Genomic DNA, 112,910 nt, shown 5'->3' on the forward strand with positions numbered 1-112,910 from the left:
CAGTCGAAGGTGACCTGGAACTGCCTGGGCGATGACATCGAGCCACCCCGACAGCGGCTCTTCGGCTCGATTCCGGTTGTGGTGCACCCCTCCTGACGAGGGGACAGTCCTCGCGGGCCGCCGCCGTCGACCCCCTCGGCGGCTGCCGGCAGGCGGCAGAGCACCCCGTCCCGTCGAACACGCATCCCGGTGCAACACACCAGCACGATGCGGTAACAGGATGTTAACCGGACCGGCACAGATTCCTCCCAGGCTCGGCTTTTGCCTGCCCCATACCCGTGTTTTACTGACTCTTGACGCAGCATCAGGTCACCGGGGGGTTACCGACGGTCAGGCGGCGCGCGGATCCGCCGTGCCCGACCGCCGCGGCCCACGCCCCGGACCGACGGCCTGTTCTGACGGTCCCCTGCCCAACCCGACCGCCCGCCCCGGCCGACCACGGCGAGGGGGCAGAAGGAGGCACGCCCTCATGGAACCGTTGATCGACCGCGCCCGCGCCTTCCCGCAGCGCGCCGGCCTCGCCGGACGCGAGCTCACCGGCCTCGCCGCCGGCCAGTCGCCGCAGGCGCTCTTCATCACCTGCTCGGACTCCCGGGTGGTGCCCAGCCTGATCACCGGGGCCGACCCCGGCGACCTCTTCGAACTCCGCACCGCCGGCAACATCGTCCCGGCGTACCGCGCGGACGCCGCCTCCGGCGAGACCGCCACGATCGAGTACGCCGTCGACGTCCTCGGAGTGCGCGACGTCGTCGTCTGCGGCCACTCGCACTGCGGGGCCGTCGGGGCCGTCGTCCGCGGCGACGACCTCAGCACCGCGCCCGCCGTCCGCGCCTGGCTGCGCAACGCGGACCCCGGAGAGCTCCGCACCGACGAGACGGACGTCTTCGACCCGACCGTCGCCGGGCCGGTGCAGCGGCACGTGCTGGCGCAGCTCGAACGGCTCCGCGGCTACCCCGGCATCGCCCGCCGGCTGACCGACGGCCGGGTCAGACTCCACGGCTGGTTCTACGAGATCCACACCGGGCTGGTGCTGGCGCACCGGGCCGACTCCGGCCTCTTCCTCCCGCTCTGAGCGGGCACCCTCCTGCCGCTCCGGGCGTGGGCGCTCCGCCCCGCTCCGAGCGGCCTCCGGCCGCCCGCCCGCACCACGACCCGACCGCCCGCTCCGTCACCCGACCGAGGACCCGATGCTTCACCGTCCTGCCCTCCGGCCCGCCGCCGACCGCTCCCCCGGCCCGCCGGGCCGCTCCCGCCCGCCCGGGCTCTCCGCCCTGCGGACCGACCTCGCCGCCTCCCTCGTCGTCTTCCTGGTCGCGCTGCCGCTCTGCGTCGGCGTGGCCGTCGCCTCCGGAGTCCCCGCCGAACTCGGCCTGGTCACCGGGATCGTGGGCGGACTGCTCACCGGTCTGCTGCCGGGCAGCAGCCTCCAGGTCTCCGGGCCGGCCGCCGGGCTGACCGTCCTGGTGTTCGCCGCCGTCCAGGAACACGGCCTGGCCGCCCTCGGCGTGATCACCGCTGCCGCCGGGCTGCTCCAGATCGCGATGGGCGCACTGCGGCTGGGCCGCCTGTTCCGCGCCATCTCCGTCTCGGTCGTCCAGGGCATGCTGGCCGGGATCGGCCTCGTCCTGATCGCCGGCCAGCTCTACGCGATGGCCGACGCCAAGGCGCCCAAGGACGGCCTGGGCAAGCTCGCCGGCCTGCCGCGCCTGCTCCTCGACACCGCGACCTCGTCGCAGGGGCTCACCGCCGCCGCGATCGGCACCGGCACCGTGACCGTCCTGGTGCTCTGGCCCCGGCTGCCGGCGCGGGTGCGGCCGGTGCCCGCGCCGCTGGCCGCGGTCGCCGCGGCGACCGCCGTCACCGCCCTGTTCGACCTGGCGGTGGCCAAGGTCGAGGTCGCCGGCCTGGCCGGGGTGATCAGCCTCCCCGGCGGCTCCGAACTCGCGGCGCTCGGCAGCCTCGGCGTCCTGGGGACGGTCGTCGCCTTCGCCCTGATCGCCTCCGCCGAGAGCCTGTTCAGCGCCGCGGCCGTGGACCGGCTGCACGACGGCCCGCGCACGCACTACGACAAGGAGCTGGTCGCCCAGGGCGTCGGCAACACCGTCTGCGGCGTCCTGGGTGCGCTGCCGATGACCGCCGTCATCGTCCGCAGCGCGGCCAACGTCCAGGCCGGGGCGCGGACCAAGGCCTCGCGCGTGCTGCACGGCCTGTGGCTGCTGCTGTTCGCAGCGTTCCTCCCGGCCGCGCTCTCGGTCATCCCGCTCGCCGCGCTGGCCGGCGTGCTGGTGCACGCGGGGGCCAAGCTGGTGCCGGTCAAGGCGCTCGTGCCGCTCTGGCGGGCGCACCGCGGGGAGGCGCTGATCCTGGTGGTCACGGCGGTCGCCGTCGTGGCGACCAACCTCTTCGAAGGGGTGCTGCTCGGCCTGCTGCTGTCGGTGCTGAAGAGCGCCTGGGACACCTCGCACCTGCACGTCGACGTCGACGAGCGGTCCGACGGGACGGTCGCGGTCACCCTGGCCGGCAACGCCACCTTCCTGCGGCTGCCCCGGCTCCTGGACGCCCTGGAGCAGCTGCCGACCGACCGGATCGTCCACCTCGACCTGACCGGGCTCCGCCACCTCGACCACGCCTGCCGGAGCGCGCTGGAGTCCTGGGAGGAGCGGCACAACCGGCTCGGCGAGGCCGCGGTGGTCCGGGTGCCGGCCGGCGTCTGAGCGTACGGCCCGGTGTCCGGGGGGCGGCCGTCCCCCCGGACACCGGGCTCCGTCAGTGCTGGCCCGGGCCGTCCGGGACGACGCAGCGGTAGTGGGTGGTCAGCCGGCCCTCGTCGTCGAGGACGTGGAAGGCGAGCGCGGGCGGCTGGTCGAGGTGGACGTGGTCCTCGGGGTGGGCGCGGTGCTCCCAGGGCAGCCGGAGGGTGGAGACGACGCCCGGCGCGACCAGCAGCGGCCGGCCGGCGAAGGTGGTCGCCGCCGGGGTGTGGGCGTGCCCGCAGAGGAAGGCCGCGATCCGGGGGTGACGGTCCGCGAGCACCGCGAGCCGCTCCGCCCCGAACTGGCGCAGGCCGTCGATGAACGGCTGGTGCAGCAGGGCCGGCGGGTGGTGGAAGGCCACCAGCACGGGCACGTCGCCGGGGGTGTCGGCCAGGGTCTCCTCCAGCCAGGCCAGCGTTTCGTCCGCGAGGAAGCCCTCGTCCTTGCCGGGCACCGAGGAGTCGCACAGGGCGAGGACGAAGCCGTCCGCGCGGTGTACGTGGTTGATCGGCGCCGCCGCGTCCGCGGAATCCGGCTCGCCGAGCAGGTGCCGGCGGAAGGCTGCGCGCTCGTCGTGGTTGCCGGGGCAGACCAGCACCGGGTGCCGGGAGGTCAGCACCGCCCGCGCCCGCTCGTACTCGGCGGGCAGGCCGTGGTCGGCGATGTCCCCGGTGACCAGGACGGCGTCCAGGTCGTAGGGGAGGGCTTCGAGGTGGTCCATGACCGCCTGGGTGCGGTCCAGGCTGCGCGGCCCGCTGTCGATGTGGATGTCGCTGAGGTGGGCGATGACGATCACCGCGGAGGTCCCTTCGTCTCGGTCCGGCTCGGCGCGGCCTGTGCTCGGAGCGGCTTGTACTCGGAGCGGCTTGTACTCGGAGCGGCTTGTACTCGGAGCGGCTTGTACTCGGAGCGGCGCGGCCTGCGCTCGGACGGTCTGTGCTCAGAGCGACCGTAGAAGGCGACCGGACCAGGCATAAGATCCAGTTCCATGCCGAATTCCTGGTCCAGCTCGCGTCTCGACCTGCACATCACCCTCGACGCGGCGAACGGGCGGCGCGCCGGGCTGGAGTCGGCACTGCGAACAGCGATCCGGGAAGGGCGCCTGGCCCCCGGAGCGCTCCTGCCGTCCACCCGCGGGCTGGCCGGGGAGCTCGGGCTCTCCCGGGGCACGGTGACCGCCGCCTACGACCAGCTGGCCGAGGAGGGTCACCTGGTCACCCGGCCCGGCGCGGCCACCAGGGTGGCCGCCCTGCCGCAGCCGCCCGGCGAGGCCGCCACCCTGCCCGCCCCCGCGCCGGCAGGGCCCCGGCACGACCTCCGCCCCGGGCACCCGGACGTCAGCGCCTTCCCCACCCGGGCCTGGCTCGCCGCCACCCGACGAGTCCTCACCCGGGCCCGCCCCGACGCCTTCGCCGCCGGCGACCCCCAGGGCCGGATCGAGCTGCGCACGGCACTCGCCGACTACCTGGGCCGCACCCGCGGTGTGATCACCACACCGGACCGCATCGTGATCACCTCCGGCTACTACCAGGGCCTCGGCCTGCTCGGCTCCGCACTGGCCGCCGCCGGCGCCCGCACCGCGGCCATGGAGGACCCGGGCCACAACTCCTACCGGGACGTCGTCCGGCGCGCCGGTCTCACCGTCCTCCCCCTGCCCGTGGACGCCGACGGCGCACGCACGGACGCGCTCACCGGGCGGACGGACGCCGCGGTCCTCACCCCCGCCCACCAGTACCCGACGGGCGTTCCGCTCGGCGCGCGCCGCCGCCAGGCCGTCTGCGCATGGGCGCGCTCCACCGGCGGCCTGATCGTCGAGGACGACTACGACGGGGAGTTCCGCTACGACCGCCGGCCCGTCGGCGCCCTCCAGGGCATCGCCCCCGACCGGGTCGTCCACTGCGGGACAGCATCGAAGACCCTCGGCCCGGCCCTGCGCCTGGCCTGGCTGGTGCTGCCGCCCCGGCTGGTGGGCGCGGTGGTCGAGGCCAAGCAGCAGGCCGACCTCTACACCGAGACGCTGGGCCAGCTCGTCCTCGCCGAGCTGATCGCCACGCACGCCTACGACCGCCACATCCGCGCCGCCCGCCTGCGCTACCGCCGGCGGCGCGAGCTCCTCCTCGACCGGGTGGCGGCCCTGCCCGGCCACACCGCCCACGGCGTTCCGGCCGGCCTGCACACACTGGTCACGCTCCCGGCCGACGGTCCCGGTGAGGAGCGGCTGCTGCCCGCCTGCGCCGAGCGGGGCCTCGCCCTGCGCGGGCTCACCGAGCTCCACCACGACCCGGCGGGCCGTCCGCAGGGCCTGCTGGTCGGCTTCGCCGCGCCGTCCGACCGCGGCTACCCGCCCGCACTCGACGCCCTCTGCACGGTGCTGGCGTCCGCCGACCCGGACGAGCGCCGGCCGGGGCTCCGCAGCGGGGATTGAGACGGCGTCACCGCACGGCCGCGGCTCAGGCCCGTCCGGCCGGCCCCGGAGATCCCCGCCAGATCTCGGGGCCGCTCGCTTCCACAGGAGTACGAGTCACCCGGCATGCGGGTTCCCCCTGAAGTGTCAGCAGAGGAACTTGTGCGATGCGTTCTGGTTCTTCATGGTCGAGCTGAGATTCGCCCAACCCCACCGAGGGATCACCTGATACGCATTGCTCAGGTCATAGTTGGAGTTGTAGTAGACAACAACATCACAACCGCTGTTGTTGTATACGGATGCCGCGTTGTTCCACACCCGCTGCCCGGCACCATTGCAAAGCGGGCCATCCCCCCGAGCCCGCTTGCTGCAGACGAACTTCGCATACGTCTGATCACCGACAGGGAAGCCGTAATTCGCAATACTGAAGTTCACATCGAAAATGGCCCCCGCATTGTTCGAGTTGTAGTAGAAACAGACCTCGCCCTGGTCACACCAGCCATCCAGCGCCGAGGCGTAGTCGGGCGCCGCCTGCGCCTGGCTCGATATGACCAGATTGGTACCCACCAACAGGAGCGTCGCGGCTCCAAGAGTGGCAACTCGCTTCAACAGCATGGCGATCCTCTCGCTTCAGCAAGACTGCTCGTGCCTCAACGGGACGGCACGACCACAAGTGAGCGCAACTGTACCGGTCCTGACGCCGTGTTCCCCCCACCCGACCACAAGGCCGGCAGATCTCCACGTTCCGTCACTGGACCCGCGGAGCCCGAACCCGTAGCGAATCACCGTCAATTCGCTTTGCCCAGGCGGCCGGCATCTCGCCGGCATACTCCGTGGCGCGGCCGGGCAGGCCTGTCTCCGTATTCGGCTTTGGTCCGGTGTGGGTCACCCAGCGGGAAATGTCCGCTTGACCTTGCCGGTGACGTCCGCTTCGAGGTAGCCGGAGATGCTGTTGGCACTGGAGAGGTAGACGCGGATGGTCGGGGTGCCGTCGGACATGTCGGGCCCGATGATCAGATACCTGCTGGTCGGGCTGGGGACGTTGAGGGTCTCCTCGGCCTTCTTCAGCAGGGCGGGGATGACGCTCCAGTCGTACTTCGTGAGGTCGACGGTCTTGCTGGAGAGCATCGGGCCCCCCGGGGTGCGGCGGGTGGCCTTGCCGTCCCGGTAGTCGAACCACTCGTAGGCGCGCGGGTCGGCGGTCGGCACCTGGGCCATCGCGTAACCCGGATAGACGGTGAGGTCCTTGACGGTCGACTTGCCGGCCTGGGCGGTCACCGCGGCGACCACCGCGCGGACGCCGTCGGGGGTGAGAAGGTCCGTCGGGGCCGGGGTGTTGGCGCCGCCTCCCGACCCGGCCGCGGACGACTTGGCCGACGACGGGGTGGCCGGACCGGCCGAAGGGGCGGCGGTGTCGGCCGACCCGGCCGGATCGGCCGTCCTGCCCGATCCCGCTGCAGGGCTCGAAGCGGCCGGGCCGCCGGTGCCCTGGGCGCCCTTGCCCTTGGCGTCGTCGTCCGGACTCAGCGACCAGACGAGGACGCCGGCCACTGCCACGGTGGCGACCCCGAGGGCGACCGCGGCGACCGTGCGACCGCGCTTCGCCGGGCGGGGTGCGGCGGCGGGATCGGTGGCGCGGGTCGGGCCCATCAGGTCGACGGGGCCGACCGCGCCGATCGGGTACGTCGAACCGGTCGGGTGGGCCGGGCCCTGGGCCGGCCACGCCCCGGTCGGCACGCCGCCGGTCGGCGCGGGGTGGGAGGGCACGTCGCCGGGCGGCGGGCCGAAGACGCCGGGCGGGGCCGGCACGGCGCCGCCCGGGCGCGGGGTGTCCAGGAAGGTCGGCGCCCAGGCCGGGCCGGCCTGGGCGGCCGGGGCCGCGCCCTGCTCGGCGGCGGCGAGCGCCCGGTCGAGCTGGTCGGCGTCCGGGCGCAGCTTGGGGTCACGCGCCAGGACGGCGGCCAGGACCGGGCCGAGCCCGCCCGAACGGCTGGGCGGCGGCAGCGGCTCGTCGAGGACGGCCGCCAGAGTCGCGAGGGTGGTGGCGCGGCGCAGCGGGTGGTGGCCCTCGACGGCGACGTACAGCATCATGCCGAGCGACCACAGGTCGGAGGACGGATTGCCCTCCTCGCCGCGGATGCGTTCGGGGGCGATGTACTCGGGCGAGCCGATCAGCGCGCCGGTCGCGGTGAGGGCGGTGGCGTCCTGCATGGCGGCGATGCCGAAGTCGGTGAGGACCGGGGTGCCGTCGGGGCGGAGCAGGACGTTGCCGGGCTTCACGTCGCGGTGCTGGATGCCGGCCGCGTGGGCGGCGCGCAGCGCGGCCAGAACGCCCCGGCCGATCCGGGCCGCCTCGGGGACGGTGAGCGGACCGCGGGCGATCCGGTCGGCGAGGCTGCCGCCGCTGACCAGCTCCATCACCAGCCAGGGGTGCGGGTGCTCGGGCGTGTCGACGATGTGGTGGATGACGGCGACGTTCGGGTGCTGGAGCCGGGCGAGCGCGCGGGCCTCGCGCAGCACGCGTTCGCGGAGCTCGTTGGCGCCGTCGGGGTCGGCGGCGGCCATCGCCGGGTCCGGCGGTCGCACCTCCTTCAGCGCGACCTCGCGGTACAGCGCGTTGTCGCGGGCGCGCCAGACCAGGCCCATGCCGCCGCCGCCAAGGCGTTCCAGCAGTTCGAAGCGGCCGTCGATCAGCCGCGGCTGCGGCCCCCCAGGGTTCATGGCGGACATCGTAGAGGTCCGTACCGACGACGTGCGCCGATGGCCCGCTCTCGACGGGGTCGGCGCGGGTCGGACGCGGAATCGGCGCGGGGCCCGGCGTCGTCGCGGGGGCGTCCGCGACCGTGCTCCGGAGCACGGTGTCCGATCATCGGACGCAAGCCTTTACACTACTGACCGGTCATCAGTTCGACGGATGGCCATTGCACAGAAGAACAGCAAGAGAACAAGGGGGAAACATGCTGCGACGCATGTCCGCACTCGCCGTCTCCACCGTGGTCGCGGGGGGCCTGCTCCTCGCCGCCGCACCGGCCCAGGCCGCCCCGGCCGCCACCCAGTCCGGCGTCCAGGCCGTAGCCGCCGGCGGCGCCGTCACGGTCAACATCCAGGAACTTCGGAACCAGGTCGCCAAGCTGCGCCAGCAGGCCGCCACGCTGCGCCACGTGGGCCTCTACGCCGAGGCCGACAAGGTGGACGCCCGCGCCCGCGCGATCGAGGCGCAGATCAAGCGCTACCTCGACTGCGAGCGCAGCGTCCGCTGCTGAGCCACGAGCGCGGCGAGGCCCCCTACCCGGTTCCCGGGCGGGGGGCCTCGCCGTTTCCGGCGCGATGGCGGGCCGGCGTCCGGCGCGGGTCGGGGCCGACGTCCGGGCCGGCCGTCGCGGCGCTGCGACGCGGCGCGGCACGGCGCCGTCGAACGCGCCCGGTGAGATCCCAGCTGCGCGCGGTCACGGAATGGTCCGCGGCGCGGCGGCTTGCGGGCTCAGGCCGCCGGATCGGGTTATCGTGCCCTGCAGAGACTTCGGTCGCCCCTGGCCCACGGCCCGGGACCGCCGGAGCAGGCCCGCCACCCTCGGGCCGAAAGGCCCGCAGCGGCACGAGCGACCCTCCGATCGCCTCCGACGGCCGAACCCAGCAAGGCCTCTGCCCGCGCCCGGGCAGGCCCGCCGTCCCCACTGGCGCGCCTGCGACCGCGGCCCCGGCAGCCCGGCCGCACGGCCCGGTCCCCCCACCGGGCCGGCCGATCCGTTGCACCAGGAGCCGCCTCCATGGCACTCGACCCCTGCTACGCGCGTACCGACGCGCACACGGCCTCCGCCGCCGTATCCCCGGCCGCTGCCGCCCCGGCCGCAGTCTCACCGGTCGCAGTCTCACCGGCTGCGGCCGTCTTCGCGGCCGCCGGCGTGCCCGCGCCGGACGCACCGCCCGCCGACCCCGTCTGTACCGCCGCGGACCACGGCGTCTACACACCCGTGCTGCCGCTCTGGCTGGTCACCATGCCGACCAGGACCGCGGACGGAACCACCGGCAGCCAGACCTTCGCCGTCCGGGCCGCCACCGTCCCGACGGCCATCGCCACCGCCGCCGTCCGCGCCGGGAGCCAGGAGGCCCGCCTGCGCCGGCGCGGTGCCCGGATCGACGCCCACTGCGCCCGGGTGGTGCTGCACTGCGCGTGACCGCCCCGCTCCCCACCGCCCCCGCATGCGGCCCCTTTCCGCAGGTGGGGGCCGTTTCGGGGGCCGGTGGTAGCGTCGAACCATGACCCCCGAGGAGCTCGCCGACCTTGCGCACCTGCGGCGCGCGCGGGACTTGATCGACCGGGAGTACGCACGTCCGCTCGACGTGCCGACGATGGCCCGCCGCGCGCTGATGTCGCCGGCGCACTTCTCCCGGCGGTTCCGGGCGGCCTACGGCGAGACGCCCTACAGCTACCTCATGACCCGCCGGATCGAGCGGGCGATGGCCCTGCTGCGCGCGGGCACGAGCGTGACCGACGCGTGCATGACGGTCGGCTGCACCTCCCTCGGGTCGTTCAGCTCGCGGTTCACCGAGCTCGTCGGCGAGACGCCGAGCGCCTACCGTGCCCGGGAGCACCGGGCCGTCACGGCGATGCCCGCGTGCGTGGCCAAGGTGCACACCCGGCCGGTGCGGAAGCGGCCGGTGCGGAAGCGACCGGCCGAGCCGAGCAGGATTCGAGAAGCGGGCCCCATGGCCGCGACCTAACGTGGGCGACATGACCATCGCACTGCACTACTGCCACATCACCGTCAACGACCTGGACGACTCGCTCGCCTTCTACCGCGACGCGCTCGGCCTCGACGTCCGCAACGACGTCGCCTCCGGCGAGCACCGCTGGGTCACCCTCGGCAGCCCGGACCAGCCCGGCGTCGAAATCGTGCTCTCCGAGCCGCATGCCGGCCGCTCCCGGGCCGACGGCGACGCCCTCCAGGAACTGCTGACCAAGGGCGTCCTGCCGATGACCGTCTTCAGCACCGACGACGTCGACGCGACCTTCGAGCGGGTCCGGGCGGCCTCCGGCGCCGAGGTCCTCCAGGAGCCCATCGACCAGGCCTGGGGGCCGCGCGACTGCGCGTTCCGCGACCCCTCGGGCAACATGGTGCGGATCCAGCAGAAGGCCAAGGCCTGAGGAAGCGGCCGCTGCCCTCCTCCCACCTGTCGGCCCGCACCACCCATCGGCCCCGCACCAGCCGGGCTCTCAGGCCCCGGCGGCGCCGGGCCGTTCGCCTGCCGTACGGAGCCGCTCGGCCAGGTCGCCGAGTCCGTTCCGGACGACGTTGACGGCGCCGCGGGCGTCGGCGGTGGCCATCCGGTGCGGGTAGTAGAGGTCGACGAACTCCCGGGCGAGCTCGACCAGCGACGCGGCCGCGTCGAGGACCGTCGCCTCCTGCTCCCGCTGCACCGGCCCACGGTTGCCGCGTGCCGGGGTCACGACCGACTCGCGCGCCAGCTTCTCCACCTCGCGAACCGCGTCGACGATCGCCTTCAGTTCGTCGTCCATTCCCGTCCCCCTTGCCCGTGATGCGATCCGAGATCGATCGGTCCGATGACTTCGGGTCAGTGTGCCCGCGAGGAAGGTCACTTCATGCGAGCGCCACGCAGAATCGGTTCGGCATGGCGGGGATGAAGGGGCACTGGGGAGCTTGACGGGGCGCGCGTCAAGCTCTCGCACGCCCCCAACCACCCGCAATTGCGCGATCAGTCCTCCCGGGGCACCGCGGCGAACACCGCCCCGCCGGCGGCGCGTTCCAGCCGGTACGGACCGCACACCCGGTCGAAGCGGGCCCGGCTCCCCGGCGGAGCGCCGCGCAGGTCGGCCACCGGCGCGGCGTCCGGGACCCGGCGGGCCAGTTCTGCGACCACCGGGTCCGCATCGGCGGCCCGGAGCGCCCCTGCACGTGGCAGCGGCAGGTCGGGACCGTCCGGGTACAGGGCGTCCCAGAAGTCGTCGGCGTAGGGCTGAACGCCCTCGTCGAAGCCGGTGTCGTCCACCAACTCCTCGGCGGTGGTGACCAGTCGGTCCAGCCACTCGGTCAGCGAGCCGGCCTGGACGTACAGCCCGCCCTCCCGGTACTGCATGAGGACCTGGCCCCAGCCGCCGTCCGCCGCGATGTCGACCCAGGTCAGCCCGCCACCGCCGTCGTCCGACACCACCCACCGCCGCTCCGGCAGGCCCTGCCCGCTCCCCTGGCGCGGGTGCCCGGTCAGCACGAACTCGACCGGCGGAACGGCGAACCCGCCCAGCCTGCCGAGCAGTTCACGCTCGACGGCGGGCACCGGCAAGGGGAGGCCCGCGGGCGCCCCGGGCGCCCCGGGCGCCCCGGGCGCTTCGCCCGGGCGTAGCGCGAGGTCGAACGGCACCCGGTCGGCGAGCCCGTGCAGGCGGGCGAGCAGGGAGTCGGCGGTGATCACGTCGGCCACGCTAGGCCCTCTCTTTCGGATCACGCCAGACAGACGTGATCCGAAAGAGAGGACCTAGCCCAGTCGCGGTGCCGTCCGCGCGGCGGTCCTGCACCGTGGCGGTTCAGAGCGCGAGGGTGCGCCAGCCCTGGGTGATCTGGTCCTGCACGGGGACCGGGGCGGGGTGGGCGGTCAGCAGTTCCAGCAGGGCCGCGCCGTCGGCGGGGCGGCCCGCCGGGTCGGCGGTGAGCGCACGCGCCACGGCGGCGGCCAGCGCGGGGTCCAGGGCCTGAACGGCCGCGAGTGCGGCGGGTTCCGGGCCGGTGTCGACGATCCGCCGGATCACCGCGCCGGTGCTGGTCGCCGCGAACGGGCTGGCACCGTGCGCGGCGCAGACCACGCAGCAGGCCCAGGCCCAGACGTCGGCGGCCGTGCCGACCCGCTCGTCGCCGAACTGTTCGGGCGCCATGTAGGTGAGCGTGCCCGGACCGCCGCCGGCCATGGTGAGCCTGGTGCCGTCCACCAGCGCGGCGATTCCGAAGTCGAGCAGGCGCGGCCCGGCGGTGGTCAGCATGATGTTGGCCGGCTTGAGGTCCCGATGGATCAGGCCGAGCCGGTGCACCCCGGCCAGGGCCACGGCCAGCGCGAGTGCCAGGGCGCGCAGCGCCTCCGGGGAGCGGATCGGGCCCTGCTCGCGCAGATGGGCATCCAGGGGCCGACCGTCCAGCAGTTCCATCACCAGGTACGGCCGTCCGCCGTCCACCCCGCCGTCGAGGACGCGGGCGGTGTAGGCGCCGGAGACCATGCCCAGCACCTCCGCCTCGCGCTCGAAGCGGCGCAACAGCTCTGCGTTGTCGAGCAGTTCGAGGTTGATGGTCTTCAGCGCCACCTGCGTCGCGGCGCCCTCCCGCCGGGCCAGGTACACCGTGCCCATCCCGCCGGAGCCGATCCGGCCGAGCAGGTGGTACCCGCCGATCGCCCGCGGCTCGCCCTGGTACATCGGCTGGTGCGCGACCGTCGGGGCGGGTGCCGAGGGTACGAACGGCGCGACCGGTGCGGCGGCCACACCACTGTCGGCCTGCGGCTGAACGTACGCCGGCGCCCGGGGGTGGGCCACCGACGGGAGGACGGGCGGCACCGCGGCGGCAGCGTCGAGGCGCCGCCGCCGCCTCCTTCCCGCGAGCACCGCTCGGACCACGATGACGACGGCCAGGACGATGACGACGACCATGATCAGACCGAAGGGCGACACACCGGAGGCTTGCATGCGGCCACCCTAGGGCGCCGCCTCCAATTCCCGCCAGACAAGCAGCATTTGGGAACACGTGGGCGATTGTCGGCGATCGGATCGTGCGGCGTCGGGCCCGATGTCGTCCACCGCGGCCCTACTCGCCGTCCCAGGGCGTGGCGGTGAGCACACTCCCTTCGGCGTGGCGGCCGTAGCGGCATGTCGCCGCGGGCAGGTCGAACTCGACGCGGACCGGGCCGGTCACCGACCGCAGGTCCACGAGCCGGGCGTCGTCGGGCAGTTCGGCCGCCGCCGCTCTCAGGAGCGGGTCGGCTCCCACGCGCACCTCGGCTGCGGTCGTCGACTCCAGATCCACGGGCCGGTCCTCCCCGTCGGGCCAGAGGGCGCCCAGCCGCATGCCGAAGGCTCGGACGTCGTCGGCCGGGCTCTCGGCGAGGGCCCGTTCCAGGCAGCGGGCCAGGTGGTGGAGCCAGGCCGACAGGGAGGGCGCGACACGGACGGTGTCGGTGGCGTCCCAGAACATGAACACCGGCCCCCACGCGCCGCTCTCCCGGTCGACGTCCACGTAGACGTGGCCGTCGCCGTGGTCGGTGAAGACGAACCAGTGGGTGCCCGGGCCGCCCGCGTGCTCCAAGTACCAACCGGTGCTGCCACCGGCATAGTGGCCGTGGTTGTAGGCGTGGTCGAGGTCCACGTGGTCGATCGACTCGAAGCCGTTCACGGGAGACCGGGAGACGATCATCCGGACGCCGCCGACCGACCGCAGCAGCACCCGGATCTCCTCGGGCACGACGACCGGCCAGGCGTCCAGGCGCGCGTCCTCGATGCCGGGGTCGAGGGTCACCAGTCCACCGGAGGCCGCCGCCACGCGCCGCAACACCGCGACCGCCTCGGCGGCGGTCGGGCCCTTGGCGGCAGCGGGGCTCTCGGCGGCGGTGGAGCCGGTGAGGGCGGTCGGTACGGGCAGGTCAGGCAGGTCGGGCAGGTCGGTCATCGGTCCCCCGGGGTGGATCGGCAGTCGTGAGGACGCTACCTGGCCGGGGTGACAGGCGGACGGGAGGGGGAGCGGGACCACAGCCGGATCTGACGGGCAGTGAGCATAGGATCCGATGGTCAGTCCACAGATCACCGATTCCCTCCCGGAGGCTGGAACCCATGTCCGACCAGCGCGTTGTCATCGTCACCGGCGGCGGTACCGGCATCGGCGCCGCGACCGCCCGGCTGCTGCGGGCCGAGGGCCACCACGTGGTGGTCTCCGGACGGCGCGCCGAGCCGCTGGAGCGGATCGCCGAGGAGACCGGCGCGGTGGCGCACGTGTCCGACACCACCGAGCCGGCCGACGTCGCGGCGCTGGTGGAGGCGGCCCTGTCCGCGTTCGGCCGGCTCGACGGGCTCGTTCTCAACGCCGGCGTCGGGCGCGGCGGCGCGGTGGGCGATGTCACCCTGGAGGACTGGGAGTTGGTGATGCGCACCAACCTCACCGGGCCGTTCCTGATGCTGCGGGCCGCACTGCCGCACCTGCTGCGGTCGCGGGGCTCGGTCGTGGCGGTGGCCTCGGTCTCCGCGCTGCGCAACGGCCCGGGGAGCGCTGCCTACGCCACCTCCAAGGCCGCGCTGCTCCAGCTCTGCCGCTCGCTCACCGTCGACTACGGCCACCTCGGTCTGCGGGCCAACACCGTCTGCCCGGGCTGGGTGCGCACGGAGATGGCCGACCGCCGGATGACGCGGTTCGCCGACGCCGAGCAGCTCCCCGGCGGCGTGGAGGAGGCCTACCGGCAGGCCACCCGGCTCTCCCCGGCCGCCCGGCCCGGCGAGCCGGAGGAGGTCGCCGCGGCGATCGGCTGGCTGCTCTCCCCCGCGGCGGGCTACGTGAACGGCGCCGCTCTCACGGTCGACGGCGGGGTCACCGCCGTCGACCCCGGCACCACGGCCTTCGACTTCAAGATCGAGCCGCGCCACTGACGACCCACCGCCGAGCGGCCCACCGGGCACGCCGACCCGCCCCGAGGGCGGGTCAGGGGCAGGTGGGGCGGTAGGGGGCGCCGGGGGCGAGGCGGAGCCAGTCGCGGTGCGGCAGGGGCGGGCGGACGACGGCGCAGGCCCCGGCGGCGGCCGCGGCCGGGTCGAGGCTCCAGACGGGGGCGGCGCCGCTGTCACCCCCCGTCAGGACGCGGCCGTCGGGGAGGAAGGCGAGCCCGTTGAGCGGCAGGCCCGGACCGGTGAGGGTCGCCGTCGGGGCCGGGGAGTCGAGATCCCAGAGCCGCAGCGCGCCCTGGTGGCCGACGTCCGCGACGGTGCGGCCGTCCGGGGCGAAGGCGAGGGCGTGGACGGTGTCGGAGCCCACGGTGCGCGCCGCCCCCTCGGGCTCCGCGTGGTGGTTCGGGTCGGCGCCCAGCGGCCGGCCGGCGCGGACGTCCCAGACCACGACCAGGCGGTCGTTCCCGGCCGTCGCCAGGAGGCGGCCGTCCGGGCTGACCGCGAGGTGGCGCAGGTGGTCACTGTGATAGATGCCGCTCTTGCGCGCAGCCGCGTCCGGGTCGGCGACCGCGAGCAGGTGGACGTACTGCGAGTCGCAGGCGAAGGCCAGCTCGGCGCCGTCGCCGAGGAACACCGCCGCGTACACCGGACCGCACGGGTCGAGCGGGCGGGCGCGCAGCGGCGTGCCGTCCGGCGGTCCGGTGAACAGCCGGCCGTCGGCCGTGCCCACGGCCAGCGCCGTGCCGTCGGGGCTGAGCGCCAGTGCGGTCGGGGCCTTGCCCACGTCGACGGCGGCCGTCCGCGTGCCGTCCCCGGCGCGGTGGACCTGGACGGCGCCGTCCCCGCGGGCGGCCGCCAGGGTGCGGCCGCGGCGGTCGAAGGCGAGGGCGGTGACGGGCCGCCCGTCGGGCGGGGTGACCGTGACCGGGCGCGGCACGGGGCCGCCGACGTCCCAGAGGGCGATCCGGCCGTCGGCGGTGCCGACCGCCGCGCGGTCGCCGGCCGACGCGACGGCGGTGACGGCGGGTCGGTCGGGGCCCGGCGCGAGGTCGGTGCCGCGGTGCAGGTCCCAGAGCAGGACGCTGCCGGGCGGGGAGCTGATGCCCGCCGAGGTGACGACGGTCCGGCCGTCGTCGGCGACGGCGACGTTGAGGACGAAGGTCGGGTGGCCGCGCAGTTCGGCCGCGACCCGGCCGGTGGGCAGGTCCCAGACGCGGGTGGTCTGGTCGGCGCCGGCCGAGAGCAGGGTGGTTCCGTCCGGGGTGAGGGCCAGGGCGTTGACGGGGCCCTGGTGGGCCGGCGGCAGGTCGGTGGACGGCCACTCGGCGGGGTGATCGGTCTCGGGCCCGGCCACCCGGTGGCGCCGGGGGGAGGTCTGCGGCTCGTCCCCGTCCGCGCCGGAGGTGCCCGGCAGCGGGGCTGACGGCACCGGGGAGCCCGGGGCCGGGCCGCCGGCCGCCGGGGGCCGCCAGAGCCGGATGTGCCCGCGGTCGCCGCCGACCGCCAGCAGCCGCCCGTCCGCGGCGAAGGCCACCGACTTCGGCGCCGGGGCCTGCCCGGCGAACACCGTCGTCGCCCCTCCCTCCGGGGCCCGGGACGGACCGGCGTCCCGGAGGTCCCCCAGATCCCCCAAGTCCCGGACCAGCACGTCGCCGTCGGTGGACGCGGAGGCGAGCAGGTGTCCGGGTCCGAAGGCGACGCCCTGGACCACCCCCGTGTGGCCGGTCAGCGTCCGCACCGGGGGCGCGGCGCCCGCGTCCGTGCGCCACACCCAGACGCACCCGTGTCCGGGCGGGGCGGCGTCGCTGCTGGCGGCCGCGAGCAGGGCGCCGTCCCGGCTGAAGGCCAGCCGCTTGGCCGCCGAGGTGGTGGTGGGGGAGCTCTGCGGCATCACCGGGGACGGCAGCCGCTGCCGGTCGGCGACCCGCCAGAGCAGGATGCGCAGGCCCTCCTTCTTGGTGACCGTCACGGCCAGCAGCGATCCGTCGGGGCTGAACCTGACGTCCTGCACGGGCGCGCCCACGCCGTCGTGGCCCTGCAGCTCGGCCACCCGGGCCGTGGTGCGGGCGTCCCAGAGCGCCACCTGCCCCTGGGAGTCGCCGGTGGCCACCAGCCGGCCGTCGGGGCTGATCGCCAGCCCGTTGACGCCCAGGGCGAAGCCGGGGATCCGCCCGGTGAGGTACTCGGACTGGGTGCTCAGCACCGCGTCCTCGGCCGGCCGCCGCAGACCGGTCCCGCCGGACAGCGCGACCCGGCGGGCCTCGACCGACTCCAGCATCGCCGCATACGGGTCCCGGCCGGCGTTGCGTTCCGCGTCGGAGAGCAGCGCGCGGGCGAGGTTGGTGCGGTTGGCGACGGTCGCGCGGTCCCACTGCTGCCCGGCGAAGCCGCCCGCGAGCAGCGCCGACACCAGCAACAGGGCGAGCCCCGCCACCAGGTGGCGGAGCGTCCGCACCCGGCGCCGCTCGGCCCTGCGCTCGTGCTCGGCACGGGCCGCCGCGGCGGCCAGGAACTCCCGCTCGACGGGGGTGAGCAGCTCCTCACCGGCGGGCTCGGCCGCCCACTCGCGCGCGAGCTCCAGCCGGCTGCCCCGGTAGAGCAGTGCCTCCTCCCGGCCGGCCCCGGCCCAGTGCTCGGCGTCCTGGGTGAGCTGCTGGTGCAGGCGCAGGCCGGCCCGCCCCTCGTCGACCCAGTCACGCAGGCGCGGCCAGGCGCGCAGCAGGGCTTCGTGGGAGAGCGTCACGCCGGTCGCGTCGACGGTGAGCAGCCGGTCGTCGGCGAAGGAGGCGAGCACCTGGTCGAGCACGCGGTCGTCCGAAGCGGGGCCGGGCGCGCCGGAGCCGGGCGCGCCGGAGCTGGGGGCGGACGCGTCGAGACCGGGCGCAGCGGGACCGGAGGCGGGCCTGCCCGCCAGGGCGGCGCGGTCGACCCGGCGGCGCGAGCCCTGGCCGTCCGGGCCCAGGTGGACCAGCCGGAGCAGCACCCGGCGGGCGGTGGCCCGCGCCGTGTCGTCCTCCAGCCGGGCCCAGGCGCGCTCGGCCGTCGCGGCGACCGAGCCGTGCAGCCCGCCGATCGCCCGGTAGCCGGCCAGGGTGAGGGAGCGTCCGGCGCGCTGCTGCCAGACCGCGCGCAGGGTGTGGGCGAGCAGCGGCAGGGCGCCGGGGTCGTAGGCGCCGGCGGTTCCGGCACCCTCCAGGCCGAGGTCGGTGACCATCAGCTCCAGCAGGCCGGGTTCGAGCTCCAGCCGGGCGGTGCGGGCCGGCCCGGTGATCGCCTCGGCCAGCTCGGCGGCGTTCATCGGTCCGAGGGCCAGCTGGCCGCGCCGGACGGCCTTCAGCAGGCGGTCGTGTGCCAGGCAGTGCCCGTAAAGGTCGGCGCGGAGCCCCAGCACGACCAGTCGGCCGCCCTCGGGGCCGGCCTCGCGGCAGAGCGCGTCCAGGAACGCCCGCCGCTGCTCGGGGTCGGCGCAGAGGGTGAAGAGCTCCTCGGCCTGGTCGACGATCCACACGGCGTCCGGGCCGTCGGCGAGTTCGGCGAGCCGGTCGAGCGGGCGGCCGGTCGGGGTGAGGACGGCGGCGGAGGCGGGGCCGAGGCCGGCCAGGCCGCCGCGCCGCAGGGCGGGCACCAGGCCGGCCCGCAGCAGCGAGGACTTCCCGGCGCCGGACGGACCGACCACCAGGACGGGGCCGCCGCGGTCGGCTTGGCGCTCGGCGAGCAGGCCCAGCAGTGCGGCGCGGGCCCGGTCGCGGCCGTGGAACCAGCGTTCGTCCTCCGCCCGGAAGGACGCGAGGCCCGGGTAGGGGCAGTGGCCGCGCGTCGCCAGCGCGACCAGTGAGCCGCCGGCCCGCAGGGCCCGGTCGCAGGCGCGGGCGAACTCGGCGGTGGCCGGTTTGTCGCCGTTCTCCACCTTGCTGATGTGGCTCTTGTCGTAGTGCACCCGGCCGGCGAGGTCGGCCTGCGAGAGCCCTGCCTCGCGGCGCAGCGTGCGCAGCACCGTTCCGAATCCGGCCCCGGCCGGCTGCCTCGTGTCGCTCTCCGTGCTCACCCTCGGCCCCCGCTCCGCTCGCTCCCGACCCGTCAACGAGTGGGCGCCGGGCGGGTCACGCGGTGTCGGGCATTCCCCTCGCACGAGTGATTACGGCAGGTCAGGTGGGTTGTCGAGATGTCCCGGCCGGGCGACAACAGGCAACAGGTGCAGGCCGGGCCGCCACTGGGCGAAGCTCTCACCGGGCAGCGGAACCGCCGGCCGGCACGACGCCGGACCGAACGCTCCGTCACCACCCCGGAACCACAGCAGAGGAGAACCCGACGTGAAGCTCCGCTTCCGCAGCAAGGCCCACCGGGCCGTCCGGGCGGCGGCCGTCGCCGCCGTCGTGGCGTCCGCCGTCGGCGCCACGGCCCTGGGGCCGGCCGCGCCGGCCGGCGCCGCGGGCACCGCGGGCACCGGTCCGGACGCCTACGCGGTGCGCGGCATCGACAGCTACCACGGCGACCACGGCCCGAAGGAGGACCAGGCCTTCGACTGGCCCGCGATCGCCCGTAGCGGCCAGTCCTTCGTGATGCTCAAGGCCACCCAGGGCACCGGCTTCACCGACGACTGGTTCGGCCGGGACCTCGCCGGCGCCCGCTCGGTGGACCTGGTCCGCACCGGCTACCACTACTTCACCGCCGACCAGGGCGGCACCGCCCAGGCCGACCACTTCCTCGACGTGCTGCACCGCGAGGGCTTCTCCGGCACCCGGCCGGGCGAGCTGCCGCCGGTGCTGGACCTCGAACAGTGCCGGAGCGACGGCCACCGGCTCCAGCTCGGCCAGGTGAAGGCCTTCCTCCAGCGGGTGCAGCAGGCCACCGGCGCCACGCCGATCGTCTACACCCGCAAGAACTTCGTCGACGAGTGCCTCGGCGGGACGGAGGAGCTGAGCGGCTACCCGCTCTGGCTCGCCCGCTACGGCACCACCCCGCCCGAGCCGCTGCGCGGCGCCAAGGGCTGGGACTTCTGGCAGTACAGCGACCGCGCGTCGGTGCCGGGCACCCCCGGCAAGGTCGACGCCAGTGTCTTCCACGCCGACCGGGCGGCCCTGCGCCGCCTGGCCCACCAGGGCTGACGCCCCGTCCGAAGCTCCATCGCACCCCTTTCCCGCACCACCTGCCGCAGGAGGCACCACCATGAAGCACATCCGCCGTTCGACCGTCGCCGCCCTCGCCGCCGCCGTGCTCGGCTCGCTCGTCCTCACCGGGCCGGCCGTCGCGCTGCCCGCCGATGCCCTCTCCCCCGCCGCGGTCTCCGAGGTCACCGATCCGGTCCTCGACACCGAGGACGAGGGCGGTGAGGCCCTCGACGCCGGCTCGGAGACCGAGCGGGCCGCGGCCGCGAAGATCACCCGGGCCGAGGAGATCCGGCGGGCGAGGGTCTGGCTCACGGACAACGCGGGCAAGGCCGTGCCGTACAGCCAGAAGAAGACCTGGAAGGACGGCTACCGCCAGGACTGCTCCGGGTTCGCCTCGATGGCCCTCAAGCTCCCCAAGTCGGGCCCGAACACGGTGTCGCTGAAGAACGACGGCTGGACCAGGCCGATCGCGATGAAGGACCTGCGCCAGGGCGACCTGGTCATCAAGGCCAACAGCAACGACCCGAACCACCGGCACGTCGTCATCTTCGACGGCTGGGTGGACGGCAAGCGCGCCTACAAGTCCTACGAGCAGGCCGGCAAGGTCGGCACCCGGCACGCCACGCACAGCTACGGCCTGAAGTCCGGTGACGGCTACCACGCCTACCGCCCGGTCAACCTGGCCGACTGACGCCCGTGCGGGCCCGCGCCCGTGCCGCCCGCGCCCCGTACTGCCCGGAACCGCGGGTGGCACGGGGGCGCGGACGGCACAGCAGCACAGGGCACGGGGCCAGGTACGGGGGCGCAGGCACGGGGGTCGTGAGGCCTCGAACATCCCGGACGGGCGCTGTCACAGGCGCCTGGTAGGTTCGCATCCGGTGGCTCCCGCAGGGGTGCCGCGCCCGTCCGCCGGGGGGCAGACGGGACGTCGACGCGCTGACCGGAACCAGGAGGCGGCATGACCCCCGACCCGCACCCGATCGACTTCACGGACGCGTCCGCTCACCTCGCGGGGCGCTCGCTCGACGTGCGGTGGATCCACGGCTCCGAGTCCGCCAAGCACAACACGGACCCCGAGCTGCAGGTCCACCACTACGACGAGCACACCGTGATCCTGCGGCAGAACATGGCGGTGAACTACGAGGCGCCGTTCCTGTTCCTGCTCTTCGGCAACGACCGCGCCGTGCTGCTGGACACCGGCGCCACCGCGTCCCCCGAGCTGTTCCCGCTCCGCCGCGTCGTCGACGAGCTGGTGGCGGGCTGGCTCGACCGCCACCCGCGCCCCGGCTACCGGTTGGTCGTCCTGCACAGCCACGGGCACGGGGACCACGTCGCGGGGGACGCGCAGTTCGCCGACCGCCCCGACACGGTGGTGGTGGGCGCGGAGCTCGCCACCGTCCGTGCCTTCCTGGGCCTGGACGACGACCTCGACCGGCCGGCCCTGCTGGACCTCGGCGGCCGGGTGCTGACCTGCCTGCCCGGCCCCGGCCACCACGAGGCGGCGATCTCCTACTACGACCCGTTCACCGGCTTCCTGCTCACCGGCGACACCGTCTACCCGGGCCGGCTGTACGTCGCCGACTGGGACGCCTACACCGCGACGATCGACCGGCTGGTCGCCTTCGCGTCCGCGCACCCGGTGAGCCACGTGCTCGGCTGCCACATCGAGATGAGCAACGAGCCGGGCGTCGACTACCCGATCCGGTACACCTACCAGCCGGACGAACCGCCGCTGCAGCTGGGGGCCGACCGGCTGCAGGCGATCCGCGACGCCCTGGAGAAGGCGGACGGCCGGCCCGGCCGGCACGTCCACGACGACTTCGTGATCGTCCACGGCACGTCCTGAGCGGCGGTGCGCCCGGCTACCGGGGGCGGTCGTACCTGAGGATCCGGTAGCGCAACCCGGTGGCCGAGGAGCGCCAGCCCTGCTCCTCGACCACGCTCCACCCCGGGTCCGGGGCCGGGGCGTAGGTGTCGCCCGCCACCGGCAGGTCGATCTCGGTCACCGACAACGTCGTGGCGTACCCCATGGCGGCGCGGTAGATCTGCCCGCCGCCGATCACCCACACCTGCGCCGCGGCCGGCGCCGGCGACCCGGCGGCCAGCTCCAGGGCCTCGCCGACGGAGCCTGCCCGTTCGGCGCCGTCGGCCGCCCACTGCGGATTGCGGGTCACCACGATGTTGCGCCGGCCGGGCAGCGGGCGGAACCGCGGCGGGAGTGCGTCCCAGGTCCGCCGGCCCATGACCACCGGGTGGCCGAGCGTGGTGGCCCGGAAGTGCTCCAGGTCCTCGGGCAGCCGCCACGGCATGTCGTTGTCGGCCCCGATCACACCGTCGAGGGTCTGCGCCCAGATCAGTCCGACCGTCGTACCGCTGCCGGTGGTGTGACACGTGCCGGTGATGTGACCGGTGTCGCTGCCCGTGTCGTGACCGGCGGGTGGTGCGGGCGGCCGGCCGCCGCCGCGTCGGAACGGGTCGTCCTCCTGGGGGTCCGCCATGACCGGCGATTCTACCGACCACCGACGGCGCTCCCCCGCCGCGGCGGGGGCCCGCCCCCGCTCCGGCCGTCAGCCGCCCGACGGGCCGGTCCAGTCGGCCGCGACGTGGCCGATGCGGACGCGCTGCGGGTGGTCACCGACCGGCACGGAGGCGGTCCGGAGCCCGGTCGCGAAGTCGATCGCGGTGACCCGGTCGGCGCCGCTCTCCGAGATGATGCAGGACTTGCCGTCGCCGCTCACGGTGGCCCAGTACGGCTTCGAGGCGGGCACCAGCGGCCCCTCCTGCAAGGTGGCGCGGTCGACGACCGTCGCGTAGTCGTCCATCGTCCCGGCGACGCACAGCTTGTCGCCGGCGGGGCTCATCGAGAGGCCGTGGTGGCGCGAGTCGTTGACCCAGGTGGTGCGGTCCTCGCTGGTCGCCGAGTTCTTCGGCAGCGTCTTGATCCGGGTGATCCGGTCGCCGGCCACGTCGTACTCCACGAAGCCGTTGAAGAACGACACCTGGAAGTAGAGCTTCGACTCGTCGGGGGTGAAGGCGGCCGGGCGGATCGCGTCGGAGAGGTCCGAGCGGCCGAAGGCGTCGAGCCGCTCGCGCATGTCGATCACCCGGGTCTGCGCGAAGGTGTCCGCGTCCACCACGGTGATCCGGCGGTCACCCTTCGTCCAGTCCAGCCACGGCGCGTCGAGGGCGGTGTTCACCTCGCCGATCGACATGTTCCAGATCCGCCGGCCGCCGTCGGTGAACAGGTTCTCGTGCGGCTTGTCCCCGGTCCTGAAGGAGCCGAGCTGTGCGCCGGTGCGGACGTCCAGCACGTGAACGGTGTTGGAGGTGGAGGCGGAGACCGCCACCCGGGTGCCGTCCGGGGAGAGCGCCATGTGGTCGGAGCGGTAGCCGGAGACCGGGAAGCGCCAGTTGATCCGCCCGGTGGCGAGGTCGATGGAGACCACGTCGGCGAAGCTCGGCCGGGAGACGACCACGGCGGTGCCGTCCGGGGTGGAGTACATGTCGTCGACGAACTGGTCGTGGCCCTCCCCCGGGCCGAGCCGGATGCCCAGGAAGTAGGCGAGCTTGACGGGGTTGAGGTAGATCTCGGTGAGCCGCTGGTCCTTGTCCGGGATCACGTTGACGCGCCCGACCCGGGCGAGGTCGCCGGTGGAGCGGATGACGTCCGCCGTGCCGTCCCAGTTGTTGCCGACGAACATCACCTCTCGCAGCCCCTGTCCCGCGGTGGGCGCGGACGCGGCGGCGGCCGCGCCCACCGGCGCGGTGGCCGAGGCGGTGAGGGCAAGGCCGAGGGCGGCCGCGAGGCCGCCGAGGGCCCGGGTGCGCCGGGAGATCCGGGACCGGCGGGGGGAGCCGGGGTGTGCGGGGGCTGTCATCGCCGCTCCTTCGCGAGAACGCGCAGAGTCTGAAAAGGAGGTTAGTCAGATTGCGTTACTCGACGGTAGGGACGACCCACCGGCCCTGACAAGACGTCGGTGGGCAACAATTGAAGGATCATCAGCGGCGATCGGGGGCGGCGGCAGTGGCAGGTGGGCCCACGGGCACGTACGGCGGACGGTCCGCGCAGGAGCGCCGGGCCGAGCGGCGCGAACGCTTCCTCGGGGCCGCCCTGGACCAGTTCGGCGACCGGCCGGGCTACCGGGCCGCCTCGGTGACGGCGCTCTGCGAGGCGGCCGGCCTGTCCACCCGGCAGTTCTACGAGGAGTTCCGCAACCTGGAGGACGTCCTCGCCCAGCTGCACCTGGTGGTGAACGACTGGACGGAGCAGGCCGTCCTGGCCGCCCTCGGCGGCTCCGCGGGCCTCGCCTTCGAGGCGCGGATCAGGGCGGTGCTGCGCGCCTACGTCGCGGCGGCGACCGACGACCCGCGCCGGCTGCGGATCGCCTTCGTCGAGATCATCGGCGTCAGCGCGGAGCTGGAGCGCCAGCGGCTGGTCCGGCGCTCCCGCTGGGTGGAGCTGATCCTCGCCGAGGCCCGGGCCGCCGCGGAACGCGGCGAGGCCGCGGAACGGGACTACCGGATCGCGGCGACGGCCTTCATCGGCGCCGTCAACGGACTGCTGCACGACTGGACGGCCGGCCAGTTCGAGGCCTCGATGGACCAGGTGGTGGACGAGCTGGTCGCACTCCTGCTGGGGGTGGTCCGCCCGCCCGTCTGAGGGCGGCATTCCGTGCGCGGACCCGGCTTCCCGCATCTGGACGGATACCGCACTGCGGTACCGGAGGACGGCGCGGGGGCGGCCTGCGCGCGCCCCCGGCCTGCTCGCCTTTCGCTCCCGGCCCCGGCGGCGGACCATGGAGGTCGGGCCCCGCCCTCGGCGGGCCCGACCGCGGAGCACCGCCCTCGCCGCCCGCGCGGCACCACTTCCCCGAGGGCCGGTGCCGACCGACCGGGAGAGGAGCGGCCATGTCGTCGAAGCGGCGCCGGAAGAAGAAGGCACGCAGCCGGAGCAAGGCCAACCACGGCCGTCGGCCCCAGTGCTGAACCACCCCGGCCCGCCCCGCCGGCGCACCGGCCACCCGGCCGGCCGCCACCGGGGCGGGCCGGGCCCGTGCCGGAGCGCGGGAGCCGGCCGGGAACGCACCGGGCCCGGGGCCCGGACCCGCCGGCCGGACGGTCAGCCCGCCAGTGCCTCGCGGACGCGGGCCTGGACGGCCGGGTCGGTCAGCAGGTCGTTGTGCTTGAGGCACGCCGTCCGAACGTTGACCGCGCCGTCCAGCCGGGTGCTGGAGGTGGGCGCGATCTGCTCGTCACAGGCCGACCAGAGCGTGGTGTACCGGACGGGGGCCGGGGTGGGAGTCCCCTCATTGAGCCTGGTCACGACGTAGGAGCCGGGGGTCATGTCACGGCACCCCTGGTCCCAGAGCGCGCAGAGCCAGGCCACGGTGGTGCCGTGGTTGGGGCCGGCCAGCGAGACCCAGTGCCCGACCTTCGCGGCCCCGCCGCCGAACCTGACGTACCAGCGGCTGGGCAGGCTGCCGAGCGAGTGGGCGACGATGTCGACCTTGGCCGCGCCGGTCCGGCGCAGCACGTCGTCCACGTAGGCGGCCAGCTGGGCGGCGAGCACCTCGTTGGTGGAGCGGGTGGTGTCGTAGCTCCATGCGAAGAGCCGGTCGGCCGGGTAGCCGGCGGCCCGGAGGGAGGCGGTCATGCTGCCCCAGACCCCGGGGCCGGCGTTGCGGCCGTGGACGAAGACCACCGGGTCCGGCAGGGCCACGGCCCTGCCCGTCGCAGCGGCTCCGGCCGGCGTGGCTGCGGCCGGCGCAGGGCCGGCCGGCGCGGCCGTGGCGGCCGGAGCCGGGGCGAGGACGGCGGCGAGGGACAGGACGACGGACAGGACGGCCGGGAGCAGGAACGCGAACGCGCGGCGCACGGGGCGACCCCCAGGGCTCGGGCATGAACGGGACAACCCGAATCCTGGTCCGCCGTCGTACCGCCCAAACCCGCGCGGCGCGGAAGGCGCGGAGTCCGCGCGGCGCGGCGGCCCCGGTGGCCAGGCGCCCCGGGGCCGCCGCCCTCCGGCGGACGGCCTCAGCTCAAGGTCTCCGCGACCAGCTCCGCGACCCGCTTGACCATGTCGTTGTGCTGGGGGCCCGCGGCCGCCCGGGTGGTCGTGTGCACGGCCACCACGATCGGCCTCCGGTTCGGCGGCCGGACGACGCCCACGTCGTTCGCCACTCCGTAGGACGACCCGCCGCCGGTCTTGTCGGCGAGGACCCAGTCCGCCGGGAAGCCGGCCCGGAACCGGTCGGTGTTGGTGGTGTTGGCGACCATCCAGCCGGTCAACCGGGCCCGGTCACGGGGTTCGAGCACGTCGCCGAGGAGCATCCGCGCGAACGTCCCCGCGACGGCGCGGGGGCTGGTGGTGTCGGTGCTGCGCCACGGCTCGGCCGAGTTGAGCTCCGGCTCCCAGCGGTCGAGCCTGGTCCGCCCGTCCCCGACGGAGCGGCAGAAGCGGGTCACGGCCGTCGGGCCGCCCAGCTCGCGGAGCAACAGGTTCGCGGCGGCGTTGTCGCTCTGGCCGACGGCGGCGGCGCACAGCTCCTCGACCGTCATGCCGGTGGCGAGGTGATCCCTGGTCACCGGGGCGTAGTCCGCGTCCGTGACGTCCTGCTCGGTGTAGTGGATCCGCCTGGCCAGGAACTCGCCGTCCCGGTCGAGGTCCCGCAGCACGGCCGCCACGGCCAGCGGCTTGAAGACCGAGCAGAGCGGGAACAGCTCGTCCGCCCGGTGGGCCAGCGTCCGCCCGGTGCCCGTGTCGTGGGCGAACAGCCCGAGCCGGGCGGCGTACTCGCGTTCCAGACCGGCCAGCTCCCCGCGCAGGGCGCCGTCCGGTCCGGCCGCCGGGCCGGCGGGGGCGGGCGCCGCGTGGGCCCGCCCCGCCGAGGCGAGGCCGGCGGCCAGCGCCGTCCCCGCGCCGAGGGCCAGGACCGCCCGGCGGGACCGGCGTACTCCGGTGGTTTCCATCACCGTCTCCTCCATGAGTGATGACGACACGTCACTGATCACGACGCCTCGTGGAGCGGACACGTTCCACGCGGATTTTCGCCCGCCCCGCCCCCCGGCCGCTCACCCGGCCGGCCGTGGTCGTCGCGGGCCGCGCACGCCCCGGAACCGGTACGGGGCGTGCGCGACACCTGGCGGGGCTGCCGGCGGCCGTCAGCCGCGCGACAGGACGAGGGACTGGACGGCGGGCAGGCGGCGCCAGTCGCTGGAGACGATGCTGGCGTGCGCCCGGGCGAGCTGCTCGGTGCGGGCGCGGGCCTGATCGGCGGTCGGGTCGGTGGCGCTGATGGCGGGGGCGACGTTCTGGGCGTCCGTCATCACGAGGAGGTAGTGCCGGCTGTCGTACCAGGAGGTGTCGATGCCGCCGGTGTAGGCCGCGGCGTCGCCGTCGAAGACCACGAACCACGGGCGGATCGCCGCGTCCCCGTACCCGGTGCGCGGGTCGCCGGCCTTGGCGCCGTGCACGGCGGGGAAGACCTGGGCGTCGCCGATCCGGCCGGCCGAGGCGAGGTCGCGCAGGTGGCGGCCGTACTCGACGTCGGTGTGGAGGGTGTCGAAGGGGTTGCTCTCCTCGAACGTGCCGGGGATGACGTACACCAGCACCCGCCCGGCGAGGGCCGACCGGGTCGGCCAGTTGCCCGCCCGGGCCGCCTCGTCGGCGTTCCCGTACGAGCCGCCGCCGGGCTTGGCCAGCAGGTCGGCGGGCCGGAAGACCGCGGAGCCGAGGTGCCCGGCGATCAGCGCGTCCAGCTGGGCCGGACCCATGCCGCGGTTGGCCGCGAAGCCGCCCTTGAGTTCCAGCTTCACCACCAGCGGCCCGGCGGCCGGATGGGCGCCGAGCCAGACCCGGACGTCGTCCAGGCAGGTCTCCAGGTTCTTGTTGGCCCCGCCGGTGTAGAGCTGGGCCGGGGTGCTGGCGTTGACGCAGTTGTTGGAGTTGCCGAGCGGGTTGGAGTGGCTGACCTTCCACTCCTTGGTGATGGTGTCCGTCCAGGCGTCCAGCTCGATCATGCCGGTGCCGGTGTCCAGGCTCTGGGCGAGGTAGCCGAACGCAGCCGGGTCGTAGGTGTTGTGCAGACCGACCGTGGTGGCCGAGCCGAAGGGGAGGCTGCCGTCGCCGGCCGCCGCCGCGGGCTGCAACGGGAGCAGGGCGGCGGCTGCGGTGAGCAGGCCGGTGGCGAGTGCGCCGGTGATGGTACGGCGAGCGGTCACGGTTGCTGTCTCCTCGTCGGAAGCTGGGGCTGTGCTGCCGACCCGAAGGATCGGCTGCCTGAGCATGCTTCAGATGAAGAAGACACGACAAGATGATGACGGCTCGCCACCGGACTGGACACGGGCCGAAGCAGGCCGGCGCGGCCGGTCTCGGACGGCGACCGGGCACCTCGCCGTCCGTCGGCAGACGCCCGGGCAGCCCGGCAGCCGCTCAGCTTCCGGGCTTCGGCCCCGCTCCGGCCGCGTCCACGTCCCCGTGCCCGTCCGGGTGCCGGCGGGTGTGCAGGGCCAGGCCGACGCCGACCGCGGCCACCACGACGCCGAGCACCGCGACCGGGCGCGACCACTCCTGCGCCCCGGTCGAGGCGAACGCCGGCGGCAGTACCAGCGCGGACGCCGCGAGGGCGGCGAGCGCGTGCGCCGGGCGCGGGCGCCGGCGGTCCGGCCCGAGGGCGTCGACGAGCAGCAGATAGCCGATCAGCAGGACGGCCACCGCCGCACCCTGCCAGAGCGACGGCTCGCCGAACGCCGCGAGCACCACGCTGCCGGTGGCGAGCACGGTGGTCCGCTGGGCGGCGAGCCGGGCCGGCCAGGTGGTGGGACGGCGGGCCGGCAGGGGCGGCGGCGGGGCCGCCCAGGTCGCCAGGGCCAGTGCGGCCACCAGCCCGATCGGGCCCAACCTGGCCGCGCCGCCCTCGCCGCCGGCCCCGATGGAGGCCAGCACCAGGGCGTCGCCGACGACGCGGAGGGCCGCCCGCTCGGCCCACGGCGCCCAGCGCGGCGCCGCGGCCGGGCCCGTCGGCGCTGAGGCCGGAGCGGTCCGGCCGGTCGGGCCAACTGCCCTGTAGGTCCCGCTCGTCGGGTCGCTCATCGGACTCCTCCCCCGATCCGGCGGCGCAGCAGCGGTGCGAGGGCGAGGTCGAGTGCCTCGCCGGCGGTGTGGCGGGCGACCGGGACGCCGCGGGCGCGCAGGGCCGCGCGCATCGCCTCGCGCTCGGCCCGCCAGAGCCGCAGGGCGAGAGCGCCGACCTCGTCACCCGGCTCCACCGACGGCTCGCCGACCGGGATCTCCACCACGACGAGCGGGTTGCCGCGGTCGCCGATGCGGCCCAGCACCTCCAGGATCCGCTGGTCGGCGAGTGTGGTGAACGCGTACACCAGGGCGTGGCGCGGCAGGGCGGGCAGCGGCAGCTGCGGTAGGACGGGCCCGCGGTGGGCGCGGTCCTGGCGGACCTCCAGCACGCTCTCGACCATCCGGTAGAACTGCCGGTCCCCGGTGGCCGCGGTGAGCCAGCGGAGCTGACCGCCCACCGCGACCAGGCCGATCCGGTCGTGCCGGCGCAGGTAGGCGCGGGTCAGGCCGGCAGCCGCGCGCAGGCTCTCGTCCAGGCTGGACACCCCGGTGGCCGGGTCGTGGATGTCACCGAGGGTGTCGAGCAGGACGACGGCGTCGGCGGCCCGCTCGGCGGCGAACTGGTTGATCTGGATGCTGCCTCGACGGGTGGTGGAGGGCCAGTGGATGCGCCGCTGTCGCTCGCCGTGGACGTAGGGGCGCACGCCGATCACCTCGACGCCGCTGCCGTCGTGGCCGGTGGTGTGCTCGCCGAGCCGTTCGGGCAGCCGGACCGGGATCGGGGTGAGGCCGGCCGCGCCGGGCACCGGGAAGACGTCGGCGGTGCCGAGGTCGGCGCGCACGGTGCGGCGGGCCAGCGAGCCGGCGTCGTAGACGTCGAGGTCGACGGTGCCCAGGCTCCAGCGGCCCCAGCTGTCGGCGCGCAGGGCGAGGTCCACCCCGGTGGGCCGCACGGTCAGCGCCTCCAGGACGAGGCCCGGTCCGAGGACGACGGTGGGGTCGAGCGGGCCGATCCGGCCGTCGTGCTCCACCTCGATGCGCGCGGTGATGCGCTCGCCCTCGAAGCAGCGGCGCGGCGCGACGCCGGCCGTCGTGGCCAGCGTGGTGGGCCTGCTGCCGCCGGGGGCGGCCAGCACGAGCAGGACGGCGGGGCCCGCGGCCAGGGCGAGCAGCCAGGCGTGGCCGGTGGCCAGGGCGGCCGCCGCCGCGGCCGTGGCGACGGTGAGCAGGCGCAGGGTCTGCTCGGCGGGCCGCCAGTGCGGCGAGGGCGGGGTGCTGGGCAGGCCCTCCGCGGTGGCGCGGGCGCTCCGGGCGAGGATGCGGGCGGTGACCGGGTCGCCCGGCGCGGCGCCGGCGAAGTGCCGGACGCCCCGGCGGCGCGATCCCGGCGCCGGGCGGCCCGGCGCGGCATCGGCCGGGCCGCGCGTCGGGGCGGCCACCGGGGCCGCGGCCGGGGCCGTCGCGAGGCGGCGGACCGGGCGCCGTCCGCGGTCCCCGGTCTGGGCGGCGAGCCGGCCGGCCCGCTGCGCGGGCGGTGCGGCCGCCGGGGCGCCGGCCGCCCCGGTGCCGGCGGGTCGTTCGGCGGTCACCGCGCGGCGTCCGCGCCCGAGCCGGCGGCATCGGAGGCCCGCGGCAGGGTCTGCGGGGCCGGGACGGCGGCAACCACCCGGGCCAGCACCTCGTCCGCGTCGATCTGACGCACCCACAGCTCCGGCTTGAGGGTGATGCGGTGGGCCAGGGCGGGGACGGCGAGCGCCTTGACGTCCTCCGGCGTGAGGAAGTCGCGGCCCTCCAGCATCGCGCGGGCACGGGCCAGCTGCACCAGCGCGAGGCCGCCGCGGGGCGAGGCGCCGACCTGGATCTGCGGGTCCTTGCGGGTGGCGTCGACCAGGGCGATCACGTAGTCGACGAGGTCGTCGTCCACCTCGACGCGCTCCACCGCCGCCCGCATGGCGAGCAGTTCGGCGGGGCTGCTGACGGTGTCCAGGACCGTCTCGGGCGCCGACCGGTCCAGCCGGGCCCGCAGCATCGCGGCCTCCAGGCCGGTGGACAGGTAGCCCATCCGCACCCGGAGCAGGAAGCGGTCCAGCTGGGCCTCGGGCAGGGAGTAGGTGCCCTCGTACTCGATCGGGTTGGCGGTGGCGATCACCGCGAACGGCTGCGGCAGCCGGCGGGTCGCCCCGTCGACCGAGACCTGTCCCTCGGCCATCGCCTCCAGCAGCGCGGCCTGGGTCTTCGGCGGCGTGCGGTTGATCTCGTCGGCGAGCAGCAGCTGGGTGAAGAGCGGGCCGGGCCGGAAGACCATCTCGCCGCTGCGCTGGTCGTAGAAGGGGGCGCCGGTGACATCGGAGGGCAGCAGGTCGGGGGTGAACTGGATCCGGCGGAAGTCCAGGCCGAGGGTGGTCGCGAAGGAGCGGGCGAGCAGGGTCTTGCCGAGCCCCGGCAGGTCCTCGATCAGCACGTGGCCGCCCGCTAGGACGCCCAGCATCACCAGGCGCAGCGCCTCGGGCTTGCCGACGACGGCGCGTTCGACCTCCTTGAGCACCGTACGGGCGCACTCGCCGGCCTGCTGCGGCGTCAGCCCGGCGGACGCGCCGGAGCCGTCCGGGGCGACCTCCGGGGCGGCCGGGGCGGCGCTCGGGTCGGCGGGGGCCTGGGGAACGGCGGTCATGGCTCTCCTGACGGGACGGTAGGGGCCCGGTGGCTGCGGGCGGCGGTGCGGCGCCGGGCGGGCCGGCGGGGCTGGGCTGCGGGGCGGGGCTGCGGGGTCGGCCGGCGGCCGGTGCGGGACGGCCGGTGTGGGACGAGACGTGTGGGGCGGGACGTGCGGGCCGGGCGGCTACAGGGATTCGAGCCGGTCGACCAGGGCGAGCAGCACGTCGGGCGGGACGGTCGGTGCCGGCGCCTGGGCCGCCGGGTCGATCCACGGCCAGAGCCCGGGACCGATCAGCCCGGCCACCCGGTCGCGGTCCCGGTCGTCGGCGAGCGAGAGGTTGTGGGCCTCCGACAGGCGGGCGGCGAACAGCCGTTGGAGCCGGCCGCGCAGCGGCTGGACGTCGCCGTCCGGGCTCAGGCCCTGGCGCACGGTCCAGCGCCAGTCGCCGAGGCCGGGCTCGTGCGAGTCCATCAGCCGCGACCGGCGGCGCAGGCCCACGTCCAGGACGCCGCCGCCGGCTACGTAGCGGGCGGTCGGCAGGGCGGCCAGCGCGAACAGCACCGCACCGGCGGCCGCCGCCGGCAGCCCGCCGACCAGGCCGAGCAGGATCTCGGCCAGGACGGCCGCGACCGCCAGCTCGACCAGACTGTGCCGGACCGAACCGGGGGTGACCAACTCCTCGCCACCTTCGGCCGGTTCAGCGGCCCGGCGGCCCGGACGGGTGCTCATCGGCGGCCTCCCGGAGCGGTGGCGCGGTCGATCGGGGCGGTACGGCCGGCTACGGCCGCGAGCGGGGCGGCGCCGTCGGCCGGAGCAGCGGGCTCCGCCAGGCGGGCCGCGATGGCGTCGAGGGCCTCCCCGGCCCGGCGGACGTGGCCGTCGTCCATCGGATGGGTGGAGTACCGGGCCTCGCGGAACAGCTCGGTGAGCGCGTACGCCTGGGCCCGGTCGACGCGCTCGTCCGCCGCGGCCCGCTCCAGCAGCTCCGTCGGGCTGTCGCAGATCCGCCGCTCCACCCCGGACGCCGCCAGCGACTGCTCCATCGCGGCGTAGCAGGCGATCACCGCGGCCCGGGCGTCGGCGCCGTGCAGGGCACGCCGCCCGGTGGCGACGGCGGCCGCGAGCACGTCCTCGGGCTCGACCTCCCCGACGACCGGCAGCGGCTCGGGCCGGCGCCGGACGCGGCGCAGGCTCAGCAGCACCCGGACCAGGACCACCAGCGCGACGACCGCCGCGACGACCGCCAGCGCGCAAAGCACGATGAACAGCACTCCCACGCCGTCGGGGAGCTCGGCGGGCTGCGGAGGCGAGGTGGACTCCGGCAGGGTCGGCCTCGGCGGCAGCTTGATCTCCACGGGCAGGGGCTTCACTGGCGGCCCCTCGGTCCGGTTGTGGAAGACGAAGAGCAGCACCGGCACCAGGACGGTGGCCCCGCCCAGCAGCCGGACGGTGGCCTCGCGCAGCCGCTCGGCCCGCGGTGTCGGGCCGTCGAGGTGGCGGACCTCCTCGCGGAAGCGGACGGCGAAGCGGCCGACCAGCACGGCCCAGCCTCCGGCGATCAGCACGACGAAGCCGATGGCGCGCACGAACGGGTCACCGACGGCGCCCAGCAGACCGCCGTCCGGGCGCAGCGACGCCGCGGCGAGCAGCAGGCCGGCGAGGACCAGCAGCAGCGCGGGCGTCCGGCCCCACGGGGCACCCGGCCGGGCGGGCCCGCCGCCCCGGGCTCCCCCGGTCTCCCGGGCGGGCCGAGGCACGCTCGATGGCACGTCAGTCATGCGGAATCCCCCCGGTCCCACCAGCAGCGCTTGATCACGCACGGGGGTGCAGCGTCGCACACCGACTGTCCCGCTGTCACGTTCCGCCGGCGTGGTCGGGGCCGCGGCGGTCGGGCGGTCGGATCGCTCGGTTCGGCCGAGGGCGCAGGGGAGTTGGGCGGGGTGGCCGACGGGCCTTCGGAGCCGGTGGGCATCCGGTCCGGGCGGGCCTCCGGGGGCCCGCCCGGGCCGGCGGGTCGGGTCGGGTCAGGTCGGGCCGGCAGGTCGCGTCAGGTCAGGTCAGGTCAGGTCAGGCGACGGTCGGGAGCCAGGGCCCGTCCTCCGGGCGCGCCTCCTCGGGGTCGCCCGGCCACGGCGGCATGGTCACCGCGACGATCCGCAGCGCCTCGGTGGCGTCCGCGTCGGCCCGGAACTGGAACACCGTGCCCAGCGGCACGGACACCACCGTGCCGGGGTGCAGCCGCACGGTCTCCTCCCGCTCGGCCTGGCGGCGCCAGAGCAGGCCGCGGCCGCCGGTGACGTGCCAGAGCTCCTGGACGGTGGCGTGGGAGACCGCGCGGGTCACGTCCCCCGGGGCGAGTTCGAAGACGGCCATGCTCCCCGCGCCGTCCAGGACCAGCAACGGGTGGACGATCGCGCCGTCGGGCGCGGCCACCGTGGCGGCGTCGGCGGAGCGGGCGGTGTCGAAGGGCTGGTCGGCCATGCGGGTCCGTCCTGGTCGGCGGGGCTCCGGGGCGGCGACCCCGGAGGCGGTGCTCCTGGAAGGCGGTACTCCTGCGGGCGGCGCGCCGGCGGCCGTCGGGCGGTGCGCGACGCGGTCCTCACGGGAGATCGTGTCCCGCAGGGCCCGTGGGGTCAACGGTGCCTCCGGGACGGCGGATCCGCGAGCGCGGCCGCCTCGCCGGGCCGCCCGCCCCGGCGCTCCTCACGCCAGGCCGACCGCCTCCGCCAGGAGCCGGTAGGAGTCGAGCAGCGCCGCGCGGTCGTAGGTGCTGGTGGTCACCAGGTACTCGTCGGCCCGCGTCCGCTCGACCAGCGCGGCGAGCTCGGCCGCGGCCCGGGCCGGGGTGCCGGCGATGTGCCCGCGCAGGGCCTCCTGGAAGGCGGCGCGCTCGCGGGGTGTCATCGCCCGCTCCAGGATCTCCTCGGCGGGGGCGAGCGGCGGGAACTCGCCGTGCGTGCGGGCGTGGGCGCTCGACCAGGCCTCGGAAACGAGCAGCCGCTCGGCCTGCTCGGTGGTCGCGGCGACCGCCACGGTGCCCGAGACCACCACGTACGGCTCCGCGGCCTGCGCCGAGGGGCGGAACCGCTCGCGGTAGCGGTCGACGGCGGCCAGCATCCGCTCCTCGCCCCGCGCGGCCGCGATCACCAGCGGCAGACCGGCGTCGGCGGCGAGGTCCGCACCGGCGCCGGTGGCCAGCACGAACGCCGGGACGTGCAAGCCCTCCGCGGGCCGGGCGTGGACGTCCCGGACGCTCCGCCCGGTGCCGTCGAAGTAGCCGATCAGCTCGGCGAGTTGCTCCGGGAAGCGGTCGGCGGCGTCCTTCTCCCGGCCGAGCGCGCGGCGCACGCCGTCGGTGAACGCCACCGAGCGCCCGAGGCCCATGTCGATCCGGTCCGGGAAGAGCGCGGCCAGGACGCCGAACTGCTCGGCGACGACCAGCGGCTGGTGGTTGGGGAGCATCACCCCGCCGGTGCCGACCCGGATCCGCGCGGTGGCCGCCGCCACCGCCGCGGCGAGCACGGTGGGAGCCGAGCCCGCCACCCCGGGCACGCCGTGGTGCTCCGACACCCAGAACCGGTGGTAGCCGAGCCGCTCCGCCTCCCGGGCGAACGCCACCGTGTCCCGCAGCGCCTGTGCGGGCTCCTGCCCCTGCCTGGTCCGGGACCGGTCCAGGACGGAGAGACGGAGCGGAGGCGCGGTCGTGGTCACACGGCCGTCAACCACGGCCGGCCCGGCCCGCATTCCCGCGTCTCGCCCGCCCGGCGGCGCCCACCCCGCACCCGGGGTGGCGGGCCCGCCTGCCCGCCTGCCCGCCTGCCCGCCTGCCCGCCGCCGCAACCCTTCGGCGGCCGCGTTCGTTGGCGGGGGGTGAGCTCTCAGCCGGTCCTCCCTGCGCCCGCCGACACCGTCGGACCCGTCCTGTACGTCCGGGCCGCCGAACCGGGGGACGCGGAGCTGTTGGCGCGCTGGCGGCAGGAGGCCGCGGCCTGGGTGGCGGGCCGGAGCAGCAGCCTGCAGTGGTCGGGCCCCGACCGGACGCGGCGCCGGCTCCGGATGATCGAGGCGGGCGCCACGGTGCTCGCCCTGCTGGAACCGGACGGCCCTCCGGTCGCCACCTGCTCGCTCTGGCACCGGGGCGGCACGCGGCGGTGGACGGCCGAGGAGCGTGCGGTGCCGGCCCGCTACCTGCGCGCCAGCACCGTGGACCGCGCCTACGCGGGCCGGGGAATCGGGCAGCTGCTGCACCTGTGGGCGGGCCACCGGGCGGCCGCCGACGGCGCCGCCGTGCTGCGGCTGGACGCGCGGACGGACAACCCCGCGCTGCACCGCTACTACCGCTCGTGCGGCTGGCGCCTCGTCAGGACGGTGCCCGGGCTCGGCTCCGGCGCCCTGTTCGAGACGCCGGCGGCGCTCCGGCCCGACCTGCCGGTGCGCGAGCTGGGCCCGATCCGGCTGCCGCGCTGACCCGCCCCCGCACGCGCCGCCGGCGGGCCCGGATCAGCCCGCCTCGGGGTGGAAGCGGTGCAGGCCCCGGCGGTCGTAGTAGGTGGTCATCCCGAAGCCGAAGAGCAGCGCCAGGACCGTGCCGACCGCGATCATGATCCAGGCCCGGGTCAGCCCGGCCTCCCCCTGCGCCCCGAAGTACAGGATCGCGCGGACGCCGTCGGTGATCTGGCGCATCGGCTCGAAGACGGCCAGCCCCCGGTAGAAGTCCGGCAGCGCCTGCAGCGGGATGGTCGCCCCGGAGGACGGCAGTGCCAGGGCGATGAAGACGAACATGCCGACCAGCTGCCCGATCGCACCGAACGCCGCGATCAGCGCCTGCGCACCGAGCCCGACCGCGATCGTGGCGCAGACCGAGAAGATCCAGAGCAGCGGCAGGTGCGAGGCGTCCATGTCCAGGATCACCACGCTCGCCAGCATGATCAGGCTCGACGTCAGCACGGCGAGCCCGCAGGACATCACGTCGTTGACGATCAGCGCCCGGGTGCGGCTGATCGGCACCAGCGGCCGCTGCATGCGCAGCGGGCCCAGCTCGCTCGCCTGGTAGCCGAGGGCGATGTCGACGCCGCTGCTGATGACGTTGGCCCCGAGGAAGCCGCTGAGCACGACCAGCAGGGTGTAGTAGAACGCGGTGAGCCCGACGCCGCTGCGCGCGCCGATCGGGTGGCCGACCCTGACCTCGACGGCCACCGGGTCGGAGAGCTGGAGCAGTTCGGCGTTGGTCGGGGTGCCGCCCTGGGCCGGGGGCTGGGCCTGGGCCATCGCCTGGGCCTGGGCGGTGAGCTTCTTGCCGAGCTCCTGCGAGGCCTGGTGGGCCGCCGTCTGGGAGATGTTCGAGGCCAGCGAGGACTCCAGGCTGCCCACGCCGGGGTTGGTCAGGACGGTCATGGTCGGGCGCGGCGGCGCCTTCTGCGGCAGCTCTCCGAGGGCGACGATCGCGGCGCTGAAGTCGGGCGGGACCACCAGCGCTCCGGCCAGCTTGCCGGAGGCGAGCTGTTCGTCCGCCTCGGCTCGGTCGAGCAGGCGCCAGGAGACGTGCTCCTTCGGGTCCGGTGCGCCGGCGATGCCGGCGGTGACCTGGGCGCCGAGGTTCTGCTGCTGTCCGGCCACGGTGGCGCCCCGGTCGGAGTTGACCAGGCCGATCGGGAGGCGGTGCAGCTCTTCGGTGGGGTTGAGGATGCCGCCCATGTAGAGCAGGGTCAGCAGGAAGGCCACCAGGCTGATGGTGACGGTCGGGACCACCCAGACCTTGGGGTTGGCCAGCACCTGCCGGGCCCGCACTCCGCCCTGAGGCCGGTTCGTCGTCATGGTTCTCCCGTGCGCGTCGGTCGGTCCCCCGCCCCTTGCGGCCGAACCTAACCGGCAGCCGCGCCGCGGGCCGCCGCGCCTCGCCCGAACGACGTACCGGCCCGACCCGGTCGGCGGGCTGCGGACGGTCCGCGGATCCAGGCCTGGCCAGATGACTAAGCGCTTGCTTAGACTCTCTCCGTCGCGCGCGGGACCCCGCGCAGCAGCACGAGCCCACCCACCGGGAGCCCCCCATGCTGTCCGCCACGAACCGTCAGATCCGCCTCGCCCGCCGTCCGCAGGGCGAGATCGCCGCCGAGGACTGGGAGCACGCCACCGAGGCGGCCGCGGCGCCCGGCGAGGGCCAGTTCGCCGGGCGGACCCGCTTCCTCTCGCTGGACCCCGCGATGCGCGGCTGGCTGGACGACCGCCGCTCCTACCTGCCGCCGGTCGGCATCGGCGAGGTGATGCGGGCCGGGTCGGTCGTCGAGGTCACCGAGTCCAACCACCCGGACTTCCGGATCGGCGACCTGGTCGTCGGCACCTTCGGCGTCCAGGAGCACGTGGTCTCCGACGGCCGGGGCGCGTTCCGGATCGACCCGACCGCCGCCGCGCCCTCGGCCTACCTCGGCGCGCTCGGCATGCCGGGCATGACGGCGTACTTCGGCCTGCTGGACGTCGGCGCGCTCAAGGAGGGCGAGACGGTGGTGGTCTCCGGCGCCGCGGGCGCGGTGGGGACCATGGCGGGCCAGATCGCCAAGGCCAAGGGCTGCCGGGTCGTCGGCATCGCCGGCGGCGCCGACAAGTGCGCGCTGCTGACCGAGGAGCTCGGCTTCGACGCCGCGATCGACTACCGGAGCGAGGACGTCCGCAAGGCCCTGCGCACCCACGCGCCGGACGGCATCGACGTGTACTTCGACAACGTCGGCGGCGCGGTCCTGGACGCCGCCCTGGCCAATCTGGCCATGCACGCCCGGGTGGTGGTCTGCGGCGCGATCAGCCAGTACAACTCGGCGACCGGCGTCCAGGGGCCGGCCAACTACCTGAACCTGCTGGTCCGCCGGGCCCGGATGGAGGGCTTCGTGGTCTTCGACTACGCGCCGCGCTACCGCGAGGCGGCCCGGGAGATCGGCGACTGGATCGCCGCGGGGCGGATCAAGGTGCTGGAGCACGTGGTCCGCGGCACGGTGGACGACTTCCCGCGGACGCTGCAGATGCTGTTCCGCGGCGAGAACACCGGCAAGCTGGTCCTCGAACTGGTCTGAGGCCGCCGGCGGCGGGCCGGGGCGCCCGAGGCCCGGCCCGCCGCCGACGGCCCGCTCACGGCCCGACCGGGGCCGCCCGGGCCGGCCGCGGCACGGCCCCGACCGGGGCGCTCCGGTCAGGCCGTGAGCGGGCCGTCGAAGGGCGCGATCGGCGCGGGGAGCTCGGTGGCGCCCCGCAGGTAGCGGTCGACCGCGGCGGCCGCGGCCCGGCCCTCCGCGATCGCCCAGACGATCAGCGACTGACCGCGCCCGGCGTCGCCCGCGACGAAGACGCCGTCCGCCGGGCCGCCGGGTGCGCCTGACGCCGCGGCCGCGAAGTCCCCGCCGCGGGCGAGGTTGCCGTGCCCGTCCACCGCAAGGCCCAGCTGGGCGGCCAGCCCGTGGCTGCGGCGGCGGCCCGAGAAGCCGGCGCCGGAGAAGCCGAGCGCGAGCAGCGCCAGCTCGGCCGGGAGGATCCGGGCCGTGCCGGGCCGCGGCCGGCGGTCGCCCGGCTCCGCCTCGGCGAACCGCACGCCGGCCAGCCGTCCGTCCGCACCGGCCTCGAAGCCCACCGTGGTGGCCGAGAAGACCCTGGGCTCGGCCTCCTCCCCGCCGGCCTCCTCGTGCGAGGTGGTCACCCGGTACACCTTGGGGTGGACGGGCCAGGGCTGGGCGGGCGCGCGCCGGGCCGGCGGGCGCGGGTTGATGTCGAGCTGGGTCACGGTGGCCGCGCGCTGCCGCAGGGCCGTGCCGAGGCAGTCGGCGGCCGTGTCGCCGCCGCCGACGATCACCACCCGGCGGCCCTCGGCGGACAGCGGGGAGGCCGGCAGGTCGCCCTCGTCCACCCGGTTGGCCAGCGTCAGGTAGGTCATCGCCTGGTGCACGCCGGGCATCCGGCGGCCGGGGACGTCGAGCTCCCGGCAGGCCGTGGCGCCGACCGCGACGACCAGCGCGTCGTGCCGTGCCCGCAGCCGGTCCGCGGGCAGGTCGTGGCCGCCGACCGCGACGCCGGTCCGGAACCGGGTGCCCTCCTCCCGCATCTGGTCGATCCGCCGGTCCAGGCGGTGCTTCTCCAGCCGGAACGGCGGGATGCCGTAGCGGAGCAGCCCGCCGATCCGGTCGGCCCGCTCGTACACGGTGGTGGTGTGGCCGGCCCGGGTGAGCTGCTGCGCGGCGGCCAGCCCCGCCGGGCCCGAACCGACCACGGCCACCCGCAGCCCGGTCAACCGCTCCGGCGGCTGCGGCCGGTCGAACCCCTGCTCCCACGCCCGGTCGGCGATCGCCAGCTCCACGTTCTTGATCGTCACGGCCTCGCCGTCGATGGCCAGCACGCAGGCGCTCTCGCAGGGCGCCGGGCAGAGCCGGCCGGTGAACTCGGGGAAGTTGTTGGTCGCCAGCAGCCGGGCCGCGGCCGAGCGCCAGTCGCTGCGGGAGACCAGCGTGTTCCAGTCCGGAATGAGGTTCCCCAACGGGCAGGCCCGGTGGCAGAACGGCAGGCCGCAGTCCATGCAACGGGCAGCCTGGGCTCCGATGATCGGCAGCAGGGCGCCGGGCCGGTAGACCTCGTGCCGGTCCCCCAGCCGCTCGTGCGGGTCCCGTCGCTCGCGCGGCCGGCACGGGGTGGTGAGGAAGGCCATGCGGTCGGGCGGGCGGTCGGCCTGGGGATCAGCCATCGCGGCCTCCGGCGGGGCGTGCCAAGGCGGGGCGGTGGCGCCGCCGTGACCGCACCCGCCGGGCGCGCCGCCGGGTCGCGCGCCACCGTGTGGCCACCGTACGCCTGCGAACCGCCACGCGACAGGGGTGGCCGCTGCGAGCCCGCCCCGAAGCGGCGGCACCGGGGCGGACCCGCCTGTCGGCCGGCCGCCCGCGGTCAGCCCGCCAGGACGACCGTGGTCGCGGCGTGGACCGGTCCGGTGGCGGCCGGGGCCTCGGCGGCCAGCCAGCGGTGCTCCTGCGGGGTGAGCCCGCGCACCCGCTTGAACGCCGCGCTCAGCGCGAAGGGGTTGCTGTAGCCGACCTGGCGCGCCACCCAGGCCACGGTGTGCTCCGGATCGCGGAGCAGGTCGGCGGCCAGCGCAAGCCGCCAGGCGGCCAGGTAGGCCATCGGCGGCTCGCCGACCAGCGAGGTGAAGCGCCGGGCCAGCCCCGCCCGGGAGACGCCGACCTCGGCCGCCAGTCCGGCCACCGTCCAGGGCCGTGCCGGATCGTCGTGCATCAGCCGGAGCACCGGGCCGACCACCTCGTCGTGCTGGGCCCGGTACCAGGCGGGGGCGCCGCCGTCCGGGACGGCCAGCCAGCTGCGCAGCACGCCGACCACCAGGAGGTCCAACAGACGGTCCAGGACGACCTCCTGGCCCGGCTCGTCGCGGGTGAGCTCGGTGGTCAGCAGCCGGATCAGGGTGTCCCCGGTGGCGGTGCCGTCGCCGGCCGGGCGGACCAGCAGGGTCGGCAGGTGGTCCAGCAGCCGGCGGCCGATCTCGTGCTCGGCCTGGTAGGTGCCGGAGAGCATGACGGCGTGCTCCTCGCCCGGCCGGGCCTCGCCCCAGGTCCGCACGCCCAGCGCCATCGACTGGGACACGTCGGCCCCGTCGCGGGTGCAGATCTGCCCCGGGCCGATCACCACCTGGACGGGGCTCTGCGGCGTGTCCGCGACGGTGTACGGCTCGGGGCCGCGCGCGATCGCCACGTCGCCCGGACGCAGCAGCACCGGCGTACCGCCCTCGGGCACGATCCAGGCGTCCCCGCGCACCATGGTGAGCACGGAGAGCGGCGCGCCGTCCTCGATCCGCAGCGACCACGGCGGGGTGAGGATCGAGCGCAGCAGGAAGGCACCCCGGGCCTTCGGCCCGTCGAGCAGTCCGGTGAGAGTGTCCATGGGGTAAGCGTAGACGCGTGGACATGGATTGACGTTCCGTCATTTGAGAGAGTCTGAACACCGGGCGGGCAGAGCCCGGCGGGCCGGGGCGACCCGGTCGGGCCTGACCCGTCGGCAGCAGCACTGCCGCGGACGGAGAGGAGGGATGTGCCCGATGGAAGTGTCGCGCGTGATCGCGCTCGTGGCCGCCACGATGACCACCGGACTGAGCGCAGGGCTGTTCTACGCGTACGCCTGCTCGGTGATGCCGGGGCTGCGCGGAACGGAGGACCGGACGTTCATCGACGTGATGCAGCGGATCAACGTCGCGATCCTGAACGGCTGGTTCCTGCTGGGCTTCGTCGGCGCCCTGGTGACCACGGCGTTGGCGGTGGTCCTGCACCTGCCCGCCGACGGCCACCGGGGCCTGCCGGCGACGGTGGCGGCGCTGGTCTGCTACACGGCCTCGCTGGTGGTGACCAGACGGATCAACATCCCGCTGAACGACGCGCTCGCCGCGGCGGGCGACCCGAGCCGGATCGCTGACCCGGCGGACGTGCGCGGCCGCTTCGAGTCCCGCTGGGTGCGGTGGAACGTCGCCCGCGCCCTGCTCTGCACGGCCGCCCTCGGCTTCCTCTGCTGGGCGCTGGTCCTGCACTGCGACACCGTCGGCTGACCGCCGTCGGAGCGCCCCCGGTACGGCCCGAGGCCGCCGGGTGGGCGATCCGCCCCCGACACGGGGCGGGTCCGCCCGCCCGGCGGCCTCGGGCCTGTTCTGTGGTTCGCTTCCCGTCAGCCGGACGGGGGCGTCCGGGGCCGCGGCGGTGCGGCCGTACGCGGCTGCGGCGGTGCGGCCGTCCGCGGTTGCGCCGGGGTGCGGGGCTGCGCGGCCTTCCGCGGCTGCGGGGTGCGCGGCTGCGGCGCAGTGCGGGGCTGCAGCGCCGTCCGCGGGTTCGGGGGGTTCTCCCGGAGGGGCGCGAGTTCGCGGCCGAGGGTGGCGATGTCCAGCGCGATGCGGTGGGCGATGTCCTCCGGGCCGGAGCCGGCCGGGAGGTAGCGGTTCCAGGAGCGGGCGTGGGCGGGCCCGTCGTGGGTCATCTGGAAGTTCAGCCGCACCGTCCCGCCGGGGCCGCCGAGGCCGATCAGGAAGTGGGTGTCGGACAGGTCGATGGAGACCTCGTTGCCGATGCAGGAGCACCTGACCAGGTCGTCGATCCGCTCCTCGGCCAGGTACTTGGCGAGTTGGATCGCCCTTCCCTCCACGCGGAACGGTCGCAGTACGGGACTCACGTGGCTGCCGCCCCTTCCCCGGGGGTCTCACACCCCCGGCGGTCGCTGTTCGCAGCCATGATTCTAGAACCCGCCCGATGCGGCCAAGTCACCGGCACCACAACGGACTTGGCCGACAGCACGGGGGGCGCACAGGGCGCACACCGGGCTGCCGGCCAGAGGGGGGGTGACGGCGCCGCGTCAGCGAGCGGCGCGGGCGTGCAGGAGCAGGGCGCGCACCAGGGCGGCCAGGCCCGCCGTGCAGAGCAGCGTCCGCACCACGTTGGCGGTCACCCAGGTGGACTCGAACCGGTCGCGGACGGCCCCGAGGTCCTGGATCAGCGCCGGGTCGCCGGCCTGGGCCAGCTCGTTGTTCAGCGGGATGTTCACCGCCATGGTGACCACCAGGGCGACGAGGTAGAGCACGGTCGCGGCGGCGGCCCAGAGCGCGGGGCCGCGGCGGCCGCCCCGGTACTGGACGAAGGCCGCGGCACCGGTGACGGCGAGCGCGGCGACGAAGACGAGGCCGAAGACGCCGTTCTCGATCGCCTTGTTGATGTTCTGCATCGCGGTGACGTACGTCCGGTCGTCGCCCCGGTCCAGGCCCGGCATGACGGACACGTCGAAGGCGAAGAAGAGGCCGGCCATCAGGCCCATGGCGACGGTGGCGACGCCGAGGAGCGGCCCGGCCGCCCGGCCCGGGGCGGCCGCGCGGGCCGGGGCCGCGGCGGCGGGGGTGTCGGAAGCGGCAGGGGCGGCGGGGGCGGTCCGGTCGAGGCTCATCGGGTCGTCCTTCGGTGGGCGGGGCACGGAATGGGTGGAACGGACACCGGCCCGGGCCTCGTTGGCCCGGGCCGGAAGCGGTGGATCAGGCGTTCCAGGCGCCGCCGGCGGCGGCCTCCCGGGCGAACGCCGCGAAGTCCCGGGGCTCGCGGCCCAGCGCCCGCCGGACGCCGTCCGACAGGTGGGCGTTGCGGCCGTCCAGGATCAGGGTGAAGAGGTCGGCGAAGTCGCCCGGCAGACCGGCCGCGGCCAGCACCGTCCGGTACTCCTCCACGCTGATCGGGGTGAAGCGGATCTCGCGGCCGGTGGCAGCCGTCAACTCGGCGGCGACATCGGCGAAGGAGAGCAGGCGCGGCCCGGTCAGCTCGTACACCTCGCCATGGTGGCCGTCCTCGGTCAGCGCCGCAACCGCCACGTCGGCGATATCGTCGGCATCCACGAAGGGTTCGACGGCGGCGCCGGTCGGCAGCGCCAACTCCCCCGACAGGACGGGCTCCAGGAAGAAGCTCTCGTCGAAGTTCTGATTGAACCAGGCGCAGCGCACGACGGTCCAGCCGGTCCCCGCCTCGCGCACCGCGTCCTCGGCGGCCCGGGCCGCCTCCTCACCACGGCCGGAGAGCAGGACCAGCCGCTCCACCCCGGTCTTGGCCGCGAGCCGGGCGAACTTGCCGACCGTCTCGACGGCCCCCGGGAAGGCGAGGTCCGGGTAGTAGGAGAGGTAGGCGGCGGTGACGCCGTCCAGGGCGGGCACCCAGGTGCTCTCGTCGTTCCAGTCGAACGGGACCGCGGCGCTGCGCGAGCCGATCCGGACCGCGCGGCCGCGGTCGGTCAGCCGCTCGGCGACGCGGCGGCCGGTCTTGCCGGTGCCACCGGTCACCAGCACGAGGGGGCTCGAAGTCGGGTCGGTCTGCCGGGAGTTCTGCGTGTCGTTCGTCATGCCCCCCAGTCAACCCGGCCGGGCGGACGGCAACCATAGTCGCCGAGCTCAGCTGCATACGCGCGCGTCTACCCGCCGCCGCCGGGCGGACCGGCCCGGGCGCCGGCCTTGGAGGCGGGCCCGCCCGGTCGCGGGTGGCGGGCGTCAGCCGGCACGCAGGTCCCGGTCGAGGGCCTCGTCCAGGGCGAGGGCGGCGTCGTTCAGGGCCAGATGGGTGAAGGCCTGGGGGAAGTTGCCGAGTTGCTGGCCGGACGGGCCGATCTCCTCGGCGAACAGGCCCACGTGGTTGGCGTAGGTGAGCATCTTGTCGAAGGCGTACCGCGCCTGGTGCGGGCGCCCCGCCCGGGCGAGCGCCTCCACGTAGAGGAAGCTGCACAGGTTGAAGGTGCCCTCCGAGCCGCGCAGGCCGTCCGGGGAGGCCGCCGGGTCGTAGCGGTAGACCAGGCTGTCGCTGACCAGTTCGCCGTCCATGGCGTCCAGGGTGCTGAGCCAGTCCGGGTCCCGCGGGGCGACGAAGCCGACCTTCGGCATCAGCAGCAGCGAGGCGTCCAGGACCTCCTCGCCGTAGTGCTGGACGAAGGCCCGCCACCGCTCGCTCCAGCCGCGCTCGGTGATCTGCCGGAAGACCCGGTCGCGGACATCGCGCCAGCGGTCGGTGTCGGCGGGGCGGGAGTAGTCGGTGGCGAGCCGCACGCCGCGGTCGAAGGCGACCCAGGTCATCAGGCGGTTGTAGGTGAAGTCCTTCCGGCCGCCGCGGGTCTCCCCGGTCGGTGCTGGGCGAGGGCACCCGCCCGGGGCGGGCGCTGCGGCGACCGTAACCCGGCCCGGAACGGCGGCGGATCACCTCCGGCGGGTGACCCCGGCCGGGGGGCGGTGGCCCGACCGGCGGGCGCCCGGCCGGCGAGCTCCCTGCTACAGGAGGTGCAGCCGGCGGGCCTGCCGGACGGCGTCCGCCCGGCGGGTGGTCCGCAGCTTGCGGTTGATGCTCTTCAGGTGCGTCTTCACGGTGTTGGCCGACAGGTGGAGGTCCTCCGCGACCTCCTCGGTGGACATCAGCTCGGCCACCCGTTCCAGCACGTCCCGCTCACGGACCGTCAGCGGCTCGACCGGCAGCTCGTCCGCCGGAGCGTCCGGCCCGTCCGGCGGAACGGCCGGGCCGCGCAGGCCCTCCGGCAGCCAGCGGTGCGGGGCGGTGAGGGCGGGCCTGGCCCGGAGGAAGGCGGCGGCCCAGGGCCCGGCGTCCACGAACGGGCGGCAGAGCCGGTCCGGCCGGGCCAGGACCAGGGCGCGGGCGACCATCCGGTGCGCGGCCTCCTCGTGCCCGGCCGCGGCGCTCAGCTCGGCCCGCACCAGCAGGGCGCCGATCGCCGGTCCGGGCGCCCGGCAGGCCTCCGGGGGGAGGGCGGCGAGTGCCGCCCGGGGATCGCCGGCCGCGAGGTGGGCCCGGGCGGCGAGCACCGCCTCGTACTCGCCGAGGGCGCCCTCCGGGGCCGGGCGGGCCGGGGCGGAACCGGCCTCGGCGGAACCGGCCTCGGCCCGGTCCGGGAGGTCCGCGGGCTCCTCGACGCCGGCCTGCGCCGCGCCCGCCTGCGCCGCGCCCGCGTGATCCGCTCCGGCCGGCGCGGTCCGGACGCCCGCGGCCGCCAGCGCGGCCAGGGCGGCCGCGGGGTCGCCCGAGCGGAGCATCGCCTCGGCCGCAACGGCGGCCGCCCGCCGCACCGCCCACGGCGGGTCCGCAGGCCGGCCGCCCGGCTCCGCCAGGACCGCCGGCGCCCGGCGCGGATCACCGTGGAGCAGCGCGAGGCGGGCCCGGGTGAGCCGGAGCAGCACGGCCCACAGGACGTCCGCGCAGCCGTCGGCCGCCGCCTCGGCCCGGTGCAGGCTGAGCCGGGCGGCCGCGAGGTCGTCCCGCTCGGCGGCCGTGTCGGCGAGGACCAGGTGGGCGAGGGCGCAGCCGACGTCGCCCGGTGCACCCCGGCCCCCGGCGTCCTCGACCGCCCGGCGGGCGTGCTCCTCGGCGCGCCCGGTGGCGCCCTCCCAGAGCTCCGCGACGGCGAGCAGGGCGAGCGCCTCGCACCGCGGGACCGGCCGGGTCGGCTCCTGCGGCGTCCGGAGCACGGGTTCCAGCGCCGCACGCGCGGCGGCGGGGCGGCCCTGCCGGAGCCGCAGGGCGGCCAGGGCGGTGGCGAGCAGGACGGGGAACTCGGGGTGCTCGCGCCGGCGCCGGGCGGGCAGGCGCGGGCCGAGGCGTTCCAGGGTGTCGGCGGCCTGCTCGCCACCGGTTCCGGTCGCACGGGCCGCGACCGCGTGCAGGAACGCCTCGGTGCACCGGAAGGCGACCCCGTCGGTGCCGGCGCGGTCCGGGCCGCGGGCCGCGCTCGCCAGGTGCCCGGCGGCGGCGGTCACCTCGCGGGCGGCCAGCGCACGCGCGGCGCGGACCAGGTCGGCGGCGGCGCCGCCGGTGGCGGGCGGCATCGCGGCGAACACGTCCGCCGGAGCGGCCGGGCCGCGGTCGGTGAAGAACGACCCGATGGCGAGGTGCTCCACCAGCCACCCGGCGGCGGGGCCCCACTGCTCGGCCGCGGCGGCCTGCCGCACGGCCTCGTCGAGCAGGCCGGCCCCGTACAGCCAGCGGGCCGCCCGCGCGTGCAGCTCCCCCGGCAGGGCGGGTTGCCGAGCACGTAGTTGCACCCGCAGGATCTCCGCGAACAGCGGGTGGTGGCGGTACCAGGAGCCGCCGACCGGGGTGACGAATGCGTTCGCCTGGGCGAGCTCGTCCAGGATCCGCTCGGCGTCCCGGCGGCCGGTCAGCGCGTCGGCCAGGCCGGGGTGGACGCGCTCCAGCACGCTGGTGCGCAGCAGGAGGTCGCGGGTGGCGGCGGGCTGGGTGTCGAGGACCTCGGCGAGCAGGAAGTCGGCGATGGTGCTGTGCCCGGCCTCGAACTCCTTGAGGTACTGCTCGCGGTCCGGCGCGTGTTCGGCCGCCAGGGCGGACAACCGGAGGCCGGCGGCCCACCCCTCGGTGCGCTCGGTCAGCGCCCGCACGCCGTCCGGGGACAGCTGCATGCCGTGGTGGCGCAGCAGGACGGCGGCCTCCTCGCAGGTGAAGGCGAGGTCGGCGGCCCGGAGCTCGGTGACGAGGTCGGCGGCGCGGTAGCGGTGCAGCGGCAGGAGCGGTTCGGTCCGGCTGAGCAGGACGAGCCGCAGCCCCGCGCCGGCGTGCCGGGAGAGGGTGTGCAGGTCGGCGGCCGGGCCGGGGTCGGTGAGCTGTTCGCAGGCGTCCAGGACGAGGACGAGGGGGTCCGGGCGGACGGCGAGGATCCCGGCGAGGCGGACGGGGAGGTCCGGGTCGGCGGGTGCGGCGCCGAGCAGTCCGGTCAGCTGGTCCCCGCGCACGGCGCCGGCGTGGTGGAGGGCCCGGACGAGGCTGCTCCGGAAGGCGCCGGGGAGGTTGTCGCGGGCCTCGGCGGTGAGCCAGGCGGCGGGGCCGGGCAGCCGGGCGGTGCGGACCCAGTCGCCGGCGAGCAGGGTCTTCCCCGCGCCGGCGGGGCCGGTGACCAGGGTCAGCGGGTGGTGCGGCAGCCCGTCGGTGAGGGGGTCGGCCAGGCGGGGGCGCCGGACGAACGTCGGGGGGACGGGCGGTACGCGCAGGCGGGTGGCGAGCACCGTCTCCATCGGGTCCGGCCGGACGGGGTCCGTCCCCACGGGGTCCGTCCCCGTCGGGTCGGGCTGCATCGGGTCTGGCGGCCTGGGGTCCGGCTCCCTCGGGTCCGGCGGGGGCTCGGGGTCGCCGGCCGGGCCGCGGCGGGGCGGTGACGGCATGCTGGGCCTCCAACCGTGGACGTGCCGGGCCTCCCCCGGCCGGGGGTGCGGGTGGGAGACGCCTTCGTTCGATCTTCTGGCGGCATCGGCCCGCCCGCAACGGGGGTGGCCCGTGGCCGGTCGCGGGGCGCACGCTCCGCGAGGTCTCCGGGCGCTGCGAGCAGGGCGCTGCGAGGGGCGGCCACGAGGGGCGCTGCGCAACGGCGCCGGGGCGCGACCCGCCGCCGGCGTTGCGCTGCCCGGCCGGAGTTCTACGGTGGAAAGCGGAGCGGTGGCAGCGGAGTTGCGACCGCCCGTTCCGAGCCCAGCTGGAGGAGCCATGGCAGCCGACGGTGGGCGACGTCCCGTCGTCCTGGGCGTGGACGCGACCGAACCCGAATCGGCCGCGGTCGTCTGGGCCGCCGACGAGGCCGGGATGCGCAGACTGCCGCTGCGCCTGGTGCACGCCGTGGAGCCGATGGAGGTGAACCTGCGCGGCTTCGACGAGAGCCACCGCCACCGCAGGCTGCGCGAGCGGGGCGACGAGGCCCTGGCCAAGGCGCTGGCGCTGGTCCGCGACCGGCAGCCGGACGTGGACGCGGCCACCGTGCTCGCCGACGACCTCCCCGCGCCGGCGCTGTGCGAGGAGTCGCAGCACGCCGAGCTCGTCGTCCTCGGCTCACGCCGGATGAGCCGGCTGGACGAGCTGCTGAGCTCCTACTCGGTCGCGGTGCCGCTCGCCGCCCAGAGCGACTGCCCGGTGGTGGTGGTCCGCGAGACCGGGCACGGAACGACCGACCGGCCGGTCGTGGTGGCCGGGTTCGACGCCAGCCCCGAGTCCCGGGCGGCCCTCGACGTCGCCGCCGACCTGGCCGCCCGGCGCGGTGCCCGGCTGCGGGTCGTCCAGGTGTGGAGCCCGCCGCTGCTGCGCTCCGGCGAACAGGAGCGGCACCTGGCCGAGCTCGACCGGGTGCTCGCCGAGGCCCTCGCCGCGCGGGCCGCCGACCATCCGGCGCAGACGCTCAGCCACGAGACCGTCCCCGGGCACCCGGTGGAGGAACTCGCCAAGGCCTCCGAGCAGGCGCTGGCGGTCGTGGTGGGGCGACGCGGCCACGGCGGCTTCACCGGCATGCGGCTCGGTTCCGTCCCGCACGGCCTGCTCCACCACGCGCACTGCCCGGTGGTCGTCGTCCCGCCCCCGGAGGGCACGCCCAAGCGGCCCGCCTAGTACCGCAACCCCGCCCAGTACCGCACCGGTGCTTGCCGCGACGGGCACGCCTCCGACCGCCGCCTATGCGTCCTGGAGGTCCGCAGGTCGCCGGCGAGCCGCTCGCGGAGATCGGGGCCCGCGGCTGGGCCTGGCTCCTCGACAGGACGGGCCGGTCGAGGTGGGCTCCGGCTTCACCACTCCGGGTCATCCGCTGCGTCACGTGCGATGGCCAGGTTGGCCCGCACGGCCAGCGTGGTCGGGTGGGTGTCGCCGAGGATCTGCTCGCACTGGCCGAGGGCGGTCTCGAACAGGGGGATGGCACGGTCCAGGTCGCCTGCCGAGAGGTAGGCCAGTGCAACGTTGTTGCGGCTCTTCAGGGTGTCGGGATGGTTGTTGCCGAGAACCTGTTCGCGCTGGCTGAGGACGGTCCTGTGCAAAGGGGTGGCACGGTCCGCGTCGCCCGCTGCCTGGTAGGCGCCGGCGAGGTTCTCTCGGAAGTTCAGGGTGAAGGGGTGGGCGTCGCCGAGGGCCTGCTCGAAGTGGGCTAGCACGTTCTCGTGCAGGGGGACGGCACGGTCCAGGTCACCCGCTGCCTGGTAGGCACCAGCGAGGTTGCCCAAGCTGATGAGGGTGTCGGGGTGGTTGTTGCCGAGGACCCGCTCGCGCTGGATCAGGGTGGTTTCGTACAGGGGGATGGCGCGGTCCAGGTCGCCCGCTGTGTGGTAGGCGAGCGCGAGGTTGGCCCGGCTGTTCAGGGTGTGGGGGTGGGTGTCGCCGAGGACCCGCTCGAACTGGCTGAGGGTGGCCTCCAACAGGGGGACGGCACGGTCCGGGTCGCCCGCCGAGTGGTAGGCGAGCGCGAGGTTGCCTCGGCAGGTCAGGGTGTGGGGGTGGGTGTCGCCGAGGGCCTGCTCGAAGTGGGCGAGCGCATTCTCGTGCAAGGGGATGGCACGGTCCGGGTGGCCCGCCGCCTGGTAGGCACCAGCGAGGTTGCCCAAGCTGATGAGGGTGTCGGGGTGCTTGTTGCCGAGGACCCGCTCGCGCTGGATCAGGGTGGTCTCGTACAGCGGGAGGGCGCGGCCCAGGTCGCCCGCTTCCTGGTAGGCGGAAGCAAGGTTGCCTCGGCAGGACAGGGTGTGGGGGTGGGTGTCGCCGAGAACCCGCTCGAACTGGGCGAGGGTGGCCTCCAACAGGGAGACGGCGCCGTCCGGGTCGCCCGCTGCCAGGTAGGCGAGCGCGAGGTTGTTCCGGCAGTCCAGGGTGTCGGGGTGGGTGTCGCCGAGAACCCGCTCGGACTGGCCGAGGGTGGTCTCGAACAGGGGGACGGCACGGTCCAGGTCGCCCGCTTCCTGGTAGGCGAGCGCGAGGTCGTTGCGGCTGCTCAGGGTGTCGGGGTGGGTGTCGCCGAGAACCCGCTCGCACTCGGCAAGGGCGGCCTGTTGGACCGGGATGGCGCCGGAGGCGGTGACCGACGCGCCCACGGCGGGGGGAGCGGACAGGAGGGCGGCGATCTCGGCCCGTAGGTCGGCGTCCTCACGCAGAGCTCGCTTCAGCAACTGCCGCAACGCGGCCGGAGCATCTGCGTCCTCGGGGTCCCCCGCAACGTCCTCGATCGCTGCCGCCAGCGCGGCCTGCTCGGGTTCGTGGCGGTAGCGCGACACGGCTTGGAGGATGCGGCGGCCGAGGTCGGCGGTGGCGTCCGCGGAGGGAACCTCAGCCCGGGACAGGACAGCCCCGCCGTAGGCCCGTGCCGCGGCGGTCAGGAACGGGCCGGCCTGCTCCACCAACCGGACGATCTCCGCACTCATCCTTGTCCCCCCTCGGGTTGACCACACCTGCAATAAGATCCTTCTGACGGAGCGTAGAGGACTGGGCGGACCAGTTCAGGTGTTCGGCTCGAACCTCCCGTCTCATGACACCGGTTCCTCGCCGTCAGGCCGGCGGGCGCAGGACGCGAGGCGATCGGCGAGTCCGACGACGAGGTCGCGCAGTTCATCGGGGCGCTCGATGACGAACGGCCGGTCGAGTGCGGCGAGTGTCCGCGGCAACCAGTCGAGCCGCTCCACCCGCAGCTCGACGCGCAGCCAGCGCTCGGCCGCCCGGTCCTCGCCTGCCGCGGGCTCGTGCTCCTCCAGGCTCGCGACACCGGCGGGAAGGTGCGCTCGGATCTGCTCGGCCGTCCCGTGGATTCGCAGGGTCACCTCATGCCGGTACTCGGCCGTGGCGAAGCCCGACAGCACGCGCTGTGCCGGACCGGGGCCGGCCGGCACTTCGAAGGAGCCGGGCAGGGCCCGCGCGGCTGCGATGCGATCGAGCCGGAAGGTCCGGTCCTCGCCGATCCCGGCGTCCTCGCCCGTCACGTACCACCGGCCCGCATGGGCGACGATGCCGTACGCGTGCAACGTGCGTTCGCTGCGCCGGCCGTCGCGGTCGGTGTAGCGGATCGAGACCGGCCGGCGGTGGCGCACCGCGTCGGCGAGGGTGAGCAGGACCCCGGCGTCCGGGTGGTCCGGCTCGCCGGGCTGATCAGTGAAGGCGAGGGATTCCAGGAGTGCGTCGAGCCGGCGGGCGATGTGCTTGGGCAGCACCCGCCGGATCTTGGCCGATGCCGTCTCGTTCGCCGTGCGCTCGGTCGTCGTCAGCCCTGCCCGGCGGCCGGCGATCAGGCCGAGCAGCACGGCCAGCGCCTCGTCGTCGCTGAGCATGAGCGGAGGCAAGCGGTACCCGGGAGCCAGCCGGTACCCGCCGTAGCGGCCGCGCACCGACTCCACGGGCACGTCCAGGTCGATCAGCTGGTCCACGTACCGCCGCACGGTGCGCCCTTCGACGCCGAGCCGTTCGGCGAGCTCGGCCACGGTCCGGGTGCCGCCCGACTGCAGCAGCTCCAGGAGTGTCAGCACGCGGCCGGTGGGTCGGGGCATGGGCACAACCTAACGCGAATAGAGGACCGATTCTGTCCACTATCTCTCCTAGCCTGCGACGTGCACGCATTCAGCACAGCCAAGGAGATTCCCATGGACTTCGTCTCGATCCGCATCATCACCGGCGACGTCGCACGCCTCGTCGAGTTCTACGAGCAGGCCACCGGACTGCGGGCGACGTGGGCCACCGAGGACTTCGCCGAACTCAGGACCGCGGGCGCCACGCTCGCGATCGCCGGCACCCGCACCGTCCCGCTGTTCGCCCCGGGCTCCGCCCGTCCGGCGGAGAACCACAGTGTGATCACCGAGTTCCTCGTCGACGACGTGGACCGCGTTCACCGGAACCTGACCGGCTTCGTCACCGAGTTCGTCGCCGAGCCCACCACGATGCCCTGGGGCAACCGGTCGCTGCTGTTCCGCGACCCCGACGGCAACCTCGTCAACTTCTTCACCCCCGTCACCCCGGCGGCCGTCGAGAAGTTCGCACGCTGACGCCGCGGCCCGGTCCGACCTGATCCACGAGACCGGGCCGGGCCCTGTCCGGGCTAGCCGGCGTCGACCGCCGCCTCGTAGGGGAAGCGGGCGAGCGGGGCGTCGCGATGGAAGAAGGTCTTGGCGCGCTCCAGGGCCCGTGCGTCGTCGCGCACCTGGCCCGGGGCGGAGCCGTTGCCGAACAGCACACCGCCGAACCGCATCCGCATGTAGGCCGCGGAGTTGTTGAGGGTGGTCACCATCCCGTCGGCGACCTCCTCCTCGGTGTGGGCCATCACGGTCACACCCCAGAGCGTCCGGCCGGCCATCCGTGCCCTGAAGTCCGCGCCGGGCACGCGCAGCCAGCGCGACCAGTGGTCGAGGTAGCGCTTGGCCTGGGCCGAGACCGTGTACCAGTAGAGCGGCGAAACGATCACGACGTCGGTCGCCGCCAGCGTGGCCGCCAGGAGCTTCTCCTCACCCTCCCCGGCCGGCCAGGTGTCCTCGTCGTGCCGCCCGTCCTGGAAGTCGGCGAGCGGGATCCGGTTCAGGTCCACCCAGCTCCGGGACATCCCGGGCGGCAGCTGCTCGGCGGCGGCGCGCGCGAGGATCTCGGTGTTGCCGTCCGAGCGGGAGCTGGCCAGGACGAAGAGGAACGAGCGGTCGGTGCCGGCGGCGGTGTCGTTGGTCACCCTGGGTCCTGTGTCGGGCCCGGCCACGGCGGGCGGCGGAACCGGCCCTCCGCCCGCAGTGCCGGGAGGCGGTACGGTCTCGCCGCCTACAACCCACCCCGCCCCGACCGGTATTCCGGCCGGGGCGGGTCAGGCTGCCACCGGCGACGGACGGCCCGTCAGGCCGCCGCGAGCGCGGCGTCGGCGGCGGCCAGGCGGCGGGCCTGCTCGGCGACCCGGCGGCCCAGGTGCTCGGCCGTGGCCAGGTCGGCGGGGTTCATCTCCTCCGGCCCCTGGTCGCCGTTCGACTGGGCGGCCGCGCCGAGCCAGAAGCCTAGCCGGTTGAGGTCCTGGGCGGTGCCGGTGCTGCGGTTCCAGCCCGGCAGCAGGCCCAGGCTCACCCAGGTCATGCCGTGCTGGGCCGCGAAGACCGACAGCGACTGCAGGGCGTTGAGCTTGTCCCCGCTCATCGCACCGGAGTTGACGAAGCCGGCGGCCAGCTTGTCCTGCCAGGCCTGGGCCGCCCAGCGCTTGCTGGTGGACTCGGCGAAGGTCCGGAAGGCGGCCGAGACGTCGCCCAGGTAGGTCGCGGAGCCGAAGACGATCGCGTCCGCGGCGTCGAGCACCTCCCAGTCCTCCTCGGTGACGGTGTCGACGGCGATCAGCCGGGCGTCGGTGCCGGGCACGGACGCGGCACCCCGGCGGACGGCCTCGGCCTGGCGGGCGGTGTGGCCGAAGCGGCCGTGGTAGGCGATGGCGACGGTGACGCCGCGGAGTCCGGCGGCGGGCTCGTTGGACATGTGGGTTCCCCCTGAGTGGTGGTGGTGCCGGTGGTGGTGGGCCGGTGGTGGTGGGCCGTACGCGTGGCCGGACGGCCCCCGGTGGCTTCGTCGGCGGCCGCGCACCGGCGGCCGGCGACGTGGCGTCAGTCCCGGCCGCGGGCGAGGAAGGCGTCGATCAGCGGGGCGATCTCCGGCAGCTTCTCCTCCAGCGCGAAGTGCCCGGTGTCGAACACGTGCAGCTCCGCGTCGGGCAGGTCGCGCAGGTACGCGCGGGCCCCGGGCTCGGTGAAGAAGGCGTCGTTCCGGCCCCAGACGATCAGCGCGGGCGGCCGGTGGGTGCGCAGCCACTCCTGCCAGACCGGGTAGAGCGCGACGTTGGAGTGGTAGTCGAGGGCCAGCTCGACCTGGATCTCCTTGCGCCCCGGCAGGTCGAGGAAGTGCTGGTCCAGCGTCCAGCCGTCGGGGGCGACCAGCTCCGGGTCGCCCGTCCCGCCCTCGTACTGGCTGCGGGTCATCTCCAGGGTGAGGATGGCGCGGACCCGGTCGGCCGCTCCCTCGACGCCGTGCCGGTTGGCGATGAACTCCCGCGCGAGGTCGGAGAGCCCCTCCTCGTAGGCGTTGCCGTTCTGGACCACCAGGCCGGTGATCCACTCCGGGTGCCGGGTGGCCAGCCGCAGGCCCACCGGGGCGCCGAAGTCGAAGACGTAGAGCGCGAACCGGTCCAGGCCGAGGGCCTTGCAGAAGCCCTCGGCGACGTCGGCCAGGGTGTCGAAGCGGTAGTCGAACTCGCCGGGCGCCGGGCTGTCGCTGTGCCCGAAGCCGGGGTAGTCCGGCGCGACCAGGCGGTAGCGGGTGCCGAGCACGTCGAAGAGCCGGCGGAACTGGTGCGAAGCGGACGGGAAGCCGTGCAGCAGCAGGAGCACCGGCGCGTCCGCCGGGCCGGCCTCGCGGTAGAAGACGCGCAGGCCGTCGACGTCGACGAAGCGGTGGTGGACGGCCGGCGGCACCGGCAGCGGCCGTTCGGTGGCGGGCGACGGCACGGCGTCGGGCGACGGTTCGGTAGCGGGCGACGGTTCGTTGGCGGCTGAATCAGCCATGAAGACACTCCCCCTAAAGTGGACCCGAGTTGGGTTAGCGCGATAATGACAGGGCGCAGGCTTCAAACACAACAGGAGTTCAGTTTGTCTCATGCCCCGGAAGGACCCTCGGAAGGAACCGCGGAAGGTCCCTCGACCGGCTCCACGGACTACCGGCCCGACGACCGGCCGGGCACCCGGCGGCCCGGCGGCCGGACCGCCCGGACCCGGGCCGCCGTGCTCGCCGCCGTGCGGGAGGAGCTGGTCGAGACCGGCTTCGCCCAGGTCACGGTGGAGAAGGTCGCCCGGAGGGCGGGCGTCGCCAAGACCACCGTCTACGCCCGGTGGCGGGACCTCCCCGGCCTGGTCGTCGACCTGCTCGCCGATCTCTCCACCACCCGCGTGCCGCTGCCCGACACCGGTTCGCTCGACGAGGACCTGCGGCTGGTCGCCCGGCGGCTGCTGGAACTGATGCGGGCCGAACCCGACATGACGATGTTCCGCGCGATCGTCGCCACCGCCGTCCACCACCCCGAGGCGCGCGAGGCTCTCAGCGCCTTCTTCCGGCAGCGCCTCGCCACCACCGCCGAACTGGTCGACCGCGCCATCGAGCGGGGCGAGGTTCCGCCCGGCACCTGTCGGCTGGAGGTCGTCCGCACCATGTCCGGCGCCTTCTACTACCGCATGTTCATCACCGGCGAGCCGCTGACCGAGGCCGTCGCCGACCGCGCGGCGGCCGTCGCCGCACATTCGGCCCGGGCCGGCCTGCTGCTCGCGGCTCCGGCCGACGGCGAGGGCGGCGACAGCGAGGGCAGCAACGGCGAGGGCGGCGACAGGGCGGCCGGCGAGGCCCCGCACACCGACGCCCCGCACACCGACGGCCCCGGCGCCGGCTGACGGCGGCGGCGCGGGGGCCGCACCCCGGCGTGGGAGGCTGGGGCGCACCCGTTCCGCCCCACGAGGAGCCGACACCTTGGACCGCCCGACCGCCGCCCTCCGCCTCGACGCCATCGCCTCCGGCCACCCGACCGGCATCCTCGACGCCGCCGAGCAGGCCGAACGCCGCGGCATGGACCGGCTGGTGGTCTCCGAGACCGCCTACGACCCGTTCCTGCAGCTCGCCCGTGCCGCCGACCGGACCAGCACCGTCGAACTGGCCACCGGCGTCGCCGTCGCCCTCGCCCGGACCCCGATGACGCTGGCCTACCAGGCCTGGGGCCTGCACGCGGCCTCCGGCGGACGGGCCGTCATCGGCCTCGGCTCGCAGGTGAAGCCGCACATCGAGAAGCGGTTCGGCATGCCCTGGGACCGCCCGGCGGCCCGGATGCACGAGTACGTCCACGCGGTGCGGGCGATCTGGCAGAGCTGGCAGACCGGCGAGCGGCTGCGCTTCCGCGGCGACTTCTACACCCACACGGTGATGACCCCGGTCTTCTCCCCCGACCCCGTCCCGGCCGGCGTGCCCCGGATCCTGCTGGCGGGGGTCGGCCCGCTGATGGTCCGCACGGCCGGCGAGGTGGCCGACGGCTTCCTGAGCCACCCGTTCACCTCCGTCGCCTACCTGACCGAGCAGGTGCTGCCGCGGCTGGCCGAGGCACGCGGACGGGCCGAGGCCGAGGGCGCCGCCTGGACCGACCGGCCCTTCGAGATCGCCGGCAGCGTGCTCACCGCGACCGGCCGCACCGAGGAGGAGCTGCGGGCCAACCTCGCCAAGGTGCGCGAGCGGCTCGCCTTCTACGCGTCCACCCCCGCCTACCGGCCGGTGCTCGCCCAGCACGGCTGGGAGGACCTCCAGGAGGAGCTGCACCGGCTGTCGGTGCGCGGCCGGTGGGAGGAGATGGCCGCGCTGGTCGACGACCGGGTGTTCGACGCCTTCGCCGTGGCCGGGACGGTCGAGGAGGTCGCCGGGGAGATCCACCGCCGCTACGCCGGCCTGGCCACCCGGATCTCGGTCAGCCTGCCCGAGGACGCGGACCCCGGGCTCGGCCTGGACGTGCTGGCCGCCATCCGCGATCTGGGCTGACCCCGGCCCGGCGGGTGCGCCGCCCGGATCGCCTCCCCCGACCGGACGGCCGCCGGGGCCGGCCGCCGTGCGCGGCGGGATTCTTGGCGTGATGTCGTCACTCTCCGAAGCCGGGCGTTGACCGCGGGGCACGGCGAACGGTTGGCTCTGCCCCGGGGGCGTGGGCAGCATGCCCCCGGAGCCGGCCGCCGGGGGGCGGGCCGCGCGGACGCGGCGCGACGCCGTGCGCGGCAACGGCGCGATCGAAGGAGGGGACCAACCATGGCCAGTTCATCGACAGCCTTCACGAGTAACGCCCATGACGTGACGTCAGATCCAGCCGGAGGGCCCGGCCACGGCCGGGCGCCGGGGCGCCGGCGGGCCGCCGTCGTCGTCGCCGCGCTGGTGGCGGCCGCGCTGGCCGGGACGGCGGCGCCCGCCGCGGCCGGCCCGGCCCGGTCGCCCTGGGCGTCCACCAGCCGGGTGAGCACCGGCCAGGCCGGCGCGCAGCCCGACGGCGCGTCCTGGGCCAACGGGCTGAGCGCCGACGGCCGGTACGCCGTCTTCAGTTCGACCGCCACCAACCTCGTGCCGGGCGACACCAACGGCCAGACCGACGTGTTCGTGCGGGACACCTGGACCGGCCGGGTCGAGCGGATCAGCCTGGCCGAGGACGGCTCCCAGGGCGCCGCCGGCTCCTACGACGGCGCGATCAGCGGCAACGGGCGCTACGTCGTCTTCACCTCGACCGCCGCACTGGCCGCCGGCGACACCAACGGCGCCGAGGACCTCTACGTCCGCGACCGCTGGACCGGCCGCACCGAGCGGCTGACCACCGGCGACCCGACCCGGGACCAGACGGACCGCAACTCCTACCGCGCGTCGGTCAGCCTGGACGGCCGCTACGTCGCCTTCGCCTCCACCCGGACCGACCTGGTGCCCGAGGGAACCCCCGGCCTCGCCAACATCTTCGTCACCGACCGGTGGAACGGCACCACCCGGCTGATCAGCGTCGGCGCGAACGGCGGGCCGGCCGACCGCCCCTCCGCCGAACCGGTGATCAGCGCGGACGGCAGCACCGTCGGCTTCATCTCCAAGGCCACCAACCTCCTGCCGCCGGACGGCACCGGCGCGCCGGCCGCCGCCCCGCAGTCGACGGCCCCGCAGGACGGAACCCCGCGCGCAACCCCGCAGCCCGCCGTCGCACAGCCGGCCTTCGCGCAGCCGAGCGCGGCGGAGGCCGCCGCCGAGGACGCGGTCCCCGACCACCGTCCGGGCGTGCCGTCCGGGGCCGGCCGGTCGGCCTCCGGGCCGGGCGCCGCGCAGGGCGCCGGACCGGATGCCGCGCCGCCGACCGCGGCACGCGCCGACATCCTCAAGCCGCGCCAGTACCCGTTCTACCTGCACGACCTGCGGACCGGGCGGACCAGCGGCGGGAGCATCGGCACCGACGGCTTGCTGCACGGCGCCGCCGGCGGCTCGCTCAGCCCGGACGCCCGCTACGCCCTGTTCTCCCTGCCCGTCACGGACCCGGCGCAGCCGGAGGGCGGCCTCGGCTGGCACTTCCAGGTCTTCGTCCGCGATCTGCGCCAGGGCACCGTCCGCCCGATCGGCACCGGTCTCGGCGGCGCCGCGCTCACCGGCTCCTCCTACGACGCCGTGATGGCGGCCGGCAACCGCTGGGTCTACTTCACGTCGTCCGCCGACAACCTGGTGGCCGACGACACCAACCTGGTGGAGGACGTCTTCCGCCACGACCTGTGGACGGGCCGCACCGAGCGGGTCAGCGTCTCCTCGGACGGGGCGCAGTCGGCGGGCTCGTCCTACCTCCCGTTCATCGACGCGCTCGGCACCACCGTGCTCTTCACCGCGGACGACGGCACGCTGGTCGCGCCGGACACCAACGGCGCCTCCGACGCCTTCGCCCGGCGGCTCCCGCTGCCCTGAGCGTCCTCGGGAACCCCCGCCCCGGCCCGGCCGGGCTCTTTGACCGATCGTCACAGAGCCCGGCTGGGCCGGTTCTTGACACATTGGTCCAGACCTCTTGACGCTGCATCAGGGGACTCCTACGCTTCCCTGCGATCGCGTCGCACACCCCGGGCACTCCTCGCCTGTCAGGGGCGCGACATCCACGATCGGGCTTCCCGCCGAACACCCCCACTGTCACTCGCCATGGCCTCCCCCACACCGGCCCCCGCACGGGCCCACCGGGCCATGGCCGGAAGGGAGCACACGTCATGATCCAACGGACCGTCCGGCTGCTCGGCGCCGCCCTGGCGCTGGCCCTCGCCGCGCCCGTGGGCGCCGGCACCGCAGCCTCCGCCGCGCCCGCCGCCCCGGGTACCGCGGCGTCGGCCCCGGTCTCGGCCGGCACCGCCGCCGCCACCTGCGCGACCAAGCCCCGCCCCACCGGCAAGGTGCTGCAGGGCTACTGGGAGAACTGGGACGGCGCCGCCAACGGCGTCCACCCGCCGCTCGGCTGGATCCCGATCACCGACAGCCGGATCCCCGCCCACGGCTACAACGTCGTCACCACCGCGTTCCCGGTGATCCTCTCCGACGGCACCGCGCTCTGGCAGGACGGCATGGACAGCACCGTCAAGGTGCCCACCCCCGCCGAGGTCTGCCAGGCCAAGGCCTCCGGGCTGACCGTCCTGATGTCCATCGGCGGCGCCGCGGCCGGCATCGACCTGAACAGCACGGCCGTCGCCGACCGGTTCGTGGCCACCATCGTGCCGATCCTCAAGGCCAACAACTTCGACGGCATCGACATCGACATCGAGACCGGCCTGGTCGGCACCGGCAGCATCACCAGCCCCTCCCCGTCCCAGGCCAACCTGATCCGGATCATCGACGGCATCCTGGCCCAGATGCCCGCAGGCTTCGGCCTGACGATGGCGCCCGAGACCGCCTACGTCACCGGTGCCAGCATCGTCTACGGCTCCATCTGGGGCGCCTACCTGCCGATCATCAAGAAGTACGCCGACAACGGCCGCCTCTGGTGGCTCAACATGCAGTACTACAACGGCAGTATGTACGGCTGCTCCGGCGACTCCTACTCCGCGGGCACCGTCCAGGGCTTCACCGCCCAGACCACCTGCCTCGACAAGGGCCTGACCGTCCAGGGCACCACCGTGCGGGTCCCGTTCGACAAGCAGGTCCCGGGCCTGCCGGCCCAGCCCGGCGCCGGCGGCGGCTACCTGACCACCGGCCAGGTCACCCAGGCGTGGAACAGCTACGGCACCGGCGCGAGCAGCAGGCTCAAGGGCCTGATGACATGGTCGTTGAACTGGGACGGCTCGAAGAACTGGACCTTCGGCAACAACGTCAAGTCGCTCCAGGGCCGCTGATCCTGATCCCCTGACCGGGCACCCCCGGCTCCCGGCCGACGGCGGCCGGGAGCCTCCGGGCGTTGCTTCCCCCGGGGGCGCTTTGTCAGCGCTGCGCCCGGGCCGGGTCGTACTGGTAGGGCGTCATGGTGGTGAGGACGACGAAGCCCAGGCGCTCCAGGATCGGGCGGCTCTGGTCGGACGCGTCCACCCTCAGGTACTCGTAGCCGAGTTCGGCGGCGATCCGGGCCCGGTGGGCGACCAGGGCGCGGTAGATGCCGCGGCCGCGCCAGCCGGCCAGCGTCCCGCCGCCCCAGAGGCCGGCGAAGCCCGTGCCGGGGTGCAGCTCCATCCGGGCCGCGCTCACCGGGATCTCGCGGCCGTCCTCGTGGGCGACGGCCAGGTGGACCTTGAAGGTGTCCGGGCTCTCGGCCAGCTGGGCCAGGATGCGGCGCCCCAGCCGGGTGCCGTCGGTACCGAACGCCTGCTCGTGGACTGCGACCACCTGGGCCACGCCGGCCTCGTCGGTGACCTCGCGCAGCTCGATCCCCGGCGTCCCGGTGCCGTCCGTCCGGCGGACGAGGCCGGCCAGCTCGGCGACCATCAGGGTCTCCGGCTCGTCCGGGGTGAAGCCGGCGGCCACCAGACGGTCGGCGAGGTCGGCCGGGCGGTCGTGGCCGTAGAGCGTCCACTCGAAGTCCTGGCCGAGCTCGGTGTAGTGGCGCACCTGCTCGGCGATCACGCCGTCGGCGGTGCCGGCGTCGAGCTCCGACCAGAGCACGCCGTTCCAGACGCTCTCCGGCCCGCTCTGGCGCACCACGCCGGGCACGTGCTCGATCCGGGCGGCGGGGGTCTCGGGCCCGGCGCCGCGGCGCATCCGGGAGTCGAGGAGGGCGAGCAGCTTGTCATGATCAATATCCATTGCGCGTACTCCACCACGCCGGCGACGGACGCGGCAACCGGAATTGCGTCATGGCCGGGCGGCCGGCCGCGAGGCTTCCGACGGCCGGGCGGTGCTCCCGGGGGCACCGCTTCGCGCGGGCGGCCCGGGAGCACCGCGGCGTCACCGCAGGGTCGCCGTCACCACGGTCGCGTCGAGGTCCTCGCACCAGGACAGGGCGGCGTCCAGCCCGGCCGCGGCCACGACGGCGAGCGCCTCGGGCACCTGGCGCTCGCTGGTCTCGAACAGCAGCGATCCCTCCGGCGCCAGCCACTGCGGCGCCTCGCCGGCCACCCGGCGCAGCACGTCCAGGCCGTCCGCGCCGCCGTCGAGCGCGGGCAGCGCCTCGTGCAGCCGGGCTTCGGCCGGGAGCAGCGCGATGTCCGCCGTCGGCACGTAGGGGACGTTGGCCAGCAGCACGTCCACCCTGCCGCGCAGTTCGGCGGGCAGTTCCGCGAACAGGTCGCTCCGCAGGACCCGGCCGCCGATGCCGGCCAGGTTGCGGCGGGCGCAGTCGACGGCGGCGGCGTCGACGTCCGACGCGTACACCTCGACCGGGTGGGCGACCTGCGCCGCCAGGGCGGCGGCCAATGCGCCGCTGCCGCAGCAGAGATCGACGACCAGGGCGCCCCCGGGCGTCAGCCCGGCCGCCGTACGGACCAGGAACTCGCTGCGGCGCCGGGGCACGAAGACCCCCGGGTCGACGGCGATCCGCAGACCGCCGAAATCGGCCCAGCCCACCACGTGTTCCAGCGGACGCCCGTCCGCGCGGGAGCGGACCATCGCCGCGAGGTCGGCGGGCGTGGCCGCGGCGGCGAGCAGGATGCGCGCCTCGTCCTCGGCGAAGACGCACCCCGCCGCCCGCAGCCGGGAGGCCACCGACGAACGCAGCAGGGAGGAGGAGAAGACAGACAAGGAGTAATCCCAAGGAAGTGAACGGGCGGAGCCATCCGCCCGGGCTCCCCCGAAGGGCCGTCACCGAACCGGCCCGGCACCACTACAGCTGCGGCGCCACGCCATCACGGCCGTTCCCGGGGAGCACCCGCTCCGACACACGGTTGATGGGTCTCACCTCCCCCTGGATCACGTTCACATTCGGCGCGGCCACCCTATCGCACCGAGGGCACCGCACCCCGGGATCCGCGTCTCGGAAGGCGCGCGGCCCGGACACGCGCGCGGCCGGCGAAACCCGGTGGAACCGCGGTCCGCCGCCGTGATCGACTGGGGCCGTGAGCTTGTCGGTGACTGAGTTCGTCGTCGGTGGGGACGGCCCGCCGAACCCGCTGGAGGCCGAAGCATGACCGCACTCGACGACTTCGCCACCTGGGAGCCGCTGCTGCGGCTCCTGCGCGCCGCCCACGCGGAGCGTCTCGCCGCGCCGGGCGGCTACGTGGCGGGGCGGATCGCCCGGGACGGGTGGAGCCTGCCGGCGCTGCAGCCGCGGCGGGCCGTGCCGGTCACGGGCGTGCCGGTCACAGTGGTGCGGGGCGAGCTCGACGCGGTCCAGCAGGTCCAGGACGCGCTCGCGGCCGCCGGCGTCGACGACGTCGCGTTCACGGCGGAGATCCCTCCCGGCGGGAGGGCGGTGCTCCAGCTGTTCACCCCGAGTGCTGCCGTCGGCCGCGCTCTCGGCAACGCCCACCCGGGGGCACTGCTCCTGGTCGAAGGTGCCGTGCCCGCGCCGTGGCGCCGCCGGCCCGAGGCGGTGCCCGAGGCACGGCCGGCCCCCTCCGCGGACCTGGCACTGCTGGAGCGGACGCTCCGCGAGCGGATTCCCGATGCCGTCGGCGCCACCGAGGAGGAGATCGCCGCCGCGGAGGCGCGCCTCGGCTTCTCGCTGCCCGCCGAGGTCCGGGTGCTCTACCGGGTGACCCGGGCCCGGCCGGCCGACTGGGTTGACGACGACGAGGCGGCCGAGCGCGTCTTCGACGCCGTCGGCTTCGAGCTGACGGCACTGGACTGCATCTCCGTCGCCGACACGCCCGACCGTTCGTTCCTCTGGGAGCTCGCCGCGACGGAGGCGGCCGTCACCCCGCCCGATTCGGCGACGCAGAACCTGGTCGGCTCGCCCGGCTGGGTCGTCATCGGCGAGACCGGCGGCGGGGACAGGGTGGCCGTCGACCTGACGCCCGGCCCGCGGGGCCACACCGGGCAGGTCATCGTCCTCGACCGCGCGTACGGGCTCGGGGCCGGCCTGCTCGCCGAGTCCCTCACCGACCTGGTGCAGGATCCGGAGCGTTCCTGGTGCTCCGCCCGGAGCTGGGACCGGCCGCCCTACGTGGCGCGGATCCACCGCCCCTACGGGCAGGGTGTCGAGGCTGCGGCCCACCCCGGCCTGGAGGTCCTCAGCCTCGGCGGGACGGACGGCGAGCCGTTCAGCCTCGCCGCCGTCGTGGGGCTGCCGCGCCTGCGCACCCTCGTCGCCTGCCCCGGGACGCTCGTCGATCCGCTGGAGATCGCCGGCCTGACCGGCCTGGAGTTCCTGAGCCTGCCGCCGGAGGACTGGCGCGCCCTGCTCGACGCCGACGCCGTCCCGAGGAGCCTCGCGGCGGCCGGGATCGGGGTGTACACCGACCGCGACCCGCGCCCGGTCATGGCACTCGCGAACGAGCTCCTCGCCCTCCGGGGCCGGCCACCGATCACCGAGACCGTCGTGGAGGGCGAGCTCGGGCGCCTGCCGTAGCCCCTGTGCCGCCGCGCCGCTCAGCGCCCCCGCCGCGCCGTCGTCGGTCAGTCCTGGGCCAGGTACTCGGCGACCAGCTCGGCGAACGCGTCCGGGGTGACGATGCGGATGCCCAGTTCCTCGGCCTTGGCGCGCTTGGAGCCGGCCTTCTCGCCCGCGACCAGCAGCGTCGTCCGCTTGGAGACCGAGGAGGAGGCCTTGCCGCCGGCGCGCTCGATCAGCTCGTTCACGCCGTTGCGGGAGAGGTCGGCCAGCGGGCCGGTCATGGCGCCGGTGACGACGACGCTCTCGCCCGTCAGCGGGCCGGCCGCCGGCGCCGCACCCTGATCCCCCGACGCCGCGGCCGCGTCGGCGGTCGCCGCGGCTCCGGCGGGCGCGGTCACAGCGGTGCCCACGCCCTGGGCCGCGAGCTTGTCCAACAGGCCGGCGACGTCCGCCAGTTCGGTGACGATGACGGCCGCCTTCTCCGTCCCGATGCCGTCCACCCCGGCCAGCGCCTCGGCGTCGGCGGCCCGGACGGCCGCCATGCTGCCGAAGTACGCGGCGATCCGGCGTGACATCGTCCGACCGGTGCCGCGGATGCCGAGTGCGCAGAACACCCGGTTGAGCGGCTGGGAGCGGGCCGTCTCGATGGCGGCGAGCAGGTTGTCGGCGCTGGTGTCGCCCATCCGCTCCAGGGTGAGGAGCTGCTCCTTGGTAAGGGTGAAGAGGTCCGCGAGGTCGGCGACCAGCCCGGCCTCGACGAGTTGGACGGCCCGGGTGCCGCCGAGGCCCTCGATGTCCAGCTGGTCCCGCCCGGCGGCGTAGATGATCGAGGCGACCGCCTGGCAGCCCCGGCCGCGCACGCAGCGCCAGCGCTGCTCCGAGGTGTCGATGGCGTCGCCGCAGCGCGGGCAGACCTCGGGGAACTCGATCGGCTGCTCGGCCCCGGTCCGCTCGTCCACCAGCGGCGCCTCCACCCGCGGGATGACGTCCCCGGCGCGGTAGACGAAGACCTGGTCGCCGATCATCAGGCCACGCCGCTCGATGTCCGCCGGGTTGTGCAGGGTGGCGTAGGTGACGGTGACGCCGTCGATGACCACCGGTTCCAGGACGGCGCGGGGCGCGATGATGCCCGTCCGGCCGACGTTCCACTCGACCCCGAGCAGCCGGGTGACCTTGTGCTGCGCCTGAAGCTTGCGGGCCACCGCCCAGCGCGGGGCGCGCGAGCCGGAGCCGGCCTCCTGCTGGTCGGCCACCGCGTCCGCCTTGACCACGACCCCGTCGATGCCGAACGGCAGCGCGGCACGCAGGGCGGCGATCTCGTCGATCCGCTGCGCGACCTCCGCCAGCGTGGCGCAGCGGCGCGGGTCGGCGGCCGTGCTGGCCGCGGTGTTGGCGCCGAGCTCGGCGAGCCGGGCGAGCAGGTCGCCGTGGTCGAGGTCGCTGTGGTCGGCGCCGGGGAGGCCGACCGCGCCGTAGGCGAAGAAGGTGAGCTCGACGCGGTAGGGCCGGTCCTTGGCGCGCAGGGTGCCGGCGGCGCCGCTGCGCGGGTGCGCGAACGGGGTGGCGCCGTGCGCGGTGCGGACGGCGTTGGCGTGGTCGAACTGCTCCTGGGTGAGCAGGACCTCGCCGCGCAGCTCGATGTCGACCGGCTCGGCGAGCCGCTCGGGCAGGCCGAGCACGGCGTCGGCGGCGTGGGTGATGTCCTCGCCGGCCAGGCCGTCGCCCCGGGTCAGCACCTGGCTGAGGCGGCCGGCCCGGTAGCGGGCGGCGACGGCGAGGCCGTCCAGCTTGGGCTCCACGCACCAGGCGGCGACCGGCCGGCCGAGCCGGCGCTCCAGCCCGGCGGCCCAGGACTCCAGCTCCTCGGCGGAGAAGACGTTGTCGAGCGAGAGCATCGGCACCGAGTGCGGCACGTCGCCGACCGCCGCACCGCCGGCCACCTTGCCGGTCGGCGAGTCCGGCAGCACCTCGTCCGGGTGCGCGGTCTCGTAGGCCTCGATGGCGCGCACCAGGGCGTCGTACTCGTCGTCCCCGAGCGGGGTGGAGCCGTCGGCGTAGTACGCCGCGGCGGCCCGCACGGCCGTCGCGACGGCGTCGACGTAGGCGCCGGGAGACGCCAGGGCAGCGGGGGAGGCCAAGGTGGCTTCGTCCTTCATGAGCCCATCATGTCGCGCCGCACTGACATTCGAACCAGGGTGCGGAGGCGGACGGCGGGAGCGGCGTCCGGGCAGGCGAGGCTGGCGATCCGGTCGGGCGGGAACGGCATCCGGTCACCGCATCGTGCGGGTACCGCCGAATTCGGACCCGATTTGATCGTGTTCGGTCAAACATGCTCACGGAGCGTTTCCCCGCGGGCGACGGCGGAAAGCCGACCCGCGGCACACCCGGCACGGACCGGGTGCCACGAGACGAGGAGATCCCGATGTCCGTACGCATCGCCCAGGTCACCACACCGCCCTCCCGGGCCGGCCGCCACCTCGACCCGGCCCGCACGAGCGCCCTGAAGGCGGGCAAGTTCTTCCCCGCGACCGAGCGGGGGCTGCGCGACGCGGTCGCGCCCGACGACGTCATCAACCAGTCGCCGCCCGCCGACGGGGCGATCGCCAGCACCGGCGACCCCTCCGCCGCCCAGCTCGACCGGCCCGGGAGCGACTGGGCGAAGACCGACGTCCGCGCCGGGCAGCGCCTGGACGTGGTGTGGAACGACGTGTCGGGCGCCGTCCGGCGGTGGAACTACTTCCTCACCCGCCCGGGCTGGGACCCGTCGCTCCCGCTCGGCCGGGACCAGTTCGAGCCGGATCCGGTGCACCGGGTCGAGAACACCCGGCAGCCCTACTGGCTGGCCACCCGGGAGCTCGTCCCCGAGGGGGCCGTCACGCACGCGGTGGAACTGCCGGTCCGCAGCGCGGGCCACCACGTCCTGCTGGCCGTCTGCGAGACCGCCGACACCGGCAACGCCGCCTACGAGGTCATCGACCTCCGGTACGTCTGAGCCGTCCGGGGCGACCTGCGGCTCCGGGCCGCCCTGCGGGGTGGCCTCGGGGTGGCTCCCCCTCCCGCCGCAGGGCGGTGGGAGGGGAGACACCGGATCAGGACAGCAGGTCGATCCTCGTCCCGATGCCGCGCTCCTCGGCCTCCCGGTGGGCGAGGCGGGCGAGCGCGAGGTCCTGCCAGGGCAGCCCGACGGGGGCGTAGACGGTCCGCGCCGCGCCGTCCGGGCGGCCCGGGTGCTCGCCGCGAAGGACCTCGCCCAGGGTGGCCGCAGCAACCGAGGCGGGCAGTCCGGCGGCCGCGAGCGCCCCGGCGGCGGCCGCCAGGTCCCGGTCGTCGACCACGAGGAGCGAAGCGGCCAGCAGATCGGCGGAGAGCTCCTGCTTGCCGGGTTCGTCGGCCCCCAGCGACGTCAGGTGCTGGCCGGGCCGGGTGTCCGCGAGGTGCAGCAGGGGCTCCCGCGACCAGGTGGCCAGCAGCAGGACGTCCGCGGCCGTGGCGGCCTCCGCAGCGGAGCCGGCGGTCCGCCCGCCGTGCCGGGCCGCGAACGCGGCGCTCCGGGCAGGATCGGTGTCGTGCACCACGAGGTCGCGGAAGGTCCGCAGGCTGCGGAGCCCCCGCACCATCAGCTCCGCCTGCGCGCCCGCGCCGATCACACCCAGCACCGCCTCCCCGTCCGGGTCGGCAGCTGCAAGGGCGTGCGTCCCCAGGGCCGCCGCCAGGCCGGTGCGCCAGGCGGTGACGGTCGCGGAGTCCAGGAGCGCGAGGAGTTCCCCGTCGCGGCCGTCGTGCAGGCAGATCACCCCGCGCAGCGCCGGGCCGGCGCCGGGGAACTTCGCGTTCACCTTCACGGTGTAGCTGTCCGCGCCGGGCAGCAGCCCGGGGATCAGGGCGGTGGCCGTGCCGGGAAACGGCAGGTCCGCCCGGACCCGCTGCCCGGTCGCCGACCACGTGTCGGCGCTGCGGAAGCCGTCCGCCAAGGCGCCCAGGCAGGCCGCCGGGTCCAGCACGGCCTCAAGGTCACTGCGGGTCAGGATGCGCGTCACGCCCCCATGATCCCCGACCTGCTCCCCCGGTGACCGCCCGGCCCGGGCACCGGGGCGGCGACGTGCGGATACTCCTGGCCCCGCGCAGGGCGGGGGCTCCAGGATCCGATGCCACGCATTGGTCTGAACCATTGCGGGCAGAGGCGAACGGGGCACCCAGGAGCGGCCCGTCGACCGCGCGCGGTTCCGCGGGACGCATTCCGCCGCCAATGGGGTCCAAGGGCCCCAGACGCCACCGGTCGGGCCGATCTACGGTGACGCTACCTACGGAACCGTAGGTTTGCCCGCCGATCGAGAGTTGAAGCCGTGAGCAACACCTCCACCCGCACCCGGTGGACCGATGTCCGTCTCCTGCAGGCCCTGGAGGAGGTGGTCGAGCGGGAGCTGGACCGCCACCTGCGGGTCTTCAAGGAGTGGATGCCGCACGAGTACGTGCCCTGGAGCCGGGGGCGGGACTTCGACGGACCGCTCGGCGGAGAGCCGTGGTCGGCCGAGCAGTCGCCGCTGACGGAGGTGGGCCGGGTCTCGCTCGTGGTGAACCTGCTGACCGAGGACAACCTGCCCAGCTACCACCACGAGATCGCGACCCTGTTCGGCCGCGACGGGGCCTGGGGCACCTGGGTGCACCAGTGGACCAGCGAGGAGGCCCGGCACTCCATGGTCCTGCGCGACTACCTCATCGCCTCCCGCGCCGTCGACCCGGTGGAGCTGGAACGCGCCCGGATGACCCACATGCGCAACGGCTTCGTCTCCGACAACCGGCACTCCCCGCTCCACACGGTCGCGTACGTCGCCTTCCAGGAGCTGGCCACCCGCATCTCGCACCGCAACACCGGGCACGCCTCGGGCGATCCGCTCTGCGACCGGATGCTGGCGCAGGTCGCCAACGACGAGAACCTGCACATGATCTTCTACCGGAACCTGCTCGGGGCCGCGTTCGAACTCGCCCCCGACCAGGCGATGCAGGCCGTCACCGAGGTGGTGACGAACTTCCGCATGCCGGGCCACGGCATGCCCGGCTTCGAGCGCGCCGCTGCGCGGATCGCCGTCGACGGCGTCTACAACCCTCGCGTCCACCTCGACGACGTGCTGCTGCCCGTCCTGCGCCACCTCAAGGTGGCGGCGATCGGCGGGCTGGGGCCGGACGGGGTCGAGGCGCAGGAGCAGCTGGGGCTGCTGCTCGACACCCTGGCCGTCCAGGCGGCCCGGTTCGACGAACGACGGGCGGCGATCCTCGCCCGGCGGGCCGCAGCCAAGGGCTGACCACCCACCGCGGCCCCTCCCCCGACACCCGTGCCGCGTCCGTGGGCGCGCCCGCGGCCCGGGCGAGTCCGCGGCCCGGGCGGGTCCGTTCTCAACCCCTTGGTTGAATACGCCGGCGGAGGGGCGTAGCGTTGTTCTCAACCAAACGGTTGTGAAAGGCAGGGGTGCACGATGGCCGTCGACCAGCTCTCCCGGGCGTTCGTCGCCCTTGCCGACCCGACGCGGCGCGACATCGTCGCCCGGCTCTCGGTGCGCGACGCCACCGTCGGCGAGCTGGCCGAGTCGTACGCGATGTCGATGCAGGCCGTCTCCAAGCACCTCAAGGTGCTGGAGGAGGCCGGACTGGTGAGCCGAAGCCGCGACGCGCAGCGACGCCCGTGCCATCTGGAGCCCCGGACGCTCGACCTGATGACCACGTGGATCGAGCGCTACCGCCGGCAGGCCGAGGAGCGGTTCCGCCGCCTGGACGCCGTGCTCGCCACGATGGACGACGGGCCCGGCGACACCCCGGGGCACCCCGACCGCCCTACGCACCCGAACCGCCCCGAACAGAGCGAACACAGCGAACAGAGCGAAGGAGTACCGTCATGACCTCCACGCACGCCAACGAGACCCGGATCGAAGCCGACCCGCAGCTGCCCACGATCCGGATCGTCCGCGAGTTCGACGCCCCGCCGGAGCGGGTGTACCGGGCCTGGATCGAGCCCGAGCTGGTCAGCCAGTGGCTGGGCCCCAAGGACATCGAGATGAAGATCGACGTCTGGGACGCCCGCACGGGCGGCAGCTACCGTTACTCCGCCCTGTCCGAGGGCAAGGTGGTCGCCTCCTTCTACGGCTCGTTCCACGAGCTCCGACCCAGCAGCCGGCTCGTGCAGACCTTCACCTACGAGGGCGTGCCGGACGGCGTCCAGCTGGAGACCGCGCTCTTCGAGCCGATCGGCGCAGGACGCACCCGGCTCTCCACGCTCTCACTGCTGGACACGGTCGAGGCCCGCGACGCGTTCATCGCCAGCGGCATGGAACGCGGCGTGGTCGAGGGCTTCGAGCAGCTGGACGACCTCCTCGCCGCCGGCTGAGGCCGCGGCGCCGCACAGCCACCTCACGACAGCACAGCGACCGCCTCCACCTCGACGAGCTGGTCGTTGTACCCGAGCACCGAGACTCCGAGCAAGGTGCTCGGGACGTCGTGGCTCCCCAGGTACGAGCGGTAGACCTCCCAGACCTTCACCAGGTCGGCCTGGTCGGAGGAGGCCACGTACACGGTGGTCCGGACGAGGTCGGTCAGCGTGGCACCCTCGTCCTCCAGGACGGCTATCAGGTTCCGCATGACCTGGTGGGCCTGCCCCGCGTAGTCGCCGACCGCCACCGTCCGCCCCTCGGTGTCGAGCGGGCAGGCGCCGGCCAGCCAGAGCGAGCGGACCGGTGCGTCCACGGCCGCGCCGTAGGCGTAGTCGACGGCCTGGGTGAGCCGGTGGTTGCGGATCAGCCGAACGGCACTGCTCATCTGGGGCTCCGGAGGGTTCGAACGGGTGGTTCCGACTCATCGTCGACACCCCGTGATCACCCGTCAAACCATTTACCGGCGCCCGCCGTACGGCACTCGGGGGACGTCGCGGAGGGTTCACCGGTGCGGGTGATGGCGGCCCCCCGCACCGTCCCGGGATCCTGGTGGTCCAACCGCTACCAGGGGGTTTGCCATGCGCTGCTCGCCATCGGGCCGGAACGTCGGCCGCCGCCGGCTGCTGGGATTCGGACTGGCCCTGGGCGCCGGCGTCACGCCGGCCCTGGGCGCCGCTCCCGCGTCCGCCGCCACCCCGCCGGCCTCCGGCGCTCCGGGCACACGGGGCGCACCCGCGCCCGACACGCCCACACCCGCGCCCACATCGGACGCGGTCGCATCCTGGGGGCGCCAGGCCGCCACCGTCGCCGCCGCCCAGATCGGCGTCCCCTACGCCTGGGGCGGCGGCGACCGGCTGGGCGCGAGCATCGGGTTCTGCGACGAGGAGAACGGCTACCTCAACGGCCAGTGCCTCGGCGAGAACACCGTCGGCTTCGACTGCAGCGGACTCGCGCTGTTCTGCTGGTACCGGGCCAGCGGCGGGGCGGTGGACCTCGCCCATTACACCGTCGCGCAGTACCACCGCTCCACCCCGGTCGCCGCCCGCGACCTGCTCCCCGGCGACCTGCTCTTCTTCTCCCGCCGGGACGCCCCGCTGCACCACGTCGGCGTCTACGCGGGCGGCGGCGCCATGATCCACGCGGAGCACACCGGGACGCTCGTCGCCCGGCTCTCGGACGTGCTGGAGGACCCGCGCTGGGCACCCGAGTTCGCCGGCGGACGACGCCCCCTGCCGCTCGCCCGGCCCGCCTAGCGACCTCACCGGCCGCAGACAGGCGCCGAAGCAGACACGCCGTCAGGGCGCGCCCGGCAGGCCGCCGTGGACGCGGCGCAGCAGCTCGTGGAGGGTCAGGCGCTCCTCCGGGGTGAGCGGCGCGAGCACCTCGTCCTGGACGGCGCGGGCCTCCGCGTCCAGCTCGGCCAGGACGTCCCGGCCGGTCTCGGTGATGCTGACCGAGACGCGCCGGCGGTCGGCGGTGTCGCGGATCCGCTCGACGTAGCCGGCGGAGGCGAGGTGGTCGGCGACCTTGGCCATGTCGCTCGCGTCCACGCCGAGCCGCCGGACGAGGTCGCGCTGGGCGTGCGGCCCGAAGTCGGCGAGCGCGGCGAGCACGGCCATGTCCCAGAGCCGCAGGCCCCGGCCGGCCAGCCGCTCGGCGAGCCGGCCGCGGGCCGCCTTGCCCGTCCGGGAGAGGAGGTAGGTGCTGAGGTCGACCAGCGTGGGCGGAGTGGCCCGCTCGTCGACGCCGGCGGCCCCGGCAGCGCGAGCAGCCCCAGCAGTCCCAGCAGTGCCGGCGTTCTCGGGAGTCTCGGAGGTCATGGCATAAGTCTATGGTCTGACCCTATAGTGGGTCGAGACCCACTAATATTGGCCGTCGATCCCGGGAGCCCGCTGTGGACGCCCTGCACAACCGCCTGCTCGTCTCACGCTTCGCCGAGTGCTTCGACTTCTACGAGGCCGTCCTGCCGCGCCTGACGGGCGCCGTCCTGGTCAAAGGCTCGTCCGCCGGCCCGTACGCCAACTGGGACGTCGCCGACCGGACCCTCCTCGCGCTCTACGACCGCGGCCTGATGGCCTTCACCTTGGGCACCTCCGGGCTCCCGGTCGAGGCGCCGCCGGTCCAGGACGCGGCCATGCTGGTCTTCCGCGTCAGCGACGTCGACGAGGCGCTCGCCCTCTGCCTGCGCCACGGGGGCACGCTCGCCGTCGTGGCCACCGACCGCCCCGAGTGGGGCCTGAACCTGCGCAGCGCCCACCTGCGCGACCCCGACGGCCGCCTGATCGAGCTTCAGTCCTACTGATCCGCGCGACCCACCGCCCCCGCGCGCCCGAGCAGGCCCGACGGACGCAGCGGTGGCCATCACCAATACCGCCCGGGGCCGTCGGCTGGTTGCCGACAGCCCCGGAGTGTCAGGCGCCGGGCGGTTCTGGACCAGGGCCAACCAGACCTGATCGAACCGGTCAATTCCCAAAGAGAGCCATCCGGCGGAGTTCCCATTCAACACGGGTCACGATCAGAGCGAGTTGTCGGCAGCCGTGCAGGCAACACTCCGCCGCCATACCCGGTCCCCCCTCCCGGACGGTCGCCAACAGACTCTGGAGGCCCTGGGGGCAGCTCGGTAGACTGGTTCTTACAGATCACACGGACGCCGTCATGCGGCGTGGGACGCCTGGCCCTGTGTCGGGTCAGTAACCGAATTGCGTGCCTGGAGCTCTCAAGAGGCAGCTGAAATCGAAGCTCGGGCCCGCGACCGGGTGGCCCGAATGGGCTCGCCCACCATCCCGACTGTCGTCGCCAAGGAGCACCACCGCAGGCCCGGCCACGATGAACCTCCCGGGCAGACCCTTCGCGCCGACAGGCCGCTGAGGCCTCCGAAGATGGGTTGAGTTTGCCACCCGACCGGGGCCGCGCGAGACCCACACCCACTTGGTCGACGCCCCCGCCGTCAACCGTAGGGACGACCTGTCTCAGGAGCTCGGATGGCAATCGATCGAGCCGAAGGATTACCCGTCCCCTGGAGAGAGCAGCACGCCGACTTCGACGTGGAGCGGTTCATCACCGGACTCGGTGAATCCCGCCCCGCCGACAGGGGAGGCAGGGACCTGCTTCTCGCGCTGCGCCACGCCAGGACGCGGGTAGGGGGGAAGCCGGTCGTCGGAGAGCGCCGGACAGCGGCCTTTGCCCAGGCTGTGCTGGAAGTCGCCGTGGAATGGTGGATGCCGGAGGTCGAGCGATGGGCCGTGGCATGGCTGTACGCGCGTGGAGCCCCCTTCCTCCGTCTGCGCTGGTCCTCGCGTTCCCGCGACGGACGGTTCCGCCGCAACGGACGGGCCACGGGAAGGGTCAGCATCGTGGTGGGCGCCGAGCGGACGGCGGTCCTCGGCACCATGTCCGGATCGGTCGAGCGCTGGGCGCCCGACGAGGGGGTGACGACGGTCGCCCGCTTGCAGGACGGCCCAGTGCGGGCGCTGGCGGTCCTCGGGGAACGGATCTTCGCCGGAGGTCTGCACGCCTCCTTCACCACACTGGGTATGACCGCGCCTCCCAGGCTGGAGCCGTTGGCCGCGATCACCGCGGCGGCGATCGGCCCCCAGGGCTGGGTCGGCTGTGGGGACGAGTCGGGGCGGGTTCTCCTCTACCGTAGCGGCGCCGGCGCCTGGGACGACCTGCGGCCACCGGGCCGGACCGGCGGCCGCGTGGTCGCCGTGGCCTTCCAAGGGGAGGGCACGCTGCATGCCCTGTGGGCTGACGGCTCAACGGCCACCTGGACGCTCGGGTGGCACGGTCCATGGCAGGCCGACAACCCCGAGCCGTCTCTTCCCCTTGCCGACAGAATCACTGCCGCCGCCTGGGACCAGGCCGGAGAGCGGCTGGCGGTCGTCACGGCGGGCGGAGACGTCCTGGTGCAGGGTTCCGAGGGCCCGCCCCGGCCGCATGCAGCCGTCCGCGCGGTAGCGTGGCTGCCCGACGGCCGTCTCGCTTCGGCCAGTGTGGACTCCGTACTCATCGCCGAGCCCCGTGCCACAGGTGACGGGGACCGGCCCGACGCCGTGGACCGATTGACGGGCGACGAGGCCTTCGAGCACATCGCCGCACTCGGTTCGCGCTACTTGATCACGACCTGCGGCGTCGAGGTGGTCCAGTGGGACTTGGCCCGCGCGGGAAGCGAAACGGCGACTGTCGGCCGGCCGACGGCCCTGACCGGCCAGGACACCGTCACCACTGCCGCAGCCGCCCACCGGGGTCTGGCGGCTGTGGGAACCGCCCACGGTCGGGTACGCGCCTACGACGGGCGCGGCACCGTGGTCGCCGAGACCACCCTGTCGCCCGCCGGCTCGGTGTACCAGCTGGTGCCGCTCGGGCCGGGCTGGCTGATCGCCAGCCACTTTGGCGCGTACCGGTGGGATCCGCATGTCTCCGCCGCAGCCGAGCGTCTGAGCAGTGCTTTGTGTCCTGCCGTAGCTCAATGGGGTGAGCTGTATGCCCGCGCCGAGGCGGCGAGCGTCGTCGTCCTGCGCCACGGGCAGGAGCCGGCGAGGCTGGAGCTGCCGAGCACGGTGGTCGACATCCGGTTCGCGAACGACGGGACACTGGCCGCAATAGATGACGGCGGCAAGCTCCTTCTCATGGACGCCACGGACGACACGCCGTCCTTCTACCAGCTGAAGGCCGGTTCCAGGCTGCTGGGATTCGGCGCGGCAGGTCCGCTGGTGCACCAGCCGAACGGCGCCGTGAAGGCGTTCCGGGGCGGACGCGGGTACGACGATGCTGTGGCCACCTTGCCGACCGGGGCCCGGCCGGTGGCGGTGTACGACGATCGCAGGTTCGCACTCGCGGATCCCGAGGGGGGCATCCGGCTCGGGTCCGGCAGACACCACGAGCCGGCGGCACCCCAGGCCGCGCAGCTGGCGGTGGCCGATCGACGGATCGTCGCCGCCGCCGACACCCGGGTGCTCGGCTACGACGTGGCAGATCCGGAGGCCTGCGGCACAGGGGTGATCCGGATGCGGATCACCGCCGCGGACGACGGGCACGCGGGGTATGAACTCAGCATCCCGGGCGGCGGCAGGGCCGTTCTGCCAACCAGCGAGTACCCCGGCCTGCGCACTCAGACTCTGAGCATCGACGACCTCTCCGAGGCCGTGTTCGACGCGGGCCGCGTGGGTGAACTGCTGTGGCAGGCGGGCGTGGACCTGGCCATGGACACTGCGCGGGGCTCGCGCCCGGACCGTCCGGTGCGCGTCGAGCTGGACACCGACAGCGCGGCCGATGACATGCCCTGGGAGCTCCTGCACGCCGCAAACGCGCCGCTCGGATGGTTCAACCGCCCTCCCGTGACGATTGTCCGGACGGTGGCGCCGAACCGGACCACCGAGCGCGCCGAACAGCCTGCCCCGGCCCACCGGCCCATCCTGCTCGTCCTCCACGGAACGGACCGCAGCAGGCCCGGCGGCCGTGACCCGCTGGAGAGCGCCGACGAGGCGTACGACCTGATCCAGCGCCGGACCCGGCGAAGCCACGTCCAGCTGTCCACCCCGACGCCCTGCACCGTGGAAACGGAGACCGACCTCGCAGAGGCCCTGCGAAGACCGGTGGACCTGCTGCAACTTTGGGCACACTGCGCGCCGGACCGGGTGCAGTTCTCCCACCGCCACGAGGCGTTGTCCACCCATCTGGTCGCCACGTGCTTGGCGGCCGCCGGCCCGCGTTTGGTGGTGCTCGTCGGCTGCCGCTCAGGAGCGCTGGCCCGACTCCTGATCCGCCTCGGTGTGCCATGCGTGGTCGCCATGCGATCACAGGTCTACAGCCACACCGTCCAGCCCCTGGTCGAGGACTTCACCGCGCTGGTCCTCGAAGGCGCACCGGTCGACCTCGCCTTCGCCGAGGCCCTTCACCGCTACGTCCTGACCGGACAGCCCGGGGCAGCGGCGGTTCCGATGCTCTACCTGGAGACCGGGTCGGACCCGGTGCTCTTCCCAGCGCCCTTCCAGGCCGAGCCGTTCTCCTGACCCACCCCTGGGAGTCTCAACATGTGCCGCAGAACGGTCTTCCTGGAGTCCTTCGACTCCACCAGAGCAACCTCCAAGAAGGAGGAGGTAGACCACCCCAACCGGGCGCAGGCCCAGACAGAAGCACTGTTGTACCTGCTACTCGGCCACTCGCTTGCCGTCAACAACAGCTACGGTTCGGACTCGGTAAGCGTTCTGGAGCTGGTCGACGCCGTGCTGACCACCCGCGACGAAACCATCAGGCGGACCAAGAACCCCGAGGCTCGCGAACGCCTCGGTCAGGCCCGTCCGTTCATCGTCACTTGGTTCGGCGCCCACAGCCTGCTCTCCGCCTTCACCGGACAGCTTCGGCGGGTCGAGTCCAAGCCGTACTTCCGCCTTTCGGCCTGGTTGTCGATCAATGACGACGTCGATCGGCGGAGGGAACTGGCCGATGCCCTCGACAGCGCGGACGACAACCCGCACCAGCTGCCGGCGACGCCCACCTGGCTGAGGGCACCGGACTACGAGGATCTGGCCAAGCGCTTCGAGATCCTGACTCGGCTCGCAGAGTACAGCCGCACACCGAACGCCGGCTTCAAGGCCAAGCCGCCGACGATCGGACTGGACGACTACCTTGAGCACTTCGCCCGTCTGGAACAGGACGAGCTGGAGGAGACCGCCCGGCTACGGAACTGCCCCCTCGACGTCGCGACGGCGATCCGCGACGAGATCACCAGCCAGCCCCCGAAGAGTCTGCGCAGCCGGAGTTGGGTGCACAACCTCGTGGAACAGTCCACCTCCCAGAACCTGGGGCCCCTTGAGTGGGCTCGCGAGTTCGTGGACACGCTCTACAACGCCATGCTCGCCGAGTCGGCCGGCGCCCAGGACGGCTACCTGTCCTCTGTGCCGCGGGCCGACGCCCGTGAACACCTCAAGCAGGTGAACGCACTGGCCCTGGAGGTCATCCGGAGCCTCCGTGAGGGGCAGGGGGCCTCAGCCCGCCGCCTCGCCGACCGGACCATCTCCGGAGTCTTCACTGCTGCCGAGACCCTTCCAGGTCTACCCGTGACCGCGCTGCACCAACTGTTCACGACGTACTGGGCCCTGGTCGCCGACCGTGAGCGGTGGCAGGCGTGGCAGGAGAGCTGCGCCCGGCTGAACAGCCTCCTCGACCGGGCGGAAGCACGCCGTGCCGCTCGGCTGTCGCAGGACCGGCGGAGCACGACCGGCCAGGTCGACAACCAGCTGCGCGACACCTGGGCTGCGCATGTGAACACCCTGCGGACCAGCCTTCCGGGCACGCTGCGCGGGGACGGCGAAGGCCTGGCGGTGGGGGCCCGACACGGGACGAGCAGCTTCGGACAGCTACTCCAGATCGAGGACCTGACGCCACAGGTCCGGGCCGATGCGCTGGCGGTCGGCGAGCATCTCTCCGGCCTGGCGGCAGCTGTGGGCCAATGAGCTCACCCTCACAGAGAGGCGCGAAGCGACATGAGTGCCGGGACCCTCTCCGACATCCTGTTCCCACCGCAGAGACCGGCAGCGCCCGAGCCCACCCTGCTGCCCTGGCTCGCCCAATGGGCAGACCCGGCCGATCTGCCCCGGATCGCGCGGGCCGCTGCCGGCCTGGCCGCCACCGTGGACCCGGGGTGGCCGCCGATCGCCGAAGCCGTCGCCGAGGTGCTGGCCAGGCGGATCCGCGACCCCGGACAGCTCGACGTGCTGGTCGCGACACTGCCCCCGCTTGCCGGTCTGCCCACATCCGGCCCGGTGACCGGCCCGGACGCGCAACCTGAGCCGCCGGAGACGCTGGTCTACCGCGCACTGGGCGGCCGTGCCTTGCCAGGAGCACTGCGGAGTTCCCCCGCCTCCGGTGCCGACCGCACGCCTGGGCGGGCGGGCGGCGTTCCGCTCGACAGCGCCTGGGGCCGGCTGCGCTCGCTCGCCGAGGCCGCGCCTCCCGACATCCCGCCCCTGGCCAATGTCTCTCTTCTGGCGGACCTGCTGACCGGGCGGGCAGAGCAGCCTGGTGCACTGCGTGCCGGTGAGGCTACCTACCTCCTCCCCTACCTCGACCCACGAACCGACCTTCGCCAGGATCGCGTGCGGCAGGCGCTCGATCTCGTCGAGGCGGCGCTCCACGAGGAATCCGACTGGTACGCGGCGGCGCTCGCGACACGGGCCGCGCCGTACCTCGCCGAGGAGCAGCGCCAACACCTGCTGGCCATCGCGGACGCCATGGCCGTCGATCCCTGGAACGATCACCTTCGGGCCCTGGCCCTGACCGCTCGACTCCCTTGGCCGTCCGCGAGCGCCGAGACGGCCGCCGCGCATCCCGCCGTACCCGCCCTTGACCACGCCGTCGCAACCACCGACCCGCTCGCCGTCGCAGAGCTGTGCCAGGAGGCGGTGGAGTCCGTCATCACGCACCACACCGGGGGCGCGGGCTGGCAGACTCCGCCGGACGACTGGTGGACCGGCCAGCCGACCGGCATGCTCGCCGACCGTCCCGGAGCCGAGGCGCAGCCGACGCCCGCCACACCCGCGGACGCGGCTCCGCGACAGGTCCCCATGGCGGCCATCGAGCCGGTGGCCGAGCCGGCGCGGTACGTCAACGCCCACATCGTCCTGCCCGACGAACCGGCCAACCCCGTGCACCGCTACCGTCCGCTCCGACCGGCCACCCGGTACGCCGTCCGTGTCGGCATCGGCCCCGCGGAGGTCGACTCGCTGATCGACAATCCGGCTCCGTTCCCGGACTTCCTCCTCCCGCAGAGCCCCGAGGGGCACTGGCTCGACGTGACGGCCGCCAGCAGCGACCTCCAGGTCGACCGGGTTCCGGCCGCACTCTTCCTCCCCAGGCACGGCGCGGCATGGGCCTGCCGGTGTCCACCTGGCAGCAACCCGCACCGGTGCCACTGGTACGACCGGATCCCCTACGTGTTACTGGGCCTTCGCTCGGCGGACACTCCGGGGACGGGCCGGATGCGGGTGACGATCCACCACCAAGGCCACCTCCTAAGGTCGTTCCGAATCTCCGTGGAAACCGGTACTGACCCGATGCGGGTGCTGTCCAGCCCTGCTTTGCTCGCAACGGAGGACTACACGGATTCCGCGGACTTCAACGACGTCGGCACAAGAAGTCCTCGCGGGCTCAGCGTCGTGACCGACGAGCCTGACGACGGCACCTTCTGGATCCGTTGGGGAACGGACACCACCGGGGAACTCAGGGTGATCGCAAGCGAAGCCCAACTAGGGAACGCCATGCGAGACTTCCGTGAGGCCCTGTTCAGCGCTCATCTTGAAGTCATATCGAGGCGGAGCGCCCACGCCCCTCACAACCCCGAAGGGCAGCAGGACTACCGTGCCGACCTCGCCCACCTCGCGCATCTTGGGCGGACCCTGCACCGCGCCCTACGAGGTATGGTCGACCCTGCGCTCCCGGCACCCACCGACCAGCCGTGCACCATCCAGATCGCCCGGGTCCGGAACTCTGCGTACGTCTTCCCCTGGGCTGCCGTCTACGACCTGCCCCTGAACGACCCCCGCCCCGAAGTCGATGCCGACGCCTATGCCGACGCCGCCGACTGGTACCGGCCCTGCCCGGTACTCGGCAGCTGGCGGCAGGACGTCGTGGAGGGCGGGTATCCGTACGCGTGTCCGCACCGAGCGGAACACGGGCTCGACACCCTGTGCCCGTACGGCTTCTGGGGATTCCGGTATGTGATCGAAGTCCCGCCTTCGGCTCGCCCGCGCACCCCGCTGCGCCAGGAGATCCCGTACGGCGACACCGCCGGACTGGTGATCGGGCACAGCCTCAGCAAGCGGCTGGACCTCGCGGCCGTCTCGGCCCATCTCACCAGTCTCGCGGCGCGGCTCCCGGGCTTCACCGTCCAACATTGCCCTTCGGCCGTCGACCTGGGCAACGCACTTGCCAGACCGGACCTGCAGCTCATCTACTTCCTCTGCCACGGGCTGCACGGCTCGCGGCACGGAGCACACGTCGGACCCGTCGTCGAGATCGGCGAGTGCGACGAGATCAGCACCCATCAGATTGCCGTCTGGAACGAGCATCTGTGGGTCAATCAGCCAGAGCACTGGTCCGCAGTCGCGCCACTGGTCATCATCAACGGCTGCCACACCGCCGCGATCTCGCCGGAGGCGCTGGTGTCGTTCGTCGACGCCTTCAGCCAGGCGGGCAGCGCCGGTGTGATCGGCACCGAGGTGATGCTGAACCAAAGCCTTGCCGCGGAGGCCGCCGAGCTCTTCATCGGCCACTTCGCCGACCCCGACGGCGTGGACGTGGGCGAGGCGATCCGACGCATGCGGCTCGACCTACTCGCCGACGGCAACGTCACGGGGTTGGCCTACACACCGTACTGCTCAGCGGAGTTGCGACTTCGCAGGGCACCCGCCGCGCGGAGCGAGAGCGCTGCCGAAGTTCCCGCGGGGTCCGCCCGCCCGTGGCCGGTCGACCGGGCTTCGGCCGGCTCAGCCCAGTAGAGTCCCCCAGGGGTGATCCGCGACACCACCCCCAGGGCCCACCGGAGAGGACCGATCGTGGACGTTTCCGAGCGCCGGGCGAGACGTCTGGCCGCCTATCAGAGACTGGTGAACGACCGGGGCCACCTGTTCAAGAACCCCGAGGACGCGCCGTTTCGCATCCTGCTTCCCGACGACCCCGCCGCACAGAACGAGGTAGCCGACGCAGCGGCCGCTCTGGCCCGCGTCCAGGGGCTGCCCGAGGAGTTCGGCGACATCGGCATCGTCTACCAGGACGACTACATCACGGTCGTCCGCGACGCCGTACGCTTCCCCTCGGGGGAGTCCGGAGCCTACGTTCGCATCTGCCCCACGGCGGACGGGGGCGGAGCCGCAGTCCTGCCGGTACTGGAGGACGGTCGGGTGGTGCTGGTGCACCACTTCCGCCATGCCGACCGCCAGTGGCACTGGGAGATTCCGCGCGGGTTCAGCGAGCCGGGGGAAACGGGGGACGCCACGGCCCGGCGCGAGGCGGAGGAAGAACTCCGCTGCCCGGTCGGCGAACTCCTCGAACTCGGCGCCATGAACGCCGACACCGGTATAGCGGCGACCCGGACCAAGTTGTACCTCGCCCGCCTCGACGAGAACGAGTTCAGAACCGAACCTTCAGAGGGGGCCAGGCAGGAGGGCATCGGTGCTGTCCGAGCAGTGAGCCCGGGCGAGCTCCGGGAGATGCTCAAACGGGGAGAGATCACCGACTCCTTCACGCTCAGCGCGATCGCGCTGGCCACGGCCGGCGGGAAGCTTCGCTGAGCCAAGGCGCCGGAGGGCCGCCGTGCGTCGCCGCGTCACGCGACGCCGCGTCATGCCGACGCCGGGACGCCTCCGGCGCGGGAGGTGTCCCGGTGTTCCGTGAGGAGCGGTCAGCGGTCGGCCTGCCGAGGGGCGGGCCTGCCGTCGGCGCTGGTGAGGACGTCCATCCGGGAGTCGGCCGGGCAGCCGTGGCCCAGAAGCGGGGAGCGTCCGTCGGCGCCGGGCACGTGGCCGACGACCGCCGCGCAGTAGCGGGCGTCGGGGACGGGGAGCGGGCGCAGCGCCACGGCCGAGTGCCCGGTCGGGGCGGCGGCCGCCACTGCGGCCAGCGAGAGCGCGGCGGCGAGGACGGGGCCGGCGAAGAGGGGGGCGGTGAGCCGGCGGGCGAGCCGGGTGGGGGTGCGTCGCACGAGGGGTACCTCCGTTAGGGGACGCGGCGGCCGTGGGACTGGCCGCCGGGCCCCATTCGAACGGCGTGTGCACCGCCCTGACGGGTCGACACACCGCTCTTCCCCGCTAGTCGTACGAATACGACTGCCCCCGCGCCGGCCCCGGCCCCGGGCTCCCGGGGCCCCTCACGCGCCCACGCCGCCACCCGCCGGCGCACCGTCCCAGAGCTCGGCGCTGCACGCGTCGACCAGTGCACCGATCCCGGCCAGCGCCTCCCGGGCGGGCAGCGGATCCAGTCGGCGGCCGTCGCGCAGGCGCAGGGCCACCCGGTCGTCGACCGCCTCCCTCGGGCCGATGACCGCCTGGTACGGCACCAGCCGCGCCTCGCGGATCCGGGCGCCGAGGCTGCCGCGCTCGGGCCCGGCGACCTCCGCCCGCAGCCCCCGGTCCAGACACCGCTGCCGGAGCAGTTCGGCCTGCGCCACCTCCGCCTCGGAGAGCGGCAGCAGGACCAGCTGGGTGGGCGCGAGCCAGGCCGGGAAGGCACCGCCGTAGAGCTCGATGAGGTGGGCGACCACCCGTTCCACGCTGCCGATGACGCTGCGGTGGACCATCACCGGGCGGTGCTTGGCGCCGTCCGCGCCGGTGTACTGCAGGCCGAACCGTTCCGGCTGGTGGAAGTCGATCTGCACGGTCGAGAGGGTGGACTCGCGGCCGGCGGCGTCGGCGATCTGGACGTCGATCTTCGGGCCGTAGAACGCGGCCTCGCCCTCGACGGCCTCGAACGGCACGCCGGACCGCTCCAGGACGTCGGTCAGCAGGGCGGTGGCCCGCTCCCAGAGCGCCGGGTCCGCCACGTACTTGCCGCCGGCGCCGGGCAGCGAGAGGCGGTGGCGGACGGGCCTGATGCCGAGCGCGCGGTGCGCCTCGCGGATCAGTTCCAGGGCGGCCACGGCCTCGTCGGCGGCCTGGTCGGGGGTGCAGAAGACGTGCGCGTCGTTCAGCTGGATCGCCCGCACCCTGGTCAGGCCGCCCAGGACGCCGGACAGCTCCGAGCGGTACATGCCGCCCAGCTCGGCCATCCGCAGCGGGAGTTCGCGGTAGCTGCGGGCGCGGGAGCGGTAGATCAGCGCGTGGTGCGGGCAGAGGCTCGGCCGCAGCACGACCTGCTCCGAGCCGAGGTCCATCGGCGGGAACATGTCCTCCCGGTAGTGCGCCCAGTGGCCGGAGATCTCGTAGAGCTCGCGTTTGCCGAGGACGGGCGAGTACACGTGCCGGTAGCCGGCCCGCCGCTCGCGCCCGCGGACGAACTCCTCCAGGGTGTGCCGGATCGCGGCGCCGTCCGGCAGCCAGTAGGGCAGGCCGGAGCCCATCAGCGGGTCGGTGTCGAACAGGTCGAGCTCGCGGCCGAGTCTGCGGTGGTCGTGCGAGGCGGCGTCGGGGGTGGCATCGGCGGCGGCGTGCACGTCGGCACGCTTGGCGGCGTCGGGGGTGGCGGCGTTCATGGCGGCGTTCATGGCGGTCGGTCTCCACTCGGGTTCGGGGATCCGCGGGCGAGTGGTGGGACCGGTACGACGAAGCCCCGGGGCACTCGCCCCGGGGCTTCGGACTTGGTCAGCAGTCAGCGCGCCGGGACTCTCTCCGGCGTCGTCGTGAGGACGGCAGCAGCGCGCTTCATGTCCCCCACGCTAGCAGGCGGACGGCGCTCCCCGCGATCACTTTTCACCCGCGGCGCCGAACCACGTGGGCAGCGCACCGAGCAGGCCCTGCTGGTCCTCGCCGACCCAGGCCACGTGACCGTCCGGCCGCAACAGCACCGCGGGCACGTCCAGTTCCTCACTCACGTCGACGACGTGGTCGACCCGGTCGGCCCACCCCTCCACCGAGAGCCGGCCGGTCCGGTCGAGCAGGAGTCCGCGGCCGCCGTGCATCAGCTCGTAGAGGCGGCCCTGCTTCAGCTGCACGTCCCGCATCCGCCGGCCGAGCAGTTCGTGGCCCTCGCCGAAGTCGTAGCGGACCCCGACCCCGGTGATCATCTCGGTCACGTACCGGTTCGCCTCCTCGATGTCCATCAGCCGCGACAACAGCTCCCGCAGCGCGGTCGGCCCGGGTTCGGTGCCCAGCAGCGTCATCTGCGCGCGGGTGTTGGCCAGCACCCGGGCGCCGACCGGGTGCCGCTCGGTGTGGTAGCTGTCCAGCAGCCCTTCCGGCGCCCGGCCGTCGACCGCGGCGGCCAGCTTCCAGCCGAGGTTGAACGCGTCCTGGACGCCGAGGTTGAGGCCCTGCCCGCCGGTCGGCGGGTGGATGTGCGCCGCGTCACCGGCGAGCAGCACCCGGCCGACCCGGTAGCGCTCGGCCTGCCGGGTGGCGTCGCCGAACCGGGAGAGCCAGCGCGGCGAGTGCACGCCGAAGTCGGTGCCGGCGACGGTCCGCAGCTGCTGCCGGAACTCCGCCAGGGTCGGCGGGGCCGAGCGGTCCTCGGCCACCCCGTCGGCGGGCACGACGATGCGGTAGACCCCCGCGTTCCCGTCCACGTCCGGAACGGCACCGAACCGCAGCTGGGTCCGGCGGACCTCCGCCACGACCGCGGTGATCACCGCCGGGTCCGCGGTCGCCTCCATGTCGCCCAACAGCGTGTCGACGGTGGAGGGTTCGCCGGGGAAGGCGACGCCGAGCTGCCGGCGCACCGTGCTGCGCCCGCCGTCGCAGCCGACGAGGTAGCGCGAGCGCAGCCGCGCGCCTCCCCCACCCGCCACACGCCCACCGGTCACGTCCTCAGCGGCCGCGCCTTCATCCGCCGGGGTGCCTCCACTCGCCAGCTCGACGGTCACCCCGTCCTCGTCCTGGCTCACCCCGACCACGTCGCACCCGCGCCGGATCTCCACGCCCAGTTCGAGGGCCCGCTCGGTGAGCAGCCGCTCGGTGACCGCCTGCGGGGTGGTGAGGCCGTACGGGTGGGCGGTGTCCACCGTCTCCGGCCACGGCTTGTGGATGCCGCCGAAGAAGCCGCCGACCGAGAACCTCTCACTGACCGCGAGGAACCGCTCCAGCAGGCCGCGCTGGTCCATCACTTCGACGCTGCGCGCGTGCAGGCCGCGCCCGCGGGACTGCGCGGTCGGCTCGGCCAGCCGCTCCAGCACGACCGTGTGCACGCCGTGCAGCCGCAACTCGCACGCCAGCATCAGTCCGGTCGGCCCTCCGCCGACCACGATGACATCGATCATCACAAGCCCCCGTTCCACGAGATCGGTCCCCGGCCGGCCGCACTGCCCACGGCCCGGAGGCGCGCAAACCGCGCCAATCCGGCATTTCCGCAGGTTCCGGCCGAGGCTGACCATTCTGCGCCCCCACCGGGGCCTTGCCACAAGCCCCCCGGTGCGCTATAGGTTGAGAGTGGCAGGGAGAATCGAGACTCCTTGCCACTGTCGTTTCCGGGCCACTGCGGACGGCTTCCGACTCCCGGCCTCCCGGCGCTTGGGGGGCGTCTCAGTGCAGGACCAGGCAGCCGCGGTTCGTCAGGGCTGCAAGGAGGGCGGGCGGCGGCACCACGTCGTTCCAACGCAGGTCGAGCTTCTCCAGGGCGGGCAGCTCGGTCAGCCAGTCCGGCAACCCGGTGATCCGGTTGCTCCGCAGGTCCAGTCGGCGCAGCAGGGGCAGTGCGGCCAGGACGGACGGGATCTCGGTGAAGGCGTTGTCCCGCAGCTCCAGCTCGCGCAGCTCGGCCAGCCCGGCGGTGGACGGCGGCAGCGCGGTCAACGCATTGCCGCGCAGCCAGAGTTCGCGCAGACGGGTGAGCCGGCCGAGGGTGTCGGGCAGCGCGGTGAGCCCGTTGTGCTGCGCCCGCAGCTCGACCAGGGCGGTCATGTCGCCCACGGTGTCGGGGAGTTCGGTGAGTCGGTTGTCCCCGACGTTGAGGTAGCGCAGTGCGGCGAGGCGGCCGAGCCCGTCGGGGAGACGGGTCAGCGCGTTGTCGTGCAGGTAGAGGAAGTCGGCCAGTCCGGTGAGGTCGCCGAGCTCCTCGGGCACTGCCGTGAGCGCGTTGTGCCCCAGGTCGAGGGTCCGCAGCCGCTGCAACCGGCCGATGCCCGGCGGCAGTTCGGCCAGGCCGGTGTCGGCGAGGATGAGCACGGTCAGGTCGGTGCGCTCCCAGACGGTCGCGGGCACCTCGCCGAGCGGCTGCCGCCAGAGGTTCAGGGTCACGTCGGTCGCGTCGGACACGTCGTTCGCGTCGGTCACGTCGTTCGCGTCGGTCACGTCGTTCGCTGGAGTCGCTTCGATCGCTGGAGTCGCTGGAGTCGCTGGAGTCGCTTCGGTCACGACGGCATTCTTCCGGACGACCCGGCGCTCCCCGAAGGCGTGCCGCGCCGGGGCCCGGACGGTCGCACCACCGGCGGTGGAGGTGCGGGCCGGGCCCCGGCGGCGGGGTGCGCGCGGGGGTCGCGTCACATGTTGATCATGTGCCCGGCCAGGCCGTGGATGGCCTCCTTGACGGCCTCGCCCAGGGTCGGGTGGGCGTGGACGTTGCGGGCGACCTCGTGCACGGTGAGGTCCCACTGCTGCGCCAGGGTCAGCTCGGGCAGCAGCTCGGTGACCTCGGGGCCGATCAGGTGGGCGCCGAGCAGCTCGCCGTACTTGTTGTCGCAGATCACCTTGACGAAGCCGATCGGGTGGCCGAGGCCGTGCGCCTTGCCGTTGGCGGTGAACGGGAACTTGGCGACCTTGACGTCGTAGCCGAGCTCGCGGGCCTGCGCCTCGGTGTAGCCGAAGCTGGCGATCTGCGGCTGGCAGTAGGTGGCGCGCGGGATCATCACGAAGTCGAGCTCCATCGTCTCGGCCCCGCCGATGGTCTCGGCCGCGATGACGGCCATCGACTCGGCCGCGTGGGCGAGCATCAGCTTGGCGGTGACGTCACCGATCGCGAAGATGTGCTCGACGTTGGTGCGGCCGCGGCCGTCGACCGCGATCGCGCCGCGCTCGGTGAGCTTGACGCCGGTGTTCTCCAGACCGTAGCCGTGCACGCGCGGCGCGAAGCCGATCGCCTGGAGCACCTTGTCGGCCTCCAGGACCTTCTGCTGGCCGTCCTTGGCGGTGACGGTGACCCGGACCGGGGCGGCCGGGTCCTTGTCGTCGATCGAGTCGACGCGGGTCGAGGTGAGCACCTCGATGCCGAGCTTGCGGTACTGCTTGGCCAGCTCGGCGGAGACCTCGGCGTCCTCCAGCGGCACCATCCGGTCCAGGAACTCGACGATGGTGACCTTCACGCCGTAGTTGTGCAGCACGTAGGCGAACTCGACGCCGATCGCGCCGGCGCCCGCGATGATGATGCTGCCGGGCAGCTCCTCGGTGAGGATCTGCTCCTCGTAGGTCACCACGCGGTCGCTCAGGCTGGTGCCGGGGAGCAGCCGGGTGGTGGCGCCGGCGGCGATGATGCAGTGGTCGAAGGTGATCATCTCGAAGCCGCCCGCGGTCAGCGCGACCTGCAGGGTGCGGTCGTCGACGAAGGTGCCCCGGCCGTCGTACTCGGTGATGCCGTTCTTCTTCATCAGGTAGTGGACGCCCTTGACCCGGCCGTCGGCGACCGAGCGGCTGCGGCGGAAGGCCTCGCCGAAGTCGAAGCTGACCTGGCCCTCGACCTTGATGCCGAAGGTCTTGGCCTCCTTGGTGAAGATGTGCGCCAGTTCCGCATTGCGCAGCAGGGCCTTGGAGGGGATGCAGCCGACGTTCAGGCAGACGCCGCCCCAGTACTTGGCCTCGATGACGGCGGTGCGCAGGCCCAGCTGCGCGGCACGGACGGCGGCCGTGTAGCCGCCGGGGCCCGCGCCGAGGACGACGACGTCGTAGTGCGTGCTGCTCATGGTGCTAGCTCCTCCGAGGGTGTCACGGTCACGTGATCTCGGTGCCATGGTGTCAGGCCCTGGCTTCGTGCACCCATCGGACCCCGGAGGTACGCCGCCCGACCGGTCTGCCGGCGGCCCCTGGGGCGGGGCCGCCGGCGGTCGCGCGGGGCGAGGGCGGCCCGGAGCGGGCCGGTACGGCGCCCGGCCGGCCCGGAGCGGGCCGGTACGGCGGCCGGCCGGCCGGCCGGAGCAGCCGGACCGAAACAGGCCGTACGGCGTCGGACCGGGGTCGGGCCCCGGCCTCACGCCCGTACCGCGCGTGCCGGGCCCGGATCAGGCGTCGACCTCGTGCGTGTGGCCCTCGTGCAGGCCGCCGCCGCTGCCGGCCTGGCCGTCGGTGTGCTGCGGCGGCACCGGCGCATGCAGCGAGGAGAGGTCCCAGGCGTAGGTGCCGACCGAGTCGGCGATGACGTCGATGTTGACGTCGAAGGCCTTGAGGTCGAGGTTGCCCAGGTTGTCGCAGGCCTGGTGGTAGCACTTGTCGAACGCCACGCCCGCGGTGCCGCCGTAGCGGGCGGCCTGGGCGGCGGACTTGACGATCTCGGCGCCGGTGTCGGTGCCGCCGGCCGGGATCCCGGCGTCGATGAACGGTCCGTAGTCGGAGCGGCCGGTGAAGTCGGTGCCCTCGTGCGGGAGCCCGCGGCGGTCCAGGTAGTCCGTGATGCGCCGCTCCAGCTGGGCCGAGCCGTCCGGGCCGGGGCCGGAGCCGACGTGGTCGGAGTCGTCGCCGTCGTAGACGAACTGGGCGGAGTTGGGCGAGGCGATCATGTCGAAGTTCAGGTAGAGCCTGATCTTCTTCCTGTCGGCCTCGGAGAGTGACTTCACGTAGGCCTCGGAGCCCTTGAGGCCGAACTCCTCGGCGGACCACCAGGCGAACCGGATCTTGTTCTTCACCGGCCGCTTGGCGATGTTCTTGGCGACCTCCAGGATGCCCGCCGAGCCGGAGCCGTTGTCGTTGATGCCCGGGCCGGCCACCACGGAGTCCAGGTGGGCGCCGACCACGACGGTGTCGGCGTCGTCGCCGCCGCGGGTCTCGGCGATGACGTTCCAGGTGGTGCGCTTCTCCATGAAGGTGCGCAGGTCCAGGGTGACGGTGACCGGGCCGGCGGCGGCCTCGGCGGCCAGTGACTCGCCGGCCGCCTTCGTGGTGCCGGCCGTCGGGATCCGGCCGGACTCCGGGTCGCCGAGGGTGCCGTTGAGGTCCCCCTCGATGTTGTTGTACACGACCGCGGCGAGCGCGCCGGCGTCGGCCGCCGCGGCCTGCTTGACGGCGAAACTGCAGCCACCGCGCTTGATCAGCGCGATCCGCCCGGTGAACGCGCCGGCCGCGTAGTCGGCCGGCTCGCACCCGGTGGTGGCGTCCACCGGGACCACCGCCAGCTGGGCCGTCAGACCGCCCTCGGGGCCACCGGCCGAGTAGGTCATGGCCTTGATCCTGACGTCCTCGGCCCGGGGCGAGACCACACTGAGCCGCTCCGTGAGCTCCTGGAAGAAGGTGTACTCGAACTCCTGCCGCGACACCTTCAGGCCGGCCCGGCGGGCCTGCTCGTACACGTAGCGGGCCGACTGGTCGTGGCCGGGCGAGCCCGCCACCCGGTTGCCTCCGTTGCGGTCGGCGATCCGCTGGAACTCCCGCAGGGTCCGGTACGCGCCGTCGGCGGTGCTCTCCTCGACCAGGCGGGCGGCCAGCTTGGCCCCCTTGTGGGCCGGGTCCGGGTCGGCCGACGCGCTGCCGGTGCCGACCAGCAGCAGCGGGGCCACCAGGGCGGCCACCGCCAGTGAGGCGCCCGCGACCCGCCGGGCCGAAGGGGCCGGGGCGCGCCCGGTCCGCGGGGTCGAGGCGTGCGGAGCGGTCGGAGCGGTCGGGCGGGATGTCCGAGCGTTCAAGGCGCGTCCTTTCGGCAGTCGGTGGACTCCCGATTTGACATGCTCGGCGCCGGGCTGCCAACCCCGACGCGCAAGCTGACAGGATGCGGACACCGGCAGCGGCGGTGATCCTGGAGAGGTGGGGGCATCTCATCCGGGAGTGTGACCGCATGTCCATGATGGATAAGCTCAAGCAGATGCTGAAGGGCCACGAGGCGCAGGCCGAGAAGGCCGTCGACAAGGCGGGCGACGCCGTCGACGAGCGGACGCAGGGCAAGTACGCCGGACAGGTGGACACCGCCCAGGACAAGGCCAAGGACCAGTTCCGGGACCAGCCTCCGCAGTAGCGGCCGGCCCGTGGCCCCGCCGGCGTCCGCCGGCCCGCGCCGGTGAAGCCTGCACCCCGGTCGGGTGCCCGTCGGAAGGCGGCGCCGGACCGGGGTGCCGCACGTTTGCGGGGACCGCCCCGCGGGGTGCCGCGGACCGCCCCGGCAGGGATGCCGCGCGCCGCCGGGGACCGCCCGACCCACCCCCGAGCAGGGGGCTTTACATACTCATTACCATGGACACGCTTGCGGAAATCCCCCTGACGAGAGGACAGCCGCCGTGTCGATCCCCCGTGTCCGGACCACCCCCCTGCCCGGAGTGGGCGTCCAGTACGACCTGACGACACGAGAACGGCGGCACCTGTCGGTCATCGCCCACCGGGACGGCTCACGCAGCCTCAACGTCTACCGCTCCGACGACCCCGACGCCTGCTCCCAGGCCTTCCGGCTGACCTTCGAGGAGTCAGCGGCCCTGGTCGACGCCCTGACGCCCGCCCACCGGACACCCGATCAGCAGCCGGACGGCCGGACGGCGGACGGGCGGCCGCACCCCGGCCTCCTGCACACCACCGACCTCGGCCTGGTCGCCGAGCGGCTGCCGGTCGACGGCGCCTCGCACTGGAACGGCCGGACGCTCGGGGAGACCCGGATGCGGACCGAGACCGGTGCCTCGATCGTCGCCGTGCTGCGCCGCACCGGCGCCGTGCCCTCCCCCGCGCCGGACTTCCGGCTGGCGGGCGGGGACACCCTGATCGTCATCGGCACCCGCGAGGGCGTCGACGCCGCCGCCGCGATCCTGGGACGGGAGTGATCGGGTGCACACTGCGAGCGTCTTCATCGAGCTCGGCTCGGTCATCCTCGTCCTCGGGCTGCTCGGGCGAATAGCCGGCCGGTACGGGCTCTCCCCCATCCCGCTCTACCTGCTCGGCGGGCTGGCCTTCGGCAAGGGCGGGCTGCTGCCGCTCAGCGCCAGCGAGGAGTTCGTCGCCACCGGCGCCGAGATCGGCGTCGTCCTGCTGCTGCTGATGCTGGGCCTGGAGTACACCGCCGCCGATCTGGTGACCAACCTCAAGGCCCAGTACCCGGCCGGCGCCGTCGACTTCCTGCTCAACGCGCTGCCCGGCGCGGTGGCCGCCCTGCTGCTGGGCTGGGGGCCGGTGGCCGCCGTGGTGCTGGCCGGCGTCACCTGGATCTCCTCCTCGGGCGTCATCGCCAAGGTGCTCGGCGACCTCGGGCGGCTCGGCAACCGCGAGACCCCGGTGATCCTGAGCATCCTGGTGCTGGAGGACCTCGCGATGGCGGTCTACCTGCCCATCCTCACCGCCGTCCTGGCCGGCGCCGGACTGGTCGCCGGCTCGATCACCCTGGCCATCGCCCTGGCCACCGCGGGCGCGGTGCTCTTCGTCGCGCTCCGCTACGGGCGCCTGATCTCGCGTTTCGTCTCGCACGACGACCCGGAGAAGCTGCTGCTGGTCGTGCTCGGGCTGACCCTGCTGGTGGCCGGCCTCGCCCAGCAGCTCCAGGTCTCGGCCGCGGTCGGCGCCTTCCTGGTGGGCATCGCGCTGTCCGGCGAGGCCGCCGAGGGCGCGCACACCCTGCTCAGCCCGCTGCGGGACCTCTTCGCCGCGGTCTTCTTCGTCTTCTTCGGACTGAGCACCGATCCGACCAGCATCCCGCCGGTGCTGCTGCCCGCGCTGCTGCTCGCCGTGGCCACCGCGCTCACCAAGGTGGCCACCGGTTACTGGGCGGCCCGCCGGGCCGGGATCGCCGTGCGCGGGCGCTGGCGGGCCGGCGGCGCGCTGGTCTCGCGCGGCGAGTTCTCCATCGTCATCGCGGGCCTCGCCGTCACGGCCGGCATCGAGCCGGCCCTCGGGCCGCTCGCCACGGCGTACGTGCTGATCCTGGTGGTCACGGGGCCGCTCGCCGCGCGCTACACCCAGCCGGCGGTGGAGCGGCTCGGGGCGCTCCGGGGTCGCAGGCGGGCCGCCCGCTGGGCGCCCGCCCGGACGGCGGGTCCGGCGGACGCGGCAGGTCCAGGGGACGTGACGGGTTCGGGGGACGTGACGCACGCGGCGGTTGTCGCGGGAAGCGCGGTGAGTGCGGGCGCGGTGCCGACAGCGGGTCCGGGCGCGGGTCCGGTCACGGGCGGTGCGGTAGCGGGCCGCGCGGTCACGGAAGCCCCGGACGAGGCGGTCAACGGGGTCGCGAGCTGACCACCGCCGCCGGGTGACCCGGGACGGGCCACTCCGGTCCGCCCCGGGTCACCCGGCGGCACCGTCTCCGGGGGGCTCCGCCCGTTCCCCGTCCTCGGCTTCCGCGTCCTCGGACTCGCCGGCCGGTCCGGCCGTCCCCGCCACCGTCGCCGCGCCGCAGTGCTCGCACGGCCCGGGGCCGGACCGCGCGCGCAGGCGGCCGCACTCCTCGCACACCCGGTCCAGCCAGCACGCCGCCTCGCCGCCCTCGTCCATACGGAGATTCTGCCCCGGGCCGCCGTACGCCATCGAGTAGACACTGTCTACGCCCGACTGGTAGACAGTGTCCATGAATGATCAAGAGACGGGCCTGCGCGCCCGGCTGGTGGCCGCCGGGGTCGAGCTGGTGACCCTCGAAGGCGTGCACGCGCTCACCCTGCGCGAGATCGCCCGACGGGCCGGGGTCTCGCACGGCGCGCCGCGCCGCCACTTCGCCACCCACGTCGAGCTGCTGGCGGCGATCGCGCGACGCGGCTTCGGCGACCTGGCGGCCGCACTGGCCCGCGCCGACGACGCCGTCACCGACCCGGGCGACGGGAACGGGGGCACCGGCCGCGACCCGCGCGCCAGGATCGCCGCGCTCGCCCGCGCCTACCTCGACTTCGCAGCCGAACAGCCCGGCATGTTCGACCTGATGTTCCGTCACGACGTCCTGGAGGGCAGCGGCATCGGCCTGCGGGCCACCACGCTGCCGATGTTCGAGATCTTCGTCCGGCTCATCGGGGAGGTCGGGCCGCCCGCCGGCGTCCGGCCGGCGGACGCCACCGCCGCGTTCTGGGCCAACCTGCACGGGCTCGCCCAACTCCGCGCCTGGGGCAGCCTCCGACTCGCCTCCGGCAGCGACGACATCGGCCCGCTGCTGGACGCCGCCCTCGTCGCCCACCTCGGCCCGGAGTCCCGATGACAACGGTCGCGCGCCGCCGGCTCACCCTGGCCGGGAGCATCACCGGCGCGGCGATCGTCGCCCTCGACGGCACCGTGCTCACCGTCGCCCAGCCCAGCATGCAGCGCGACCTGCACGCCACCTTCGCCCAGGTGCAGTGGACCAGTACCGCCTATCTCATCGCGGTGGCCGGCCTGCTGGTCCTCGCCGGCCGCCTCGGCGACCGCTACGGCCACCAACGGGTGTTCGCCGTGGGCGTGCTGGGCTTCGCCGCCTCCTCCGCCGGGATCGGCCTGGCGCCCGGCGTCGGCTGGGTCATCGCCCTGCGCGCCGTCCAGGGGGTGTCGGGGGCGCTGCTGCAACCCGCCACCCTCGGCATGCTGCGCCTCGCGTACCCCGCCGACCGGCTCGCGCTGCCGATCGCGCTGCGCACCAGCGCGATCGGCCTGGCGGCCGCCGCCGGGCCGGTGGTCGGCGGCGCCCTGACCGCGCACCTGGGGTGGCGGGCCGTCTTCTTCCTGACCGTCGCGCCGGCCGTGGCGGTCGGGGCCGCCGCCCTGCTGGTCCGGCTGCCGCAGCCGCCCGTCGACCGCGCAGCCGGGCTCGACCTGCCGGGCGCGAGCCTGCTCGCGGCGGCACTGGTCTGCCTGGTGCACGCCCTGGTCGGCATACCCGACGGCGGCTGGTCCGCGGCCACCGCCCTCGGGCTCCTCGCCGCCGCCCTGCTCGGCGCCGCCTTCGTCCGGCACGAGCGGCGGACGGCCCGCCCGCTGCTGCCGCCCCGCATGCTCGGCTCCGCGACGGTCGGTTCCGCGCTCGGGGTGCTGCTCACGGCCTCCGCGGCGATCTTCGGCACCCTGTTCCTGGGGACGTACTACCTCCAGGAGGTGCTCCTCCTGGACCCGCTCGGCAGCGCGCTGCGAGCGCTGCCGCTCGCGGTGGCCATGGTGCTGGCCGCCCCGGCCTCGGCGACGCTGATGCGCCGTCACGGGCCGCGCCGCACGGTGGTCGCCGGGATGCTGCTGGTCACGCTGGGCTCCCTGCTGGCCTCCCGGCTCGACCAGGGCACGCACACGGCGGTGGTCTGCGGCTGCTTCCTGTTGCTGGGCACCGGGTTGGGGACGGTGATGGTCACCGCCACCGCCGTCCTCGTCCGCGACGCGTCGGTGGCCGACGCGGGCGTGGCGGGGGGCCTGCAGCAGACCGCGATGAACATCGGCCCCGTCCTGGGCGTGGCCGCCGCCACCACCCTGACGGCGGGCCGGCCGCTCGCGACGGCGATGGGCCCGGCCCTGCTGGCCCTCGCCGCCACTGCGGCCGCCGGTACCCTGCTCGCCCTCCGGCTCCCGGCCTCGGCCGCCGGGGCGGAAGGGGCCCGGGGGCGGGCCGGAGAGGCCGGGGAAGCCGGAGAGGCCGGGGAGGCCGACCCGGCCACAGCCGCGGCCGAGGGGTAGCGCGGGGCGCGGAGCGGGTGCGGCGCGGCACGGCGCCGGGCGCCTCGCGCCCGCTCAGTCCGCCGTCTCCAGCGCCCGCCCGGCCGGCATCGCCGGCCCGCGGACCGGCCTCTCCGCCCCCGCGGGCGCGGCCGGGCGGCGGCCGACCAGCAGCCGCATCAGGGCGAGCTGGGCCACCGCGCCCACCGTCATGCCGGCCCAGAGCCCGTCCACCCCGAGCGGGCCGGACAGGGCGGCACCGGCGCCCAGCTGGAGGCCGAGGCCGAGCAGCACCGCCACCACCAGCGGCCGGCCCCCGCCGGAGGCCTGGTACACCCCGCCGAGCGCCACCACCAGCGCGTACGGCAGCAGGTAGAGGCCCGCCATCCGCAGGAACCCGACCGACTCGCCGGCCACCGCCGGGTCGTCGGTGAACAGTGCCGTCACCGGCACGGCGAGCGCCGCACAGAGCACGGCGGCGCCGGCGCCGAGTGCCGCGGCCAGCCGCGCGGTGTCCCGGCCGAGGGTGCGCAGCGCCGCGGTGTCGCCCACGCCGGCGAGCCGGGCGGACTCGATCACCGCGGCCTGCCGCACGGCGTAGAAGGCCATGGTGACGATCAGCAGGGCGCGGTAGCCGACGCCGTAGCCCGCCACGGCCGGGACGCCGAAGGCCGCGACCAGGCCGAGCTGCGCCGTGCCCACGCCCATCCGGGCGGTGAAGTCCAGGCCGAACGGCGCCCCGGCGGCGACGATCCCGCGCATCGCCGGGCCCGTGCCGCCGGGCGGGGCGGGCATCCGCCGGCGGCGCCGGAGCAGCAGGGTGACGGCGAAGGCGGCGGCGCGCGAGAGGGTCAGGGCGAGGGCCGCGCCGGTGACGCCGAGGGCGGGGAGGGGGCCGGGGCCGAGGATCAGCAGCGGGTCGAGGAGCAGCAGCAGGGCGTTGGCGAGCAGGGCCGTCCGCAGGGGTGTGCGGGTGTCGCCGGCGCCCTTGAAGAGCTCGTCGGCGACGCGCTGGCCGAAGAAGAGCCCGAACGCGGGGAAGGCCACCGCGAACCAGTCCGCGGCGAGCCCGGCCGCCGCGCCGTCCAGGAAGACCCCGGCGAGGTGCTCGCGGAGCAGGAAGCCGGGCACGGCGAGCAGGAGGGTGCCGACCGTGCAGAGCCGCCAGGCCGCCCGCGCGGTGCGGCCGGCGGCCGCGGGGTCACCGGCCCCGAGGGCGTGCGCGAGCCGGACGGTGGTGCCGGAGGAGACCACGAGGACGAGGCCGAGCAGCAGGTTCTCCACGGTGCCCGCGAGGGTGACGGCGGCGACGGCGGAGCCGCCGAGGCCGGCCACCCAGAAGGTGCCGATGACGGAGGCGACCACCCCGGACAGCAGTTCCCCGTAGACCGGCCCGGCCAGTCCGATCAGCCGCGGCAGGTGTCCGCGCACGATTCCCCCCTTCGGCGGCCCGAACGGCCCGGCGCCATCAGTACCTCGAATAGAGATACATCTAATCGAGGCACCTCGGCAAGAGGTAGCATGGCGCCCCGGAGAGAGCGTGCGACGACGGAAGGGCCTCGACCGTGCTGACCCTGGCGATCCTCGGCTTCCTGCACGACGAGCCGCTGCACGGCTACGAGTTGAAGTCCCGCATCACCGGCCTGACCGGCCACGTCCGCCCGGTCAGCGACGGCGCGCTCTACCCCGCCATCACCCGCCTGGAGAAGGCCGGGCTACTGGTCCGGCGCAGCGAGCCGGGCAGCGGCGGCGCCGCCCGGCAGGTCCTGGAACTCACCGCCGAGGGCCGGGCCGAGCTGGAGCGCCGGCTCTCCGATCCGGAGGAGGTGGAGATTTCCGACCAGATCCGCTTCTTCACCGTCGCGACCTTCCTGGACCGCCTGACCGACCCGGCCCGTCAGGCCGCGGTGCTGCGCCGGCGGCTGGCCTTCCTGGAGGCGCCGAGCAGCTTCTTCTACGACGCCGACGGCCGCCCGGTCACCGCCGAGCAGGAGCCGAACCCGTTCCGGCGCGGCATGCTGCTGGTCGCCCGGGCGTCCGGCGCGGCCGAGCGGGCCTGGCTGGCCGACACGATCGCGGAGCTGGAGGGCGGCGGCGCCACGGCCCGCTGACCGCTGACCGCGGGGGCCGTTCCGCGCTGCGCCGCAGCCGGCCTGCGGCCGGTCGCCGGACACCCGGTCGTGTGAAGCCGCGGGTACCGGCTCCGGGGGTGCAGGCCGGGGCGCCGGAACCCGGCGGGGGCGGGCGAACGTGCCCGGTTCCGAGGGACGGGCCGGACGCGCGAAGGGGTCCGGCCCGCGGAGCGGTCGGGCCGGCGCGGGACCGCGCGCGGCGCACCCTGGCGGAACGCGCGAAATCCTGTGCGGCGAACCGGGTTCCAGGCCTGGCGCAACCCGGCCCCGCCGTAGCTATGATGATCCGCCTCACACCCGCGGCACCCCGCGGGGTGAGCCGTCTGCGCGTCCGGGCACTGCCCGCACCCCTGGAGGCCGCTGTGCCCGTTGCCGACCCCGCAACCGTCCGCCCCGCACCGCTCACGCGGGACGCCATCCCCGGCTGGTTCTTCCAGGTCGACCAGGAGGCCTTCGGCCATCTCCTCGCCGCCCAGACGGCGGCCGGCCACACCGGCGACATCCTCGAACTCGGCGCCTACCTCGGCCGCAGCGCGGTCCTGCTCGGCGACCACCTGCAGCCGGGCGAACGGCTGACCGTCTGCGACCTCTTCGACTCCGAGGCCGGGGACGCCGAGAACGCCGCCGAGATGATCATGTCGTACCGGAAGACCCTCACCCGGACGGCCTTCGAGGCGAACTACCTCGCCTTCCACCGCGAGCTGCCGGAGATCGTCCAGGCACCCACCTCCGTCCTGGCCGACGGCCGGATCCCCGCCGGGAGCTGCCGGTTCGTCCACATCGACGCCTCCCACCTGTACGAGCACGTGGCCGGGGACATCGAGGTGGCCCGGGCGGCCCTGGCGGACGAGGGGCTGGTGGCCCTCGACGACTACCGCTCGGAGCACACCCCCGGTGTCTCCGCGGCGGTCTGGCAGGCGGTCTTCACCGGCGGCCTGAAGCCGGTCCTGCTCACGTCGATGAAGTTCTACGGGACGTGGGGCGACGCCGAGGCGGCCCGGCGGACCCTGCTCGCCCGGGACTGGCGGGCCGAGGGCTACGCGATGGACGAGGACACCATCGCGGGCGCCCGCGTCGTGCGCCTGAACCGGCCCCCCGCCCCCGCTCCGTCGGCACCGACCCGTTCCGCGCCGCGGCGGCTCGCGCTCGACCTGCTGCCGCCGGTCGCCACCCGCGCCGTCCGGCGGGCACTGCGGACGGCGCGTGCGGTGCGCGGGCGCGGCTGAGCCCCGGCGGCGTGACGGCCGGGACGGCGGCGGGGCCGGGACGGCGGTGGCTGCGCGCGGGCGCCGGGGCCGGGCCCCGTGCGGCGCGGCCCCGGCGCCGGCTCGCCGGAACGGCGCTCGGGGGCGTGTGCGCGCTGGTCTTCACCCTTCTGCGCTGAGCCCCGCGCTCGGCCGCTCGGCCGCGGGCCTCCAGTGCGGCGGGGTTCCCCGGTAGGGTCTGCGGACCGGCAGCCCGACGGGGCCGGGTCGGCGGGCGGATCCGCCGGCCGGAGCGGCAGCCGACAGCGCGCGGCAGGCCAGGAGGAGGCGGGTTGGAGCCGAAGGGACTGCCGGACTCGGAGGCACTGCCGGAGGCGCTGCTCGCCCTCGGCGTGCCCTTCGAGGACGTGAACGGCCTGCTCGCCGCGCACCGCCGACTGGCGCGCGACCCGGGCCTCCGGGGCGAGTTCGGCAGGGAGCTGCGCGCCCAGGTCGCGGCGATCGGCACGGTCGGGCGGCCGTCCGGGCTCTGGGGCGGATGGCCGGCGGGCTCGGACGGCAGCGACTACCTCTCGGCCCTGCTCCTGGTCGCACTCGCGCCCCACACCCGGGCGTACCACCGCGCGCTCGGGGTCCGGCCCGAGGTGTCCCGGGCGACCCTGGCCGACCTGGGCCGTCACCTCGCCCTGAGCCGGCGGCGGCGCGGCCCCGGCGGCCTCCACAATCCCGCCTGGCTGACCCTGCACTTCCGCGGCGAGCTCTACCAGCTCGGGCGGCTCCAGTTCCAGCGCAAGCGGCTGGCCGGCCCGGACGCCGAGGCCGCCGCGGCCGCCGGATTCGGCCCGTGGACGCTCGAACTGCACGTGCCCGCGCACCGCGGCCCGCTCTCCCCCGAGTCCTGCGAGCGCTCGTTCGCCCGGGCCCGCGGCTTCTTCGCCCGCCACCACCCCACCGAGCCGTACCCGACGGCCTGCGTCTTCTCCTGGCTGCTCGACCCGCAACTCGCCGACTACCTGCCGGGGGACTCCAACATCGTCCGGTTCCAGCGGCGGTTCGCCCCGCTCGGCCCGCCCGGCGGGCCCGAGGACGACAATCCGCTGCGGTACGTGTTCGGCACCGCCGACGGCCCGCTGGAGGGGCTGCCGCGCGACACGGTCCTCCAGCGCGCCATCGTCGACCACCTGCGGGCGGGCGGCCACTGGCACGTCGTCGGCGGCTGGCTGCGGCTCTGACGCGGGCGGCGGGTGGCCGGTGGCCGGTGGCCGACGCGGTCGGGTGGCTCGGGCCTGCCCCGCCGCGTCACCACGCCGCCATATCGCCGCGCCGCCGCATCGACCGCCCATCCGGAATTCCTATGAACTGACTGCATATCACTCACGCGAGCGAACTTCCTTTAAAGATTTGCCCACGGAACATTAAAGGTCGCATAGTGATAACACCTCAGTTGGCTCTAGAAATGGCCAAGTCGAGGCAAAGTCCTACCCTTTCGAGCCAGAGGAGAAGGCGTTGCTTCACGGACAGACGGAACCGGGCCGCGGCTACGGACAGCGGCTCCGGGAGGAGATCGCGGCCCCCGGGACGACACCGCTCATCGGCGTCCACGACATGTACTCGGCGTCCATCGCGGCGGGGCACTACCACGGCATGTTCGTCTCCGGCTTCGGATTCGCGGCGTCCTACTACGGCCTGCCCGACATCGGATTCATCGCCTGGCCCGACATGGTCGCCTTCGTCGAGCGGCTGCGCGGCGCCTTCCCCGGCCACCACCTCCTCGTCGACATCGACGACGGCTACGTCGACGCCGAGGTGGCCTGCCACGTGGTGCGCAGGCTGGAGCGGATCGGCGCCTCCGGCGTGATCCTGGAGGACCAGAAGCGCCCGCGCCGGTGCGGCCACGCCGACGGCAAGCAGGTGCTCCCGCTCGACGAGTACCTGGAGAAGCTCAACCAGGTCCTCGCCAGCCGCACCGACCTGGTGGTCGTCGCCCGGACGGACGCCACCGAGGAGGAGGACATCCTGCGCCGGGCCGAGGCTCTGGCGGCCACCGACGCGGACGTCGTCCTGGTGGACGGCGTGCGCAGCGAGGAGTGGATCCGGCGCATCCGCAAGGTCGTCGACGGCAAGCCTCTGCTCTTCAACCAGATCGCCGGAGGCAAGTCGCCGCGATTGTCGCTCTCCGAGCTGGCCGAGCTCGGCGTCGATGTCGCCATCTACAGCACGCCCTGCCTGTTCGCGGCCCACCACGCGATGGACGAGGCGCTGGCCGGGCTGAAGGTCGCCGACGGCCGCCTGCCGGCCGCTGCCGGCGGGAGCCGGCCGATCGGTGTCCGGGAGTCCACCGAGCTGCTGGAGCGGAACATCGCCCGGCCGCTCCTGCGCGAGGCGGTGCGGGTGTGAGGTCGGCACCGGTCGGACCGGCCGGGCACAGCGGGCGGACCGGGCGGTGGACGGCATCGTGGACAGTGAGGTGGGCCGTGGGACGGACAGATGCGTGGTCGACGGCCTGGCGGGTGGCCGTCGGGCTGGTCCTCGCCTGGGCGTTGCTCGGCGGCTCCGCCGCATCGGCAGCGACGGAGGGCAGCAGCCTGGTCACCGTGATCGACAACTCCCGCGGCAGCGCCCCGGTCCAGGCGGGCCCGCTGCTCGGCTCGGCCTCGCTGGTCCGGCTGGACTCGCTGCTGGAGATCGACCGGACGGCCAATCAGCAGAACGGCCAGGGCACCGCGGGCAGCGACCACGACGGCACCGGCGCGCTGGTGGGCGACCTGCTCGGCACGTCCCCGACCGGCGCCACCGGACTGCCCGGGCCGGCGGGAGTTCGCGAAGGAGGCCGGCGATGAGTGGCGGCCCCGGGCACCGGGCTCCGCCGGCCGTACGGGACCGGCCGACGGAGACTGGAGGTCCACGCCGACCGGGGCAACCGGGGCAGCGCCGATGGCCCGGGCTTTCCTTTCGGCGCTGGTCCGGCCTGCTCTCGGCGCTGCGCTCGAACCGGCAGCGGCGCTGGCTCGATCCGTACGTGGCAGCGCTGGCCGGAACGGTCCTGCTCGCCGCGCTGCTGCCCGCCACCGGACGGACAGCCCGCGCAGCCGAGGTCGCCTGCGACCTCGCGGTCGGCCTGCTGTTCTTCCTCTACGGAGCCCGGCTCTCCACCCGCGAGACGCTGGCCGGGCTCCGCCGGGCTCGGCTCCACGGGCTGGTCCTCGCCTGCACGTTCGTCCTCTTCCCACTGCTCGGGCTGGCCACTGCCGTTCTGACGCCCGCTCCCCTGACCGCGCAGTTGCAGACCGGCGTGCTGTTCCTCTGCCTGGTGCCTTCCACGGTCCAGTCCGCGGCGGCCCTGACCGGTGCGGCCCGGGGCGACGTACCGGCCGCGATCTGCGCCGGGACGTACTCCAGCCTCGCCGGCCTCGTCCTGACTCCGCTGCTGGCCGCCTGGCTGCTGGGCGCGCAGGCCGCCCTCTCCGCCGACGGCCTAACCCGGATCACCCTGCAACTGCTCGCCCCGTTCCTCCTCGGCCAGCTACTGCGGCCCTGGATCGGCGGGTACCTCTCCCGCCACAAACGCCTCCTGACCCCGGTGGACCGGGGCTCGATCCTGCTCGTCGTCTACACCGCCTTCAGCGCCGCGGTGGCCCAGGGCATGTGGAGCACGATCACACCCGGCGCGCTGCTCGGCCTGTTGGCCGTCCTGCTCGCCCTGCTCGCCGTCGCCCTCGCCTTTGCCCGGCTGGGTGCCCACCTCCTGGGCCTCGACCGGGGGTCGGCGATCGCGGCCGTCCTCTGCGGATCACAGAAGAGCCTGGCCAATGGCCTGCCGATGGCCACCGTCCTGTTCGGCCCGGAGGCGGGAGCCCTGGTCCTGCCGCTGATGGCCTACCACCAACTCCAGCTGATCGCCGGGACGTTCCTCACCACCCACTGGTCCCGCGCCCCGGACACCGAGGCCCGTCCCGACGGACGGGAGGCGCTCGGTTAGAGCGTCCGCCAGTAGGCCATCGGATGCGGGGGCCGGCGGGTGAACCAGGCTCGTCGGATCAGGCTGCGGATGGTGACGATGGCGGTGGCCAGGGCGATGAAGAACTCGATGCAGCTCCGGCGGCGCTCGGTGTAAGTTCTGCCGGGTGGAGATCGGGGAGTTGATCGGGGCGGGGCGGACGGCGGATGTGTTCGCCCTCGACGAGGACCGGGTAGTGCGGCGCTACCGCGACGGTGAGGACGCCACCGGTGAGGCGGTCGTGATGGCGTACCTAGCCGAGCATGGGTATCCGGTGCCGGCGGTGTGGCCGGGTGCGGCGGCCGGGGAGTTGGTGATGCAGCGGCTGTCGGGGCCGACGATGCGTGAGGCGCTGGTCGCGGGCACCCTCAGCGGCGAGCAGGCGGGCGAGTTGCTGGCCGATCTGCTGCTGCGACTGCACGCCATCCCGCCCCGGGCCGGGGCCGACCCCGCCCACCGCATCGTCCACCTCGACCTGCACCCGGAGAACGTCTTCCTCACCCCCGACGGCCCCGTGGTGATCGACTGGGCCACCGCCCAGGAGGCCCCTCCTGGCCTGGACACCGCGATGGCCGCGCTGATCATCGCGCAGGCGGCGCTCACCATGCCGGCCGCCGCCGAAATCGCCCGGACCGTCCTACCCGCCCTGGTGCGTCAACTCGGCGGCACCGAGGGCATGCTGTTGCCTGAGGCGCAGGCCCGGCGGGCCGCCAATCCGACCCTCACCCAGGAGGAGATCGCCGCCCTCGACGAGGCGGTCGCCCTGATCCTGGCGGCAGGAGCCGACGCCCATGGGAGCGTCCTCCAGTAGGAGGTGAGCTGGGGCTATCGGATGCGGGGGCTGGTGGGTCGGGTGTCCCAGCGGCGGGTGTACCAGGCCCGGCGGATCAGGCTGCGGACGGTGATGATGGCGGTGGCCAAGGCGAGGTAGAACTCGGTGCACAGGCGGCGTCGTTCGGTGTTGCGGCGGAGCTTGCCGAAGTTGTTCATCCACGAGTTGGTCCGCTCCGCCACCCAGCGGCCGTCGGTCTGGATCGGTGTCTTCGTGCCGCGTTTGGTGATGCGCGGAGTGATCCCGCGTTCGGCCAGGTCGGTGTAGACCAGCTGGTAGTCATACCCGGCGTCCAGGCTCAAGGCCGGGTGCTGAGGGGCGTGGTTCAAGGTGTTCGGTCAACTCGGCGAACTCATCGAGGGTTTCGGGCACCAGCGTGTGGTCGCGGATGTTCGCGCCGGCGGGCACCGTGACCACGGGTATCCCGTAGCCGTCGGTCAGCTGGGACCGCTTGCCGCGGTTCACCGGAGACTTCCCGGCGCACTCCCCGCCTGAGGGCGCCTTGGTGATGCAGCCGTCCGCGGCCAGGTCCTCGAGGTCCAAGCCCACCATCCGGTCGTAGGCCCGCAGCACCGTGAGGACCAGGTGACCAAGGACACCGGCCTCGATCCACTCGTCCCGTCGCCGGCGGATCGTGGTCGCCGAGCATGCCGTGTCCGCCACCCGCTCGTAGCCCATCCCGGACACCAGAGCGAGCACAAGCCGGTCGAAAACGACCGCGTCCGAGATCCTCGGCCGATGACAGCCCAGCGGATGGGAGACCTCCCGATACGGCAGCAGAGCGAGGAACTCCTGCCGGATCGGAGCCAGAATGGACTCGGGCACGACGGGCACAGGCTTCTCCGCGATCACAGAGCGTCAGGAACTCCATGATCAACGAGAACCGCGCCCGTCGTGCCCCCAAGCCATCCCAGCCCTACTGGCGGACGCTCCTAGAGGGTGAGGCTCCTCAGGCAGCGCAGCCGACGCAGGCGCTGCGGAGGCTCTCCGCCGATCCCGCCGACGCCCCCGCTCGGATTCATCCGAATCAGCGGACGTAGTACGGGCGGTGGTGGGCGGCCACCGGGGCGGACTGGTAGGTCCAGACCCCGGCCGCGGGGGCGTCACCCACGAGGCGCGCCAGATCCCGGGCGGCGTCGGAGGCCGGTCCGGACGCCGGGCTGCCCACGGTCAGTGCGACCCGGTCGGCGGTGCGATCGTCCAGGGCGTAGAAGCGGTAGGGGGCATGGACCTTGAGCGGACCCGCGAGCAGCCGGCCCTCGTCGTCGGTGCCGTAGCCGGTGATCGGCGTGCTGTCGACCGGCTCGGGCGTGAGACCGACCAGGTCCGCCTCGACGGTGAGGACCGGGTCGTCGTGGCGGCGCAGCCCGTCCGGCTCCAGCGTGGCCCGGCGGCAGATGAACGACCAGTGCTCGCGCACGGACGCCGCATTGGGAGAGGGCAGCTCGACCTCGAACCAGCCGGGGTGCTTGGGCTCGGCGTAGAGGCGGGCGCCGGCGTCGATGGCGAGCGGGTTGTCGCAGAGAACGTGCATCCGGGCGATGCCGAGCAGCTTCGTCTGGTCGTAACCCCGGGTGTACTGACCGTAGTTGATCGCGGGCAGGCGGTCCTCGGCGAAGGCCGGGTGGGCGATGACGTTGAGCTCCACCTCCTGGGTGATGCCACCGCCACCGGGGTACTGCGCGAAGTAGAGCTGGTAGTTGAGCGAGACGCAGGCCCGTCCGTCGAAGTCGGCGGCCTCCAGTCCGGGGTGCCGCTTGGCCAGCAGCTCGCGCACCGGGCCCGGCGCGACGAGGTAGTCCACCCCGACGTTGTGCAGGGCGCCGTAGTGGAACGGCACGTGGTACGGCTCGGGCACGGGAGGGAGCGGGAGAGCGGTCATGAGGACTCCGTGGAGAGGTCGGCGGCCCGCCCGGACCCCGCGCCGAGGATCGCCGGCCGGTGGAGGGCGAGCAGGTCGTGGTGGATCCGGTCGGCGCTCCGCAGGGCGAGCGCGGCCATGGTGAGCGAGGGGTTGGAGGTGCCGAGCGAGGGCATCGAGCCGCAGCCGACGGCGTACAGGTTGGGGTGGTCCCAGCAGCGCTGCCAGTGGTCGACCACGGAGGTGCCCGGTGCGTCGCCCATGATGTGGGTACCACCCGCGTGGCCCGCGCCCCGGTAGGCGTACGCGCGGCCGTCGTGCTCCAGCCGGCCCGGCCAGCGCGGGCCGGCCTCGTAGCGGGTGTGGTCCTCGGCGCCGAGCAGGTCGAACAGCTGGTCGGAGACGGCGCGGGCGGAGGCCATGCCGCGTCGGACGTACTCGGAGAGGTCGTAGTGCACGGCGGGGCTCGGCAGGCCGAGCGGGTCGAGCCGGTCACGGTCGAGGACGACCCGGTTGGCGGGGTCGGCGGGCTGCTCCAGCTCGAACTGGAGCGAGAACTGCCGCCCGAGCCGGTCGCCCAGCCGGTCCCGCAGCTCCTTCCCCCGGACCCCGGCGGCGAGCAGCTGCTCGACCTCGACCTGCGGCGGCCCGGCCGCCCAGGACCAGCCCCAGTTCCCGATTTCGATCCGGAACGGCGCCCGTCGGACACGGGCCGGTCCGAAGCGGAACGCCTCCAGCCCGCTGGTCGAGCCCGGCCCGCGGTAGGGGCCGACGGGCCGGGGCATCAGGCCCCAGGTGAGCAGTGCCGGGTGGTCCATCAGGTTGCGGCCCACCTGGCCGCTCCGGTCGGCCAGGTCGGAGAGGAGCAGCAGCCGGGCGTTCTCGATCGCGTGCGCGGCGAGGACCACCAGGTCGGCCGCAACCCGGTGGACGGCACCGCGGGAGCGGAACTCGACGCCGGTGATCCGGCCGGTGCCGTCGGCGAGCACCCGGGTGACCACGGCGTCGGTGCGCAGCTCGACGGTGGGCGCCCAGCGCCCCTGGGTGCGCAGCGGCGTGTACTTGGCGCCGGTGGGGCAGACCGGGACGCAGCTGGCGCTGCCTGCGCACGGTGGGCCGATCGGATTGGCTTGGCCGGCCGGGTCGGCCGCGGCGAGCGGGCCGGCCGATCTGGCCGGCCCGGTCGGCAGGCCGTTGCGGGCGTGCGGGGTGGGGACGACGGCGAGCCGGGCCTCCTCCGTCTCCGCGGGATCGCGGACGGTGCGGCCGTCGAGTGCGCGGGCCACCTGACGGTCGAGGTGGCTCGGTGCGATGGTGCTCATCGGGAAGGCGTAGTCCGCGGGCAGGGGCAGGCCGACGGCCGCGCGCTGCTGGTCGGCGTCGGCGGCGACGCCGAGCTCCTGCTCGGCCTGCCGGTAGTACGGTTCGAGCTCGTCGTAGCCGATCGGCCAGTTGCGGCCCTGGCCGAGGTCACCGGTGCGGAAGTCCTCGGGGTGCATCCGCGGCGTGAGGCCGGTCCAGAGCATTCCGGTGCCGCCGTTGACGCGCAGGTACCCGCTGGCGTACGGCAGGGGGCCGTACTGCGTCAGGTGGCCGGTGGCGGTGAAGCCGCCGTCGAGGTGCCCGGCGAGGTCGCCGGGGCCGGGTGACGGCGCGTCCGGGCTCTGCGGGTAGGGCGCGAACGGCGCGCCGCCGGCGCGGAAGGCACTCGCGGTGGCGGCGGCACCGGGGACGGGCGGGCCGGCCTCCAGGACGAGGACCCGCCAGCCCTGAGCGCCGAGCCGCTCGGCGACCAGCGAGCCGGCGAATCCGGCGCCGACGACGACGGCGTCCCAGCGCGGGCTCACCGGTCGCCGCCTTCGCGCGGGGCCTCGGCCCAGCTGCCGTACCCGGGGGCGGCCGTGCCGGGCGGGGAGCCGTGGAAGGTGCGCCACATCAGTCCCTGGTCGTAGGCGCGGGCCGAGGACGGCTCCTCGCCCGGCCAGGCACCGACGTACCAGAGGTGGACGAGGCCGTGCTCGTCGCGGACGCGGCGGGTCAGCACGGTCCGGTGGTGCTCGTGCGCCATGCCGGTCGCGCGCAGCTCGGCCTCGTCGAAGCCGGTCAGCTCGGCGGAGAGCCGGAGGAAGGCGTCGAAGTCGGCGAGCTCACCGAGGTCGGCGTAGTCGACGCGGGCGGGAGCGTCGGCGAAGTCCTCGTCCTCGGCGAGGCGCGCAGGATCGAGGTGATCGATGCGGTCGACGTGGTCGATGCGGTCGAGGTGGTGGTCGGCGGGTGCGTCGTGGCCGCTGTGAGTGAGCCGGCCGCCGGGATCGTGATCATCGGAGCCGTCGGGGCCTGGGCTCCGCGCAGGGTCGAGATCGGGGTCGGGGTCGGGGTCGTCGAAGGCTGGCAACCGGGTACCCCCATCGGTGAGCACGGAAAGGCGTGAGCACTGCTCGGCGCGAGCGCGCCGAATGGCCGAGTCATGACAGCTCAACGGCGCGGGCGACCGCACACCCCCGCCATCGCTTCGATCCTCCCCCGCGTCACCCCGGGCCATGGCCCGATGCCCACAACTGCCCGTCCTCACGTGAATTCTTGGCCGAACCAACGCCCCTCATGACCGATCACGACCACTGCGGAGCCGACTCCGTGCACCGCGCCGACGGAGTCCGGATCGCCCGGGCGGCGCAGTGCAGCGAGCAGAACCCCCGGGTGGCTGCGATCTTCGGAGCAGGTCGCGGCAGACCGCCGCCCGCCTGGTGTCGAGACCCGGAGGCCCGGATGTGGCAGGCTCCCCCCGCACCCCCACCCTTTGCGACCGAGTGGCTGCCGGTGCTGGACATTCCCAAGCCCGGGCCGCAGAACCGGCTGACCGTGCTGTTCCGGATCCTGCTGCTGATCCCGCAGTTCATCGTGGTCTGGTTGCTGTCCGTGGTGGCGTTCTTCGTCGCCGTGATCGGCTGGTTCGGGGCACTCTTCCTCGGTCGGCTGCCGGGGTTCGCGGCGGACTACCTCTCCGGCTACGTCCCGTACGAGACCCGGGTGACCACCTACCTGATGCTCACCCACGACAGCTACCCGCCGTTCCGGTTCCGCACCCCCGAGTACCCCGCCCAGGTCGAACTGCGGCCGGGTGAGCTCAACCGGCTCGCGGTGTTCTTCCGCCTCATCCTGGTCATCCCCGCGGCGATCATCCAGGGGCTGGTGTTCGCGGGGTGGTGGATGGTGGCGTTGATCAGCTGGGTGGTCGTCCTGGTGCTCGGGCGGATGCCGGAGCCACTGTTCGAGTCGACCGCGGCGATCCTGCGCTACCGGATGCGGTACATGGCGTACCTGCTGATGCTCACCCCGGCCTACCCGAAGCGGCTGTTCGGCGACGAGCCGGGCGAGGCGGAGGGCGGTCCCGTCTCGGCGACCCGCCCGCTGGTGCTGAGCGGCGCCGGGCGCGGGCTCCTGGTGGTGTTCATCATCCTCGGCATCGTCTCGTGGGGCACCAGCTCGATCACGGCGTCGCTCGACTCGGACGACGACTACGACCACAGCAGCGGCCCCCTGATGCCGGGGCCACTGGTCCCCGGCCCGCTCGGGCACGTCTCGCCGGACACGGCACGCTGAGGCCGGACGTCCGGCACTGATCAGGGGCGGTAGCGGACTCCTTCCTCCGACCCGGGCCCCTTCGGTCGGCGCCGGAGCAAGGGGCCGGCCGGGTCGGTGGTGAGCCAGCCGCCGCGGACCGCCCAGGTGCCGCCGCCCGCCGCGGCGCCCCGCACGCCGTCCAGGACGTCGGGGCCCGCCAGGGCGATGGCGCGCGGTTCGGCCAGGGAGGCGAAGCCGAACGTCCGCGCCGGATCCCAGTCGGTGCTCTGCGCGAGGCGGCGCGCCAACTGGGCCCAGCCCAGCGGCGCGGCCGCGACCACCCAGGCGTCCGGAGCCGGGGCGGTGAACCGCCGGGCGGCACGCAGCCACGAAGCGGCCCGCTCCGGCCAGTCGACGACCGCGAGCACCGCATCACCGCCTGAGCCCTCCCGGGCCTCCCGGTGCTCCGGGTCCGCCCGCTCGCTCCAGGCCTCGGCGAAGGCCCCGGCGAAGGCCTCGGCGGCGGCGCGGGAGGCGGCGTCGCGGCTGTGGCCGAGGACGACCGTGCGGACCCGCGGCCGCTGCGCGGCGAGCAAACCGACGAGTGCCGCCACCTCGGCACCGGTGTGCGGGGCGGGCACCGGGAGCGGCCCGTAGGCGGTGGCTTCGGCGCCGCGGATCAGCGGCGACCGGCCTCGGCCGCTCCCGGCGGCAGCGGTAGCAGTGAAGGGGGTGCGGGACGGGGTCACGACGGTCTCCTCCGAAGCCGATGCCGGGAAACGGCTCGACGCCTTCCACCGCCGGTACGCGGCGGGCAGGCAGACCGCGCACGGCCGGTAGCCGGCGGCGATCGCCGCCGGCTCGTCGGCGAAGAACACCCGGTGGCGGACGTATCCGCCGGCGGCGATGGCCCGGCGGGCCGACGGGCAGTCGAGGCGTCCGTAGAGCCGGCCGCGCCGGTGGCCGGCGAGGGTGCCGGGCGTCTCGCTGAGGTACGGACGACCGTCCGGGCCCAGCAGGGTGTACGGGCGGTCGCGGCGGGTCGGCGGATGTTCTCCGGAAGCCGGTCGGGTGGCCGGCCCCGTGCCGTCCTCGTCCTCGCCCGTCGTGGCAGTCACCGGAGCCCGCCCTCAGGCGTCGTGGAAGACGAGGCCGAGCGCGTGGCGGCGGCCGGACCGGACCGTGCTGACCCCGTGCCGGACCGGCCCGGCGGACCAGCCGCGCGCGGACCGCACGGGGCGGTCACGGGTGGTGAAGACGAGCCCGTGGCCCTGTTCGAGGCCGGCGGCGGTGCCGCGCGACTGGGCCCGGGGGCGCTGCTCGACCAGCAGGAACTCCCCGCCGGTGTAGTCCCGGCCGTACCGGTCGAGGCCGATCACCACCTGGAGCGGGAAGACCAGGTCGCCGAAGAGGTCGCGGTGCAACGCGTTCCAGTCCCCGGCCTGGTAGCGCAGCAGGATCTGCGACGACTTGTCCTGCCCGGCGGCGTGGCAGCGCGCCAGCCACTCGCCGAGGGTGTCCGGCCAGGGCGCCGGGCGGCCGAGCCGGTCGGCCCACGTGCGGGCGATGGTCAGCAGGTGCGGGTAGAGGGCCTCGCGCAGCGCGTGGACGGCCTCGGGAAGCTCGTGGGTGAAGTAGCGGTAGCGGCCGGAGCCGAAGCGGTGGCGGGCCATGTCGACCGTGGTGCGGAAGTGCCCCGGGTCGTCGAAGAGCGCGGCCAGTTCGCCGCACTCGGCGGGGGTGAGGAGCTGCGGGGTGGGGGCGCAGCCGTGGGCGTCGAGCTCCCCGGCGAGGGCGGACCAGTCGGTCGCGTCGACGCGTCGGCGGAGCCGTTGGGCGGTGCGGCCGGTGGGGCGGTCGGCGCTGCGCCCGGCCCTCGACCCGGCCATGGACGCGGGCCTCGAATCGGCCGTCGACTCGGTCGGACGGCCGCCGGGTGCGTCGGCGGATGCATCGGTGGATGCGTCGGCGGATGCGTCGGTGGATGCGTTGGTGGCTCGGTCGGTGATCACGGTGGGTGTTCCTCCGAAGGCGGCGGGCGGCGGGACGGTCGGCACGGCGTGGACCGGTCGGATCCACTCCCCCGGCACCGTCCAATCTGCGCCACCGGGCGGCCCGAGTCCGGCGGGATTCGGACCTGGCGTTCCCGGCGGTGGAGGGAACCGGGTCCGGCCCGCCGACCGGCCCGCCGAACCGCCCCACGGCCTGCTCAGTCCTCCACCGGGCCGACGTCCAGGCGGGCCGCGCCGTGCAGCGCCTGGCCGTCCTCCCGGGCCTCCTCCAGGCTCCGGGTGAAGGCGTCGATGCGCTCCTGCGGCGGCAGGGACATCAGCCCGGGCGGCCACGTCCCCGGCGGCACCACGATCACGGCCACCTCCTGCCGTTCCTCGGCGGCCGCCAGCCAGCCCGGGGAGGCCACCACCGGGGAGGCCGGTTCCCAGATCTGCCGGCCGCCCACCAGCACCAGGCGGGCCAGCAACGGCCCGCGCACCTCCACCACGGCGGTGGTGTCCGGCGGGTCACCCGCCGCGAGCAGGAATCCGCTGTCCACGACGTTCTCCAGCAGCTCGCCGTGCAGGCGGGGGCCCACCTCGACGATCACCTCCGCGAAGGGCAGCCCGTCCGTGGCCTCGCGCACCGCGAGCGCCCACACCATCGGCGCCCTGGCCGCACCGTCGTCGCCATCACCGACCATGCCCACTCCAACGAGCCGCCCGCCCCGGGGCGGCGGCCCTCGTCGCCGGGGCCCCGGCCGCGGCGCCGCCCGGTCGGAGCGGGCGAGCCGCGTACGGCGGGTGTCCCCGGGAACAACCACTCCGAAGGAACAACCACTCCGGGCGGCGCTGTCATCCACGACGGGCCGGCGGCCCGGGACCGGGCAGCCCGCGCGGTCACGCTCCGTCGCCGACGGAGGCGACCCGGCCACAGCGTGTCGCGGAGCACGCCGGACCGCCCCGCGAGCGAGGCCGTCGGCCCCACCGCCTCCTCTCGCAGGCACGGACCGCCGAGGGCATGATGACCAGCAGGGAGTGCGAGGAGGTGCGGACCATGGACGTCTCGCTGACCACCGACCGGCTCATCGTCCGGAACTGGTCCGTCGACGACGCCGAGCAGGCGCTCGCGATCTACGGCTCGCCGGACGTGGCCCGCTGGCTCACCCCGGTGATGGACCGGGTCGGGGACGTCGCCGCGATGCGGTCCGTCCTCCAGGCCTGGCAGGAGGCGCAGCCGAACCTGCCGACGCCCCGCGGGCGCTGGGCGGTGGAGCGCAAGGAGGACGGCGCGGTCGTCGGCGGTCTCGGGATCCGGCTGCTGCCGCCGTTCGAGGACGATCTGGAGATGAGCTGGCAGCTCGCTCCCGACGCGTGGGGCAAGGGCTACGCGACCGAGGCCGGGCGCGCTCTGATCGCCTGGGCGTTCACCCAGGACGCCGAGGAGCTCTTCGCCGTCGCCCGGCCGACCAACACCCGGGCCATCGCCATGGCGCGGCGGCTCGGCATGGAATGGGTCGGCGAGACCACCAAGTACTACGGCCTCAACCTCCAGGTCTACCGCATCCGCCCGAGCGACCTGGTCTCCTGACCCCGGCCGGCTCACCCCCGCGCACAACCTCCCCGTCCCCGCCCGCGCCGGAATTCCCCGGGAGGCCGGGGACTGCGCCTCGCCCGACGCGGCGTCATATCTGCGGTACTGCCCCTGAGTCACCGCAGCCCCCCCTCCCGGCGCTTCCCGAACCGGGCCACCGAGGCCTGGGCGAGGCCGGGTCTCCCAGAGTGGCACGGACCCACCGGGCGGCCCCGGGTCAGGGGGCGGCGAGGAGGGCGGCGGCGGCTGTGCGGGCGTGGGCGGCCGGGGCGGGGGTGCCGGTGATGGCGGCGGTGACGATGGCCCCCTCGGCGAGGAGGTGGACCGGGTCGGCCACCGGCAGTCCGGTGGCGCGGACCCAGAGTGCTATCTGGTCGTGGAACGCCTGCTTGTGCGAACGGACTTCGGCCAGGACCGCCTCGGAGGACGGGGCGAGTTCGCCAAAGGCGTTGATCCAGGCGCAGCCGCGGAAGCCGGGCTCCGCGAACCACCCGGCGAGCCAGTCGAAGACCGCGAGCACCCGCTCGCGCGGATCGCCGAACTGCTCGACATGGGCGGCCAGTTGCCCACGCCACCGCTCGTCGCGACGCCGGAG

The 112,910-nt window shown here is 74.7% G+C and carries 99 protein-coding genes and 3 pseudogenes (2 of these 102 cut by a window edge); 46 read left to right on the forward strand and 56 right to left on the reverse strand.

Annotated features, from left to right (window positions below; translation table 11 throughout):
- Positions 1 to 38: pseudogene (locus ACIPSC_RS29060) on the reverse strand (VOC family protein); its annotated part reaches 103 nt to the left of the window's first position; the annotation flags it as partial.
- A 431-nt stretch (positions 39 to 469) separates the two neighbouring features.
- Between ACIPSC_RS29060 and ACIPSC_RS29065 the strand changes: the two are divergent.
- Together ACIPSC_RS29065 and ACIPSC_RS29070 are read left to right on the forward strand one after the other, a co-directional pair.
- Entirely contained in the window at positions 470 to 1,072 is a 603-nt protein-coding gene (locus tag ACIPSC_RS29065; protein ID WP_400829449.1) for a carbonic anhydrase, read from the forward strand.
- A gap of 115 nt (positions 1,073 to 1,187) precedes the next feature.
- The gene (locus tag ACIPSC_RS29070; RefSeq protein ID WP_400829451.1) at positions 1,188 to 2,714 is read left to right on the forward strand and encodes a SulP family inorganic anion transporter; all 1,527 of its coding nucleotides are present in this window, start codon (positions 1,188 to 1,190) and stop codon (positions 2,712 to 2,714) included.
- A gap of 52 nt (positions 2,715 to 2,766) precedes the next feature.
- Here the strand turns inward: ACIPSC_RS29070 and ACIPSC_RS29075 are convergent, their stop codons facing one another.
- Positions 2,767 to 3,549: a metallophosphoesterase gene (locus ACIPSC_RS29075; RefSeq protein WP_400829453.1), complete on the reverse strand. Its 783-nt coding sequence runs from the start codon at positions 3,547 to 3,549 to the stop codon at positions 2,767 to 2,769.
- A gap of 192 nt (positions 3,550 to 3,741) precedes the next feature.
- Between ACIPSC_RS29075 and ACIPSC_RS29080 the strand changes: the two genes are divergently transcribed.
- Complete coding sequence (locus tag ACIPSC_RS29080) at positions 3,742 to 5,178, forward strand: PLP-dependent aminotransferase family protein (RefSeq protein ID WP_400829455.1); 1,437 nt, start codon at positions 3,742 to 3,744, stop codon at positions 5,176 to 5,178.
- A 126-nt stretch (positions 5,179 to 5,304) separates the two neighbouring features.
- On the opposite strand, the gene ACIPSC_RS29085 is transcribed toward ACIPSC_RS29080, so the two are convergent.
- Positions 5,305 to 5,724, reverse strand: a complete 420-nt coding sequence (locus ACIPSC_RS29085) for a peptidase inhibitor family I36 protein (RefSeq protein ID WP_400829456.1) — start codon at positions 5,722 to 5,724, stop codon at positions 5,305 to 5,307.
- Between the two features lie 318 nt (positions 5,725 to 6,042).
- Complete coding sequence (locus ACIPSC_RS29090; RefSeq protein WP_400829458.1) at positions 6,043 to 7,878, reverse strand: protein kinase; 1,836 nt, start codon at positions 7,876 to 7,878, stop codon at positions 6,043 to 6,045.
- Between the two features lie 248 nt (positions 7,879 to 8,126).
- Between ACIPSC_RS29090 and ACIPSC_RS29095 the strand changes: the two genes are divergently transcribed.
- The 4 genes from ACIPSC_RS29095 to ACIPSC_RS29110 all read left to right on the forward strand — a co-directional run bounded on the left by ACIPSC_RS29095 (position 8,127) and on the right by ACIPSC_RS29110 (position 10,303).
- On the forward strand, positions 8,127 to 8,420 hold the full coding sequence (locus tag ACIPSC_RS29095) for a hypothetical protein (protein ID WP_400829460.1): 294 nt from the start codon (positions 8,127 to 8,129) through the stop codon (positions 8,418 to 8,420).
- Positions 8,421 to 8,924: 504 nt separating this feature from the next.
- Positions 8,925 to 9,332: a hypothetical protein gene (locus tag ACIPSC_RS29100; protein ID WP_400829462.1), complete on the forward strand. Its 408-nt coding sequence runs from the start codon at positions 8,925 to 8,927 to the stop codon at positions 9,330 to 9,332.
- Positions 9,333 to 9,414: 82 nt separating this feature from the next.
- On the forward strand, positions 9,415 to 9,879 hold the full coding sequence (locus ACIPSC_RS29105) for a helix-turn-helix transcriptional regulator (protein ID WP_400829464.1): 465 nt from the start codon (positions 9,415 to 9,417) through the stop codon (positions 9,877 to 9,879).
- Between the two features lie 10 nt (positions 9,880 to 9,889).
- Positions 9,890 to 10,303, forward strand: a complete 414-nt coding sequence (locus ACIPSC_RS29110; protein ID WP_400829466.1) for a VOC family protein — start codon at positions 9,890 to 9,892, stop codon at positions 10,301 to 10,303.
- 69 nt (positions 10,304 to 10,372) lie between these two features.
- Here ACIPSC_RS29110 and ACIPSC_RS29115 read toward each other — a convergent pair whose 3' ends face one another.
- From ACIPSC_RS29115 to ACIPSC_RS29130, 4 genes are all read right to left on the reverse strand, one after another.
- Entirely contained in the window at positions 10,373 to 10,675 is a 303-nt protein-coding gene (locus ACIPSC_RS29115; RefSeq protein WP_400829468.1) for a hypothetical protein, read from the reverse strand.
- A gap of 197 nt (positions 10,676 to 10,872) precedes the next feature.
- Entirely contained in the window at positions 10,873 to 11,595 is a 723-nt protein-coding gene (locus tag ACIPSC_RS29120; protein WP_400829470.1) for an SMI1/KNR4 family protein, read from the reverse strand.
- Between the two features lie 103 nt (positions 11,596 to 11,698).
- Positions 11,699 to 12,841 (reverse strand): serine/threonine-protein kinase, encoded by a 1,143-nt coding sequence (locus tag ACIPSC_RS29125; RefSeq protein ID WP_400829472.1) that lies wholly within the window; start codon positions 12,839 to 12,841, stop codon positions 11,699 to 11,701.
- Positions 12,842 to 12,959: 118 nt separating this feature from the next.
- Positions 12,960 to 13,817 (reverse strand): SMI1/KNR4 family protein, encoded by an 858-nt coding sequence (locus ACIPSC_RS29130; protein WP_400829474.1) that lies wholly within the window; start codon positions 13,815 to 13,817, stop codon positions 12,960 to 12,962.
- 161 nt (positions 13,818 to 13,978) lie between these two features.
- Here ACIPSC_RS29130 and ACIPSC_RS29135 point away from each other — a divergent pair, with 161 nt between their 5' ends.
- The gene (locus tag ACIPSC_RS29135; protein WP_400829476.1) at positions 13,979 to 14,785 is read left to right on the forward strand and encodes an SDR family NAD(P)-dependent oxidoreductase; all 807 of its coding nucleotides are present in this window, start codon (positions 13,979 to 13,981) and stop codon (positions 14,783 to 14,785) included.
- A gap of 52 nt (positions 14,786 to 14,837) precedes the next feature.
- On the opposite strand, the gene ACIPSC_RS29140 is transcribed toward ACIPSC_RS29135, so the two are convergent.
- Positions 14,838 to 18,845: a helix-turn-helix domain-containing protein gene (locus ACIPSC_RS29140; protein ID WP_400829478.1), complete on the reverse strand. Its 4,008-nt coding sequence runs from the start codon at positions 18,843 to 18,845 to the stop codon at positions 14,838 to 14,840.
- 265 nt (positions 18,846 to 19,110) lie between these two features.
- Between ACIPSC_RS29140 and ACIPSC_RS29145 the strand changes: the two genes are divergently transcribed.
- From ACIPSC_RS29145 to ACIPSC_RS29155, 3 genes are all read left to right on the forward strand, one after another.
- Positions 19,111 to 19,905: a glycoside hydrolase family 25 protein gene (locus ACIPSC_RS29145; RefSeq protein WP_400829480.1), complete on the forward strand. Its 795-nt coding sequence runs from the start codon at positions 19,111 to 19,113 to the stop codon at positions 19,903 to 19,905.
- Positions 19,906 to 19,966: 61 nt separating this feature from the next.
- Positions 19,967 to 20,599: a hypothetical protein gene (locus ACIPSC_RS29150; protein WP_400829482.1), complete on the forward strand. Its 633-nt coding sequence runs from the start codon at positions 19,967 to 19,969 to the stop codon at positions 20,597 to 20,599.
- A gap of 267 nt (positions 20,600 to 20,866) precedes the next feature.
- A complete protein-coding gene (locus tag ACIPSC_RS29155; RefSeq protein ID WP_400829484.1) occupies positions 20,867 to 21,754 on the forward strand; it encodes an MBL fold metallo-hydrolase in 888 nt (295 codons plus the stop codon).
- A gap of 16 nt (positions 21,755 to 21,770) precedes the next feature.
- Here ACIPSC_RS29155 and ACIPSC_RS29160 read toward each other — a convergent pair whose 3' ends face one another.
- Together ACIPSC_RS29160 and ACIPSC_RS29165 are read right to left on the reverse strand one after the other, a co-directional pair.
- Positions 21,771 to 22,406 carry a dihydrofolate reductase gene (locus ACIPSC_RS29160; RefSeq protein ID WP_400829485.1) on the reverse strand — a complete coding sequence of 212 codons (636 nt, stop codon included), beginning with the start codon at positions 22,404 to 22,406 and terminating at the stop codon, positions 21,771 to 21,773.
- Between the two features lie 69 nt (positions 22,407 to 22,475).
- Positions 22,476 to 23,786: a YncE family protein gene (locus tag ACIPSC_RS29165; protein WP_400829487.1), complete on the reverse strand. Its 1,311-nt coding sequence runs from the start codon at positions 23,784 to 23,786 to the stop codon at positions 22,476 to 22,478.
- 146 nt (positions 23,787 to 23,932) lie between these two features.
- Between ACIPSC_RS29165 and ACIPSC_RS29170 the strand changes: the two genes are divergently transcribed.
- Positions 23,933 to 24,568, forward strand: coding sequence for a TetR/AcrR family transcriptional regulator (locus tag ACIPSC_RS29170; protein WP_400829489.1), 636 nt, complete (start codon positions 23,933 to 23,935; stop codon positions 24,566 to 24,568).
- Positions 24,569 to 25,027: 459 nt separating this feature from the next.
- Here the strand turns inward: ACIPSC_RS29170 and ACIPSC_RS29175 are convergent, their stop codons facing one another.
- The 10 genes from ACIPSC_RS29175 to ACIPSC_RS29220 all read right to left on the reverse strand — a co-directional run bounded on the left by ACIPSC_RS29175 (position 25,028) and on the right by ACIPSC_RS29220 (position 35,348).
- A complete protein-coding gene (locus ACIPSC_RS29175) occupies positions 25,028 to 25,783 on the reverse strand; it encodes an esterase/lipase family protein (protein WP_400829491.1) in 756 nt (251 codons plus the stop codon).
- Positions 25,784 to 25,941: 158 nt separating this feature from the next.
- Positions 25,942 to 26,877, reverse strand: coding sequence for a class A beta-lactamase (gene bla / locus ACIPSC_RS29180; RefSeq protein WP_400829493.1), 936 nt, complete (start codon positions 26,875 to 26,877; stop codon positions 25,942 to 25,944).
- A gap of 192 nt (positions 26,878 to 27,069) precedes the next feature.
- Entirely contained in the window at positions 27,070 to 28,128 is a 1,059-nt protein-coding gene (locus ACIPSC_RS29185) for a phosphatidylinositol-specific phospholipase C domain-containing protein (protein ID WP_400829495.1), read from the reverse strand.
- 211 nt (positions 28,129 to 28,339) lie between these two features.
- Positions 28,340 to 28,999 carry a hypothetical protein gene (locus tag ACIPSC_RS29190; RefSeq protein WP_400829497.1) on the reverse strand — a complete coding sequence of 220 codons (660 nt, stop codon included), beginning with the start codon at positions 28,997 to 28,999 and terminating at the stop codon, positions 28,340 to 28,342.
- Positions 28,996 to 30,570 carry a DUF58 domain-containing protein gene (locus tag ACIPSC_RS29195; RefSeq protein ID WP_400829499.1) on the reverse strand — a complete coding sequence of 525 codons (1,575 nt, stop codon included), beginning with the start codon at positions 30,568 to 30,570 and terminating at the stop codon, positions 28,996 to 28,998. Before ACIPSC_RS29195 ends, ACIPSC_RS29190 begins: the two co-directional genes overlap by 4 nt.
- On the reverse strand, positions 30,567 to 31,652 hold the full coding sequence (locus ACIPSC_RS29200; protein ID WP_400829501.1) for an AAA family ATPase: 1,086 nt from the start codon (positions 31,650 to 31,652) through the stop codon (positions 30,567 to 30,569). The genes ACIPSC_RS29195 and ACIPSC_RS29200 overlap by 4 nt, the downstream gene beginning before the upstream one ends.
- Before the next feature lie 168 nt (positions 31,653 to 31,820).
- Positions 31,821 to 32,366, reverse strand: coding sequence for a hypothetical protein (locus ACIPSC_RS29205; protein WP_400829503.1), 546 nt, complete (start codon positions 32,364 to 32,366; stop codon positions 31,821 to 31,823).
- On the reverse strand, positions 32,363 to 33,415 hold the full coding sequence (locus ACIPSC_RS29210; protein WP_400829505.1) for a DUF4129 domain-containing protein: 1,053 nt from the start codon (positions 33,413 to 33,415) through the stop codon (positions 32,363 to 32,365). Before ACIPSC_RS29210 ends, ACIPSC_RS29205 begins: the two co-directional genes overlap by 4 nt.
- 289 nt (positions 33,416 to 33,704) lie before the next feature.
- Positions 33,705 to 34,118, reverse strand: coding sequence for a cupin domain-containing protein (locus ACIPSC_RS29215; protein WP_400829507.1), 414 nt, complete (start codon positions 34,116 to 34,118; stop codon positions 33,705 to 33,707).
- Positions 34,119 to 34,340: 222 nt separating this feature from the next.
- Positions 34,341 to 35,348, reverse strand: a complete 1,008-nt coding sequence (locus tag ACIPSC_RS29220; protein ID WP_400829509.1) for an MsnO8 family LLM class oxidoreductase — start codon at positions 35,346 to 35,348, stop codon at positions 34,341 to 34,343.
- Between the two features lie 159 nt (positions 35,349 to 35,507).
- On the opposite strand from ACIPSC_RS29220, the gene ACIPSC_RS29225 reads away from it, so the two are divergent.
- On the forward strand, positions 35,508 to 36,104 hold the full coding sequence (locus ACIPSC_RS29225; protein WP_400829511.1) for a GNAT family N-acetyltransferase: 597 nt from the start codon (positions 35,508 to 35,510) through the stop codon (positions 36,102 to 36,104).
- A 33-nt stretch (positions 36,105 to 36,137) separates the two neighbouring features.
- Here ACIPSC_RS29225 and ACIPSC_RS29230 read toward each other — a convergent pair whose 3' ends face one another.
- Positions 36,138 to 37,451: a DUF3533 domain-containing protein gene (locus ACIPSC_RS29230; RefSeq protein ID WP_400829514.1), complete on the reverse strand. Its 1,314-nt coding sequence runs from the start codon at positions 37,449 to 37,451 to the stop codon at positions 36,138 to 36,140.
- A gap of 233 nt (positions 37,452 to 37,684) precedes the next feature.
- Here ACIPSC_RS29230 and ACIPSC_RS29235 point away from each other — a divergent pair, with 233 nt between their 5' ends.
- Positions 37,685 to 38,695: an NADP-dependent oxidoreductase gene (locus ACIPSC_RS29235; protein ID WP_400829516.1), complete on the forward strand. Its 1,011-nt coding sequence runs from the start codon at positions 37,685 to 37,687 to the stop codon at positions 38,693 to 38,695.
- A 116-nt stretch (positions 38,696 to 38,811) separates the two neighbouring features.
- On the opposite strand, the gene ACIPSC_RS29240 is transcribed toward ACIPSC_RS29235, so the two are convergent.
- Both ACIPSC_RS29240 and ACIPSC_RS29245 read right to left on the reverse strand, forming a co-directional pair.
- Complete coding sequence (locus ACIPSC_RS29240) at positions 38,812 to 40,347, reverse strand: glutamate synthase subunit beta (RefSeq protein ID WP_400829518.1); 1,536 nt, start codon at positions 40,345 to 40,347, stop codon at positions 38,812 to 38,814.
- Between the two features lie 197 nt (positions 40,348 to 40,544).
- Complete coding sequence (locus tag ACIPSC_RS29245) at positions 40,545 to 41,549, reverse strand: cupin domain-containing protein (RefSeq protein ID WP_400829520.1); 1,005 nt, start codon at positions 41,547 to 41,549, stop codon at positions 40,545 to 40,547.
- A gap of 154 nt (positions 41,550 to 41,703) precedes the next feature.
- Here ACIPSC_RS29245 and ACIPSC_RS29250 point away from each other — a divergent pair, with 154 nt between their 5' ends.
- Positions 41,704 to 42,204 (forward strand): DUF1772 domain-containing protein, encoded by a 501-nt coding sequence (locus tag ACIPSC_RS29250; RefSeq protein ID WP_400829522.1) that lies wholly within the window; start codon positions 41,704 to 41,706, stop codon positions 42,202 to 42,204.
- A gap of 116 nt (positions 42,205 to 42,320) precedes the next feature.
- On the opposite strand, the gene ACIPSC_RS29255 is transcribed toward ACIPSC_RS29250, so the two are convergent.
- The 5 genes and pseudogenes from ACIPSC_RS29255 to ACIPSC_RS29275 all read right to left on the reverse strand — a co-directional run bounded on the left by ACIPSC_RS29255 (position 42,321) and on the right by ACIPSC_RS29275 (position 48,222).
- Complete coding sequence (locus ACIPSC_RS29255; protein WP_400829524.1) at positions 42,321 to 42,818, reverse strand: hypothetical protein; 498 nt, start codon at positions 42,816 to 42,818, stop codon at positions 42,321 to 42,323.
- A gap of 180 nt (positions 42,819 to 42,998) precedes the next feature.
- A complete protein-coding gene (locus tag ACIPSC_RS29260) occupies positions 42,999 to 43,580 on the reverse strand; it encodes a DUF1772 domain-containing protein (protein ID WP_400829525.1) in 582 nt (193 codons plus the stop codon).
- An 85-nt stretch (positions 43,581 to 43,665) separates the two neighbouring features.
- Entirely contained in the window at positions 43,666 to 44,517 is an 852-nt protein-coding gene (locus ACIPSC_RS29265; RefSeq protein WP_400829527.1) for an NAD(P)H-binding protein, read from the reverse strand.
- A gap of 144 nt (positions 44,518 to 44,661) precedes the next feature.
- Positions 44,662 to 45,279 (reverse strand): annotated as a pseudogene (locus tag ACIPSC_RS29270) (glycoside hydrolase family 15 protein); the annotation flags it as partial.
- A 150-nt stretch (positions 45,280 to 45,429) separates the two neighbouring features.
- Positions 45,430 to 48,222 carry a LuxR C-terminal-related transcriptional regulator gene (locus ACIPSC_RS29275; RefSeq protein ID WP_400829529.1) on the reverse strand — a complete coding sequence of 931 codons (2,793 nt, stop codon included), beginning with the start codon at positions 48,220 to 48,222 and terminating at the stop codon, positions 45,430 to 45,432.
- Positions 48,223 to 48,658: 436 nt separating this feature from the next.
- Between ACIPSC_RS29275 and ACIPSC_RS29280 the strand changes: the two genes are divergently transcribed.
- Positions 48,659 to 49,546: a universal stress protein gene (locus tag ACIPSC_RS29280; RefSeq protein WP_400829531.1), complete on the forward strand. Its 888-nt coding sequence runs from the start codon at positions 48,659 to 48,661 to the stop codon at positions 49,544 to 49,546.
- 173 nt (positions 49,547 to 49,719) lie between these two features.
- Here ACIPSC_RS29280 and ACIPSC_RS29285 read toward each other — a convergent pair whose 3' ends face one another.
- Both ACIPSC_RS29285 and ACIPSC_RS29290 read right to left on the reverse strand, forming a co-directional pair.
- Positions 49,720 to 51,336: a tetratricopeptide repeat protein gene (locus ACIPSC_RS29285; protein ID WP_400829533.1), complete on the reverse strand. Its 1,617-nt coding sequence runs from the start codon at positions 51,334 to 51,336 to the stop codon at positions 49,720 to 49,722.
- Between the two features lie 102 nt (positions 51,337 to 51,438).
- Positions 51,439 to 52,449, reverse strand: coding sequence for a helix-turn-helix transcriptional regulator (locus ACIPSC_RS29290; protein ID WP_400829535.1), 1,011 nt, complete (start codon positions 52,447 to 52,449; stop codon positions 51,439 to 51,441).
- Between the two features lie 93 nt (positions 52,450 to 52,542).
- Here ACIPSC_RS29290 and ACIPSC_RS29295 point away from each other — a divergent pair, with 93 nt between their 5' ends.
- Entirely contained in the window at positions 52,543 to 52,941 is a 399-nt protein-coding gene (locus ACIPSC_RS29295) for a VOC family protein (protein WP_400829537.1), read from the forward strand.
- 53 nt (positions 52,942 to 52,994) lie between these two features.
- On the opposite strand, the gene ACIPSC_RS29300 is transcribed toward ACIPSC_RS29295, so the two are convergent.
- The 3 genes from ACIPSC_RS29300 to ACIPSC_RS29310 all read right to left on the reverse strand — a co-directional run bounded on the left by ACIPSC_RS29300 (position 52,995) and on the right by ACIPSC_RS29310 (position 55,470).
- On the reverse strand, positions 52,995 to 53,612 hold the full coding sequence (locus tag ACIPSC_RS29300; protein WP_400829540.1) for a flavodoxin family protein: 618 nt from the start codon (positions 53,610 to 53,612) through the stop codon (positions 52,995 to 52,997).
- A gap of 158 nt (positions 53,613 to 53,770) precedes the next feature.
- Entirely contained in the window at positions 53,771 to 54,391 is a 621-nt protein-coding gene (locus ACIPSC_RS29305; protein WP_400829543.1) for a flavodoxin family protein, read from the reverse strand.
- Positions 54,392 to 54,516: 125 nt separating this feature from the next.
- Positions 54,517 to 55,470 (reverse strand): alpha/beta fold hydrolase, encoded by a 954-nt coding sequence (locus tag ACIPSC_RS29310; protein WP_400829547.1) that lies wholly within the window; start codon positions 55,468 to 55,470, stop codon positions 54,517 to 54,519.
- Positions 55,471 to 55,686: 216 nt separating this feature from the next.
- On the opposite strand from ACIPSC_RS29310, the gene ACIPSC_RS29315 reads away from it, so the two are divergent.
- The 4 genes from ACIPSC_RS29315 (at position 55,687) to ACIPSC_RS29330 (ending at position 60,801) form a co-directional block, all read left to right on the forward strand.
- Entirely contained in the window at positions 55,687 to 56,346 is a 660-nt protein-coding gene (locus tag ACIPSC_RS29315; protein ID WP_400829551.1) for a TetR/AcrR family transcriptional regulator, read from the forward strand.
- 76 nt (positions 56,347 to 56,422) lie between these two features.
- A complete protein-coding gene (locus tag ACIPSC_RS29320) occupies positions 56,423 to 57,472 on the forward strand; it encodes a TIGR03617 family F420-dependent LLM class oxidoreductase (RefSeq protein ID WP_400829556.1) in 1,050 nt (349 codons plus the stop codon).
- Between the two features lie 303 nt (positions 57,473 to 57,775).
- Positions 57,776 to 59,398, forward strand: a complete 1,623-nt coding sequence (locus tag ACIPSC_RS29325) for a hypothetical protein (protein ID WP_400829560.1) — start codon at positions 57,776 to 57,778, stop codon at positions 59,396 to 59,398.
- A gap of 290 nt (positions 59,399 to 59,688) precedes the next feature.
- Positions 59,689 to 60,801 carry a chitinase gene (locus tag ACIPSC_RS29330; protein ID WP_400829564.1) on the forward strand — a complete coding sequence of 371 codons (1,113 nt, stop codon included), beginning with the start codon at positions 59,689 to 59,691 and terminating at the stop codon, positions 60,799 to 60,801.
- A gap of 85 nt (positions 60,802 to 60,886) precedes the next feature.
- Here ACIPSC_RS29330 and ACIPSC_RS29335 read toward each other — a convergent pair whose 3' ends face one another.
- On the reverse strand, positions 60,887 to 61,696 hold the full coding sequence (locus ACIPSC_RS29335; RefSeq protein WP_400829778.1) for a GNAT family N-acetyltransferase: 810 nt from the start codon (positions 61,694 to 61,696) through the stop codon (positions 60,887 to 60,889).
- Between the two features lie 147 nt (positions 61,697 to 61,843).
- Positions 61,844 to 62,635 (reverse strand): putative protein N(5)-glutamine methyltransferase, encoded by a 792-nt coding sequence (locus ACIPSC_RS29340; RefSeq protein WP_400829566.1) that lies wholly within the window; start codon positions 62,633 to 62,635, stop codon positions 61,844 to 61,846.
- Positions 62,636 to 63,017: 382 nt separating this feature from the next.
- Here ACIPSC_RS29340 and ACIPSC_RS29345 point away from each other — a divergent pair, with 382 nt between their 5' ends.
- On the forward strand, positions 63,018 to 64,403 hold the full coding sequence (locus ACIPSC_RS29345; protein WP_400829569.1) for an SMI1/KNR4 family protein: 1,386 nt from the start codon (positions 63,018 to 63,020) through the stop codon (positions 64,401 to 64,403).
- A 47-nt stretch (positions 64,404 to 64,450) separates the two neighbouring features.
- Here ACIPSC_RS29345 and ligA read toward each other — a convergent pair whose 3' ends face one another.
- Positions 64,451 to 66,544, reverse strand: coding sequence for an NAD-dependent DNA ligase LigA (ligA, locus tag ACIPSC_RS29350; protein WP_400829572.1), 2,094 nt, complete (start codon positions 66,542 to 66,544; stop codon positions 64,451 to 64,453).
- 266 nt (positions 66,545 to 66,810) lie between these two features.
- On the opposite strand from ligA, the gene ACIPSC_RS29355 reads away from it, so the two are divergent.
- Positions 66,811 to 67,380: a lytic polysaccharide monooxygenase auxiliary activity family 9 protein gene (locus tag ACIPSC_RS29355; protein ID WP_400829575.1), complete on the forward strand. Its 570-nt coding sequence runs from the start codon at positions 66,811 to 66,813 to the stop codon at positions 67,378 to 67,380.
- A 97-nt stretch (positions 67,381 to 67,477) separates the two neighbouring features.
- Here the strand turns inward: ACIPSC_RS29355 and ACIPSC_RS29360 are convergent, their stop codons facing one another.
- The gene (locus ACIPSC_RS29360; RefSeq protein WP_400829580.1) at positions 67,478 to 68,425 is read right to left on the reverse strand and encodes an ornithine cyclodeaminase family protein; all 948 of its coding nucleotides are present in this window, start codon (positions 68,423 to 68,425) and stop codon (positions 67,478 to 67,480) included.
- Between the two features lie 306 nt (positions 68,426 to 68,731).
- On the opposite strand from ACIPSC_RS29360, the gene ACIPSC_RS29365 reads away from it, so the two are divergent.
- The 3 genes from ACIPSC_RS29365 (at position 68,732) to ACIPSC_RS29375 (ending at position 70,764) form a co-directional block, all read left to right on the forward strand.
- A complete protein-coding gene (locus ACIPSC_RS29365; RefSeq protein ID WP_400829584.1) occupies positions 68,732 to 69,688 on the forward strand; it encodes an acyl-ACP desaturase in 957 nt (318 codons plus the stop codon).
- 171 nt (positions 69,689 to 69,859) lie between these two features.
- Positions 69,860 to 70,279 (forward strand): ArsR/SmtB family transcription factor, encoded by a 420-nt coding sequence (locus tag ACIPSC_RS29370; protein WP_400829588.1) that lies wholly within the window; start codon positions 69,860 to 69,862, stop codon positions 70,277 to 70,279.
- Entirely contained in the window at positions 70,276 to 70,764 is a 489-nt protein-coding gene (locus ACIPSC_RS29375; RefSeq protein ID WP_400829593.1) for an SRPBCC family protein, read from the forward strand. The genes ACIPSC_RS29370 and ACIPSC_RS29375 overlap by 4 nt, the downstream gene beginning before the upstream one ends.
- Before the next feature lie 23 nt (positions 70,765 to 70,787).
- Here ACIPSC_RS29375 and ACIPSC_RS29380 read toward each other — a convergent pair whose 3' ends face one another.
- Positions 70,788 to 71,192: a RidA family protein gene (locus ACIPSC_RS29380; RefSeq protein WP_400829598.1), complete on the reverse strand. Its 405-nt coding sequence runs from the start codon at positions 71,190 to 71,192 to the stop codon at positions 70,788 to 70,790.
- Positions 71,193 to 71,385: 193 nt separating this feature from the next.
- Between ACIPSC_RS29380 and ACIPSC_RS29385 the strand changes: the two genes are divergently transcribed.
- Positions 71,386 to 72,060 (forward strand): C40 family peptidase, encoded by a 675-nt coding sequence (locus ACIPSC_RS29385; RefSeq protein WP_400829602.1) that lies wholly within the window; start codon positions 71,386 to 71,388, stop codon positions 72,058 to 72,060.
- Positions 72,061 to 72,102: 42 nt separating this feature from the next.
- Here ACIPSC_RS29385 and ACIPSC_RS29390 read toward each other — a convergent pair whose 3' ends face one another.
- A complete protein-coding gene (locus ACIPSC_RS29390) occupies positions 72,103 to 72,627 on the reverse strand; it encodes a MarR family winged helix-turn-helix transcriptional regulator (RefSeq protein WP_400829606.1) in 525 nt (174 codons plus the stop codon).
- A gap of 74 nt (positions 72,628 to 72,701) precedes the next feature.
- On the opposite strand from ACIPSC_RS29390, the gene ACIPSC_RS29395 reads away from it, so the two are divergent.
- The 5 genes from ACIPSC_RS29395 to ACIPSC_RS29415 all read left to right on the forward strand — a co-directional run bounded on the left by ACIPSC_RS29395 (position 72,702) and on the right by ACIPSC_RS29415 (position 82,095).
- Positions 72,702 to 73,109 (forward strand): VOC family protein, encoded by a 408-nt coding sequence (locus ACIPSC_RS29395; RefSeq protein ID WP_400829608.1) that lies wholly within the window; start codon positions 72,702 to 72,704, stop codon positions 73,107 to 73,109.
- A gap of 679 nt (positions 73,110 to 73,788) precedes the next feature.
- A complete protein-coding gene (locus ACIPSC_RS29400) occupies positions 73,789 to 76,818 on the forward strand; it encodes a CHAT domain-containing protein (RefSeq protein ID WP_400829613.1) in 3,030 nt (1,009 codons plus the stop codon).
- A 21-nt stretch (positions 76,819 to 76,839) separates the two neighbouring features.
- Complete coding sequence (locus tag ACIPSC_RS29405; RefSeq protein ID WP_400829617.1) at positions 76,840 to 78,261, forward strand: hypothetical protein; 1,422 nt, start codon at positions 76,840 to 76,842, stop codon at positions 78,259 to 78,261.
- A gap of 30 nt (positions 78,262 to 78,291) precedes the next feature.
- Positions 78,292 to 81,303 carry a hypothetical protein gene (locus ACIPSC_RS29410; protein ID WP_400829620.1) on the forward strand — a complete coding sequence of 1,004 codons (3,012 nt, stop codon included), beginning with the start codon at positions 78,292 to 78,294 and terminating at the stop codon, positions 81,301 to 81,303.
- Between the two features lie 57 nt (positions 81,304 to 81,360).
- Positions 81,361 to 82,095, forward strand: coding sequence for an NUDIX hydrolase (locus tag ACIPSC_RS29415; protein ID WP_400829624.1), 735 nt, complete (start codon positions 81,361 to 81,363; stop codon positions 82,093 to 82,095).
- A 110-nt stretch (positions 82,096 to 82,205) separates the two neighbouring features.
- On the opposite strand, the gene ACIPSC_RS29420 is transcribed toward ACIPSC_RS29415, so the two are convergent.
- The 6 genes from ACIPSC_RS29420 to ACIPSC_RS29445 all read right to left on the reverse strand — a co-directional run bounded on the left by ACIPSC_RS29420 (position 82,206) and on the right by ACIPSC_RS29445 (position 90,161).
- Positions 82,206 to 82,505, reverse strand: a complete 300-nt coding sequence (locus tag ACIPSC_RS29420; protein WP_400829628.1) for a hypothetical protein — start codon at positions 82,503 to 82,505, stop codon at positions 82,206 to 82,208.
- 165 nt (positions 82,506 to 82,670) lie between these two features.
- Positions 82,671 to 84,002, reverse strand: a complete 1,332-nt coding sequence (thrS, locus tag ACIPSC_RS29425) for a threonine--tRNA ligase (protein WP_400829633.1) — start codon at positions 84,000 to 84,002, stop codon at positions 82,671 to 82,673.
- 198 nt (positions 84,003 to 84,200) lie between these two features.
- A complete protein-coding gene (locus ACIPSC_RS29430) occupies positions 84,201 to 85,709 on the reverse strand; it encodes an FAD-dependent monooxygenase (RefSeq protein ID WP_400829637.1) in 1,509 nt (502 codons plus the stop codon).
- Positions 85,710 to 85,971: 262 nt separating this feature from the next.
- Complete coding sequence (locus ACIPSC_RS29435; protein ID WP_400829640.1) at positions 85,972 to 86,739, reverse strand: leucine-rich repeat domain-containing protein; 768 nt, start codon at positions 86,737 to 86,739, stop codon at positions 85,972 to 85,974.
- A gap of 188 nt (positions 86,740 to 86,927) precedes the next feature.
- Positions 86,928 to 88,340 (reverse strand): dihydrolipoyl dehydrogenase, encoded by a 1,413-nt coding sequence (lpdA, locus tag ACIPSC_RS29440; RefSeq protein WP_400829643.1) that lies wholly within the window; start codon positions 88,338 to 88,340, stop codon positions 86,928 to 86,930.
- Positions 88,341 to 88,655: 315 nt separating this feature from the next.
- Positions 88,656 to 90,161, reverse strand: a complete 1,506-nt coding sequence (locus ACIPSC_RS29445; protein ID WP_400829781.1) for a M28 family metallopeptidase — start codon at positions 90,159 to 90,161, stop codon at positions 88,656 to 88,658.
- Positions 90,162 to 90,418: 257 nt separating this feature from the next.
- On the opposite strand from ACIPSC_RS29445, the gene ACIPSC_RS29450 reads away from it, so the two are divergent.
- From ACIPSC_RS29450 to ACIPSC_RS29460, 3 genes are all read left to right on the forward strand, one after another.
- A complete protein-coding gene (locus ACIPSC_RS29450; RefSeq protein WP_400829647.1) occupies positions 90,419 to 90,595 on the forward strand; it encodes an antitoxin in 177 nt (58 codons plus the stop codon).
- A 259-nt stretch (positions 90,596 to 90,854) separates the two neighbouring features.
- Positions 90,855 to 91,385 carry a cation:proton antiporter regulatory subunit gene (locus ACIPSC_RS29455; protein WP_400829651.1) on the forward strand — a complete coding sequence of 177 codons (531 nt, stop codon included), beginning with the start codon at positions 90,855 to 90,857 and terminating at the stop codon, positions 91,383 to 91,385.
- Positions 91,386 to 91,389: 4 nt separating this feature from the next.
- The gene (locus ACIPSC_RS29460) at positions 91,390 to 92,787 is read left to right on the forward strand and encodes a cation:proton antiporter (protein ID WP_400829653.1); all 1,398 of its coding nucleotides are present in this window, start codon (positions 91,390 to 91,392) and stop codon (positions 92,785 to 92,787) included.
- Positions 92,788 to 92,835: 48 nt separating this feature from the next.
- Here the strand turns inward: ACIPSC_RS29460 and ACIPSC_RS29465 are convergent, their stop codons facing one another.
- On the reverse strand, positions 92,836 to 93,117 hold the full coding sequence (locus ACIPSC_RS29465) for a hypothetical protein (RefSeq protein ID WP_400829655.1): 282 nt from the start codon (positions 93,115 to 93,117) through the stop codon (positions 92,836 to 92,838).
- On the opposite strand from ACIPSC_RS29465, the gene ACIPSC_RS29470 reads away from it, so the two are divergent.
- Together ACIPSC_RS29470 and ACIPSC_RS29475 are read left to right on the forward strand one after the other, a co-directional pair.
- Complete coding sequence (locus ACIPSC_RS29470) at positions 93,116 to 93,730, forward strand: TetR/AcrR family transcriptional regulator (RefSeq protein ID WP_400829659.1); 615 nt, start codon at positions 93,116 to 93,118, stop codon at positions 93,728 to 93,730. The genes ACIPSC_RS29465 and ACIPSC_RS29470 overlap by 2 nt on opposite strands.
- Positions 93,727 to 95,163: an MFS transporter gene (locus ACIPSC_RS29475; protein WP_400829661.1), complete on the forward strand. Its 1,437-nt coding sequence runs from the start codon at positions 93,727 to 93,729 to the stop codon at positions 95,161 to 95,163. Before ACIPSC_RS29470 ends, ACIPSC_RS29475 begins: the two co-directional genes overlap by 4 nt.
- A 54-nt stretch (positions 95,164 to 95,217) precedes the next feature.
- Here ACIPSC_RS29475 and ACIPSC_RS29480 read toward each other — a convergent pair whose 3' ends face one another.
- Positions 95,218 to 96,573 carry an MATE family efflux transporter gene (locus tag ACIPSC_RS29480; RefSeq protein ID WP_400829664.1) on the reverse strand — a complete coding sequence of 452 codons (1,356 nt, stop codon included), beginning with the start codon at positions 96,571 to 96,573 and terminating at the stop codon, positions 95,218 to 95,220.
- Positions 96,574 to 96,707: 134 nt separating this feature from the next.
- Between ACIPSC_RS29480 and ACIPSC_RS29485 the strand changes: the two genes are divergently transcribed.
- From ACIPSC_RS29485 to ACIPSC_RS29515, 7 genes are all read left to right on the forward strand, one after another.
- The gene (locus ACIPSC_RS29485) at positions 96,708 to 97,253 is read left to right on the forward strand and encodes a PadR family transcriptional regulator (RefSeq protein WP_400829667.1); all 546 of its coding nucleotides are present in this window, start codon (positions 96,708 to 96,710) and stop codon (positions 97,251 to 97,253) included.
- Positions 97,254 to 97,636: 383 nt separating this feature from the next.
- Positions 97,637 to 98,500, forward strand: coding sequence for a class I SAM-dependent methyltransferase (locus ACIPSC_RS29490; protein WP_400829672.1), 864 nt, complete (start codon positions 97,637 to 97,639; stop codon positions 98,498 to 98,500).
- Between the two features lie 311 nt (positions 98,501 to 98,811).
- The gene (locus ACIPSC_RS29495) at positions 98,812 to 99,711 is read left to right on the forward strand and encodes an acyltransferase domain-containing protein (RefSeq protein WP_400829675.1); all 900 of its coding nucleotides are present in this window, start codon (positions 98,812 to 98,814) and stop codon (positions 99,709 to 99,711) included.
- Between the two features lie 274 nt (positions 99,712 to 99,985).
- Complete coding sequence (locus ACIPSC_RS29500; protein WP_400829677.1) at positions 99,986 to 100,876, forward strand: oxaloacetate decarboxylase; 891 nt, start codon at positions 99,986 to 99,988, stop codon at positions 100,874 to 100,876.
- Positions 100,877 to 100,953: 77 nt separating this feature from the next.
- Complete coding sequence (locus tag ACIPSC_RS29505) at positions 100,954 to 101,319, forward strand: hypothetical protein (protein ID WP_400829680.1); 366 nt, start codon at positions 100,954 to 100,956, stop codon at positions 101,317 to 101,319.
- Between the two features lie 179 nt (positions 101,320 to 101,498).
- Positions 101,499 to 102,458 carry a bile acid:sodium symporter family protein gene (locus ACIPSC_RS29510; RefSeq protein WP_400829683.1) on the forward strand — a complete coding sequence of 320 codons (960 nt, stop codon included), beginning with the start codon at positions 101,499 to 101,501 and terminating at the stop codon, positions 102,456 to 102,458.
- Positions 102,459 to 102,603: 145 nt separating this feature from the next.
- The gene (locus ACIPSC_RS29515; RefSeq protein ID WP_400829687.1) at positions 102,604 to 103,287 is read left to right on the forward strand and encodes a phosphotransferase; all 684 of its coding nucleotides are present in this window, start codon (positions 102,604 to 102,606) and stop codon (positions 103,285 to 103,287) included.
- Positions 103,288 to 103,301: 14 nt separating this feature from the next.
- Here ACIPSC_RS29515 and ACIPSC_RS29520 read toward each other — a convergent pair.
- From ACIPSC_RS29520 to ACIPSC_RS29535, 4 genes and pseudogenes are all read right to left on the reverse strand, one after another.
- Positions 103,302 to 104,142, reverse strand: a pseudogene (locus tag ACIPSC_RS29520) (transposase).
- A 193-nt stretch (positions 104,143 to 104,335) separates the two neighbouring features.
- Complete coding sequence (locus ACIPSC_RS29525; protein WP_400829690.1) at positions 104,336 to 105,190, reverse strand: hypothetical protein; 855 nt, start codon at positions 105,188 to 105,190, stop codon at positions 104,336 to 104,338.
- Positions 105,187 to 107,016: a GMC family oxidoreductase gene (locus ACIPSC_RS29530; protein ID WP_400829692.1), complete on the reverse strand. Its 1,830-nt coding sequence runs from the start codon at positions 107,014 to 107,016 to the stop codon at positions 105,187 to 105,189. The genes ACIPSC_RS29525 and ACIPSC_RS29530 overlap by 4 nt, the downstream gene beginning before the upstream one ends.
- A complete protein-coding gene (locus ACIPSC_RS29535) occupies positions 107,013 to 107,564 on the reverse strand; it encodes a hypothetical protein (protein ID WP_400829695.1) in 552 nt (183 codons plus the stop codon). The genes ACIPSC_RS29530 and ACIPSC_RS29535 overlap by 4 nt, the downstream gene beginning before the upstream one ends.
- A gap of 371 nt (positions 107,565 to 107,935) precedes the next feature.
- On the opposite strand from ACIPSC_RS29535, the gene ACIPSC_RS29540 reads away from it, so the two are divergent.
- On the forward strand, positions 107,936 to 108,769 hold the full coding sequence (locus ACIPSC_RS29540; protein ID WP_400829783.1) for a DUF4389 domain-containing protein: 834 nt from the start codon (positions 107,936 to 107,938) through the stop codon (positions 108,767 to 108,769).
- A 20-nt stretch (positions 108,770 to 108,789) separates the two neighbouring features.
- On the opposite strand, the gene ACIPSC_RS29545 is transcribed toward ACIPSC_RS29540, so the two are convergent.
- The 3 genes from ACIPSC_RS29545 to ACIPSC_RS29555 form a co-directional block, all read right to left on the reverse strand.
- Positions 108,790 to 109,848: a hypothetical protein gene (locus ACIPSC_RS29545; RefSeq protein ID WP_400829698.1), complete on the reverse strand. Its 1,059-nt coding sequence runs from the start codon at positions 109,846 to 109,848 to the stop codon at positions 108,790 to 108,792.
- A 12-nt stretch (positions 109,849 to 109,860) separates the two neighbouring features.
- A complete protein-coding gene (locus ACIPSC_RS29550; protein WP_400829786.1) occupies positions 109,861 to 110,619 on the reverse strand; it encodes a 2OG-Fe(II) oxygenase in 759 nt (252 codons plus the stop codon).
- Between the two features lie 320 nt (positions 110,620 to 110,939).
- On the reverse strand, positions 110,940 to 111,425 hold the full coding sequence (locus ACIPSC_RS29555) for a hypothetical protein (RefSeq protein WP_400829702.1): 486 nt from the start codon (positions 111,423 to 111,425) through the stop codon (positions 110,940 to 110,942).
- A gap of 317 nt (positions 111,426 to 111,742) precedes the next feature.
- Here ACIPSC_RS29555 and ACIPSC_RS29560 point away from each other — a divergent pair, with 317 nt between their 5' ends.
- Positions 111,743 to 112,312, forward strand: coding sequence for a GNAT family N-acetyltransferase (locus ACIPSC_RS29560; RefSeq protein WP_400829704.1), 570 nt, complete (start codon positions 111,743 to 111,745; stop codon positions 112,310 to 112,312).
- A 220-nt stretch (positions 112,313 to 112,532) separates the two neighbouring features.
- Here ACIPSC_RS29560 and ACIPSC_RS29565 read toward each other — a convergent pair whose 3' ends face one another.
- On the reverse strand, positions 112,533 to 112,910 hold the 3' portion of the coding sequence (locus ACIPSC_RS29565; protein WP_400829709.1) for a TetR/AcrR family transcriptional regulator. The gene runs 189 nt beyond the window's last position; only the last 378 of its 567 coding nucleotides appear in the window; its start codon lies off the right edge, out of view; it ends in the stop codon at positions 112,533 to 112,535.

This window comes from Kitasatospora sp. NPDC090091 (genome assembly GCF_044747365.1).
Taxonomy (GTDB): Bacteria; Actinomycetota; Actinomycetes; order Streptomycetales; family Streptomycetaceae; genus Kitasatospora.

Excerpts from the sequence above, each read along its gene's own strand:
- lpdA (WP_400829643.1), bottom strand. The coding sequence starts at position 88,340 with ATGAGCAGCACGCACTACGACGTCGTCGTCCTCGGCGCGGGCCCCGGC.
- ACIPSC_RS29265 (WP_400829527.1), bottom strand. The coding sequence starts at position 44,517 with ATGACGAACGACACGCAGAACTCCCGGCAGACCGACCCGACTTCGAGC.
- ACIPSC_RS29235 (WP_400829516.1), top strand. The coding sequence starts at position 37,685 with ATGCTGTCCGCCACGAACCGTCAGATCCGCCTCGCCCGCCGTCCGCAG.
- ACIPSC_RS29090 (WP_400829458.1), bottom strand. The coding sequence starts at position 7,878 with ATGAACCCTGGGGGGCCGCAGCCGCGGCTGATCGACGGCCGCTTCGAA.
- ACIPSC_RS29200 (WP_400829501.1), bottom strand. The coding sequence starts at position 31,652 with ATGACCGCCGTTCCCCAGGCCCCCGCCGACCCGAGCGCCGCCCCGGCC.
- ACIPSC_RS29285 (WP_400829533.1), bottom strand. The coding sequence starts at position 51,336 with ATGAGTGCGGAGATCGTCCGGTTGGTGGAGCAGGCCGGCCCGTTCCTG.
- ACIPSC_RS29295 (WP_400829537.1), top strand. The coding sequence starts at position 52,543 with ATGGACTTCGTCTCGATCCGCATCATCACCGGCGACGTCGCACGCCTC.
- ACIPSC_RS29230 (WP_400829514.1), bottom strand. The coding sequence starts at position 37,451 with ATGACGACGAACCGGCCTCAGGGCGGAGTGCGGGCCCGGCAGGTGCTG.
- ACIPSC_RS29110 (WP_400829466.1), top strand. The coding sequence starts at position 9,890 with ATGACCATCGCACTGCACTACTGCCACATCACCGTCAACGACCTGGAC.
- ligA (WP_400829572.1), bottom strand. The coding sequence starts at position 66,544 with ATGAAGGACGAAGCCACCTTGGCCTCCCCCGCTGCCCTGGCGTCTCCC.
- ACIPSC_RS29260 (WP_400829525.1), bottom strand. The coding sequence starts at position 43,580 with ATGAGCCTCGACCGGACCGCCCCCGCCGCCCCTGCCGCTTCCGACACC.
- ACIPSC_RS29115 (WP_400829468.1), bottom strand. The coding sequence starts at position 10,675 with ATGGACGACGAACTGAAGGCGATCGTCGACGCGGTTCGCGAGGTGGAG.
- ACIPSC_RS29555 (WP_400829702.1), bottom strand. The coding sequence starts at position 111,425 with ATGGTCGGTGATGGCGACGACGGTGCGGCCAGGGCGCCGATGGTGTGG.
- ACIPSC_RS29100 (WP_400829462.1), top strand. The coding sequence starts at position 8,925 with ATGGCACTCGACCCCTGCTACGCGCGTACCGACGCGCACACGGCCTCC.
- ACIPSC_RS29105 (WP_400829464.1), top strand. The coding sequence starts at position 9,415 with ATGACCCCCGAGGAGCTCGCCGACCTTGCGCACCTGCGGCGCGCGCGG.
- ACIPSC_RS29095 (WP_400829460.1), top strand. The coding sequence starts at position 8,127 with ATGTCCGCACTCGCCGTCTCCACCGTGGTCGCGGGGGGCCTGCTCCTC.
- ACIPSC_RS29525 (WP_400829690.1), bottom strand. The coding sequence starts at position 105,190 with ATGACCGCTCTCCCGCTCCCTCCCGTGCCCGAGCCGTACCACGTGCCG.
- ACIPSC_RS29430 (WP_400829637.1), bottom strand. The coding sequence starts at position 85,709 with ATGATCGATGTCATCGTGGTCGGCGGAGGGCCGACCGGACTGATGCTG.
- ACIPSC_RS29375 (WP_400829593.1), top strand. The coding sequence starts at position 70,276 with ATGACCTCCACGCACGCCAACGAGACCCGGATCGAAGCCGACCCGCAG.
- ACIPSC_RS29405 (WP_400829617.1), top strand. The coding sequence starts at position 76,840 with ATGTGCCGCAGAACGGTCTTCCTGGAGTCCTTCGACTCCACCAGAGCA.
- ACIPSC_RS29370 (WP_400829588.1), top strand. The coding sequence starts at position 69,860 with ATGGCCGTCGACCAGCTCTCCCGGGCGTTCGTCGCCCTTGCCGACCCG.
- ACIPSC_RS29330 (WP_400829564.1), top strand. The coding sequence starts at position 59,689 with ATGATCCAACGGACCGTCCGGCTGCTCGGCGCCGCCCTGGCGCTGGCC.
- ACIPSC_RS29540 (WP_400829783.1), top strand. The coding sequence starts at position 107,936 with ATGTGGCAGGCTCCCCCCGCACCCCCACCCTTTGCGACCGAGTGGCTG.
- ACIPSC_RS29135 (WP_400829476.1), top strand. The coding sequence starts at position 13,979 with ATGTCCGACCAGCGCGTTGTCATCGTCACCGGCGGCGGTACCGGCATC.
- ACIPSC_RS29560 (WP_400829704.1), top strand. The coding sequence starts at position 111,743 with ATGATGACCAGCAGGGAGTGCGAGGAGGTGCGGACCATGGACGTCTCG.
- ACIPSC_RS29165 (WP_400829487.1), bottom strand. The coding sequence starts at position 23,786 with ATGACAGCCCCCGCACACCCCGGCTCCCCCCGCCGGTCCCGGATCTCC.
- ACIPSC_RS29310 (WP_400829547.1), bottom strand. The coding sequence starts at position 55,470 with ATGGCTGATTCAGCCGCCAACGAACCGTCGCCCGCTACCGAACCGTCG.
- ACIPSC_RS29450 (WP_400829647.1), top strand. The coding sequence starts at position 90,419 with ATGTCCATGATGGATAAGCTCAAGCAGATGCTGAAGGGCCACGAGGCG.
- ACIPSC_RS29080 (WP_400829455.1), top strand. The coding sequence starts at position 3,742 with ATGCCGAATTCCTGGTCCAGCTCGCGTCTCGACCTGCACATCACCCTC.
- ACIPSC_RS29240 (WP_400829518.1), bottom strand. The coding sequence starts at position 40,347 with ATGGCTGATCCCCAGGCCGACCGCCCGCCCGACCGCATGGCCTTCCTC.
- ACIPSC_RS29280 (WP_400829531.1), top strand. The coding sequence starts at position 48,659 with ATGGCAGCCGACGGTGGGCGACGTCCCGTCGTCCTGGGCGTGGACGCG.
- ACIPSC_RS29150 (WP_400829482.1), top strand. The coding sequence starts at position 19,967 with ATGAAGCACATCCGCCGTTCGACCGTCGCCGCCCTCGCCGCCGCCGTG.
- ACIPSC_RS29550 (WP_400829786.1), bottom strand. The coding sequence starts at position 110,619 with ATGGCCGGGTCGAGGGCCGGGCGCAGCGCCGACCGCCCCACCGGCCGC.
- ACIPSC_RS29215 (WP_400829507.1), bottom strand. The coding sequence starts at position 34,118 with ATGGCCGACCAGCCCTTCGACACCGCCCGCTCCGCCGACGCCGCCACG.
- ACIPSC_RS29245 (WP_400829520.1), bottom strand. The coding sequence starts at position 41,549 with ATGGACACTCTCACCGGACTGCTCGACGGGCCGAAGGCCCGGGGTGCC.
- ACIPSC_RS29380 (WP_400829598.1), bottom strand. The coding sequence starts at position 71,192 with ATGAGCAGTGCCGTTCGGCTGATCCGCAACCACCGGCTCACCCAGGCC.
- ACIPSC_RS29390 (WP_400829606.1), bottom strand. The coding sequence starts at position 72,627 with ATGACCTCCGAGACTCCCGAGAACGCCGGCACTGCTGGGACTGCTGGG.
- ACIPSC_RS29400 (WP_400829613.1), top strand. The coding sequence starts at position 73,789 with ATGGCAATCGATCGAGCCGAAGGATTACCCGTCCCCTGGAGAGAGCAG.
- ACIPSC_RS29250 (WP_400829522.1), top strand. The coding sequence starts at position 41,704 with ATGGAAGTGTCGCGCGTGATCGCGCTCGTGGCCGCCACGATGACCACC.
- ACIPSC_RS29355 (WP_400829575.1), top strand. The coding sequence starts at position 66,811 with ATGTCCGTACGCATCGCCCAGGTCACCACACCGCCCTCCCGGGCCGGC.
- ACIPSC_RS29190 (WP_400829497.1), bottom strand. The coding sequence starts at position 28,999 with ATGAGCGACCCGACGAGCGGGACCTACAGGGCAGTTGGCCCGACCGGC.
- thrS (WP_400829633.1), bottom strand. The coding sequence starts at position 84,002 with ATGAACGCCGCCATGAACGCCGCCACCCCCGACGCCGCCAAGCGTGCC.
- ACIPSC_RS29205 (WP_400829503.1), bottom strand. The coding sequence starts at position 32,366 with ATGAGCACCCGTCCGGGCCGCCGGGCCGCTGAACCGGCCGAAGGTGGC.
- ACIPSC_RS29130 (WP_400829474.1), bottom strand. The coding sequence starts at position 13,817 with ATGACCGACCTGCCCGACCTGCCTGACCTGCCCGTACCGACCGCCCTC.
- ACIPSC_RS29160 (WP_400829485.1), bottom strand. The coding sequence starts at position 22,406 with ATGGCGGACCCCCAGGAGGACGACCCGTTCCGACGCGGCGGCGGCCGG.
- ACIPSC_RS29125 (WP_400829472.1), bottom strand. The coding sequence starts at position 12,841 with ATGCAAGCCTCCGGTGTGTCGCCCTTCGGTCTGATCATGGTCGTCGTC.
- ACIPSC_RS29385 (WP_400829602.1), top strand. The coding sequence starts at position 71,386 with ATGCGCTGCTCGCCATCGGGCCGGAACGTCGGCCGCCGCCGGCTGCTG.
- ACIPSC_RS29305 (WP_400829543.1), bottom strand. The coding sequence starts at position 54,391 with ATGTCCAACGAGCCCGCCGCCGGACTCCGCGGCGTCACCGTCGCCATC.
- ACIPSC_RS29070 (WP_400829451.1), top strand. The coding sequence starts at position 1,188 with ATGCTTCACCGTCCTGCCCTCCGGCCCGCCGCCGACCGCTCCCCCGGC.
- bla (WP_400829493.1), bottom strand. The coding sequence starts at position 26,877 with ATGGAAACCACCGGAGTACGCCGGTCCCGCCGGGCGGTCCTGGCCCTC.
- ACIPSC_RS29155 (WP_400829484.1), top strand. The coding sequence starts at position 20,867 with ATGACCCCCGACCCGCACCCGATCGACTTCACGGACGCGTCCGCTCAC.
- ACIPSC_RS29470 (WP_400829659.1), top strand. The coding sequence starts at position 93,116 with ATGAATGATCAAGAGACGGGCCTGCGCGCCCGGCTGGTGGCCGCCGGG.
- ACIPSC_RS29410 (WP_400829620.1), top strand. The coding sequence starts at position 78,292 with ATGAGTGCCGGGACCCTCTCCGACATCCTGTTCCCACCGCAGAGACCG.
- ACIPSC_RS29475 (WP_400829661.1), top strand. The coding sequence starts at position 93,727 with ATGACAACGGTCGCGCGCCGCCGGCTCACCCTGGCCGGGAGCATCACC.
- ACIPSC_RS29345 (WP_400829569.1), top strand. The coding sequence starts at position 63,018 with ATGACCGCACTCGACGACTTCGCCACCTGGGAGCCGCTGCTGCGGCTC.
- ACIPSC_RS29465 (WP_400829655.1), bottom strand. The coding sequence starts at position 93,117 with ATGGACACTGTCTACCAGTCGGGCGTAGACAGTGTCTACTCGATGGCG.
- ACIPSC_RS29065 (WP_400829449.1), top strand. The coding sequence starts at position 470 with ATGGAACCGTTGATCGACCGCGCCCGCGCCTTCCCGCAGCGCGCCGGC.
- ACIPSC_RS29290 (WP_400829535.1), bottom strand. The coding sequence starts at position 52,449 with ATGCCCCGACCCACCGGCCGCGTGCTGACACTCCTGGAGCTGCTGCAG.
- ACIPSC_RS29210 (WP_400829505.1), bottom strand. The coding sequence starts at position 33,415 with ATGACTGACGTGCCATCGAGCGTGCCTCGGCCCGCCCGGGAGACCGGG.